This window comes from Pseudobutyrivibrio sp. C4 (assembly GCF_900111635.1).
GTDB lineage: Bacteria > Bacillota > Clostridia > Lachnospirales > Lachnospiraceae > Pseudobutyrivibrio > Pseudobutyrivibrio ruminis.
In genome coordinates, this window is sequence record NZ_FOHF01000003.1 from 57,672 (window position 1) to 172,401 (window position 114,730).

133 protein-coding genes, 1 tRNA gene, 1 pseudogene and 1 riboswitch (2 of these 136 only partly in view) are annotated in these 114,730 nt (G+C 38.8%); of the genes and pseudogenes, 116 read left to right on the top strand and 19 right to left on the bottom strand.

The features are described 5' to 3' along the window. Positions 1-372, bottom strand: partial view of a DUF5685 family protein gene (locus tag BMY66_RS06765; protein WP_044938307.1) — the 5' portion only. 474 nt of this gene lie to the left of the window's left edge; 372 of the gene's 846 nt are visible here — the first part of the coding sequence; its start codon is at positions 370-372; its stop codon lies beyond the left edge, outside the window. Positions 373-386: 14 nt separating this feature from the next. Further along, positions 387-824: a TFIIB-type zinc ribbon-containing protein gene (locus BMY66_RS06770; protein WP_044938304.1), complete on the bottom strand. Its 438-nt coding sequence runs from the start codon at positions 822-824 to the stop codon at positions 387-389. Between the two features lie 265 nt (positions 825-1,089). Between BMY66_RS06770 and BMY66_RS06775 the strand changes: the two genes are divergently transcribed. The 3 genes from BMY66_RS06775 (at position 1,090) to aspS (ending at position 3,861) form a co-directional block, all read left to right on the top strand. Further along, entirely contained in the window at positions 1,090-1,470 is a 381-nt protein-coding gene (locus BMY66_RS06775; protein ID WP_033154541.1) for a metal-dependent transcriptional regulator, read from the top strand. Positions 1,471-1,527: 57 nt separating this feature from the next. After that, on the top strand, positions 1,528-1,989 hold the full coding sequence (locus BMY66_RS06780) for a Fur family transcriptional regulator (protein WP_044938301.1): 462 nt from the start codon (positions 1,528-1,530) through the stop codon (positions 1,987-1,989). 108 nt (positions 1,990-2,097) lie between these two features. After that, on the top strand, positions 2,098-3,861 hold the full coding sequence (aspS, locus tag BMY66_RS06785; protein WP_090394631.1) for an aspartate--tRNA ligase: 1,764 nt from the start codon (positions 2,098-2,100) through the stop codon (positions 3,859-3,861). Between the two features lie 24 nt (positions 3,862-3,885). Here the strand turns inward: aspS and BMY66_RS06790 are convergent, their stop codons facing one another. Then, the gene (locus tag BMY66_RS06790) at positions 3,886-4,455 is read right to left on the bottom strand and encodes an ECF transporter S component (protein ID WP_090394632.1); all 570 of its coding nucleotides are present in this window, start codon (positions 4,453-4,455) and stop codon (positions 3,886-3,888) included. A gap of 124 nt (positions 4,456-4,579) precedes the next feature. Between BMY66_RS06790 and BMY66_RS06795 the strand changes: the two genes are divergently transcribed. The 5 genes from BMY66_RS06795 (at position 4,580) to BMY66_RS06815 (ending at position 9,788) form a co-directional block, all read left to right on the top strand. Further along, on the top strand, positions 4,580-5,863 hold the full coding sequence (locus BMY66_RS06795) for an aminotransferase-like domain-containing protein (protein WP_090394633.1): 1,284 nt from the start codon (positions 4,580-4,582) through the stop codon (positions 5,861-5,863). 88 nt (positions 5,864-5,951) lie between these two features. Beyond that, entirely contained in the window at positions 5,952-6,794 is an 843-nt protein-coding gene (locus BMY66_RS06800) for a transporter substrate-binding domain-containing protein (protein WP_090394634.1), read from the top strand. Between the two features lie 30 nt (positions 6,795-6,824). Further along, positions 6,825-7,481, top strand: coding sequence for an amino acid ABC transporter permease (locus BMY66_RS06805; RefSeq protein WP_044938287.1), 657 nt, complete (start codon positions 6,825-6,827; stop codon positions 7,479-7,481). A 12-nt stretch (positions 7,482-7,493) separates the two neighbouring features. Continuing rightward, positions 7,494-8,246, top strand: a complete 753-nt coding sequence (locus BMY66_RS06810; protein ID WP_044938284.1) for an amino acid ABC transporter ATP-binding protein — start codon at positions 7,494-7,496, stop codon at positions 8,244-8,246. 27 nt (positions 8,247-8,273) lie between these two features. Continuing rightward, positions 8,274-9,788 (top strand): sodium/proline symporter, encoded by a 1,515-nt coding sequence (locus BMY66_RS06815; RefSeq protein WP_090394635.1) that lies wholly within the window; start codon positions 8,274-8,276, stop codon positions 9,786-9,788. Between the two features lie 152 nt (positions 9,789-9,940). Here BMY66_RS06815 and guaB read toward each other — a convergent pair whose 3' ends face one another. Then, positions 9,941-11,398: an IMP dehydrogenase gene (gene guaB, locus BMY66_RS06820; RefSeq protein ID WP_044938279.1), complete on the bottom strand. Its 1,458-nt coding sequence runs from the start codon at positions 11,396-11,398 to the stop codon at positions 9,941-9,943. Between the two features lie 346 nt (positions 11,399-11,744). Here guaB and nifJ point away from each other — a divergent pair, with 346 nt between their 5' ends. The 20 genes and pseudogenes from nifJ (at position 11,745) to BMY66_RS06925 (ending at position 34,560) form a co-directional block, all read left to right on the top strand. Beyond that, entirely contained in the window at positions 11,745-15,278 is a 3,534-nt protein-coding gene (gene nifJ, locus BMY66_RS06825; protein ID WP_090394636.1) for a pyruvate:ferredoxin (flavodoxin) oxidoreductase, read from the top strand. Between the two features lie 251 nt (positions 15,279-15,529). Then, a complete protein-coding gene (nrdR, locus tag BMY66_RS06830; RefSeq protein WP_033154531.1) occupies positions 15,530-15,982 on the top strand; it encodes a transcriptional regulator NrdR in 453 nt (150 codons plus the stop codon). Positions 15,983-16,062: 80 nt separating this feature from the next. After that, positions 16,063-16,452, top strand: coding sequence for a hypothetical protein (locus BMY66_RS06835; protein WP_074791888.1), 390 nt, complete (start codon positions 16,063-16,065; stop codon positions 16,450-16,452). A 58-nt stretch (positions 16,453-16,510) separates the two neighbouring features. Further along, complete coding sequence (locus tag BMY66_RS06840) at positions 16,511-17,065, top strand: YqeG family HAD IIIA-type phosphatase (RefSeq protein WP_090394768.1); 555 nt, start codon at positions 16,511-16,513, stop codon at positions 17,063-17,065. Between the two features lie 2 nt (positions 17,066-17,067). Then, complete coding sequence (gene rpiB, locus BMY66_RS06845) at positions 17,068-17,514, top strand: ribose 5-phosphate isomerase B (protein ID WP_044938270.1); 447 nt, start codon at positions 17,068-17,070, stop codon at positions 17,512-17,514. Positions 17,515-17,605: 91 nt separating this feature from the next. Beyond that, a pseudogene (gene tig / locus BMY66_RS06850) lies at positions 17,606-18,928 on the top strand (trigger factor); the annotation flags it as partial. Between the two features lie 250 nt (positions 18,929-19,178). After that, complete coding sequence (gene clpP / locus BMY66_RS06855) at positions 19,179-19,763, top strand: ATP-dependent Clp endopeptidase proteolytic subunit ClpP (RefSeq protein ID WP_044938266.1); 585 nt, start codon at positions 19,179-19,181, stop codon at positions 19,761-19,763. A 46-nt stretch (positions 19,764-19,809) separates the two neighbouring features. Further along, entirely contained in the window at positions 19,810-21,096 is a 1,287-nt protein-coding gene (clpX, locus tag BMY66_RS06860) for an ATP-dependent Clp protease ATP-binding subunit ClpX (protein WP_090394638.1), read from the top strand. Next, entirely contained in the window at positions 21,096-21,716 is a 621-nt protein-coding gene (gene yihA, locus BMY66_RS06865; protein WP_090394639.1) for a ribosome biogenesis GTP-binding protein YihA/YsxC, read from the top strand. The genes clpX and yihA overlap by 1 nt, the downstream gene beginning before the upstream one ends. Then, on the top strand, positions 21,716-22,684 hold the full coding sequence (locus tag BMY66_RS06870) for a metal ABC transporter substrate-binding protein (RefSeq protein WP_090394640.1): 969 nt from the start codon (positions 21,716-21,718) through the stop codon (positions 22,682-22,684). The genes yihA and BMY66_RS06870 overlap by 1 nt, the downstream gene beginning before the upstream one ends. Before the next feature lie 15 nt (positions 22,685-22,699). Further along, complete coding sequence (locus BMY66_RS06875; RefSeq protein WP_044938255.1) at positions 22,700-23,461, top strand: metal ABC transporter ATP-binding protein; 762 nt, start codon at positions 22,700-22,702, stop codon at positions 23,459-23,461. Continuing rightward, a complete protein-coding gene (locus BMY66_RS06880) occupies positions 23,454-24,257 on the top strand; it encodes a metal ABC transporter permease (RefSeq protein WP_049960413.1) in 804 nt (267 codons plus the stop codon). Before BMY66_RS06875 ends, BMY66_RS06880 begins: the two co-directional genes overlap by 8 nt. Before the next feature lie 632 nt (positions 24,258-24,889). Continuing rightward, the gene (locus tag BMY66_RS06885; RefSeq protein WP_044938252.1) at positions 24,890-26,350 is read left to right on the top strand and encodes a flagellin N-terminal helical domain-containing protein; all 1,461 of its coding nucleotides are present in this window, start codon (positions 24,890-24,892) and stop codon (positions 26,348-26,350) included. A gap of 435 nt (positions 26,351-26,785) precedes the next feature. Then, complete coding sequence (locus BMY66_RS06890) at positions 26,786-28,258, top strand: flagellin N-terminal helical domain-containing protein (protein WP_090394769.1); 1,473 nt, start codon at positions 26,786-26,788, stop codon at positions 28,256-28,258. A 464-nt stretch (positions 28,259-28,722) separates the two neighbouring features. Next, positions 28,723-30,225, top strand: coding sequence for a flagellin N-terminal helical domain-containing protein (locus BMY66_RS06900; RefSeq protein ID WP_044938247.1), 1,503 nt, complete (start codon positions 28,723-28,725; stop codon positions 30,223-30,225). Positions 30,226-30,399: 174 nt separating this feature from the next. Next, complete coding sequence (locus BMY66_RS06905; protein WP_044938243.1) at positions 30,400-30,924, top strand: adenine phosphoribosyltransferase; 525 nt, start codon at positions 30,400-30,402, stop codon at positions 30,922-30,924. Positions 30,925-30,979: 55 nt separating this feature from the next. Beyond that, positions 30,980-31,660: a tRNA (N6-threonylcarbamoyladenosine(37)-N6)-methyltransferase TrmO gene (gene tsaA, locus BMY66_RS06910; protein WP_090394642.1), complete on the top strand. Its 681-nt coding sequence runs from the start codon at positions 30,980-30,982 to the stop codon at positions 31,658-31,660. A 154-nt stretch (positions 31,661-31,814) separates the two neighbouring features. Continuing rightward, the gene (locus BMY66_RS06915) at positions 31,815-33,347 is read left to right on the top strand and encodes a glycoside hydrolase family 43 protein (RefSeq protein ID WP_090394643.1); all 1,533 of its coding nucleotides are present in this window, start codon (positions 31,815-31,817) and stop codon (positions 33,345-33,347) included. A 24-nt stretch (positions 33,348-33,371) separates the two neighbouring features. Further along, complete coding sequence (locus BMY66_RS06920; protein ID WP_177175606.1) at positions 33,372-34,319, top strand: glycoside hydrolase family 43 protein; 948 nt, start codon at positions 33,372-33,374, stop codon at positions 34,317-34,319. Then, the gene (locus BMY66_RS06925; RefSeq protein ID WP_044938233.1) at positions 34,312-34,560 is read left to right on the top strand and encodes a DUF6171 family protein; all 249 of its coding nucleotides are present in this window, start codon (positions 34,312-34,314) and stop codon (positions 34,558-34,560) included. Before BMY66_RS06920 ends, BMY66_RS06925 begins: the two co-directional genes overlap by 8 nt. A 4-nt stretch (positions 34,561-34,564) precedes the next feature. Here BMY66_RS06925 and BMY66_RS06930 read toward each other — a convergent pair whose 3' ends face one another. Next, a complete protein-coding gene (locus BMY66_RS06930; protein WP_090394645.1) occupies positions 34,565-35,485 on the bottom strand; it encodes an ArsR/SmtB family transcription factor in 921 nt (306 codons plus the stop codon). A 399-nt stretch (positions 35,486-35,884) separates the two neighbouring features. Here BMY66_RS06930 and BMY66_RS06935 point away from each other — a divergent pair, with 399 nt between their 5' ends. From BMY66_RS06935 to BMY66_RS06950, 4 genes are all read left to right on the top strand, one after another. After that, complete coding sequence (locus tag BMY66_RS06935; protein WP_044938228.1) at positions 35,885-37,306, top strand: ABC transporter substrate-binding protein; 1,422 nt, start codon at positions 35,885-35,887, stop codon at positions 37,304-37,306. A gap of 60 nt (positions 37,307-37,366) precedes the next feature. Further along, positions 37,367-38,263: a carbohydrate ABC transporter permease gene (locus tag BMY66_RS06940; protein WP_044938225.1), complete on the top strand. Its 897-nt coding sequence runs from the start codon at positions 37,367-37,369 to the stop codon at positions 38,261-38,263. A gap of 1 nt (position 38,264) precedes the next feature. Next, positions 38,265-39,134, top strand: a complete 870-nt coding sequence (locus BMY66_RS06945) for a carbohydrate ABC transporter permease (RefSeq protein ID WP_081822036.1) — start codon at positions 38,265-38,267, stop codon at positions 39,132-39,134. A 113-nt stretch (positions 39,135-39,247) separates the two neighbouring features. Continuing rightward, on the top strand, positions 39,248-40,768 hold the full coding sequence (locus BMY66_RS06950; RefSeq protein ID WP_090394646.1) for an alpha-N-arabinofuranosidase: 1,521 nt from the start codon (positions 39,248-39,250) through the stop codon (positions 40,766-40,768). Between the two features lie 80 nt (positions 40,769-40,848). Here the strand turns inward: BMY66_RS06950 and BMY66_RS06955 are convergent, their stop codons facing one another. Continuing rightward, positions 40,849-41,754: a UbiA family prenyltransferase gene (locus tag BMY66_RS06955; RefSeq protein WP_090394647.1), complete on the bottom strand. Its 906-nt coding sequence runs from the start codon at positions 41,752-41,754 to the stop codon at positions 40,849-40,851. A gap of 227 nt (positions 41,755-41,981) precedes the next feature. Between BMY66_RS06955 and BMY66_RS06960 the strand changes: the two genes are divergently transcribed. The 13 genes from BMY66_RS06960 to BMY66_RS07020 all read left to right on the top strand — a co-directional run bounded on the left by BMY66_RS06960 (position 41,982) and on the right by BMY66_RS07020 (position 55,421). Then, positions 41,982-43,979, top strand: coding sequence for an NAD(P)/FAD-dependent oxidoreductase (locus BMY66_RS06960; RefSeq protein ID WP_177175607.1), 1,998 nt, complete (start codon positions 41,982-41,984; stop codon positions 43,977-43,979). Further along, a complete protein-coding gene (locus BMY66_RS06965; RefSeq protein WP_090394649.1) occupies positions 43,972-44,931 on the top strand; it encodes a polyprenyl synthetase family protein in 960 nt (319 codons plus the stop codon). Before BMY66_RS06960 ends, BMY66_RS06965 begins: the two co-directional genes overlap by 8 nt. Positions 44,932-44,997: 66 nt before the next feature. Continuing rightward, complete coding sequence (locus BMY66_RS06970; protein ID WP_090394650.1) at positions 44,998-46,083, top strand: hypothetical protein; 1,086 nt, start codon at positions 44,998-45,000, stop codon at positions 46,081-46,083. Between the two features lie 71 nt (positions 46,084-46,154). Further along, positions 46,155-47,231 carry an FAD:protein FMN transferase gene (locus BMY66_RS06975; RefSeq protein ID WP_090394651.1) on the top strand — a complete coding sequence of 359 codons (1,077 nt, stop codon included), beginning with the start codon at positions 46,155-46,157 and terminating at the stop codon, positions 47,229-47,231. A gap of 2 nt (positions 47,232-47,233) precedes the next feature. Beyond that, positions 47,234-47,611, top strand: coding sequence for a NusG domain II-containing protein (locus tag BMY66_RS06980; protein ID WP_090394652.1), 378 nt, complete (start codon positions 47,234-47,236; stop codon positions 47,609-47,611). A gap of 20 nt (positions 47,612-47,631) precedes the next feature. Then, positions 47,632-48,129, top strand: a complete 498-nt coding sequence (locus BMY66_RS06985) for a Gx transporter family protein (protein WP_044938203.1) — start codon at positions 47,632-47,634, stop codon at positions 48,127-48,129. 70 nt (positions 48,130-48,199) lie between these two features. Then, the gene (locus BMY66_RS06990; RefSeq protein WP_090394653.1) at positions 48,200-49,645 is read left to right on the top strand and encodes an HD domain-containing phosphohydrolase; all 1,446 of its coding nucleotides are present in this window, start codon (positions 48,200-48,202) and stop codon (positions 49,643-49,645) included. Continuing rightward, a complete protein-coding gene (locus BMY66_RS06995) occupies positions 49,645-52,374 on the top strand; it encodes a response regulator (protein WP_090394654.1) in 2,730 nt (909 codons plus the stop codon). Before BMY66_RS06990 ends, BMY66_RS06995 begins: the two co-directional genes overlap by 1 nt. A gap of 77 nt (positions 52,375-52,451) precedes the next feature. Then, on the top strand, positions 52,452-53,339 hold the full coding sequence (locus BMY66_RS07000; RefSeq protein ID WP_090394655.1) for a DegV family protein: 888 nt from the start codon (positions 52,452-52,454) through the stop codon (positions 53,337-53,339). A gap of 3 nt (positions 53,340-53,342) precedes the next feature. Continuing rightward, the gene (locus BMY66_RS07005; RefSeq protein ID WP_090394656.1) at positions 53,343-53,912 is read left to right on the top strand and encodes an HdeD family acid-resistance protein; all 570 of its coding nucleotides are present in this window, start codon (positions 53,343-53,345) and stop codon (positions 53,910-53,912) included. Further along, positions 53,912-54,145 (top strand): hypothetical protein, encoded by a 234-nt coding sequence (locus tag BMY66_RS07010; protein ID WP_044938181.1) that lies wholly within the window; start codon positions 53,912-53,914, stop codon positions 54,143-54,145. Before BMY66_RS07005 ends, BMY66_RS07010 begins: the two co-directional genes overlap by 1 nt. An 8-nt stretch (positions 54,146-54,153) precedes the next feature. Further along, on the top strand, positions 54,154-54,720 hold the full coding sequence (locus tag BMY66_RS07015; RefSeq protein WP_044938178.1) for a TetR/AcrR family transcriptional regulator C-terminal domain-containing protein: 567 nt from the start codon (positions 54,154-54,156) through the stop codon (positions 54,718-54,720). Positions 54,721-54,836: 116 nt separating this feature from the next. Further along, positions 54,837-55,421, top strand: coding sequence for a manganese efflux pump (locus BMY66_RS07020; RefSeq protein ID WP_090394657.1), 585 nt, complete (start codon positions 54,837-54,839; stop codon positions 55,419-55,421). A gap of 34 nt (positions 55,422-55,455) precedes the next feature. Here BMY66_RS07020 and BMY66_RS07025 read toward each other — a convergent pair whose 3' ends face one another. Next, on the bottom strand, positions 55,456-56,067 hold the full coding sequence (locus BMY66_RS07025) for a hypothetical protein (protein ID WP_090394658.1): 612 nt from the start codon (positions 56,065-56,067) through the stop codon (positions 55,456-55,458). A 173-nt stretch (positions 56,068-56,240) separates the two neighbouring features. On the opposite strand from BMY66_RS07025, the gene BMY66_RS07030 reads away from it, so the two are divergent. From BMY66_RS07030 to BMY66_RS07105, 16 genes are all read left to right on the top strand, one after another. After that, on the top strand, positions 56,241-57,917 hold the full coding sequence (locus tag BMY66_RS07030) for a VanW family protein (protein ID WP_090394659.1): 1,677 nt from the start codon (positions 56,241-56,243) through the stop codon (positions 57,915-57,917). 2 nt (positions 57,918-57,919) lie between these two features. Further along, on the top strand, positions 57,920-58,903 hold the full coding sequence (locus tag BMY66_RS07035) for an AIR synthase family protein (RefSeq protein WP_044938171.1): 984 nt from the start codon (positions 57,920-57,922) through the stop codon (positions 58,901-58,903). Between the two features lie 25 nt (positions 58,904-58,928). Continuing rightward, entirely contained in the window at positions 58,929-59,411 is a 483-nt protein-coding gene (locus BMY66_RS07040; protein WP_033154496.1) for an Lrp/AsnC family transcriptional regulator, read from the top strand. Continuing rightward, a complete protein-coding gene (locus tag BMY66_RS07045) occupies positions 59,408-60,577 on the top strand; it encodes a pyridoxal phosphate-dependent aminotransferase (protein ID WP_090394660.1) in 1,170 nt (389 codons plus the stop codon). Before BMY66_RS07040 ends, BMY66_RS07045 begins: the two co-directional genes overlap by 4 nt. A gap of 20 nt (positions 60,578-60,597) precedes the next feature. Continuing rightward, entirely contained in the window at positions 60,598-61,095 is a 498-nt protein-coding gene (gene trmL, locus BMY66_RS07050; protein ID WP_044938167.1) for a tRNA (uridine(34)/cytosine(34)/5-carboxymethylaminomethyluridine(34)-2'-O)-methyltransferase TrmL, read from the top strand. 8 nt (positions 61,096-61,103) lie between these two features. Then, the gene (locus BMY66_RS07055; protein ID WP_090394770.1) at positions 61,104-62,864 is read left to right on the top strand and encodes an energy-coupling factor transporter ATPase; all 1,761 of its coding nucleotides are present in this window, start codon (positions 61,104-61,106) and stop codon (positions 62,862-62,864) included. Positions 62,865-62,907: 43 nt separating this feature from the next. Continuing rightward, positions 62,908-63,708 (top strand): energy-coupling factor transporter transmembrane component T family protein, encoded by an 801-nt coding sequence (locus tag BMY66_RS07060; protein ID WP_044938165.1) that lies wholly within the window; start codon positions 62,908-62,910, stop codon positions 63,706-63,708. A gap of 1 nt (position 63,709) precedes the next feature. After that, on the top strand, positions 63,710-64,444 hold the full coding sequence (truA, locus tag BMY66_RS07065) for a tRNA pseudouridine(38-40) synthase TruA (protein WP_033154492.1): 735 nt from the start codon (positions 63,710-63,712) through the stop codon (positions 64,442-64,444). Between the two features lie 112 nt (positions 64,445-64,556). Then, entirely contained in the window at positions 64,557-64,772 is a 216-nt protein-coding gene (locus tag BMY66_RS07070; protein ID WP_044938163.1) for a type II toxin-antitoxin system Y4mF family antitoxin, read from the top strand. Further along, positions 64,765-65,085, top strand: a complete 321-nt coding sequence (locus tag BMY66_RS07075) for a HipA N-terminal domain-containing protein (protein WP_090394661.1) — start codon at positions 64,765-64,767, stop codon at positions 65,083-65,085. Before BMY66_RS07070 ends, BMY66_RS07075 begins: the two co-directional genes overlap by 8 nt. 1 nt (position 65,086) lies before the next feature. Continuing rightward, complete coding sequence (locus tag BMY66_RS07080; RefSeq protein WP_090394662.1) at positions 65,087-66,034, top strand: HipA domain-containing protein; 948 nt, start codon at positions 65,087-65,089, stop codon at positions 66,032-66,034. Positions 66,035-66,109: 75 nt separating this feature from the next. Next, complete coding sequence (locus BMY66_RS07085) at positions 66,110-66,346, top strand: hypothetical protein (protein WP_090394663.1); 237 nt, start codon at positions 66,110-66,112, stop codon at positions 66,344-66,346. Between the two features lie 209 nt (positions 66,347-66,555). Beyond that, positions 66,556-66,984 (top strand): 50S ribosomal protein L13, encoded by a 429-nt coding sequence (gene rplM / locus BMY66_RS07090; RefSeq protein WP_033154490.1) that lies wholly within the window; start codon positions 66,556-66,558, stop codon positions 66,982-66,984. Between the two features lie 13 nt (positions 66,985-66,997). Next, positions 66,998-67,396, top strand: coding sequence for a 30S ribosomal protein S9 (gene rpsI / locus BMY66_RS07095; protein ID WP_033154489.1), 399 nt, complete (start codon positions 66,998-67,000; stop codon positions 67,394-67,396). A gap of 104 nt (positions 67,397-67,500) precedes the next feature. Continuing rightward, a complete protein-coding gene (locus tag BMY66_RS07100; protein ID WP_090394664.1) occupies positions 67,501-67,710 on the top strand; it encodes a hypothetical protein in 210 nt (69 codons plus the stop codon). A 205-nt stretch (positions 67,711-67,915) separates the two neighbouring features. Further along, the gene (locus BMY66_RS07105; RefSeq protein WP_090394665.1) at positions 67,916-68,986 is read left to right on the top strand and encodes an alpha/beta fold hydrolase; all 1,071 of its coding nucleotides are present in this window, start codon (positions 67,916-67,918) and stop codon (positions 68,984-68,986) included. An 836-nt stretch (positions 68,987-69,822) separates the two neighbouring features. On the opposite strand, the gene BMY66_RS07110 is transcribed toward BMY66_RS07105, so the two are convergent. Then, positions 69,823-70,710 (bottom strand): LysR family transcriptional regulator, encoded by an 888-nt coding sequence (locus tag BMY66_RS07110; RefSeq protein ID WP_027433879.1) that lies wholly within the window; start codon positions 70,708-70,710, stop codon positions 69,823-69,825. 111 nt (positions 70,711-70,821) lie between these two features. On the opposite strand from BMY66_RS07110, the gene BMY66_RS07115 reads away from it, so the two are divergent. From BMY66_RS07115 to BMY66_RS07160, 11 genes are all read left to right on the top strand, one after another. Next, positions 70,822-71,859, top strand: coding sequence for a YeiH family protein (locus BMY66_RS07115; protein WP_090394666.1), 1,038 nt, complete (start codon positions 70,822-70,824; stop codon positions 71,857-71,859). A 362-nt stretch (positions 71,860-72,221) separates the two neighbouring features. Continuing rightward, positions 72,222-72,404 (top strand): hypothetical protein, encoded by a 183-nt coding sequence (locus BMY66_RS13745; RefSeq protein ID WP_177175608.1) that lies wholly within the window; start codon positions 72,222-72,224, stop codon positions 72,402-72,404. Between the two features lie 37 nt (positions 72,405-72,441). Then, positions 72,442-72,690: a DUF1653 domain-containing protein gene (locus tag BMY66_RS07120; protein ID WP_033154488.1), complete on the top strand. Its 249-nt coding sequence runs from the start codon at positions 72,442-72,444 to the stop codon at positions 72,688-72,690. A 39-nt stretch (positions 72,691-72,729) separates the two neighbouring features. After that, on the top strand, positions 72,730-73,470 hold the full coding sequence (locus BMY66_RS07125) for a hypothetical protein (RefSeq protein WP_090394667.1): 741 nt from the start codon (positions 72,730-72,732) through the stop codon (positions 73,468-73,470). Further along, positions 73,457-73,930 (top strand): hypothetical protein, encoded by a 474-nt coding sequence (locus tag BMY66_RS07130; protein ID WP_090394668.1) that lies wholly within the window; start codon positions 73,457-73,459, stop codon positions 73,928-73,930. Before BMY66_RS07125 ends, BMY66_RS07130 begins: the two co-directional genes overlap by 14 nt. A gap of 111 nt (positions 73,931-74,041) precedes the next feature. Continuing rightward, positions 74,042-75,409 (top strand): sodium-dependent transporter, encoded by a 1,368-nt coding sequence (locus BMY66_RS07135; RefSeq protein ID WP_090394669.1) that lies wholly within the window; start codon positions 74,042-74,044, stop codon positions 75,407-75,409. Between the two features lie 5 nt (positions 75,410-75,414). Then, positions 75,415-76,101: a DNA alkylation repair protein gene (locus tag BMY66_RS07140; RefSeq protein ID WP_090394670.1), complete on the top strand. Its 687-nt coding sequence runs from the start codon at positions 75,415-75,417 to the stop codon at positions 76,099-76,101. Between the two features lie 6 nt (positions 76,102-76,107). After that, a complete protein-coding gene (locus BMY66_RS07145; protein ID WP_090394671.1) occupies positions 76,108-76,764 on the top strand; it encodes a YoaK family protein in 657 nt (218 codons plus the stop codon). Between the two features lie 103 nt (positions 76,765-76,867). Then, complete coding sequence (locus BMY66_RS07150; RefSeq protein WP_242942687.1) at positions 76,868-78,151, top strand: TrkH family potassium uptake protein; 1,284 nt, start codon at positions 76,868-76,870, stop codon at positions 78,149-78,151. A gap of 8 nt (positions 78,152-78,159) precedes the next feature. Then, positions 78,160-78,804, top strand: a complete 645-nt coding sequence (locus BMY66_RS07155) for a potassium channel family protein (protein ID WP_242942688.1) — start codon at positions 78,160-78,162, stop codon at positions 78,802-78,804. Positions 78,805-78,888: 84 nt separating this feature from the next. Next, complete coding sequence (locus tag BMY66_RS07160) at positions 78,889-79,932, top strand: VanZ family protein (protein WP_044938135.1); 1,044 nt, start codon at positions 78,889-78,891, stop codon at positions 79,930-79,932. A 2-nt stretch (positions 79,933-79,934) separates the two neighbouring features. On the opposite strand, the gene BMY66_RS07165 is transcribed toward BMY66_RS07160, so the two are convergent. Next, entirely contained in the window at positions 79,935-80,798 is an 864-nt protein-coding gene (locus BMY66_RS07165; RefSeq protein WP_090394674.1) for a DMT family transporter, read from the bottom strand. 185 nt (positions 80,799-80,983) lie between these two features. Between BMY66_RS07165 and BMY66_RS07170 the strand changes: the two genes are divergently transcribed. The 10 genes from BMY66_RS07170 (at position 80,984) to thiC (ending at position 89,288) form a co-directional block, all read left to right on the top strand. Continuing rightward, positions 80,984-81,526: a TetR/AcrR family transcriptional regulator C-terminal domain-containing protein gene (locus tag BMY66_RS07170; protein ID WP_177175609.1), complete on the top strand. Its 543-nt coding sequence runs from the start codon at positions 80,984-80,986 to the stop codon at positions 81,524-81,526. A 130-nt stretch (positions 81,527-81,656) separates the two neighbouring features. Beyond that, on the top strand, positions 81,657-82,100 hold the full coding sequence (locus tag BMY66_RS07175; protein ID WP_090394676.1) for a MarR family winged helix-turn-helix transcriptional regulator: 444 nt from the start codon (positions 81,657-81,659) through the stop codon (positions 82,098-82,100). A 258-nt stretch (positions 82,101-82,358) separates the two neighbouring features. Next, complete coding sequence (locus BMY66_RS07180) at positions 82,359-83,447, top strand: radical SAM/SPASM domain-containing protein (protein ID WP_090394677.1); 1,089 nt, start codon at positions 82,359-82,361, stop codon at positions 83,445-83,447. Between the two features lie 43 nt (positions 83,448-83,490). Then, a riboswitch (TPP riboswitch) is annotated at positions 83,491-83,595 on the top strand. 70 nt (positions 83,596-83,665) lie between these two features. Next, the gene (gene thiE, locus BMY66_RS07185; protein WP_090394678.1) at positions 83,666-84,295 is read left to right on the top strand and encodes a thiamine phosphate synthase; all 630 of its coding nucleotides are present in this window, start codon (positions 83,666-83,668) and stop codon (positions 84,293-84,295) included. Beyond that, positions 84,292-85,071, top strand: coding sequence for a bifunctional hydroxymethylpyrimidine kinase/phosphomethylpyrimidine kinase (gene thiD, locus BMY66_RS07190; protein WP_090394679.1), 780 nt, complete (start codon positions 84,292-84,294; stop codon positions 85,069-85,071). The genes thiE and thiD overlap by 4 nt, the downstream gene beginning before the upstream one ends. Before the next feature lie 16 nt (positions 85,072-85,087). Further along, entirely contained in the window at positions 85,088-85,282 is a 195-nt protein-coding gene (gene thiS / locus BMY66_RS07195) for a sulfur carrier protein ThiS (RefSeq protein ID WP_044938118.1), read from the top strand. Then, positions 85,283-85,918, top strand: a complete 636-nt coding sequence (thiF, locus tag BMY66_RS07200) for a sulfur carrier protein ThiS adenylyltransferase ThiF (RefSeq protein WP_090394680.1) — start codon at positions 85,283-85,285, stop codon at positions 85,916-85,918. It abuts the gene before it with no gap. Between the two features lie 20 nt (positions 85,919-85,938). Further along, on the top strand, positions 85,939-86,706 hold the full coding sequence (locus BMY66_RS07205) for a thiazole synthase (RefSeq protein ID WP_044938489.1): 768 nt from the start codon (positions 85,939-85,941) through the stop codon (positions 86,704-86,706). Positions 86,707-86,714: 8 nt separating this feature from the next. Further along, entirely contained in the window at positions 86,715-87,968 is a 1,254-nt protein-coding gene (gene thiH, locus BMY66_RS07210; protein ID WP_090394681.1) for a 2-iminoacetate synthase ThiH, read from the top strand. A gap of 12 nt (positions 87,969-87,980) precedes the next feature. After that, complete coding sequence (gene thiC / locus BMY66_RS07215) at positions 87,981-89,288, top strand: phosphomethylpyrimidine synthase ThiC (RefSeq protein WP_044938111.1); 1,308 nt, start codon at positions 87,981-87,983, stop codon at positions 89,286-89,288. Here the strand turns inward: thiC and BMY66_RS07220 are convergent. From BMY66_RS07220 to BMY66_RS07230, 3 genes are all read right to left on the bottom strand, one after another. Next, on the bottom strand, positions 89,285-90,553 hold the full coding sequence (locus BMY66_RS07220; RefSeq protein ID WP_090394682.1) for a transglutaminase domain-containing protein: 1,269 nt from the start codon (positions 90,551-90,553) through the stop codon (positions 89,285-89,287). The genes thiC and BMY66_RS07220 overlap by 4 nt on opposite strands. 93 nt (positions 90,554-90,646) lie before the next feature. Further along, positions 90,647-91,882, bottom strand: a complete 1,236-nt coding sequence (locus tag BMY66_RS07225) for a sensor histidine kinase (RefSeq protein WP_090394683.1) — start codon at positions 91,880-91,882, stop codon at positions 90,647-90,649. 1 nt (position 91,883) lies between these two features. Beyond that, a complete protein-coding gene (locus BMY66_RS07230; RefSeq protein WP_090394684.1) occupies positions 91,884-92,558 on the bottom strand; it encodes a response regulator transcription factor in 675 nt (224 codons plus the stop codon). A 164-nt stretch (positions 92,559-92,722) separates the two neighbouring features. Here BMY66_RS07230 and BMY66_RS07235 point away from each other — a divergent pair, with 164 nt between their 5' ends. Next, complete coding sequence (locus BMY66_RS07235; RefSeq protein ID WP_090394685.1) at positions 92,723-94,981, top strand: hypothetical protein; 2,259 nt, start codon at positions 92,723-92,725, stop codon at positions 94,979-94,981. A 47-nt stretch (positions 94,982-95,028) separates the two neighbouring features. On the opposite strand, the gene BMY66_RS07240 is transcribed toward BMY66_RS07235, so the two are convergent. Continuing rightward, on the bottom strand, positions 95,029-95,802 hold the full coding sequence (locus BMY66_RS07240) for a histidinol-phosphatase (RefSeq protein ID WP_177175610.1): 774 nt from the start codon (positions 95,800-95,802) through the stop codon (positions 95,029-95,031). Positions 95,803-95,872: 70 nt separating this feature from the next. Here BMY66_RS07240 and BMY66_RS07245 point away from each other — a divergent pair, with 70 nt between their 5' ends. Beyond that, the gene (locus BMY66_RS07245; protein WP_090394687.1) at positions 95,873-97,180 is read left to right on the top strand and encodes an ATP-binding protein; all 1,308 of its coding nucleotides are present in this window, start codon (positions 95,873-95,875) and stop codon (positions 97,178-97,180) included. On the opposite strand, the gene nudC is transcribed toward BMY66_RS07245, so the two are convergent. After that, entirely contained in the window at positions 97,177-98,025 is an 849-nt protein-coding gene (nudC, locus tag BMY66_RS07250) for an NAD(+) diphosphatase (protein WP_090394688.1), read from the bottom strand. The two genes, BMY66_RS07245 and nudC, sit on opposite strands and share 4 nt — an antisense overlap. A gap of 124 nt (positions 98,026-98,149) precedes the next feature. On the opposite strand from nudC, the gene BMY66_RS07255 reads away from it, so the two are divergent. The 4 genes from BMY66_RS07255 to BMY66_RS07270 all read left to right on the top strand — a co-directional run bounded on the left by BMY66_RS07255 (position 98,150) and on the right by BMY66_RS07270 (position 100,299). Beyond that, on the top strand, positions 98,150-98,962 hold the full coding sequence (locus tag BMY66_RS07255; RefSeq protein ID WP_074791232.1) for a TrmH family RNA methyltransferase: 813 nt from the start codon (positions 98,150-98,152) through the stop codon (positions 98,960-98,962). 22 nt (positions 98,963-98,984) lie between these two features. Beyond that, complete coding sequence (gene cobI, locus BMY66_RS07260) at positions 98,985-99,680, top strand: precorrin-2 C(20)-methyltransferase (RefSeq protein WP_090394689.1); 696 nt, start codon at positions 98,985-98,987, stop codon at positions 99,678-99,680. An 18-nt stretch (positions 99,681-99,698) separates the two neighbouring features. Continuing rightward, a complete protein-coding gene (dtd, locus tag BMY66_RS07265; RefSeq protein ID WP_044938101.1) occupies positions 99,699-100,145 on the top strand; it encodes a D-aminoacyl-tRNA deacylase in 447 nt (148 codons plus the stop codon). A gap of 70 nt (positions 100,146-100,215) precedes the next feature. After that, positions 100,216-100,299, top strand: a tRNA-Leu gene (locus BMY66_RS07270). A 152-nt stretch (positions 100,300-100,451) separates the two neighbouring features. Here the strand turns inward: BMY66_RS07270 and BMY66_RS07275 are convergent. From BMY66_RS07275 to BMY66_RS07290, 5 genes are all read right to left on the bottom strand, one after another. Next, positions 100,452-101,351, bottom strand: coding sequence for a tyrosine-type recombinase/integrase (locus tag BMY66_RS07275; protein ID WP_177175611.1), 900 nt, complete (start codon positions 101,349-101,351; stop codon positions 100,452-100,454). A 49-nt stretch (positions 101,352-101,400) separates the two neighbouring features. Next, on the bottom strand, positions 101,401-101,775 hold the full coding sequence (locus tag BMY66_RS07280) for a helix-turn-helix transcriptional regulator (protein WP_090394691.1): 375 nt from the start codon (positions 101,773-101,775) through the stop codon (positions 101,401-101,403). Between the two features lie 371 nt (positions 101,776-102,146). After that, on the bottom strand, positions 102,147-102,386 hold the full coding sequence (locus BMY66_RS07285) for a hypothetical protein (RefSeq protein ID WP_143064514.1): 240 nt from the start codon (positions 102,384-102,386) through the stop codon (positions 102,147-102,149). 5 nt (positions 102,387-102,391) lie between these two features. Then, complete coding sequence (locus tag BMY66_RS13750; RefSeq protein ID WP_177175612.1) at positions 102,392-102,565, bottom strand: hypothetical protein; 174 nt, start codon at positions 102,563-102,565, stop codon at positions 102,392-102,394. Positions 102,566-102,740: 175 nt separating this feature from the next. Beyond that, the gene (locus tag BMY66_RS07290; RefSeq protein WP_090394693.1) at positions 102,741-103,118 is read right to left on the bottom strand and encodes a helix-turn-helix domain-containing protein; all 378 of its coding nucleotides are present in this window, start codon (positions 103,116-103,118) and stop codon (positions 102,741-102,743) included. Positions 103,119-103,252: 134 nt separating this feature from the next. Here BMY66_RS07290 and BMY66_RS13755 point away from each other — a divergent pair, with 134 nt between their 5' ends. The 28 genes from BMY66_RS13755 to BMY66_RS07415 form a co-directional block, all read left to right on the top strand. Next, entirely contained in the window at positions 103,253-103,420 is a 168-nt protein-coding gene (locus BMY66_RS13755) for a hypothetical protein (RefSeq protein ID WP_177175613.1), read from the top strand. Between the two features lie 131 nt (positions 103,421-103,551). Next, entirely contained in the window at positions 103,552-103,767 is a 216-nt protein-coding gene (locus BMY66_RS07295) for a hypothetical protein (RefSeq protein WP_090394694.1), read from the top strand. 20 nt (positions 103,768-103,787) lie between these two features. After that, a complete protein-coding gene (locus tag BMY66_RS07300) occupies positions 103,788-104,255 on the top strand; it encodes an RlpA-like double-psi beta-barrel domain-containing protein (RefSeq protein WP_090394695.1) in 468 nt (155 codons plus the stop codon). Position 104,256: 1 nt separating this feature from the next. Then, positions 104,257-104,448: a hypothetical protein gene (locus BMY66_RS07305; RefSeq protein WP_090394696.1), complete on the top strand. Its 192-nt coding sequence runs from the start codon at positions 104,257-104,259 to the stop codon at positions 104,446-104,448. A gap of 14 nt (positions 104,449-104,462) precedes the next feature. Continuing rightward, positions 104,463-104,618 carry a hypothetical protein gene (locus BMY66_RS13760; RefSeq protein WP_177175614.1) on the top strand — a complete coding sequence of 52 codons (156 nt, stop codon included), beginning with the start codon at positions 104,463-104,465 and terminating at the stop codon, positions 104,616-104,618. An 18-nt stretch (positions 104,619-104,636) separates the two neighbouring features. Further along, the gene (locus tag BMY66_RS07310) at positions 104,637-105,503 is read left to right on the top strand and encodes a DUF6291 domain-containing protein (RefSeq protein WP_090394697.1); all 867 of its coding nucleotides are present in this window, start codon (positions 104,637-104,639) and stop codon (positions 105,501-105,503) included. 201 nt (positions 105,504-105,704) lie between these two features. Beyond that, on the top strand, positions 105,705-106,175 hold the full coding sequence (locus BMY66_RS07320; protein ID WP_090394699.1) for a hypothetical protein: 471 nt from the start codon (positions 105,705-105,707) through the stop codon (positions 106,173-106,175). Continuing rightward, complete coding sequence (locus tag BMY66_RS07325) at positions 106,135-106,620, top strand: hypothetical protein (RefSeq protein ID WP_090394700.1); 486 nt, start codon at positions 106,135-106,137, stop codon at positions 106,618-106,620. Before BMY66_RS07320 ends, BMY66_RS07325 begins: the two co-directional genes overlap by 41 nt. 3 nt (positions 106,621-106,623) lie before the next feature. Further along, a complete protein-coding gene (locus tag BMY66_RS13765; RefSeq protein WP_177175615.1) occupies positions 106,624-106,782 on the top strand; it encodes a hypothetical protein in 159 nt (52 codons plus the stop codon). Further along, complete coding sequence (gene dcm, locus BMY66_RS07330) at positions 106,769-107,779, top strand: DNA (cytosine-5-)-methyltransferase (protein ID WP_090394701.1); 1,011 nt, start codon at positions 106,769-106,771, stop codon at positions 107,777-107,779. Before BMY66_RS13765 ends, dcm begins: the two co-directional genes overlap by 14 nt. Positions 107,780-107,817: 38 nt before the next feature. Next, positions 107,818-108,015: a hypothetical protein gene (locus BMY66_RS07335; protein WP_177175616.1), complete on the top strand. Its 198-nt coding sequence runs from the start codon at positions 107,818-107,820 to the stop codon at positions 108,013-108,015. Beyond that, on the top strand, positions 108,008-108,490 hold the full coding sequence (locus BMY66_RS07340) for a DNA cytosine methyltransferase (protein ID WP_090394703.1): 483 nt from the start codon (positions 108,008-108,010) through the stop codon (positions 108,488-108,490). The genes BMY66_RS07335 and BMY66_RS07340 overlap by 8 nt, the downstream gene beginning before the upstream one ends. Next, a complete protein-coding gene (locus BMY66_RS07345; RefSeq protein WP_090394704.1) occupies positions 108,487-108,678 on the top strand; it encodes a hypothetical protein in 192 nt (63 codons plus the stop codon). Before BMY66_RS07340 ends, BMY66_RS07345 begins: the two co-directional genes overlap by 4 nt. Before the next feature lies 1 nt (position 108,679). Then, positions 108,680-108,943 (top strand): hypothetical protein, encoded by a 264-nt coding sequence (locus BMY66_RS07350; protein ID WP_090394705.1) that lies wholly within the window; start codon positions 108,680-108,682, stop codon positions 108,941-108,943. Positions 108,944-109,109: 166 nt separating this feature from the next. Next, positions 109,110-109,259: a hypothetical protein gene (locus tag BMY66_RS13770; protein ID WP_177175617.1), complete on the top strand. Its 150-nt coding sequence runs from the start codon at positions 109,110-109,112 to the stop codon at positions 109,257-109,259. A 4-nt stretch (positions 109,260-109,263) separates the two neighbouring features. Beyond that, a complete protein-coding gene (locus tag BMY66_RS07355; protein ID WP_090394706.1) occupies positions 109,264-109,512 on the top strand; it encodes a hypothetical protein in 249 nt (82 codons plus the stop codon). Positions 109,513-109,693: 181 nt separating this feature from the next. Beyond that, positions 109,694-109,879 (top strand): hypothetical protein, encoded by a 186-nt coding sequence (locus BMY66_RS07360; RefSeq protein WP_090394707.1) that lies wholly within the window; start codon positions 109,694-109,696, stop codon positions 109,877-109,879. Position 109,880: 1 nt separating this feature from the next. Beyond that, positions 109,881-110,120 (top strand): DUF3850 domain-containing protein, encoded by a 240-nt coding sequence (locus BMY66_RS07365; RefSeq protein WP_090394708.1) that lies wholly within the window; start codon positions 109,881-109,883, stop codon positions 110,118-110,120. 108 nt (positions 110,121-110,228) lie between these two features. Further along, positions 110,229-110,444: a hypothetical protein gene (locus tag BMY66_RS07370; RefSeq protein WP_143064515.1), complete on the top strand. Its 216-nt coding sequence runs from the start codon at positions 110,229-110,231 to the stop codon at positions 110,442-110,444. Then, entirely contained in the window at positions 110,437-110,778 is a 342-nt protein-coding gene (locus BMY66_RS07375) for a hypothetical protein (protein WP_090394710.1), read from the top strand. The genes BMY66_RS07370 and BMY66_RS07375 overlap by 8 nt, the downstream gene beginning before the upstream one ends. Further along, a complete protein-coding gene (locus BMY66_RS07380; RefSeq protein WP_090394711.1) occupies positions 110,771-111,001 on the top strand; it encodes a hypothetical protein in 231 nt (76 codons plus the stop codon). The genes BMY66_RS07375 and BMY66_RS07380 overlap by 8 nt, the downstream gene beginning before the upstream one ends. 4 nt (positions 111,002-111,005) lie before the next feature. Beyond that, positions 111,006-111,254, top strand: coding sequence for a hypothetical protein (locus BMY66_RS07385; protein ID WP_090394712.1), 249 nt, complete (start codon positions 111,006-111,008; stop codon positions 111,252-111,254). Between the two features lie 3 nt (positions 111,255-111,257). Then, positions 111,258-111,629: a hypothetical protein gene (locus tag BMY66_RS07390; RefSeq protein ID WP_090394713.1), complete on the top strand. Its 372-nt coding sequence runs from the start codon at positions 111,258-111,260 to the stop codon at positions 111,627-111,629. Next, the gene (locus tag BMY66_RS07395) at positions 111,630-111,881 is read left to right on the top strand and encodes a hypothetical protein (protein ID WP_090394714.1); all 252 of its coding nucleotides are present in this window, start codon (positions 111,630-111,632) and stop codon (positions 111,879-111,881) included. 21 nt (positions 111,882-111,902) lie between these two features. Next, on the top strand, positions 111,903-112,121 hold the full coding sequence (locus BMY66_RS07400) for a hypothetical protein (RefSeq protein ID WP_090394715.1): 219 nt from the start codon (positions 111,903-111,905) through the stop codon (positions 112,119-112,121). A gap of 139 nt (positions 112,122-112,260) precedes the next feature. Beyond that, positions 112,261-112,926, top strand: a complete 666-nt coding sequence (locus BMY66_RS07405) for a helix-turn-helix domain-containing protein (protein WP_242942689.1) — start codon at positions 112,261-112,263, stop codon at positions 112,924-112,926. Continuing rightward, entirely contained in the window at positions 112,877-114,331 is a 1,455-nt protein-coding gene (locus BMY66_RS07410) for a terminase large subunit domain-containing protein (protein ID WP_090394716.1), read from the top strand. The genes BMY66_RS07405 and BMY66_RS07410 overlap by 50 nt, the downstream gene beginning before the upstream one ends. Positions 114,332-114,342: 11 nt before the next feature. Further along, positions 114,343-114,730, top strand: the 5' portion of a protein-coding gene (locus tag BMY66_RS07415; protein ID WP_090394717.1) for a portal protein. Its footprint extends 1,658 nt past the window's final position; 388 of the gene's 2,046 nt are visible here — the first part of the coding sequence; it begins with the start codon at positions 114,343-114,345; its stop codon lies off the right edge, out of view.

A 114,730-nucleotide genomic window follows, 5' to 3' on the forward strand; every position in this document is an offset into this window, starting at 1 on the left:
ATTGTAGTCCTTGTTTAGACTATCAGCTGCCAGCTTTGAAATTTTAGAATTATCATCTTTATAATTATCCATAAGACTGTGATATGAGAGGATAATGTCCATATCTGCAGCATATCTTATGGCGTCGCTGTTATAGAAATCTCTGACCTTGAATGGATGGATTATGCAACGACGTGTGTCCTGACTGAGATCAGGCTCGTACAGACTTTGCAGAAGTATAGCTAAAAAGCAAAGGTCGTAGTTGAGCAAGAGTTGGCCCTTGAAACCGGCTTCCTTGCCAAGCTGATGACACAATCCACAGTAGAATTGTTGATATATTTTTTTGTCATCCTCTGAAAGCTGCTTTATATCAGCATTTATATATCCAAACAAAATCGATACCTTATCTATACCCTTTTAATAAATTGAGTGCGACATTTACTACATGTTACTTGTATTTTGCCTCTGCCTCTTGGGGCACGAAGCTTTTGTTTGCAGTTTGGGCATTTGAAAATTGCATATACCTTACGCTGCTCATAGTTTGCCTTTGTGCGAGAGAAGAATGTTTTTGCTTTATAAGGAAAGCCAGAAAACTTTCTTCGGATTCCTGCTGTTTTTTCAAGGAACTTTTGATTCTCGTAATAACGCTTTTGATAGTTCTTTGAAAGCATGCGCCAAACACTGTATACGAGGCAGGCCATTGCAATCAGATAGAAAATATTAGAACCTGTAATCATTGTGAGAAGCATAAGTATGAGAGCAATCCATGTGACTGTTCTGCCAAGTGCATCTACACCTGTTCTACCTGAGAAAAATTGTGCCATTTTATATCTGAAATCGTTCATTGTGGCCTCCTCATATCGGATGTAAATCCGTTGTTGTTTAGTTGCACTTTAACTGTTAAAATAGGGTTCGTCAACAGTTTGGAAAAGTATTTAATAAAAGTTTAAGATTTGATTTAGAATACTTGAAATAATATAATGGTTAGTGTAAACTAACTTTAGTTTAATAAGTTGCACTGAGGTAAGTTTTATGATAAGGTTTATGTGAAGTGGATTGTGTGCAACTGAAATTTTATTTCAAAATCCATTTAGTTTAGGAGGAGTTGTTTTGAGAACTTTTGTTAACGAATCAGCAGAAAATTATCTTGAGACTATACTTATGCTCAGCAAGAAATTACCAGTTGTTCGCTCGGTAGATGTTGCTAATGAATTGAACTTCAAAAAATCATCAGTCAGCATTGCTATGAAGAATCTTCGTGAAAAGAATCACATCACAGTTACAGATGCAGGTTACATATACCTCACAGATGAAGGCAAGGCTATTGCAGAGATGATTCTTGAACGTCACGAGTTCTTTACAGATGTCCTTGTAAAGCTTGGTGTAGATGAAGAAATCGCATCAGAGGACGCATGCAGAATTGAGCATGTTCTCAGCAAAGAGAGCTTCAAGGCAATCAAGGATTACGCAGAAAAAAATATTTTGAAATAATACTCCAGCCCTAAAACAGGGCTGGGTTTTTCTTAGTTTTATACAAGGGGTATCAAAATGGACATTATGGAAAAAGAACAGCGTGACATTATCATTCAGCAGCTTAGAGAATCAGGCTGTCGAATCACAAAACAGAGATTAACAATCTTGGACATCATTTTAAATGGTGATCCATCATGTGTTAAGGAAATATATAGGGAAGCAGTTAAAAAGGATAAAAATATCGGTAGTGCCACTGTTTATCGTATGGTAAATACCCTTGAGGAAATCGGCGTAATCAATCGTAAAAACATGTATCAGGTCGATTGCAGCAACTGTGGACATCTTTGCGAGGATGCAGATTGTGATGACTCATGTCCAGGTGGTAGTTGTCCTGTATGTGAAACCAATGTTGTAGTTACATTGGATGATGATTCTAAAATCGTTATTGGAAGAGAAGAACTTAAGGATTTACTATACGAAGGGCTCAAGGCTAAGGGACGTATCAGTGGCCAGAAAATTTCTCGTTTGGCCATGTAGTTGATACCCTCAAATGGTTGAATTTATAGTTATTCTGATGTATTATTAAAAGGCTGTCAGTGTACTGACGGCCTTTAGTTATGTCAAATTTAGAAGAGGAGATACACAATGACTCAGTCACGTACACACAACTGTAACGAGCTTCGCCTTGCAGATGCAGGAAAAGAAGTTACTTTAGTTGGTTGGTTTGAAAACATTAGAAAGGTTTCGAAGAATCTTGGTTTCCTTATTCTTCGTGATTTTTACGGCACTACACAGGTAGTAGTAGAGACAGAAGACATGATGGCTATCATCGATTCTGTAAACAAGGAGTCTACAATCTCTGTAACAGGTACTGTTCGTGAGCGTTCTTCAAAGAACACAGAGCTCCCTACTGGCGAGATTGAGGTTGTTCCTACAGATATAAAAATTCTTGGTAAGTGTGACCACAATGAGCTTCCATTCGAGATTAACCGTTCAAAGGAAGCTGATGAAAATACACGTCTTAAGTATCGTTATCTTGATCTTCGTAACCCAGAGGTTAAGAGCAAGATTATTCTTCGTAGCAAAATCGTTGCAGAGCTTCGTAGCGCAATGATCGCTCACGATTTCATGGAGATTACAACTCCAATCCTTACATGCTCATCACCTGAGGGAGCACGTGATTACCTTGTACCAGCACGTAATCACCCTGGCAAGTTCTATGCACTTCCACAGGCACCACAGCAGTTTAAGCAGATCCTTATGGCATCTGGTTTCGATAGATATTTCCAGATTGCACCATGCTTCCGTGATGAGGATGCTCGTGCAGACCGTTCTCCAGGAGAGTTCTACCAGCTCGATATGGAGATGGCATTTGCTTCTCAGGAAGACGTATTCGCAGTAGTAGAGGATGTACTTCCTCCAATCTTTGCTAAGTACGGTGTATACAAGAGCGCTTCAACAGCTCCATTTGTTCGTATCCCATACCTTGAGGCTATGGATAAGTACGGTTCAGATAAGCCAGATCTTCGTATCGACCTTGTTCTTCAGGATGCTACAGATGTTATGGCAGATTGTGGATTTGGTCCATTCGAGGGCAATGTTGTTAAGGCTATCGTTGTTGACAATCTTTCAGCTACACGTAAGCAGATTGATGCTATGATCGCTGAAGTAGAGGTTGCTACAGCTCAGAAGACATACTGGTTCAAGCTCGATGAAAACGGAGAGCTTGTTGGTGGTATCGCAAAGTTCCTTCAGGAGAGAAAGCAGGCTGTTATTGATAAGCTTGGTCTTAAGCCTGGTGATTTCGTTGGTCTTGCTGCAGGAAACCTTCTTACAGCTCAGAAGACAGCTGGTGTATTCAGAAAGCTTCTTGGCGCAGCTGCTGAGGGTCACATGAAGAAGGATACATATGAGTTCTGCTGGATCGTTGATTTCCCAATGTATGAAATTGGCGAGGAGTCAGGAGAGCTTGAGTTCTGTCACAACCCATTCTCAATGCCACAGGGTGGCAAGGAAGCTCTTCAGACACAGGAGCCACTTGATATCCTTGCATACCAGTACGATTTAGTATGTAACGGTGTAGAGCTTTCTTCAGGTGCTATCAGAAACCATGATCCAGAAATCATGATTGAAGCATTCAAGCTTGTTGGTCTTGGTGAGGAAGATGTTAAGGCTAAGTTCCCTGCTATGTACAACGCATTTACTTATGGTGCACCACCACACGGAGGAATTGCTCCTGGTGTTGATCGTATGATTATGCTTATCGCTGGTGAGGAATCTATCCGTGAAATCATTCCATTCCCAATGAATAAGAATGCACAGGATATTATGATGGATGCACCTGCTACTGTAGATCAGAAGCAGCTTGACGATGTACACATCGCAATCGTAATGCCTAAAGAAGATTAATATTTAGATAAAAAAATTGGCTGCCTAATTGGCAGCCAATTTTTTTATGAATGGATATAGCACAGTGGCGATTACCACGCCAAATGTGGCTTGGATAAGGTTTGGTATGATGCCAGCCAGTGAGGCGATTACACCAGCTTGCAAATCCGTTCCGTTTGCTATTGCAAGCATAAAAATTTCAAATATAAAATAACCAAATACCATAACAAGTTCCCCGATTATTCCGCTTACAATTAATTGGGGCAATTCTGTTTTTGTACTAAGCACCTTCTTGAGCAATTTAAAAACCAGATAGGCAGTCAAGGCTGTTAAAGCTTTTATAATAAAGGTGGCTGGTACATAAACAAAATAGCCTCCAATTAAATCTGATAATGCAGAGCCGATTCCGGCTGCAAGAGTTCCCCATACTGGTCCCAATAGAAGACCTGATAGCAATACGAATCCATCGCCTGGATGAATGTATCCCATGGTAGGCGTTGGGATTTTTATAATCATTGTACCCACACATGTAAGAGCAGCAAATAATGCGGCTGTTATTAAAGTGCGTGTACGCTCTGAAGTGTTTTCGGTTGTTTTTGTTGCTGTGTTACTCATGTTTGTCCTCCCTTTATATTAATCCTGTGAAAAAGTACTTTCTCATTTGTTATGTTGGAGCTATAATATCACCAAACTGACATCACAAAAATACGCAAAAATAACTATTTTTTAGGGGACAGATATGAAGGTATACGAAAAGGTATGTGAATATTACATTAATCAAATGAAAGAGGGAGCCTTAAAACCAGGCGATAAAATGCCGTCTATAAGGACTTCAGAAAAGATTCTTGGTGTTAGTCGTACTTCTATTGAGACAGGTTTTTTACAGCTGGCCGCCGACGGATATATTTATTCTGTTGAAAAGGTGGGCTATTTTGTTTCTGATATGTTGGAAAACAATAATGCATCAGAGAAGCAAGATGAGCAGGTTGTAAAACCTGGTGCTAAGCTTTATGAATATGATTTAGCCACTATAGGAGAGGACAAAACCGTATCCTGCCTAAATCTATGGAGGAGATATATGAAATCTGCTCTAAGGCAGGAGGATAGACTTCTGTCCTATGCGGATAATCAAGGTGAGTACGATTTACGTCAGGAGATAGCTGCCTATGTCAGAAAGAATAGAAATATTATATGTAGCGCAGATGATGTTGTGATTGGAGCTGGCTTCCAAAACCTTTTACAGATTCTGATTCCTCTAATCCCTGGGGAAAAAACTATATCTTTTCCTACGAAGGATTTTATGGATGGAGCTATTCTGTTTAAAAGCGCAGGTTTCGCTGTCAATTTTAGAGATAAAGATAGTCATGTTATTTATGTAACCCCATCCTATATGACAAAATGGGGTGATGTAATGCCTATGAAACGACGTAGAGAGCTGGCGGAGCATGTGACAAAAAACAACCACCTTCTTATAGAAGATGATTATCAAAATGAATTCGTTTATTCTAGCAAACCTACGCCTAGTCTTTATGCTATGACTGGTGGCGAGAATGTTGCTTTCTTAGGATCTTTTTCAAGAGTATTACTGCCTAGCGTAAGAATAAGCTTTTTAATTCTTCCTAAAAAGGCCAGAAAAGAATACTTACAGCTTAGAGGATTGTATAACCAGACGGCTTCTAAAGCTGAGCAGATTGCATTGGCCCAGTTTTTAAGAGACGGGCATCTGGATAGACATATTAAAAAGATAAAACGTCTATACGATGATAAAAGGAATCTGATGTATGAAGCACTTCAAAAACACTTCTCTGATAATGCAGAAATTATTATGGGTGAAAGTGGAATGGAAATGGCAGTTAAACTTAAAGGAGATAATATTCTTGCCCAAATAGAAAATTCACAAGTTGCAGTCAATATACTGGAAGCCTCTGAAAACGCAGTAACTATGCTGATTTCCTGCAGTAAAATTGAGTCTGAAAATATTTATAACGCTATCCAGAAATTAAATGATAGTTTACAAAAATAGTTTAGTATGATAATGTACTAAAGTATAATATAGTTTAGCGATTTATCACACTAAAGTGCATTAAACATACTTTTAGGAGGCGGATTATATGAAGAAGAGATTATTGGCTACTATTATGACATTAACAATGGCTATGGGGTTTGTTGCATGTGGAGCGGACCAGACAAGCCAAACAGAGAATACATCTGATACAGCAGAAGCAACTGAATCAACTGAGTCAGCTGAAAGCGATGTAGCTTATATTCAGGAGAAGGGTAAGCTTATCGTTGGTATCACAGATTTTGCTCCTATGGACTACAAGGACGATAATGGTGATTGGATTGGTTTTGATGCTGATATGGCAAAGGCAGTAGCCGATAGCCTTGGCGTAGATGTAGAGTTTGTTGAAATCGATTGGGACAACAAAATCCTTGAGCTTGAAAACAAATCAATTGATGTTGTATGGAATGGTATGACACTTACTCCAGAGGTTACCAATGCTATGGAGACAACAAATGCATACTGCAATAACGCTCAGGTTATAGTTGTAAATGCTGACAAGGCTGATGCTGTAACATCTGTAGATGAAGCAAAGGAACTTAGCTTTGCTGTTGAGTCAGGTTCTGCTGGAGAGGCAGCTGCTACAGACAATGGCTTCGATTATGTAGCTGTAAAATCTCAGGCAGATGCAGTTATGGAAGTTGCTGCTGGCACATCTGATGCTTGCATCATCGATCTTCTTATGGCTGGTGCTATGGTTGGAGAGGGAACAAGCTATCCTGACCTTACACACACTGTAGAGCTTACAACAGAGGAGTATGGTGTTGGCTGCAGAAAGGGTTCTGATTTAGCTGCATATATTAACGACCAGTTCAAGGCTCTCTATGCAGATGGCACAATGACAGAAATTGCTGAAACATACGGTGTACAGGATGCCGTTGTAGAGCAGTAATCGAAAAATATAAAAAGGATTATTAACAACATGTTTTCAACGGTTACAATATCGCTTTTAGAGGGGTTCTTCGGAACCCTAAAGCTTTTTTCACTAACTTTATTATTCTCTTTACCACTGGGGCTGATAATTAGCTTTGGTTCCATGAGCAGGACCTCTGTAGTGAGAATGCCTATAAGATTTATCATATGGGTGGTTCGAGGTACTCCACTTATGTTACAGCTGCTGATTATTTTTTACGGCCCTGGCATATTCTTTGGCGTAAATTTGTGGGGTTCAGGAGATTCAGGCAGATTCACAGCGGCGCTTGTTGCCTTTGTAATCAATTATGCATGCTATTTCAGTGAAATCTTCCGTGGAGGAATCCAATCTATTCCAAAGGGACAGTATGAAGCTGCCGCAGTGCTTGGACTTACAAGACAGCAAACCTTCTTCAGAATCATACTTCTTCAGGTTGTAAAGAGAATTGTTCCACCTATCTCAAACGAAGTTATCACCCTTGTAAAGGATACATCTCTTGCCAGAGTTATCGCATTTTATGAAATTATTTGGGAAGGCGAGAGATTTATAAAGAGTGCTGGAATCATTTGGCCACTTTTCTACACTGGCGTATTCTATTTGATATTCAGCGGATTGCTTACATTACTTTTTGGCTACATAGAAAAGAAATTAGACTACTTTAAATAATGGATGTGAACTATGGCGATATTAGAAGTTAAAGATATTAGAAAAAGCTTTGATAGAGAAGAAATCCTAAAGGGCATTAGCTTTGATATGGAAAAGGGGCAGACTCTTTCTATTCTTGGAAGCTCTGGAAGTGGTAAGACAACCTTACTTAGATGCTTAAACTTCCTTGAAACTCCAGATTCAGGAACAATTACTGTTAATGGAAATCTTCTTTTTGATGGCAACAATAAACCAGGAAAAAATGAGAATTTAAGAGAAAAGAGATTGCACTTCGGAATGGTATTCCAGCAGTTCAATCTGTTCCCTCAGTATACAGCTTTAGAAAATGTTATTTTGGCTCCAAAGCTTGAAAACAATGGCAAAAGTCAGGCTGAAATTTTGGAAGAGGGAAAAATTCTTTTGAATAAAATGGGACTTTCGGATAGAATGGATAACTATCCGCACCAGTTATCTGGCGGTCAGCAGCAAAGAGTGGCAATAGCACGTGCCCTTGCCCTCAAACCTGACATCCTTTGCTTTGACGAACCTACATCAGCTCTTGACCCGGAGCTTACAGGGGAAGTACTAAAGGTTATTAGAGAGCTTGCTGACAATCACACAACCATGATTATCGTTACACACGAAATCGGTTTTGCCAGAGAAGTATCAGATGAAATTATTTTCATGGATGGCGGAGTGATAGCTGAGCAGGGAACTCCGGCTCAGGTTATCGATAATCCAGGGGAGGAAAGAACTAGACAGTTCTTATCAAATTATCTTAAGTAACTATCAATTAACACAAAGGGAGCAAAAATGAATAACGTATGTATAGTTTTGGCAATCTTGATCTATTTAGCAGCACTGCTAATTATGGGTGTTAGCTTTGCCAAAGAAAACAACACTGTTGACGATTATTATTTAGGTGGACGAAAGCTAGGACCATTTGTAACAGCTATGAGCGCAGAAGCATCAGATATGTCTTCTTGGCTTTTAATGGGACTTCCAGGAGTAGCGTATGCTTCAGGCGTTTGCGATGTATTTTGGACAGCTCTTGGCCTTGGAATTGGAACATATGTTAACTGGCTTTTTGTAGCCAAGCGTCTTAGAAAGTACTCAGAGAAGAATAATTCTGTTACAGTACCGGATTTCTTTGAACGTCGATTCAAGGATAAAAGCCATGCATTATTGTTGATATCTTCGCTTATTATTGTGGTATTTTTTATTCCATATGTTGGCTCTGGTTTTGCCGCTTGTGGAAAGCTATTCTCCACATTGTTTGGTTTAGATTACTCCATTGCAATGTTGGCTTCAGCTGCAATTATTGTTGGATATACAGCAACAGGTGGTTTCTTAGCAGCATCTACAACTGATTTTGTTCAGTCAATAATAATGACAATCGCATTAATCTCCGTAGTTGGCTTTGGCCTTCATGCAGTAGGCGGTGTTGATGCGGTTAGCACTTATAGCATGTCTTTAGATGGATATATTAGCTTGCTTGGAATGCATGATTTTGCTACAGGCACTAGAGTTTCCTACGGTGGAATTATTACAATTATTTCTACAATGGCATGGGGCCTAGGATATTTTGGAATGCCTCATATCTTACTTAGATTTATGGCTATTGAGAATCCAGAGAAGATTAAGCTCAGCCGTAGAATTTCTACTGTATGGGTATTTATAGCAATGGCAATTGCAATCTTTATTGGTGTTATGACACGTACAATGGTTCATGTGGGAGCAATTGAGGAATTAGCAGATTCGGAAAGAGGAATTATTGCTATTGCTCAGAAGCTTTCAGAAACAGGATTGCCACAGGCTTTTTTAGCTGGAATTATCTTAGCGGGAATCTTAGCATGTACAATGTCTACTTGCGATTCACAGATGCTTGCAGCTTCTTCATCAGTGTCTGAGAATATTATTCATGAGACATTAGGTGTTCAGCTTTCAGAACATATGCAGATGGTTCTTGCCAGAGTGGTACTTATAGTAATTTCCGCAGTAGGAATTTTTATCGCTAGAGATCCTAACAGTTCAGTATTTATGATAGTATCCTTTGCGTGGGCGGGATTTGGTGCAGCTTTTGGACCAATCATGCTTCTTGCGCTTTTCTGGAAGAGAGCTAATAAATACGGAGCTATTGCAGGTATGCTAGGCGGTGGCGCCATGGTATTTATCTGGAAGTTCCTTATCAAACCACTTGGCGGTGTATTCGGAATTTACGAATTGCTTCCTGGTTTCATCGTGGCCTTGGTACTATGTGTTGTTGTCAGCCTTGTTACACCAGCACCAGAAAAGGAAATCGTGGATGAGTTTAATTCCGTATCGTAATGCACGACTAAATACGAAGTAGATAATCATACGGATATTAAGAAAGCCCCCAGTAGGCATCAAGCTCTGATAATTCTAAAGCGAGGCATGTTCGCCGAGCGTAGAATTCATCAGGCATGTAGCCGTAACTAGGGGCTTTCGTAATACTTTAATTAGCCTTCTACTGAATAGTTAGGTGCTTCTTTTGTGATGTGAATATCATGTGGATGAGATTCCTTAAGTGAAGCAGCAGAAATCTTAACGAATTTTCCACGCTCCTGAAGCTCTGGGATAGTAGGGCAACCACAGTAACCCATACCTGAACGGATACCACCGATGAGCTGGAAGATAACGTCTTCAAGGCTTCCCTTGTAAGCAACACGTCCTTCAACTCCTTCAGGAACAAGCTTCTTTGCACCTTCCTGGAAGTAACGATCCTTTGAACCGTTTTCCATAGCTGCAAGAGAACCCATACCACGGTATACCTTGTACTTACGACCCTGGAAGAGCTCGAATGAACCAGGAGCTTCATCACATCCTGCAAACATTGAACCCATCATACATACTGAACCACCAGCTGCAAGAGCCTTTGTCATATCACCTGAGTACTTGATACCACCATCAGCGATGATTGGAATACCGTATTCCTTTGCAACTTCGTAGCATTCCATGATTGCAGAAATCTGTGGAACACCAATACCTGCAACAACACGTGTTGTACAGATTGAACCAGGTCCAATACCAACCTTAACAGCATCTGCGCCAGCCTCGATAAGAGCGCGAGTAGCATCGCCAGTAGCAATATTTCCTGCGATAACCTGAAGATCAGGGTAAGCAGCCTTAACTTTCTTTACAGCATCGATAATGTTCTTTGAGTGACCGTGAGCTGAATCCATAACGATGACGTCAACCTGAGCGTTAACTAAGGCTTCAACACGTTCCATCATATTTCCAGTGATTCCAACACCAGCACCACAGAGAAGACGACCCTGGTCATCCTTTGCAGCGTTTGGATATTTAATCTGCTTCTCAATATCTTTAATTGTGATAAGTCCCTTGAGCTTGAAGTTTTCGTCTACGATAGGAAGCTTTTCTTTACGAGACTTTGCAAGGATTTCCTTTGCTTCTTCTAAAGAGATACCTTCCTTTGCAGTGATAAGACCTTCTGAGGTCATTGATTCGCTAATTTTTTTAGAAAAGTCAGTTTCGAATTTAAGGTCACGATTAGTGATGATACCGATAAGTGTGCCGTCTTCCTTTGTGATAGGTACACCTGAGATTCTGAACTTACCCATAAGTTCATTTGCTTCAGCAAGTGTGTTGTCTGGTCCTAAGAAGAATGGGTCAGTGATAACGCCGTTCTCAGAACGCTTAACTCTGTCTACTTCTTCAGCCTGAGCTTCGATAGACATATTCTTATGGATGATACCGATACCACCCTGACGTGCCATAGCGATTGCCATGCGGGATTCTGTAACAGTATCCATAGCAGCACTCATCATAGGAATGTTGAGTTTAATTTTTTTAGTTAAGTTAGTGTGAAGATCAATAAGATTTGGAGTTACTTCCGAATACTGAGGAACCAGTAAGACGTCGTCGAAAGTAATGCCATCACCAATAATCGATGCCATAAAACAACCTCTCTTTCTTTAATGAACATAAATTTTTTAAAATTATATTTAACAAAGTTCCGTTAGTCAATAAAATTATTTGAATAAATATGCTGATTTTTTGCTATTGGAAGAAAGTTTTTTTGACATGTAACTCTATGAAAGACAAATGTCCGCCTGTGAGGATAAAAACAAAAAGATTTTACAATTTTGTACTCTAAAATAAACAGAAATGATACCTTGTTCTGTTGAAAAAATTTTTCATTAGTTCTATCATAAAATTACGACATTGTGGGGTTGGGGCCGGTGTTATATTCTCCAATCCTAGTAACTATAAAATGTCCTATATAATAAGGAGGATTTAAAAATGCCAAGAGCAAAACAGTCTATGGATGGTAACCAGGCTGCAGCACACGTTGCTTATGCGTTTACAGACGTCGCTGCTATTTACCCTATCACACCATCCAGCCCAATGGCCGACTTTGTTGATCAGTGGTCAGCAGCAGGCCTTGAAAACATTTTTGGAAATCAAGTAAAGGTTGTAGAGATGGAGTCTGAGGCAGGTGCCGCAGGTGCCGTTCACGGTTCACTTGGTGCAGGTGCACTCACAACTACATTCACAGCTTCACAGGGTCTTCTTCTTATGATCCCTAATATGTACAAGATCGCTGCAGAGCAGCTTCCTTGTGTATTCGATGTATCAGCTCGTACAGTTGCTACACAGTCACTTAACATCTTTGGTGATCATTCCGATGTTTACGCTTGTCGTCAGACAGGTTTCGCTATGCTCGCTGAGACAAATCCACAGGAAGTAATGGATCTTGCTCCAGTAGCTCACCTTGCAGCTATCGAGGGTAAGGTACCTGTACTTAACTTCTTCGATGGTTTCCGTACATCACACGAAATCCAGAAGATCGAGAAGTGGGATTATGCAGATCTTAAAGAGATGGTTAACATGGATGCTATCAACGAGTTCAGAGCACGCGCTCTTAACCCAGAGCACCCAACAATGCGTGGTTCTCACGAAAACGGAGACGTTTTCTTCCAGCATAGAGAAGCATGCAACACATACTATGATAACTTCCCAGCAGTTGTTCAGAAGTACATGGACAAGGTAAATGCAAAGCTTGGTACAGATTACAAGCTTTTCAACTACTATGGTGCTGCTGATGCAGATAGAATTATCATCGCTATGGGTTCTATCAACGACGTTGCAGAAGAGGTTATTGATTACCTCAACGCACACGGCGAGAAGGTTGGTGTACTTAAGGTTCGTCTTTACAGACCTTGGTCATCAGAGGCATTCCTTGCTGCTCTTCCAAAGACAGTTAAGAAGATTGCTATCCTTGATAGAACAAAGGAGCCAGGTGCTCTTGCAGATCCACTTTACCTTGATGTTGCTACAACACTTCGTGAAGCAGGTCTTAACGATATTACAATTTGTGGTGGTAGATATGGTCTTGGATCAAAGGATACTCCACCTTCATCAGTATTCGCTGTATATAAGGAACTCGAGAAGGATGCTCCAAAGGCTAGATTTACAATCGGTATCGTAGATGATGTTACTAACCTTTCACTTCCAGAGGTTAAGCCAGCTCCTATTACATCAGCTCCTGGTACAAAGGAGTGCAAGTTCTGGGGTCTTGGTGGTGACGGTACTGTAGGTGCTAACAAGAACTCTACAAAGATCATCGGTGACCACACAGATAAGTACATCCAGGCATACTTCCAGTATGATTCAAAGAAGACTGGTGGTGTTACAATTTCTCACTTGAGATTTGGTGACAACCCAATCAAGTCTCCATACTATATCAACCAGGCTGACTTCGTAGCTTGCCACAACCCAGCATACGTTACACAGGGTATGAAGATGGTACAGGATGTTAAGCCAGGCGGAGTATTCATGATTAACTGCCAGTGGTCAGATGAGGAGCTTGAGAAGCACCTTAACGCTGAGGCAAAGAAGTACATCGCTGACAACAACATCCAGCTTTACACAATCAACGCTATCGACAAGGCTATCGAAATCGGTATGGGTAAGCGTACAAACACAATCCTTCAGTCAGCTTTCTTCAAGCTTGCTGATGTAATGCCTATCGACGAGGCTGTTGAGTACATGAAGGCAGCTGCTAAGAAGTCATACGGTAAGAAGGGTGACGATGTTGTTCAGATGAACTACAACGCTATCGACGCTGGTGTAGATGCTGTACATAAGGTTAACGTTCCTGATTCATGGAAGAACCCAGCAGCAGATCCTGCTAAGCCAGCACTTGAGGGTCGTCCAGAGGTTGTTAAGATGGTTAAGAACCTCCTCGAGCCTATTTCAAAGATGGATGGAGATTCACTTCCAGTATCTGCATTCTCTGAGAATCCAAACGGACAGTTCGAGCTTGGTGCTGCAGCTTACGAGAAGCGTGGTACAGCCGTAACAGTTCCTACATGGGATGAGACAAAGTGTATCCAGTGTAACCAGTGTGCATTCGTATGTTCACACGCTACAATCCGCCCATTCCTTCTTTCTGAGGATGAGGTTAAGGCAGCTCCAGCAAACATTAAGCTTGCTGATACAAAGCCAAAGGCTTCTGAGTACAAGTACACAATGTCTGTATCTCCACTTGACTGTATGGGATGTGGTGAGTGTACAACTGTATGTCCAGTTGGTGCTATCACAATGGTTCCACAGGCAGAAGAAGCAGACGAGCAGCCAGTATTCAACTACTTAGTAGCTAATGTTGGACGTAAGGAAGCAGCAGGTTCTGACCTTACAGTTAAGGGTTCTCAGTTCAACCAGCCACTCCTTGAGTTCTCAGGATCATGTGCAGGTTGTGCAGAGACTTCATACGCAAGACTTATTACACAGCTCTTTGGTGAGCATATGTATATTTCAAACGCTACAGGATGTTCTTCAATTTGGGGTGGTCCTGCAGCTACATCACCATTCACAGTAAACAAGGATTCTAAGAAGGGTCCAGCATGGTGTAACTCACTCTTCGAGGACAACGCACAGCACGGTTTAGGTATGGAAGTTGGACAGAAGTACCTCCGCGAGCGCGCTATCGAGTCTGCTAAGAAGGCAGCTGAGGCTGGTTCTGCAGAGCTTAAGGCAGCATTTGCTAAGTTCGAAGAGACAATCAACAGCACACGTGAGAACGGTGCAGCAACAGACGTACTCGTAGCTGAGCTCGAGAAGAACGGTTCTGAGGACGCTAAGGCAGCACTTGCTCTTAAGGATTACCTCGCTAAGAAGTCTGTATGGATCTTCGGTGGTGACGGTTGGGCATACGATATCGGATTCGGCGGTCTTGATCACGTACTTGCTTCTGGTGAGAACGTTAACGTTATGGTATTCGATACAGAGATGTACTCTAATACAGGTGGACAGGCTTCTAAGGCTTCTAACATCGGTGAAGTTTGCCAGTTCGCTGCATCAGGTAAGGAGATGTCTAAGAAGTCTCTTTCTGAGATCGCTATGTCATACGGCTATGTATATGTAGCACAGATCGCTCTTGGTGCTAACATGGCTCAGGCTGTTAAGGTTCTTGCTGAGGCAGAAGCTTACAACGGACCTTCACTTATCATCGGATACGCTCCATGTGAGCTTCACGGTGTTAAGGGTGGTATGAACCACTGCCAGGATGAGATGAAGAAGGCTGTAGAGGCTGGTTACTGGAACCTCTTCTCATTCAACCCAGACCTTAAGAAGGAAGGAAAGAATCCATTCACTCTTACTTCTAAGGAAGGTGACTACAGCAAGTATCAGGACTTCCTTGCAAACGAGACACGTTACTCTCGTCTTACAAAGGCATTCCCAGAGCGTGCTGAGAAGCTCTTCGCACTCAACGAGGAGACAGCTAAGGAGCGTTACGCTCACCTTAAGAAGTTAGTAGATCTTTACTCATAAGATTTAACTTTTTACCCCGCACAGAAATGTGCGGGGTTTTTTGTTGCGTATTTGTATCGTCTTTGATAAAATATACCTATATATTGTGGTATGTAATAAAATCATATATCAAATCTTGCTATTTATAGGAGACAGTAGCAGACAATCTCTTAGGTTTCTAAAGCGAAGCATTCTTCGCTGAGCGTAGAAACACTAAGGATTGTAAGCGTAACTGTCGGACTATGGATTAGTATATTTTTAGGGAGGGTTTTATGAAGTGTCCTTTTTGTGGTAGTAATGATACTAGCGTAATTGACTCAAGACCTGCAGATGACAACACATCAATCAGACGTAGACGTTCATGTCCAGAGTGTGGCAAGCGTTTTACAACATACGAAAAGGTAGAAACAATTCCTTTGATTGTTATCAAAAAGGATAACAATCGTGAGCCATACGACAGAACCAAGATCGAAAAAGGCGTACTTATTGCATGCCGTAAGCGTCCTGTTGCTGCAGCTCAGATTTCAAAAGTAGTAGACGAAATCGAAACAGAAATCTTTTCATTAGAAGAAAAAGAAATTCCTAGCACAAAAATAGGAGAGATTGTTATGGAGCATCTTGAGACAGTTGATCCTGTTGCTTATGTGCGTTTCGCATCAGTTTACCGTGAGTTTAAGGATGTTGATACATTCATGGATGAGTTAAAGAGGGTTTTAGATAAATAAACTCATTTAGTAGAAGGGGTTAAGTATTTGCTTATCTGGACGATATAAGATACGTAAGCAAATATGGAGAGTTATTTTTAATGAACATTTCAGGAATTCGCCCATCAATTGGGTTTTATGATCAAAATTCCATAAGAATAAGGCCTGAACTTAGTTCAATGTCTGTTGAAGAAACTGTTACAGACATTCCTGAGGAGTCTTCATCAGCTTCAGTTACTGAAGAGGACATTGCAGCCGCTAGAAGCAATCAGACATTTGGTTCTTACGACTTTGCTACTCAGTACAAGCCAGGCACTGTATATGATATGAAGGGATCCGATAGCGATATCAAATCACTTGATGTTGAAAAAGCAGTTAGTGATATGGAAAAGGATTCAGCAATTCATCGTTATCAGTATTTCGTAGCTAATAAAGCTACATCAACTACAGAGACTACACCAGTCAGAGGAACGGAAAATTTCTCATTATAATAGCATTTTATGAGCACATCAATTGATGTGCTCTTTTTATTGTGCTAAAATCGAGCCTATGAGTAAAAGAAATTTATATCCAAAAGACTATATTAAAAGCACATACGATATCGACTTTGCTAAATTATACGAAGAAGGATATCGTGGAGTTATTTTTGATGTGGACAATACACTTGTACCACACAACGCACCAGCGGATGATAGAGCAAAAGCATTATTTAGAGAACTTCATGAAATAGGCTTTCAGGCGTTGCTTCTATCTAATAACAAAGAACCTAGAGTAAAGACCTTTAAAGAGGCAGTAGAATACTGTACTTACATTTATAAGGCAGGCAAGCCAGGCACAGCTGGCTATAAAAAGGCTATGGAGCAGATGGGGACAGATGTTACTAACACAATCTTTGTGGGAGATCAGATTCTCACAGATGTGTGGGGCGCTAATCGTGCAGGCATTCGTTCAGTAATGGTTCAGCCAGTTAAAAAATGGCACGAAGAAATCCAGATTATCTTTAAAAGATTTTTGGAAGCCATCATTCTTCTTGGTTATAAGATTTATAAATTATATGGAACAGACATAAATAAAGTACCTACTAAAAGTTCAAAAGGAGAATAAAAATGAAAATCGTAATTGCAAATGATCATGCAGCTGTAGATTTAAAAAAAGAGGTAAAGGAATATATTGAAAGCCTTGGACATGAGGTTATTAATATAGGAACAGATTCAAACGAAAGCTGTCATTATCCAGAGTACGGTGCAAAGGCCGCTCGCATGGTTGCTTCAGGAGAGGTTGATTTGGGCGTTCTTATTTGCGGTACAGGTGTTGGTATTTCACTTGCAGCCAACAAAATCAAAGGCATTCGTTGCGGCGTTTGTTCAGAGACTACAACAGCTCGTCTCATCCGTCAGCACAACAATGCAAACATGATTGCTTTTGGCGCTAGAATCGTTGGAAGCGAGCTTGCAAAGGATATTGTAAAGAGCTTCTTAGAGGCAGAATTCGAAGGCGGCGGAAGACATCAGACAAGAATTGATATGATAACAGCTATTGAAAATGAGGCTTAAGTCTGATATAATTTGTCAGTCTGCGTAGTATAACGTACATAAAAGACTTTATAGTCTACCTATATATATGTTAGAGGAGGAATATTAATAAATGAACGTACAGGTAGAAAATCTTGAAAAGAACATGGCAAAGCTCACTATCACAGTTGATGCAGCTGAGTTAGAAAAGGCTATTACAAAGGCATATAATAAGCAGAAAAACAGCATCTCTGTTCCTGGTTTCCGTAAGGGAAAGGTACCACAGAACATGGTTGAAAAGATGTATGGTGCAGAGATTTTCTATGAGGACGCTGCTAATATTATTATGCAGGATACATATCCACAGGCTTATGACGAGTCAAAGCTTGATATCGTATCTCAGCCAAAGATTGATATTACTCAGCTCGAAAAGGGCAAGGACTTCATCTACACAGCAGAAGTTGCTGTTAAGCCAGAAGTTAAGCTTGGTAAGTACAAGGGTGTATCTGTAACAAAGATCGATTCAAAGGTTACAGCTACAGAAGTTAACAACACAATTAAGGCAGAGCTTGAGAGAGCTGCTCGTACAGTTACAAAGACAGGCAAGGCTGCTAAGGGTGACACAGCTGTTATCGATTTCGAAGGCTTCATCGATGGTGTTGCATTCGAAGGTGGTAAGGGCGAGAACTATGACCTTGAGCTTGGTTCAGGTTCATTCATCCCTGGTTTCGAAGATCAGCTTATCGGCCACAAGGCTGGTGAGGATGTAGACGTTGAGGTTACATTCCCTGAGAACTATCAGGCAGAGGATCTTGCAGGTAAGCCAGCAGTATTTAAGTGCCACATCCACGAAGTAAAGGGTAAGGATATCCCTAAGCTTGATGACGAGTATGTAGCAGATACTACAGAGTTCGAAACAGTAGAAGAGTACAAGGCTTCTGTTAAGGAACGTCTTGAGAACAATAAGAAGGCAGAAGGCCGTCGTGCACAGGAAGACGAAGCTATCGCAAAGATTGTTGAGGATTCAGAGATGGAAATCCCTGATGCAATGCTTGACTATCAGGTAGAAAACATGATTAACGACTTCGCTAACAACATGGCACAGCAGGGTCTTTCACTTCAGCAGTACATGCAGTTCACAGGTATGACAATGGATTCATTCCGTGAGCAGGTTCGCCCAGATGCACTTTCACGTACACAGTCTTCACTTGTACTTGAGGCAATTGCAAAGGCAGAAAACATCGAAGTAGCTGATGCTGATGTTGATGCTAAGCTTGAGGAAATGTCTAAGCAGTACGGCATGGAGCTTGATCAGATCAAGAACCTTGTTGGCGAGTCTGAGAAGGAGTCTATGAAGAAGGATATTGCTATCGAGAAGGCAATCGAGCTTATCATGGACAACGTTAAGGAATCTGCTAGAAAGAAGGCTACAAAGAAGGCTGATGATGCTGAGGCAGATGCAGCTGAGGAGAAGCCAGCAAAGAAGACAACAGCTAAGAAGACTACTACAAAGAAGACAACAAAGAAGGCTGATGACGCAGAATAATTAGTGTCTGACATCTTATAAAAGTATTAAAATTTTGTAAAATCAAAGACATTAGATTTAAAAACATATATAATATCCTTGTGTTGAAAAACATCTAGGAAGTTAATACACTAGCCTGAGCATACGCTCGGGCTAGGTTTATATTCGAAGGAGGACAAAAATGGCTACAATTCCTTATGTCATTGAACAGAATTCTCGTGGAGAGCGTTCTTATGATATTTATTCACGTCTTTTAAAGGATCGTATCGTATTTTTAGGTGAGGAGGTCAACGAAACTACAGCATCTCTTACAGTTGCTCAGCTTCTTTTCCTTGAGTCAGAGGATCCTAGCAAGGATATTCATCTTTACATCAATAGCCCAGGCGGTAGCGTTACAGCTGGTATGGCTATTTACGACACAATGCAGTACATCAAGTGTGATGTATCTACAATCTGCATCGGTATGGCAGCTTCTATGGGCGCATTCCTTCTTGCAGGTGGACAGAAGGGCAAGCGTTTTGCACTTCCAAATTCAGAGGTTATGATTCACCAGCCACTTGGCGGAGCTAAAGGACAGGCTACTGAAATCGAAATCGCTGCAAAGAACATCTTAAAGACTAGAGAAAAGCTCAACCGTATGCTTGCTGAAAACACAGGAAAGCCATACGAGCAGGTTTGTGCTGATACAGAGCGTGATCATTGGCTTGATGCACAGGAAGCACTTGATTATGGTCTTATTGATGAGATTATTACAAAGAAGAACTAATTCACCGATATATAGTTAGTAGGGGTAGTTAGAGTTTAAAGAGGTAATTATGGCAAGAAACGATGATAGAGTTCGTTGTTCTTTCTGCGGAAAGACACAAAATCAGGTTCGCAAGCTTATTGCAGGACCAAATGGTGCATTTATCTGTGACGAGTGCGTAGATATCTGCCAGGAAATTATCGTAGAAGAGTTAGACGACTTCGGTCCAGCTCCTGAGACTGATTCAATCGAAATCAATCTTCAGAAGCCAGAGGACATGAAGGCTTTTCTTGATCAGTATGTTATTGGTCAGGACGAGGCAAAGAAGGTTCTTTCTGTAGCGGTATACAATCATTACAAGCGCATCATGGCTAATCCAGATGACATCGATGTTGAGCTTCAGAAGAGTAACGTTCTTATGCTTGGACCTACAGGTTCAGGAAAGACTCTTTTGGCGCAGACATTAGCACGTGTACTTGGTGTTCCATTTGCGATTGCAGATGCAACAACACTTACAGAGGCTGGATATGTTGGTGAGGATGTTGAAAACATTCTTTTAAAGCTTATTCAGGCTGCTGATTTTGATGTTAAGAAGGCAGAAATCGGTATCGTTTATATCGATGAGATTGATAAGATTACAAAGAAATCAGAAAATGTTTCAATCACACGTGATGTTTCTGGTGAAGGTGTTCAGCAGGCACTTCTTAAGATTATCGAGGGTACTGTTGCAAATGTTCCTCCTCAGGGTGGACGTAAGCATCCTCAGCAGGAGACAATTGCTATCGATACAAAGAACATCCTCTTCATCTGCGGTGGTGCATTTGAAGGCTTAGATAAAATTATTTCTCAGCGTACAGATGTTAGCCAGATTGGTTTTGGCGCAGATGTTAAGGATAAAAACAATCAGAAGGTAGACGAGCTTCTTCAGCAGGCTCTTCCACAGGATTTCATTAAGTTTGGTCTTATTCCTGAGTTCATCGGACGTGTGCCAATCAATGTATCCTTAAATGAGCTTACAGAGGACGATATGGTTCGTATCCTTAGAGAGCCAAAGAACTCTCTTACAAAGCAGTACCAGGCATTGTTCAAGATGGACGGCGTTAAGCTTGAATTCGAGGACGAGGCACTTCGTGAAATCGCAAAGAAGTCAATCGAAAGAAAGACTGGTGCTCGTGGACTTCGCGCTATCGTTGAGAGCGTTATGATGGATTACATGTATCATGTGCCATCTGATGAGTCAATCACAGAAATCATAGTAAATAAAGAAATGGTTGATAATAACCTTCTCCTTATCGACAAAGATGCAGAAGCAAGCGTTGTTTCAATCGAAGATAAAAAGGAAAAGAGTGCATAATGGTTATCAGATCATGCAATCTTGAAACAGTGTGCGGCCCTACATCCACACTTCCAAAGAATGATTTACCTGAGGTAGCATTCGCTGGCAAGTCGAATGTAGGGAAGTCGTCACTTATAAATGCGGTCATGAACCGCAAATCACTTGCCAGAGTGTCAGCTCAGCCTGGAAAGACACAGACCATAAATTTCTACAATATCAATGACGAAATTTACGTAGTGGACTTGCCGGGCTATGGTTTTGCTAAGGCTTCTGAAAAGGAGCGTGAGAGATGGGGCAAGATGATAGAAACCTATCTGAATACATCCGATATGATTCGTGCTGTGTTCCTGTTGGTAGATATCAGACACACACCATCGGCAAACGATAAGCAGATGTTCGAATGGATGGCCTATGTAGGCTACGATCCAATCGTCATTGCCACAAAGGCAGATAAAATCAAACGTAGTCAGCTAGACAAGCAGATTAAAATTCTTAGAGAGGGGCTTGGAGCTGACAAAGATACAATAATTGTTCCATTTTCATCACAGACAAAGCAAGGACTTGATACAATCCAGGATTTCTTGAATCAGGTCATTGAAAACGAAGCAAGTCTCACTGATGTAGAGGATCTCGATTAATGAAGAAAAGCAAATATTTATTTGTGCTACTACTGCTCATCTCTATTAGTGTGGTGCTGCTGGGTGGCACATTTTTTTATGTAAAACTAAATAACAAGCAAAGTGATGATTCTGAACTTCTTGTAATGACCAGCTGTAATCCTGTATATCTTGCTACTATCAATGTGGTTGGTGATGCAGATGGCGTTACAGTGCAGAATCTTTCTCAGCCTACCACAGGATGCCTTCACGATTACACCCTCACCACAGAGGATATGAAGAATCTTTCAAAGGCAGATGTTCTTATTGTAAATGGCGGTGGCATGGAAGGATATTTGGAGGATGTTGTTGAGGCATATCCTAATCTTCCTATTATTGATACATTCGAGGCTGTAGAGGAGGATTATCCTGTAATCATTGAGGAGGAAGCTGAAGAGGAAGAAGACCATAGCCATGGTACTTCAGAAGAGCATCATCATGATGAAGGTGCTAATAGCCACATTTGGATGAGCGAAGAAATCTACGCTGGTCAGGTGCAGGCTATTGCAGATGGATTAGCAGCTTTGGATTCAAGCAATGCCAGCGTCTATGCTTCAAATGCTGACACATTTATCAGCGTGATGGATTCACAGATAGATAACCAGGGCCTGGATGAGACTCTTTCTGGTGCTAATGTTGCAGTGCTTCACGAAGCTTTTGCTTATACGGCTCAGTCTCTTGGAGCTAATATAGTAGCTACTATGGATCTTGATGAAGAACGCCAGGTTAGTGCAGGTGAGGTCAGTGACTTCATCAATGCAATCAATGAAAACAATGTGCAGGTTGTATTTGCAGAATATGATTATGGCCATGCCATGGGTGAGCTTATTACAGAGCAGACAGATGCTAAGGTAGTTTACCTTGAAACATTAGTTCATGGCGATTATAGTGGCTTGGATTATATCACGGTATTAAATAAAAACTACGCTGTAATAAAGAATAGTTTGTAGTATATAAGGAAAAATATGAAGAAAATTATTCCATGTGGTTTCCACTGTATAAAATTTAATAATTTGGGCGTGTCATTTGGTGACCAGCAGGTCCTTAGCAACATCAATTTGCATGTACACTGTGGAAACATGACTGCTATTATTGGAAGAAATGGAGCAGGTAAGTCCACACTGGTACGAGCAATTCTTGGTGAGGTTCCATACACTGGAGAGATTCAGTTCAAAAACAAGATGAATGGAACCATGCAAGGCTTGAAGATTGGCTATGTACCACAAAGTGTAAATATCGACAGAACAACACCACTTTCAGTATATGATTTATTCCAGTCCTTCACTGGCAAGCTTCCTATTCTCTTCAGAAACAAAAAAGAGCACGACCATGTAAAGGAAGCATTGGCAGAGTTTGATGTGGCTGAGCTTATTGACCAGCCTGTAGGTACGCTTTCAGGTGGACAGCTTCAGCGTGTTCTTCTTGCTATGGCTGTGCATGATACTCCAAACTTACTATTATTGGATGAGCCGGTGTCAGGTATTGATAAAAATGGTATGGATGCCTTCTATGAAAAGATGAGATATCTAAAAGAAACTCATGATTTAGCAATCATCCTTGTAAGCCATGATTTAGACTATGTATATAAGTATGCAGATAATGTCATTCTTATAGATAAGACTGTTACAGCAGCGGGCAAACCAAAGCAGGTCTTTGAGACAGATGCTTTTAAAAGTGTCTTTGGCAAGGGTGCCACAGGAGAAGTGGAGGTGAATGCAAATGTTTAATGAAATGTTTTCATACGCCTTCATGGTAAGAGCTACAATCGCAATCCTTTTGATCTCACCATTGTTTGGAATGGTAGGCACTATGATAGTGCAAAAGCGAATGGCATATTTCAGTGATGCACTTGGCCATTCAGCACTTACCGGTATTGCGGCAGGTGTCATCATGGGCATTGCCAACACTACAGTTTCCATGATTATATTTGGAATCTGCTTTGCATTGCTTCTTAATTACATCAGCAGAAAAGGCCTTAGCTCTTCAGATACATTGATATCAGTATTTGCTAGCTGCGCTACAGCCCTTGGTCTTGCTATTTTATCAAGAGGCGGAAGCTTTGCAAATTATTCAGCAATTTTGGTAGGTGACATTTTATCAATCACCTCAGCTGAGATTATCCAGCTGATTGTACTGTTTGTAGTTATCCTTGTATTCTGGTGCATCAGCATCAACAGACTTACTGCAATAAGCATACATGCTACCCTTGCAAAGAGTCGTAGCATTTCAGTGCGAGTGATGGAAGATGCATTTGCGGTGCTCATAGCACTTTTAGTTATGCTTTCTATCAAGTGGGTTGGTATTCTGCTTATTAATGCACTGCTGATACTTCCAGCAGCCAGCAGCCGCAACATCTCTGAAAACTTCAGAGAGTACACATACCTTTCAATGATATTTAGTATTTTCTCTGGTGTGGCAGGCTTGTTTGTATCATACTTCACAGATATGGCTACAGGCCCAATGATTGTAATTATCGCCAGTGTTATTTACTTTGCAACATACATATATGGAAAAGATAGATAATTTCTTTATGACTTTTCGGTGAAAAACGGTTACAACTGAAAAATGATGTTATAATGGTGATACAGATAGCGGGAGAGCTTGCTGTATCACCATTTTTTGTAACGAGATAATAATTTTTTAAAAATTTCTTCAAAAAGGGGTTAAGTTTCAGAATAAGCTTCCGATATAGTCTGTGTAGGGGTCAAAAAGAGCTCTTGATCCAGATATTTAGAACTGAAATAAAAATTTATAAAAAAATTTCTAAATAGGGGTTAAGTAATTCGAAAATTGATCCGATACAGTATTTGCAAGCGGTAAATGAAACGGATTTCGTTTATCCAGGTTAACACATCATAATCACATAACTTATATTTCGGACCAGGACAAGGATGTTAAGGATCGGATAATAAATAATCTTTTTCTATTTATCTATTGCAATCGCAATAGGATTTTTTCATGCACAGGATATTGAAAATTGAATACTAGTTTTAGGGCTTTAAGTGCATACTACTATCCGTTAATGAGGATAATAATTTGCGGCATGTCGCGCGAGTGCTGTAATTATTATAGATGTAATTTATTAACAATTTGAGTGCAAAGGCACTTCTCCCAGGAAAGGAATCTAGGGAGTATCTACAAGGAGGTAGAAATTTATGGTAGTACAACATAACATGCAGGCTGCTAATGCTTCAAGAATGCTTAACATCACAACTGGTAATCAGTCAAAGTCAACTGAGAAACTTTCTTCAGGTTACAAGATTAACCGTGCAGCAGATGATGCAGCTGGTCTTTCAATTTCAGAGAAGATGCGTAAGCAGATCAGAGGTCTTGATCAGGCTTCTACAAACGCACAGGATGGTGTATCTGCAGTGCAGACAGCTGAAGGTGCTTTAACAGAAGTTCACTCAATGCTTCAGAGAATGAACGAGCTTGCAGTACAGGCTTCAAACGGAACAAACAGTGAGTCTGATCGTTCTTCAATCCAGGACGAAATTAATCAGCTTACAACAGAAATCGACCGTGTTGCTGAGACAACAAAGTTCAACGAGACATACTTACTTAAGGGCGATTATGGTAAGAAGACAATCCAGATTAAAGCTCATGATGCAGGTCTTGATGGAACACTTACTCAGAACACAACAACAGCTACATTTACAGTTAAAGCTCTTTCAATGGGCGATAAGGTAACAATCGGTGGTACAGAGTACAGAATCGGTGTTTATGGTGCTGACACAGAAACTCAGCTTGAAAACGCTAAGACTATTCTTAATGGTGGTAATGACTTTGGTGTAGGACAGGTTGTTAAAATTGATGGCAAGTCATTCACAATGGTTGCATCTGGTAAAACAAATGTAGCTACTTCAGAGCTTGCTTTTGATGAACTTGAGAAGTTCGCAGGCAAAGGTTCAACAATTGAGTATAATGGTAAGGAAGTAACATTATTCAACGAACAGACAGCTGAAGGTGCTCACACAGGTGTTGATACTAAGGATTCTACTCTGATTTCACAGCAGAAGGCTTATGAGCTTATGGCTAATGAACTTAAGGCAGCATCTTCTATCGGCGCTAGCTCAGTAATTGCAGATCCTACAACTAAGGTTGGTACTGACTCTATGACAGCAGCAAATGCTAATATTATTACAAAGGCAGCTGATACTGATAAGGTTACATTTACAATGACAAAGGGTACAGCTGAAGTTCAGAAAGATCTTACATTCAATCTTCACGTTGGTTCAGATGCCGATATGACAAACAAGATTGGTGTTACAATTTCTGATATGAGTTCTGCTTCACTTGGTGTTGATGGACTTAACGTAGCTGATGCTACAGGTAAGGCTGCTACATATGCAATCGATGCTATCGCTGACGCTGTAGAGAAGGTATCTGCACAGAGATCTTCACTCGGTGCTATCCAGAACAGATTAGAGCACACAATCGCTAACGTAGATAACGTAGTTGAGAACACTAACGCTGCTGAGTCTCGTATCCGTGATACAGACATGGCTGATGAGATGGTTACATACAGCAAGAATAACATTCTTGCTCAGGCAGGTCAGGCAATGCTTGCACAGGCTAACCAGGCAACTCAGGGTGTACTTTCAATCTTAGGTTAATACTAAAGATAATTAATAGTTTATCTATTCGTTTCGCGCAGACTAGTTAAATAGCTAGTAAATTAGGGGACTTCCTTCGGGAGGTCCTCTTTTTTTGTGAAAAAATTGTGTTAAAAATGTGAAAAAGGTATTGCTTTTTTCTCTGAAATGTAGATAATTATATTTGCTGATGAAAAGGAATTCACAGCACACTTTAATAACGAGACAGAATAGGTTTTACTTCTAAATTCTATTTTTTTTCGATTTGGGACAAGGATGTTATTAATCGAAACAGGTATTTCAATTAATTAATTCCCATTTTTTATTTATTTTTATATTTGGTAGTCAAACAGGTGGCGCGCGTCTGTTTTGATTATAGATTAAATTTATTATAAGTGCAGGATGCACTTCTTCTTCGAATGGACTCGAGGAAGCAACTACATGGAGGTAGAAAAAATGGTAGTACAACACAATATGCAGGCAATGAATGCCTCAAGAATGCTTAACATCACAGCAGGAAATCAGGCTAAGTCAACAGAGAAGCTTTCATCTGGTTATAGAATCAACCGTGCAGCAGATGATGCAGCAGGTCTTTCAATTTCAGAGAAGATGCGTAAGCAGATTAGAGGTCTTGATCAGGCTTCTACAAACGCACAGGATGGTGTATCTGCAGTTCAGACAGCTGAAGGTGCTCTTACAGAAGTTCACTCAATGCTTCAGAGAATGAACGAACTTGCAGTACAGGCTGCTAACGGCACAAACTCTGAGTCAGATCGTTCATCAATCCAGGACGAAATCAACCAGCTTACAACAGAAATCGATCGTGTTGCTGAGACAACAAAGTTCAATGAGACATACCTTCTTAAGGGCGACAATGGTACAAAGACAATCCAGATTGCAGCTCATGATGCAGGTCTTGATGGAACACTTACACAGAACACAACAAGAGCTACATTCACAGTAAAAGCTCTTTCAATGGGTGATACAACAACAATCGGTGGAACAAAGTACACAATTGGTGTTGCAGACGATTCTGGAAAAGCAGCTAATGTTGATCAGCAGCTTAAGAACGCAAAGACAATCCTTAATGGTGGACAGGATTATGCTGAAGGTACAGTTATTAAGATTGATGGCAGCTCATACACACTTGTTAATAAGACAACAGGTAAGACTGATGAGAAGACAAAGATGCTCAATGAAACTGATTTAAAGAATTTTGCTAGTGCAGGTTCTACAATTGAGTATAATGGTAAGTCAGTTACATTATTCAAGGATGTTGAAAATGGTGTAGATAAGTCTAATGCTACAGTTATCACACAGGATAAGGCTTATGAGCTTATGAAAAATGAGCTTAAGGCAGCTTCATCTATTGGCGCAAAATCAGTAATAGATCAAGTTGAAACAAAAACAAAGGCTGCAACAGGAAGCGACTTAGCAGATAACAAACTTAATGTTGTTAAGGCTAAATCTGATGATAAGGTTTCATTCTCATTCACAAAGGGTGAGAAGGAAGTACAGAAGGATCTTACATTCAATCTTCACGTTGGTTCTGATGCTGACATGACAAACAAGATTGGTGTTACAATCTCAGACATGAGCTCTGCATCACTTGGTATTGAAGGTCTTAACGTAGCAGATGCTACAGGTAAGGCTGCTACATACGCAATCGATGCAATCGCTGATGCTGTTTCAAAGGTATCTGCACAGAGATCATCACTTGGTGCTATCCAGAACAGACTTGAGCACACAATTGCAAACGTTGATAACGTAGTAGAGAACACAAATGCAGCTGAGTCACGTATCCGTGATACAGATATGGCTGATGAGATGGTTACATACAGCAAGAACAACATTCTTGCTCAGGCAGGTCAGTCAATGCTTGCTCAGGCTAACCAGTCTACACAGGGTGTTCTTTCAATCCTTGGCTAATAGCCACTTTAGTTAATAAATTACATTACGGTTTTAAATTAGAGGCTTCGAAAGAGGCCTCTTTTTTGGTGTATAAATTATTTTTTATAATTTTTCTAAAGTTTGTAGAAAGTTTTCCGATAATTGTAGTAGATGGAAACAGTAAACAGATTGTTTTTGTTGTCCACCTGGGCAGTTATTTTTCATTATCGCGCGGAAAAGTGACTTGCCAAATCGCAGCTTTACAATTAAATAAAGCTTGTTATACTACGGCACTATTAAAAATCTTTAATGATTTTGTAATAGTGATAATTTCTTCCTTGATAGCATGTGGAGGTTGGTCACTCCCTTGTTATATAGATACTGGAAATAAGCCTAAAGTATGTATGTTTCCATGTCATGAAACTATGAAATTTAACTAATGTTATGCAATATGCATCTCTCATGAATGGAATCGTGGGAGTATCTACAAGGAGGTAGAAATTATGGTAGTACAACACAATATGCAGGCAGCTAATGCTTCAAGAATGTTAGGAATTACAACAAACGCTCAGGGAAAATCTACTGAGAAACTTTCAAGTGGTTTTAGAATCAATAGAGCCGCAGACGATGCAGCTGGTCTTTCAATTTCTGAGAAGATGAGAAAGCAGATCCGTGGTCTGGATCAGGCATCAACCAATGCATCAGATGGTATCTCAGCAGTACAGACCGCCGAGGGTGCCCTTACAGAGGTACATTCTATGTTACAGAGAATGAATGAGTTGGCAGTCCAGGCAGCAAACGGTACAAACTCTGAATCTGATCGTGCATCTATTCAAGATGAAATCCTTCAGCTTACAACAGAGATTGATCGTGTAGCAGAGACAACAAAGTTCAACGAGACCTATCTTCTCAAGGGGGACTACGGCACCAAGACACAAGTGGTTGCTGCGCATGATGCTGGTCTTGATGGAACACTTACACAGAATACAACAAAAGCCACATTTACAATCAATGCCCTTGCAATGGGTGATACATACACAATTGGTGGTACAAAGTACACAATTGGTGTAGAGGGTGCGAATACAGCAACACAGCTAGCAAATGCCCTTACTGTATTAGGTACATCTGCAGATAAAACTGCACAAATCCACTTAACAGTTGGAGAGGTAGTAAAGATTGATGGTAAATCATTTACTATTGCAGATAAGACTAATGCTGATACATCTGAGGTTGCAGCTACAGAGCTTAATAAATTTGCCAGCCAGGGTTCTACAATAGAGTACAATGGCAAGGTTGCAAAATTATTTAGTACATCAACAGGTGCAGCTCCAGCAGATGGTGTAGATGGAAAAGATTCTACATTAATCACAGCAGCAAAGGCATACCAGCTCATCGCAAATGAACTAAGAGCAGCTTCATCAATTGGCTCTGATTCAATTATTGAAGTTCCAGGCGCTAAGTACAATGGTACAGACATTACAGTTACAGATGCGACATCATCAACTAACGTTAATGGCAAGAAACCTGATGAGGTAACTGGAGATAACCTTACAAAGGTTGAGTTTATCATCAAAAAGGGAACAGCAACTGTGCAGAAAGATCTTACATTCAATCTTCATGTTGGTTCAGATGCCGACATGACAAACAAGATTGGTGTAACAATCGAGTCAATGACAGCTACAGCACTTGGAATTCAGGGCTTGAATGTTGGTGATGCAACTGGTAAAGCAGCAACTTACGCAATAGATGCTATCGCAGATGCCCTTGCAAAGGTATCTGCTCAGAGATCTGGTCTTGGTGCTATACAGAATAGACTTGAGCACTCAATTGCTAACTTAGACAACGTCGTAGAGAACACAGAAGCCGCTGAATCACGTATCCGTGATACAGATATGGCTGACGAGATGGTTACATACAGCAAGAATAATATTCTTGCTCAGGCAGGCCAATCAATGCTCGCTCAGGCAAATCAGGCAACTCAGGGTGTTCTTTCACTCTTAGGATAATTAGCGTGGCCAAACGCATAGGTACTTTCGAGTACTATCCACAAATTGGGGTCCTTCGGGGCCCCTTTTTAAATGCAAATATAATGGCTGTGCTTTCCCGTTGGAACCTTGAAAACATATATTATTGAGTGTATAATTCTTTTGTAAATATCCATTTACTAGAAGGAGTTAAAAATGAAAAAAGTAGAAGATTACATCAGAACTATTCCAGATTTCCCAGAGCCAGGTATCATGTTTAGAGACGTTACTAGCATTTTGCAGGATGCGGAAGGGTTCCGACTTGCTATAGACGAAATGAAGAAGCTTATTGAGAATGTTGATTGCGATGTTATCGCAGGCGCAGAGAGCCGCGGATTCATCTTTGGTGCACCACTTGCATACGCACTTGGCAAGCCATTCGTTCTCATTCGTAAAAAGGGTAAGCTTCCATGCGAAACTATCGAAAAGACATACGATCTTGAGTACGGCACAGCTACAATCGAGATGCATAAGGATGCAGTTAAGCCAGGTCAGAAGGTTGTTATCGTAGATGATCTTATCGCTACAGGTGGTACAATCGAGGCTGCAGCACAGCTTGTTGAGGAGCTTGGCGGCGAAGTTGTTAAAATCATCTTCCTTATGGAGCTCGCAGGTCTTAACGGACGCGAAAAGCTTGCAAAGTACGACGTAGAGTCAGTTGTTACATACGAAGGAAAGTAATATTAGACTATTGGGCAGTACATTTTGTACTGCCTTTTATTATTAAGAGGTACTGATGGAATTAAAAGAAATAGCATTTATACATACAGGCTTTACACAAAAGTTTGGGATACCAAGGCAGAGCGGTCTTGTTTCAGATGAAATAGGCTGTATCGTATTTACGGAGGAGTTTAGAAATCCTACCTTTATCGATGGTATCACAGACTATGATTATCTGTGGCTGCTGTGGGGCTTTTCTAAGAATAAGCCTTTGGAAGGGGGCACTGTTCGTCCACCTAGGCTTGGCGGAGAAAAGCACATGGGGGTGTTTGCCACCCGCGCGCCATATCGTCCAAACAACATCGGCCTTTCATCTGTAAAGCTGATAGAGGTAAAGCAAACTGAAAAAGATGGCCCAGTGCTTGTGGTCAGCGGAGTGGATATGTTAGATGGCACACCTATTTACGATATAAAGCCATACATCCCTTATGCAGACGCTCATCCTGATGCAAAGGGAGGTTTCACTGATTCCCTTTCAAAGGGAGCCCAGGTTAAGGTGGAGTTTCCAGAAGAACTTTTAGCCAAGCTTCCAGAAAAACTGCGCCAGTCTGCAATAGATGTCCTCAGCCAGGATCCACGAGCAGGCTATGATAGAGGTAAGAATCGAGATTTTAGATTGGCTTATCATGGTTATGATTTGGTATTTGAATCTGAAAATGATTCACTTATAGTTAAAGAAGTTATCAAAATACTTTAGAAATATTTAAAATAAATATTGTGTTCTTAAAATAAATTTGATATATTAAAACTGTTCAAAACAATAGTGTTTGAACAGTTATTTTTATCTTCAAACATTTTTTATAAGGGGCTTGATGTCTGAAGATTTTCGACTTATTAATGGAGGATAACGCATGAAAAAATTTATTTCATGTGTTCTAGCAGTTTCTATGGTTGGAGGTCTGGTGGCTTGCTCAAGCTCTGAATCTAAAGAGAAAAATTACACAGTCAGCTATGATGGCATTGCCACAGGTGACGTTTCTTCTTCGGGCGTTTCAGTCCACGACCCATCCGTATTAGAAGTTGATGGAACATATTATATTTATGGTAGTCATATGACTGCAGCGAAAAGTACAGATTTACTTAATTGGGAAATGATTGGCGATGGCTATATGAAATCTAATCCTGTTTATGGTCAGATTTATGATGTGGCAGATGAAGCTTTTGCTTATTCAGGATCTAAGGATAGTATTATCAAAACAGACGATGGCGGCACACATGTGTGGGCGCCGGATGTTATCTACAACGAGACTACTGGTCTTTACTACATGTACTACTGCACAACCAGTACATTTAATGCGTCAAATCTTTGCTTTGGTACCAGCGAATCGCCAGAGGGACCATTTGAATGGCAGGCACCACTAATTTATTCAGGCTTTAACCTTAGCAATGTGGATTCTACAGATGTACTTGATTATGTTGATAAGGACTATGTAAAGAAAAACTATATTAAAAGTGGTGGTTACAATTACGAAGATTATCCAAACGCAATTGACCCTACAGTATTTTATGATGCTGATGGAAGAATGTGGATGGTTTATGGTTCATGGTCTGGTGGTATATTCCTGCTTGAGCTTGACCCAGAGACTGGTCTTGTGATTCACCCAGAAGCTGATGAGGAAAACAATGTGGATCCATATTATGGCAAGAAGCTTCTTGGTGGTGGACACATTTCCATTGAAGGACCATATATTATGTACGATGCTAACACAGATTATTACTATCTGTTTGTATCTTATGGCACTTTGACTAGCAACGGTGGATATCAGATTCGTGTGTTCCGTTCTAAGACAGTGGATGGCGAATACGTTGATATGAATGGCGAATATCCACAGAAGAGCGCAATGCATGAAAACTACGGACTTAAGCTTTCTGGCAACTATAAGCTGCCTAGCTTGGACAGAGCATACATGGCTACAGGCCACAATTCTGCTTTTGTCGACAGTGATGGAAAGGAGTACTTGGTTTACCACACTCGTTTCAACGACGGTGGAGAGAATCACTCTCCAAGAGTACATCAGATGCTTATGAATGCCGAAGGATGGCCATGCAACTTACCATATCAGACTCAGGGTGAGACTGTTTCTGAAAACGGTTATAGCATGGATGAAGTAGAGGGAAGATACTATTTCATCAATCAGGGCACAGATATTTCAAGTGATATCGCAAATCCGATAATCATATATCTGAATGCAGATGGCACATGTGAGGGAAAAGAAGTATCTGGTACATGGACTATGACTGATGGCACATACTATATGAACATCACAGTTGATGGCACAGATTATAGTGGCGTATTCTGCAAGATGCAGGATGAAGCAGGCACAGAATGCATGACATTCTCAGCTGTTGGAAGTAACGAGAGTGTATGGGGAGTAAAATATTAATAAGGATTTATATGGAGAATGAAAATGGACAAGAATTTTGAATACAATAAACCATGGATTTTGCAGCGCGCAGATCCATATGTATACAGACACACAGATGGCAAGTATTATTTTACTGCCTCTGTGCCTGAATACGATAAAATTGTGTTACGTCAGAGTGACACATTGGAAGGCCTTGGGGTCGCTGAGGAAGTGGAAATTTGGCATAAGCATGAAAGCGGCACAATGTCTAAGCATATCTGGGCGCCGGAGCTTCATTACCTTTTTGGTAAATGGTACATATATTATGCAGGTGGAGAGGTAGAAGACATCTGGAAGATTCGTCCATATGTCCTTGAGTGTCAGGGAGATGACCCTATTCATGACAAGTGGATTGAAAAGGGCAAAATGACAAGAGCTGATAGTGATGAGTTTTCATTTGAGGCATTTTCTCTTGATGCAACAGTGTTCGAAAATGATGGAAAATGGTATTATATTTGGGCAGAGAAAGTTAGCGTAGGTAAGCAGATTTCTAACCTCTACATTGCTAGAATGAAAAACGGATATACGTTAGAAACAGAACAGGTACTTCTCACTACACCTGACTATGACTGGGAACGTCATGGCTATTGGGTAAATGAAGGCCCTGCAGTACTTCAGCGCAACGGCAAGATTTTCGTTACTTACTCTGCAAGTGATACAGGTATTAACTATTGCATGGGTATGCTTACAGCAGATGCTGATAGTGACTTGCTTGATCCATTATCTTGGAAAAAGGAGCGTTATCCAGTTCTTGCTTCATCGCCAGAGCATGTGGTATATGGCCCAGGGCACAATTCATTTACAGTAGATGAAGAGGGCAATGATATCCTTGTTTATCACGCTAGAACAGAAACAGAGATTGTGGGGGACCCACTTTACAATCCAAATCGCCATGCAATGCTTATGAAGTTTGATTGGCAGGATGGAAGACCAGTGTTTAATTATGATTGAAAACAGAGTTTGTGCAAGATGTCTGCTTAGAGATATGACAAGAGCAGATGCTGAAATGATTGAAAAATACAAAAATGAACTTAAAGCACAGGACCAGGTGGATGATTCAGAATATGAGCGCCGCCTGGCCCTCTGCAAAAATTGCGTCCAGCTCAATGCAGGTACCTGCATGTCCTGCGGATGCTATGTAGAATTAAGGGCAGCCATGAAGGCTGCCCATTGTCCACGTAAATCATGGTAGATATTTAATTGATTGGGCTATAGTTGATGGATACTCTGATATCCTGACCATAGTTACCAAATGTCTTACCAAACAGTGTGACACCACCAATGTGTTCTGCGTCGTCTTCAACGGCGATGCGGAAATCGAGTGGCTGTCCCGGTTTGAGCTTCAAATCGTCTATAGTAACATCTGAAATCTGAAGACCATCGATAAATGTTCCAAACTTATTTACAACAAGAAGCTTTAAAAGGCCGTACTGATTCCAGTTTGGTGGCCACCAATCAGGTGTAAACATTCCAAGAATTTCGCCACCGAAATCCCCAGGGCTTGTCCACATACCAACCTTTTGGTTGTTGATAGAAAAAGAAATATCACTTGGCCAATTGTTATCAATACCAGGTGCTTCAGATGAAATCTCAAATGAGATGGAAATCTGAGTGATATTGTTGTTGCTAGGAACGAGATTTGGCAAAGCATACTCTACGTAACCCTTTGTGAACCAGAGGATATCTGCGTTGAAGTGATCTGGATGAGCAAAGTATCTTGCATCATCGATTTCACCAATAACAGACGCGCTGTTGGCAAGGCCACAAGTTGGGCAAATGTCGTATTTTGAAAACTGTCCCACTTTAATATCTGTAGTAGATACGTTTGCTAAATCAAGTGGTTTTTCTATTTCTATGACTATTTTGTCTTGAATTACTGAGCATAGCTTTGAATTGCCGTGACTGGCAGATTCGTTAGAAGTGGAGATGAGTCCGCATTCTTCAAGCTTTTTAATGTGACCAGTGAGAGCGCCGTTGCTAAGATTTAGCTGAGTAGCAAGCTGATTCATGCTCATGCGGTCGTTTTCTAATAGTATGTTTAGAATCTGAATACGAACATCAGAACCTAAGGCTTTAAAAAGCTCGACTCCATCATCCAGGGAAGTTATGTGTATCATAACGTTTCTCCTTTTTATGATTTCTTAAAATATTACTCTTAATTATAAAATTTAACAAAATGGGTGTCAATATAGTTGAGCTTTAGAATTCTATTATTTTAACAAAAGATAAATTTATTAATGAAAATATACACTTCAAAGCCTGAATTGACAAACAACTTGTTAATAATTGCTAAATCATTCGTGTCTTTTTTGTGAATATTAAAAGAATATCCAAATTACTTTAGAAAAATCTAAAATAATTATTGACTTGCTGTAGTGGCAGGTTATAATTAAACCATAATAGTTAATGAGCTTTTAGAAAAATATGTAGATTAACTACCAAGCCTCAGTTAATTGTACTATTTATAAAAGCTTGAAACAATTACAACATTTCTTTTTTACAAAAGGAGGAGAAGAATGAAGAAGAAATTGATTAGTGCACTTCTTTGCACATCAATGGCAGCTAGTTTATTTGCTGGTTGCGGTGGCGCTTCAGAAGGTGGGGTAGATCCTGATGCTGCTACAGAAGAAGCTGCTGAGGAAACAGCAGAATCTGAGGTCGTAACAAACACATTTGGTGATCCAAATGGTACACACTTAGAGATGTGGACATTCGTTGAGCTTCACGGTCAGCACTACGGTGTTATGGCTGAGGAGTGGAACAAGCAGCATCCAGACAACACAATCGAAATTACATGTACAACATATCCATATGGCGATATGCACACAAAGCTTCTTACAGCTCTTGAAGCTGGCACAGGTGCTCCAGATATCTGTGACGTAGAAGTTGGTCAGTTCCCTAACGTAGTTGAAGGTCTTGATCAGTGGCTTGTACCATTAAATGATTACGCTGCTGATTACCTTGATACAATGGTTACAGCTCGTATGGAAACATATCAGGGTGAGGATGGTAACTACTACGGAGCTCCATACCATGTAGGTGCTACAGTAATGTACTACAACGTAGCTGCAATGTCAGAAGCTATGGGACTTACACAGGACGAAGTAATTGCTAAGATTGATGCAGTTAAGACTTGGGATGATTATGCAGCACTTGGTGAAGAGTACTTAGGATCTGTTTCTGAGGAAGGTAAGTACTGGACATCAGTTGATACAGGCGGTGTTGATTGGCTCTGGATTGCAATGGCTGAGTACGGTGATGACTGGACAGGCGGTTTCGATGATCCAGCAAACGTTCAGCTTGATTCAGTTAAGAACATGCTTTCAATGCAGCAGGATTGGTTAAAGTCAGGTCTTGCAGAGGTTTCTCCAGACGGACATGTTGACCTTGAGGCAGGCTTCCAGAACATTATGGATAGAAACATCGTTTCATTCCCTAAGGCAATGTGGTATATGTCACGTTTCACAAACTACATGCCAGAGGAATCAGGTAACTGGTACATTGCTAAGTGCCCTGTATTCGAGGAAGGCCAGATTTGTTCTGTAGGTATTGGTGGTACAGGTACAGTTGTTACACAGCAGTCTGAGAATATTGATCTTGCAGCAGAGTTCCTTTGCTGGGCAAAGATGTCAGAAGAAGGCGAGCAGCATATCTGGGATACACTTGGATTTGACGTATGTAACGCAGCTCTTTGGACAGATGATGCATTCGCACATGATGAGAACAACCAGTACAACCAGTTCTTCATCAACTATCCATATGATGTATTAGCTGATATCGGAATGGACAACATTGGAAAGATTTCAGTAGTTTCTATCAGCCCAACAATCAATGAGTACTTCTGCACAACAACACTTAACGAAGTACTTGAAGATCCAGATTACTCAATTGATGATGCACTTCAGGAAGCACAGGATGCAATTGATATGGAGCAGTAAGAAATTATAACTAAGGGCCGCTTAGGCGGCCCTATTTTAAAAGATGGAGAAAGGTGCATTATGAAAATCAAGAACTTTTTATATTCTCAGAAGGTGGCACCATACGTTTTTGTTTTACCTTTTGTATTAAGTTTTTTCTTCTTTTGGGTTTATCCTCTTATCACGGCTTTCACAATGAGCTTTCAGGATATTGGGGCAATTAAATCAGAATGGATTGGGTTTGCTAACTATTCAAAGCTATTACAGGATAAGGTATTTCATATTGCTGTATGGAACAGTGTGAAATACATGTTCTTTACATTAGTATTATTAATTCCATTCCCTATGCTTTTTGCAGTTTTGCTTGATAGTCATTTGGTAAAGGCAAAGGGTGTATGGAAGGCAATTTTATACATGCCAGCATTAACATCAGTTGTTATTTCTGGTACACTTTTCCGCCTGATGTTTACTGAGTATACAACAGGTCAGATGAATATGATTACAGCGGCTTTAGGCCTTGGAACATATAAATGGTTAAAGATGGGCTGGTCAGGTATGCTCGCCCTCTTAATCGTAGCTTGCTGGAGATGGACAGGTGTAAACATGCTTTACTTCTTGTCAGGTCTCAAATCAATCGACAGCTCTTTATATGAAGCAGCTGATATTGATGGAGCTACAGGTTGGCAGAAGTTCAAGTTCGTAACACTTCCTCTTCTTAAGCCAACAACAGTTTACGTACTTACAATTTCAGTATATGCCGGTCTTGCAATGTTCCTGGAGTCATACATGTTATGGGCAGGAAATTCATCACCAAACAATATTGGACTTACAATTGTTGGATATTTGTACAAGCGTGGTATTGAAAAGAATGATATGGGTTATGCATGTGCAGTAGGTGTAGTACTTCTTATCGTTGCTCTTATCATCAACTTTGCTCAGCTTATATTCAACGGAACATTCAAGAAGGGAGAGGATTAATATGTCAAAGCAAAAGACAATGTCTGGCACTCCTAAGAGAACGGTAGGCACAATACTTGGAACAGGATTTTTTGTAATCCTCTGTTTAATCATTATTTTCCCTGTATTTGCAGGTTTACTTGCTTCATTTAGACCTGGTACAGAGCTTATTCGTAGAGGTCTTTCAATCGATTTAAACCTCTCTACAATGAACCTTGATAACTACAAATACTTATTCAGCGGCAATGCTGACAGTATTAAATACTTCATGTGGTACAAGAATTCGTTATTAATTACCATTATTTCGGTAGCACTTACTTTGATAGTTTGTTACTTTGTTGCATATGGACTGACAATGTATGAGTTCAGATTCAAAAATCTACTTTTCACAATCGTACTTGCAACAATGATGGTACCTTTCGAAATCTTAATGCTTCCACTTTACAAGGAAATTATTGCATTAAAGCTTATTGATACTTACACAGGTGTAATCATCATAGGTATCTGTGGCGCATCAACTATCTTTTTCTTCAAGCAGTACTTATCAGGACTGCCAAAGGATTTGCTTGATGCAGCAAGAATTGATGGATGTTCAGAATACGGTATTTCAGTAAGAATCATCCTTCCTCTTGCAAAGCCAGCATTCGCTTCAATGGGTATCCTTTGTGCAATGGGTTCATGGAATGCAATTCTTTGGCCACTCTTAGTACTTAAGGGAGCAGAGAAGTTCACACTTCCAATCGGACTTAATACATTGCTTACACCATACGGCAACAACTACGATGTACTTATCGCTGGATCAATGTTTGGAATTTTACCTATCTTCGTAATCTTCCTTATTTTCCAAAAATATATCATCGACGGTATGACAGCAGGCGCAGTGAAAGGTTAACAGAATTTAGATGAGCCTGTAACTAACAAGCTATTATAATTCTCAAGCGAAGAATAACTGAGCGGAGAATTCATAATGCTTGTGAGTGTAACAGGCGGAATGGAGGATAGCCAGTGGCTAAATTAGTTATTAATAACGAAAACAAGAAGAGCACCATTGCTCCAGAAATCTATGGACATTTTTCTGAGCACTTGGGACGCTGTATTTATGAGGGCTTATATGTAGGCGAAAATAGCGACATTCCTAATGTAAATGGAATGCGCACCGATGTTGTAGAAGCACTTAAGGAAATGAAGGTTCCAGTACTTCGTTGGCCAGGCGGATGCTTCGCTGACGAGTATCACTGGATGGACGGAATTGGTCCAAAGGAAAAGCGTAAGAAGATGATTAACACTCACTGGGGTGGAGTAGTTGAGGACAATAGCTTCGGTACTCACGAGTTCTTCGAGCTTTGTAGACAGCTTGGCTGTAAGACTTATGTCAATGCAAATTTAGGTTCTGGTACTGTTCGTGAAATGAGCGAATGGGTGGAATATATGACATTCAACGGTGTTTCTCCAATGGCTGATCTTAGAAAAGAGAACGGTCATGAGGAGCCATGGGTAGTTGACTATCTTGGTGTTGGTAATGAAAACTGGGGTTGCGGCGGAAATATGAGACCTCAGCACTATGCAGATGAGTATAGACGTTATCAGACATACGTTAGAAACTACAATGGAAACAAGCCAATAGCAAAGATTTGCTGTGGTCCTAACGTGGATGATTATCATTGGACAAAGGGAGTTCTTGATACATGCTTTGACCACACACCAGAACATTTCCATGGATTCATGGATGGTCTTTCTCTTCATTATTACACTCTTCCAGAGACAGAGGACGATTGGAATGTCAAAGGAAGCGCTACAGACTTCACTGAGGAAGTATTCTATCAGACATTGAAGCGTAGCTACTTTATGGAAGAGCTGATTAACAATCATGGTGCAATCATGGATCAATATGACCCTGAAAAGAAAATCGGTCTTATGATTGATGAGTGGGGTATTTGGACAGATGTTGAGCCAGGTACAAATCCAGGATTCTTATATCAGCAGAACACAATGCGTGACGCTCTTGTTGCAGGTATGAATTTGAACATATTTAACAAGCATTCAGACAGAGTAAAGATGGCATGTATCGCCCAAATGATTAACGTGCTTCAGTCAGTAATGCTCACAGAGGGTGAAAAGATGATCAAGACTCCTACATACTATGTATTCAAGATGTATCGTCATCACCAGGGAGCAACACTTCTTGGCTCAGATTTACTGAACGGCGGAACAGTAGGCTCAGGCAAGAATGAGGTTCCAAAGATTTTCGAGTCTGTATCAGAGGATGCAGATGGTGTTATTACTATTACCCTAACAAACAACTCTCTTGAATCATCAGAGGATGTTGATGTTCAGCTTACAAAAGACGGCGGCGCTTACAACGTATGTGAGGCTGTTTACGTAACAGGAAAGATGGCTGATCACAACACCTTTGATAATCCAGAGGTTGTAAAGGAACTAGAGTTTAAAGACTACAGCAAGACTTCAGAGGGATTGAAGGTTACACTGCCAGCTTGCTCAGTAGTCAGCATAAGATTAAAGAAATAATAATAATCTTCTTTTTCATATCCTTCCATAAATAAAAAACCAGCAATCAGGCTTAGCGGGGCTTGATGCTGGTTTTTATTTTATCTGTACATTAAAAATGACAGTGTAAGAGCAATGAAGTATGAAGTATTAACAATGATAAAGTTCTTAATTGCTGTAATAAAAGTTTTTGACTTTATCTGTTCTTTACGAAATACCCTTATATTACTTTCTACTAGAGGAAATGAAAGTAAAAAGATGAGGGCAATAATTGGAAGAATTTTTAATGCAACCATTGCTATCACTGCGGCGTAGCATAAGTAGTAAAGAGTAGCAAAAACACGTACGCCATTTTTCTGTCCTATGTAAAAAATCAGAGTATGTCTATTTACAGCAATATCTTTTTCTAAATCACAAGTGTTGTTAGCAACCATGATATTGGAAGTGGTGAATGTATTTACCAATGAGAAAAATAAAAAGCTTATCAATGGCCAAAGCATGAAGTGTACAGATAATACACCATTTTTATAGTCTAAAATAATGTATTCATCAGGATTATTGATATAAACCATCAGAAATGGAATAAACATGCCATAAGCAATACCTGAAAATACTTCCCCTAGAGGAATTCTCGAAATTGGCATAGGACCAAAGGTGTAAAAAATCCCAAGGCCAAAGCAGAGTGCTCCAAGTAAAAGAACTACAATACCTGTTTTAAATGCAAGATAAAGTCCCATCACTGTGCTAACAGCAAGCATACATATTATAAGAAATAGTGCTCGGTCTCTTTTGATGGGGAGCATTTCTGGATAATCCTTGCTATCAATATAGTTGTTGATTGCAGTGGTGGCTAAATCAAATATAAATGCCGCAATGCAGAAGATAATCATCAAAGGAATATTGATAGGGTGTTTCAAAAAGAGCATATACATAAACGTATTTGCAAAAGCAAATGTGCTGGTAATCTTTGTTTGAATCTCTACAAACTTTAAAAACTTCTTAATCATAAATCTCTCCTATACATAAATTAGGTAATTATATTATACGAGCAGTTAGTCTTGTGAAACTTGGCAATAATAACACAAATTTCAATCGAAAGATAGTGCAAAATGCTATTTGTGAAAATTTAAACAAGTTCTATCTTGTCGCGCACAATACATTGTGGTACAATTTGGTTCCGCAGAAATGCGTTGGAGAATATTAAAGAAAAGAAATTACTAGGAAGGAATGAATCATGATTAAGATTGTTGTAATCGGAGCAGGTTACGCAGGCGTTCTTGCCACAAAGAAACTTGAAAAGAAGCTTCGTAAGAAGAAGCTTGCTGATCTTACAGAAATCACTATCATCGATAAGCATCCATATCATACAATGCTTACCGAACTTCACGAGGTAGCGGCTTGCCGTGTTGGTGAAGAAAGTATCAAAATGAACCTAAAGCAGATATTTGCCGGAAGAAAGGTAAATGTAGTTTTAGATGAAGTTACAAATGTAGACTTTAAAGAACAGAAGGTTAAGGGTAGAACAGAAGAGTATGATTATGACTATTTAGTAGTTGCAGCTGGTTCAAAGCCAACATACTTTGGTGTTGAAGGCGCAAAAGAAAACAGCTGGCCACTTTGGTCATATGACGATGCTGTAGCCCTCAGAGATAGAATTCACAACTGCTTCAGAATGGCAGCTGATGAAGTTGATCCTGCAAAGAGAAAAGAGCTTCTTAGCTTCTATGTTGTAGGTGCAGGATTTACAGGTGTTGAAATGGTAGGCGAGCTTGCTGAGTACACACCTATCCTTTGCAAGAGATTTGGTATCGACAGAGAAGAAGTTACAATCGTAGATGTTGACGGATTATCTCGTCCAGTACCTATCTTGCCAGAAAAGCTTTCAAACAAAGTAGACAGACGTCTCAAGAAGATGGGTGTCGAAGTTGTTATGAATACAAGCGTTGTTGGCGTTGGCCAAGGCTCTATCAAGCTCAAGCAGAACGACAATGTTACTGAGCATGTAGCTGGAACAGTTATCTGGACAGCTGGTATCGAAAGCTCAGAAATCACATCGGAGCTTGCTTCTAGAGTACAGAGCGGTGGTAGAGGACGTATTCAGGTAGATGAGTACCTTCGTTCAGTAGATTACGAAAACGTATATGTAATCGGTGACAACATGCTCTTTACAGCTCCAGGCGAGGAGCGTCCAGTTCCTCAGATGGTAGAGAATGCAGAACACTCAGCAGCTACAGTTTCAAAGAACATTGTGGCTGAGATTACAAAGTCTGGCGAGAAGGAATCTTACAATCCTAAGTTCCACGGTGTAATGGTTTGCGTAGGTGGACGTTACGGTGTTGCAAGAGGTGGATTAGCAAAGCACCAGATTAACTTTGCTTCATTCTTTGCTATGTTTGCAAAGCATTTTATCAATATTATTTATTTCATCCAGGTTATGGGATGGACAAAGATTATCAGCTACTTAAAGCATGAGTTCTTTACAATCAGAAATAATCGAAGCTTCCTCGGCGGACATTTTTCTAACAAGACACCAAGCTTTTTATTAGTTCCACTTAGATTCTGGCTTGGATGTGTTTGGGTATTCGAAGGTGTAATGAAGATTGTTGAGGGTTGGTTAACAACACCAATGCTTGCAGGCTTCTTCGGTGGAGCAAACTCATGGTTTGATTCACTTCTTGGACGTATTGATCCTGCAGCAACAGACGCAGTTGCTTCAGCTTCAACAGAAGTAGTTGATACAGTAGCTTCAGCATCTACAGCAGTAGCAGATGCAGCAGTTAGCACAGGAACAGTTCTATTTGATTTCAACCTAAAGATATTTGAGCTTATCCTTGTTTCTGGAACTGATTTAGCATCATCAACTATTTCAGATATTGCATTTAAGATTCAGGTTCCATTTGTAGACTGGTTCGTAAACAATGCAGTATTAGCTTCAGATGGTATGCAGATGTTTATGCAGATTGTTATTGTAATTATGCAGATTCTCATTGGTCTTGGACTTATGGGTGGATGCTTCACATTCCTATCAGCAGGTGTTTCACTTGTACTTCAGGCAATGTTTGTTACAACAACAGGCTTATACTTAAATACATTCTGGATGATATTTGCAGGAATTGCAGTACTTATCGGTGGTGGTTACACAATCGGTATTGACTACTACTTAATGCCATTCTTAAAGAAGCATTGGAAGAACGTTAAGTGGGTAAGAAAGTGGTATCTATATAATGACTAATAATGTAGTAGATTTTGAGACTGCATTTGAACAAGTAAAAAAAGAAGTAGCAAAGCTTTTAACTAAAGGACCAAGCCTTATCAGCGGATATACATCCTATCTGACAGAGGCTACAGGCAAGATGATGAGAGCAAAGGCTGTTTTGGCATGCGCCATGGATGAGAATGAGATGGTGCCAAGGGATGCAATTATTTTTGCAGCAGCTGTTGAAACTCTCCATCTGGCCACATTGGTTCATGACGATATCATGGACGATGCTGATACCAGAAGAGGTCAGATAACTCTTCAAAAGAAATCCGGCAAGCGAAATGCTGTGATTTGTGGAGATTATCTTTTAGCTTCAGCTATTAGAGAAATTGCCAGTGTAGATGACACAGATAAATACAAGGATTTTGATTTTTCAAAATATGTAGAGGCAATTGCTTTAGGGGAGCTTCGTCAGAATATCAACAACAGAAATTTTAGACTTGGAACTTTTAGATATCTATCTATCATAGACGGCAAGACAGCAGCACTTTTTGAAGCATCTTTCCATGCTGGTGCAATGGCTGGAAATGCCACAGAAAAAGAAATAAAGCTTTATCGTAGGCTTGGTCGATATACAGGAATTGCATTTCAGCTTACAGATGATTGCATCGATTATGAAGTGAGTGAAGATACAGCGCTGAAGCCAGTTCAGTCGGATTTTGAAAATGGAGTTGTTACACTTCCACTTATTCACACATTTGAAGAGGATGCATCACTAGCTGAAAAAGCAGAAAAGGGTCTCATTTCTAAAGAAGAAATTTTGAAAGAAGTATCAAAGCATGGTGGAGTTGAATATACTCACAAAACTGCTGAAAGATACTATAAAAAAGGCGTAGAAGCCATAAATGCGCTTCAACTCTCTGGTAAAAAGAGAGAGATTTTAGAAGGGCTTATCACAAAGGCATATGTAGGCCTAGAAAAATGATATTTGGGTGGTTTCACTACCAAATATATATTTCATCAAAAGTTATTTAAGGAAAGGAATGAAACGATGAAAAAGAGTTTAGTAGCACTTATGTGCGCAGGTGCTCTTTCAGCATCATTATTTGTAGGCTGTGGTTCTACAGATGAGGCTGCTACAGAGCAAACTCAGGCAACTGAGACAACAGAATCAACAACAGAAGAGGCAGCTCCAGCTGCTGTTGCTGCAGAAGGTGAGCTTCTCACAGGTATTGGTACAAGCGTAGCAATCGACAGCTCAGCAGACGCTACTGCAGATGCTGATGGTACAGCACAGGTTGATGCAACAATCGCTGCTGTTACAGTTGATTCAAACGGTGCAATCGTTGAGTGTGTTATCGATATCGCTCAGACAAAGATTGGTATCAGCGCTGACGGAAAGATCACATCTGATCTTGACGCAGAGTATCCTTCAAAGAGAGAGCTCGGCGATGATTACGGAATGAAGGTTGCTTCTGCAATCGGTAAAGAGTGGTATGAGCAGGCAGATGCTTTTGCTGCATGGGCAGTAGGTAAGACAGCATCTGATATTAGCAACATGGCAATTACAGAAGGAAAAGCTGGTGATGAGGATCTTGCAGCTTCTGTATCTATCCATGTAACAGGCTTCCAGGCTGCAGTTCTTGAGGCTATGGATACAGCTGTAGCTGGTGGGGCAGTTGCAGGTGATAAGCTTGGTCTTGGTCTTACAACAAACATTGCAAAGTCAACAGATGCTACTGCAGATGCTGATGGTGTAGCTGAGGCTTACACAACAATCTCAGTTCTTACAGTAAATGGTGATGGCGTAATCACAAGCTCACTTATCGATGCTGTTCAGGCAAAGGTTACTTTCGATGCTAATGGTGCAATCACTGCTGATACTTCAGCAGATGTTCTTAGCAAGGATGAGCTTGGCGATGCATACGGTATGAAGGCTGCTTCTTCAATTGGCAAGGAGTGGAATGAGCAGGCTGCTGCTTACGCTGAGTACACAGTTGGAAAGACTGTAGACGAAGTAAACGGTACAGCAGTAGAAGAAGGACGTGCAACAGATGCTGACTTAGCAGCTTCTGTATCAGTTCACATCACTGATTTCAACACAGCTATTACAAAGGCTGTTGCAAGTGCACAGTAATTAATTTACAATTTGTAATGTAGGGAGTGTATTTACTACACTCCCTCTATTTTTTTGTGAGTGAGTAGATTATGGATAAGAAAAAGATATTTGGATGCTTAGCAATAATCGCATTGATTGCTTTTATAGTATTTATAAAATTTAGTGGAGATGGTCAGAGTGAGGCCCTCACAGAAAAGACCAAGTACAATGCCACATTCTTAGATATATTTGATACAAGAACAGAGATTGTTGGTTACGCTGATTCAGAAGAGGAATTCGCAGAGATGGCTCAGCAACTTAAGGACCAGCTTATCATTTACAACAATCTATATGATATTTATAACGATTATGATGGTGTAAATAATATAAAGACAATCAACGATAATGCAGGAGTTGCGCCTGTAGAGGTGGACCAGGCAATTATCGATATGCTTAAGTTTAGCCAGGAAATGTACTATGAAACTGATGGCAGAGTTAATGTTGCCATGGGTTCGGTGCTTTCTATCTGGCATCACCATAGGGAAATCGGCATGGATGACCCAGAGCGTGCTACACTTCCTACAATGGAAGAGCTTGAGGCAGCAGCAGAGCATACAGATATAAACAATCTTATAATTGATGATGAAAACAATACTGTATATCTTTCAGATCCAGAAATGTCACTTGATGTTGGAAGTACTGCCAAGGGATATGCAGTTCAGAAGACTTTGGAATATGCCAGGGAGCAGGGAATGAACAACGTTCTTCTTAGCTTAGGTGGAAATGTTCAGGGCATTGGTGGTAGAATCGATGGTACCAATTTCAAGCTTGGCATCCAGAATCCAGATATGGACGGTGAGCAGGAATACCTGAAAACTGTAGAAATCCAAGATGGACAGTGTGTAGTTTCAAGTGGTGATTACCAAAGATTCTATGAGGTTGATGGAAAGGTTTACTGTCACATTATCAATCCAGATACACTTTTCCCATCTGATACTTTTGGTCAGGTTTCCATTCTCACAGACGATTCCGGAAAAGCAGATGCTTTTTCAACTGCTGTGTACAACATGACTCTGGAAGAAGGTATGGATTTTGTAAATAGCCACGATGGAGTTGAGGCTATGTGGGTGGACCACGAAGGGAATATCTATTATTCCGATAATTTTGAAGAAAGTATTGTAGAGTAATTATGAAGAAAAATGATTTAAAATTAATAGTAACTGTTTTAGTAGTAGCTGTCGTATTCTGGCTTGGCATGAGCTTGTATCAGAAATACAACACAGCAAATCAGGCTTATGTATTAGTTACTATAGATGGAGTAGAGTACGGCAAGTATCCTCTTAATAAGGACACTACCGAAAGAATAGAATTCGAAGATGGTTCTTACAACGTTCTTGAGATTAAGGATGGGGAGGCTCAGATTTCCGAAGCCAGCTGTCCAGATCAAATCTGTGTAAACCATATGCATATTCATTACTCAAAAGAAATGATAGTTTGTCTTCCAAACGGATTGATAGCAGAAATTGTTAACGGTGAGGAAAGAGATATTGATGGTTCTACCCATTAATAGTCTTGCAGGTATAGATTATGAAAACAAATAAGGTGGCACTACTTGGTTTATTTATTGCCCTGGCTTTTGTTCTTTCCTATATTGAGTTTTTACTTCCATTTAGCATCGGAATTCCAGGAGCCAAAATTGGTCTGGCAAATCTTGCTGTGGTAGTTGCTCTTTTTATTATCGGAAAAAAGGACGCTCTAGTTTTATCCATAATAAGAGTTTTATTAGTAGGGCTTACATTTGGCAATCTTGCTATGACAATGTATTCAATAGCAGGAGCAGCTCTGTCATATTTAATGATGCTTATTGGCATGAAAACAAAAAAGCTTTCGATCACGGGCGTTAGTGTGCTTGGTGGTGTATTTCACAACGTAGGCCAAATCATAGTAGCTATGCTTGTTCTTGAAACAGCTGGTTTGATTTATTATTTACCATTTTTAGTAATCATTGGAACTATTTCTGGTGTGGTAATCGGAGTTTTAGCGGCAATGATTGTGGAAAGGTTACGTAGAAACCTCAGGTTTTAAATCTGAGGTTTTTTTGTTACGCAAAAGATAGTATAATATAGTATTATATAAAATATTTTAAGGCGGTCTTATGAGATATATAAACATGTCCCAGTTGGAACCAGGTATGAAGCTTGGTTCGGAAGTATTTGATTCATATGGGCGAGTTTTGCTTGGAGGGAAAGCAGAACTTACAAAAGAATACATAGACAGATTAAAATCACTTGGATTTGACGGATTATACATATCAGATGAGCTTTCAAAGGATATCGAAGTAGAACCAATCATCTCGCCAGTCTTGCGAGGTAAAGGTATAGATTGTGTCCGTAGGCAGGATATTGATGGATGTATGATAGTTGCCAAGGAAATGGTTGAGGAGATTCTATCAAAGGCTTCTATCACCATTGATATGAATGACTTGCGTGAGACAGATGACTATACATATTCTCATTCAGTCAATGTGGCGCTTTATTGTGCAATTATCGGTCTTTCCTTAGACTACGATGAAAAGGCTCTTGAAGAGTTGGCATTGGCAGGACTTCTTCATGATCTAGGCAAAATGGCTATTCCTAGTGAAATCTTAAATAAAGAGGGGCGATTGACTCAAGAAGAGTATCAGATAATGAAAAGCCATGCTCAGATGAGTTATGACATGCTGAAAGAAAGATGGGATGTTACACCTAATGTTAAGGTGGCGGTGCTTTTCCATCATGAAAATGTTGACGGCAGCGGTTATCCTAGAGGGATTACAGCTGAGGACATGACCGACTACACCAAAATCATCCATGTGGCGGATGTTTTTGATGCTCTATTATCCAAAAGACCGTACAAGAATCCTTATTCTGCATATGAGGTTTCTGAATATATGATGGGTGCTTGTGGAATCATGTTTGACAGGGATGTGGTTATGGCTCTTCTCAAGCATGTTCCACTTTATCCTAAGGGTACTGAAATGATTATGTCAGACGGTAGACATTGTATTATTGTTGAAAACAGTGGCTTCCACAATTTACGACCAATCATCAGGCTTATGGATGGCACCACAATAGACCTGACCGAAAAAGATTATCTTAATATCACATTGGTTGCGGCAGCTAGTGCAGATTCTTTCTCTCGAGAATCAGAGGAAGAGCGTAATGTTATGATTCAAGCTTATGAAAGATACAAAGTCATGGTGGTAGACGACATGATGACTAATCTCCAAATGGCGAGGGGAATTTTGGAGTATTTCTACGACTTGACTCTTTTAAAGAATGGTAATCAGGCTATTAAGTATTTGGAAAAGAATGAGCCAGTGGATGCCATTGTTATGGATGTTGATATGCCGGGACTTGATGGCGTAGAGACAGCCAGAAGAATCAGGGAACAGTTACACTTGGAAATACCGATTCTGTTTGTTACTGCTTTAAATGACAGTGAAACAGTGAAAAGGTGTAGAGAAGTGGGAGCTAGCGGTTATATAGTTAGACCGTTTCAGCCTACATTTATCAAATCCGAGTTAAAGAGAATTATTACAGGACGAGGAGATGCTGAATAATGAACGGGGTGTTTACTTTATCATACTTACTTAATGTAGTATGTGTAGCAATTGGGTTTTTCACATTTATAAAGCTAGTATCAAATGATGTTTATCTTAGCAGACACAGAATACTGCCTACTATAGCAGGAATTATCACAGTTTATGATTTTTATCTGTGCATCATTCCTTTTGTGCACAGTCAGGATACAGTGGATTTCTTACATCTGCTATGTGATATGTGTGCATTGGTCATCATGTTTATGATGTTTTTCTATTTCTTGTTTATTAAAACACCAAAAAATGTGGCCGTAATAATAACAATTGCAGTTACCATAATGATTGCTCTATGTGTATACGATTTTATAGAGTATTATTTTGGAATTCCAAAGCAAGTTGATGGAGATATGCTTGCAATAATATTTGTATTCATGTCTTCAGTAATAGTTGAGCTTAAAACACCATCAAAGGCATATTTTGACAGAATTGATATTATCGTTGGAAGATACATGCTTTTGGCATTTATAGTTGCTATTACAGGATATTTTTTGCACGACTATTTACTAGGAATGGATGCAATAAGATCTGTAGCATTTGCAATTGATTGCGTCATTTTCTTCTGGCTTGCTATGTCAAACAGAATTGAGGATACAGCAACAATTCTTAAATCAACTATTTTTGATAGAACTGAACGCCCAATAGCTCTTGTAAACTCAGAGTTTTATATTATCGATGCCAATCAAAAGGCAATGGAGCTTTTTGCTGATGGTGAGGGAATAAGTTTTGCTTTTGAGGATGGAACTACAGAAAGCAAATTCGTCCTTGCGGAAAACATGGTAAAAAGAGAAAGAAATGACAGCGAGTATTATGCCTGCGAAAGATGGTATAGAGTACATTATGCACCTGTTACAGAGGGGCAAGAAGTAAAGGGCTATATCATTTCAGCTGTAGATATTACTCAAGAACATAAAGAGGCTACAAATGCCAAGAAAGAAACTGCAAGAAAGAGTCAGTTCTTAGCACAGATGTCCCATGAACTTAGAAGTCCACTTCATGCCATTATGGGTGTAAGCGATATTCTTGCCACAAAGAAGGATATCTCAGAAAAGAACAAGAATCTTATTTCTAATATCAAGAGAGCTTCAGAAAACTTGCTTGAGCTTGTAAATGCAATTCTTGATTACAGCAAGCTTGAAGCAGGAAAGTTTGAGTTTACTGAAAAGGAATATGATTTAAATGCCAACCTGGAGGATATGGCATACTCCACAATATTAAATATTCAGTCAAAGCCAATAGACTTTAATCTGGCAATTACATCATCTTACCCTAGATACTTGTATGGTGATGCTATACGTGTAAGAGAGATTTTCCAAAATATCTTTTCAAATGCGGTGAAGTATACAGACAAGGGAACCATTCACGCTGAGATTTCCTTTGAAGAACTTGATGATGGCAGAGTAAGAGTCGATTTTTCTGTTGCAGATACAGGTCAGGGAATGTCTCCAGAACAACTTGAAGAGGTGTTCAATGAGTACGTTTCTTCCGCTGATGGAGTAGATACAGAAGGAACAGGTCTTGGTCTTGCCATTACTCGTCAGCTTGTTGCAAAGCTTGGTGGCTCAATCACAGCCGAAAGCGATGGAATATCTGGTTCTGTATTCAAAGGCTACTTCTATCAGAAACAGTGCGGCGGTGAGCGATTGATGGAGCGTGTTCTCAACAGAAGAACACTCTTAAATCCAAATCAGGGCTTCCACGGCTTACCAGAAAAGGTTGACTACATCTACCCTAGGGCTAGGGTGCTTGTGGCTGATGATATGCGTATCAATCTGGAAATTATGCAGCAGTTCCTTTTACCATGGAAATGCGAAGTTATTACTGTGCCAGATGGTGCATCTGCTATCGATGCAGTCAAGGACAATCGCTACGATTTAGTATTTTTAGATCAGATGATGATGCCAGTCAGTGGCTCGGAAGCTTGCAAGAAGATTCGTGAGTTTTCTAATGTGCCAATTGTTCTCGTCACTGCAAATTCTGAAGAAAATGCTAGACACGTTGTGGCAGAATATGGCTTCAGCGATTTCCTTGCAAAGCCAATTCTTGGTGTTAAGCTTCAGGAAATCATGGATAAGTATATGCCAAAGGATTTGGCAGAAAAGAACGACAGGGAAACAGTAGTTTCTGTTGTCACACGAAATCGTCAAAACAGTAGTGTATATCAAAAGACTTTGGATACATTCGTTAAAGAAATGCAGCCACTTCTTTTGAACTTGCCTAACTATCGTAAAAACGATAAGGAAATGTTTAAGGTAAAGGTACATGGCATAGGTGGCGTCAGCAAACAAATTGGCAGAGAAACTTTTGCCGAGCAGGCTCAGATAATGGAGATGGCAGCAAAGTCAGAAACATGGAGCTATGTTGATGCACATATGGATGAGTTCCTTAATGCGCTTTGCGAAGTAGTTGAGGATGCCACAAAGGAGCTTACTCAGCTTGCACCAAATGGTATAGAGGAGCAAATCGAAATAATAGACAGTTCTAATGAAGATGTAACAGATATTCTTAAGGAACTGCTGGATGCTTTTGATAAATATGATTTGAACGCTATAGAAGAGGCTCTTGAAAAGCTTGATAAGAGCGAAAAAAATCAAGAATTATTAGCACTTTATGGCACTTTGCGGGAGGCCTACGACAACCTGGAATACGAAGAAGGTACCCAGATTTTGGAGGAATATCTTCAGTTAAAATAATTGAGCGTGTTGCAATTCAATAATGTGTTGCGTTATACTCAAACAGGTTGAAATTTTTTTATGGAATAGGATGGTTTATGGGAGATTTTATTATTAGCTGCTGTTCTACAGCGGACGTTACAGAAGAGTTTTTAAAGGAGAAGAACATTGAGCATATCTGCTTTCACTATTATTTAGATGACAAGCCATATGTAGACGATTTATTCAAATCAATGTCTCCACAGGATTTTTATGGCGCTATGGTTGACGGCGCAATGACAAAGACATCTCAGGTTAATGCAGATGAATTTACAGCATATTTTAGAAAGTTTTTAGAGCAGGGAAAGGATGTTATCCATTTAACACTTGCCAGCGGTATTTCAGGTGTTATCAATTCTGCTAGAATCGCTGCAGAGGAGCTTAGAGAAGAGTTCCCTGACAGAAAGCTTGTAGTTTTTGATAGCCTTACAGCTTCAGCTGGTTATGGTTTATTCATGGATAAGCTTGCTACACTTCGTGATGAAGGCTACAGCTTCGATGAATTAGTTAAGTGGACAGCTGATCACATTCAGAATCAGAACACATGGTTCTTCACTACAGACCTTACATTCTTTATCAGAGGTGGTCGTGTATCAAAGATTTCTGGATGGTTTGGTACAGCTCTCAACATTTGCCCACTTTTAAATATCAACGATGAAGGAAAGCTTATTCCAAGACAGAAGTGCCGTGGTAAAAAGATGGTTAAGAAGGCAGCTCTTGCAGCAGTAAAAGAGCGTATTGAAAATGGTGAAGATTACGATCAGAATATCTTCATCACTCATTCTGTTTGCTACGATGATGCTAGAGAGATGGCCGATATGCTTGAGGAAGCATTCCCTAAGATGAAAGAGAAAATCCGTATTTTCGATATTGGTCCTACTATTGGAGCACACACTGGTCCAGGTACAGTTGCAATTGGTTTCTGGGGCAGAGAAAAAGAGAGATAAATTATGAAAGAGAAAATTAAAAGCCTAAGACTAAATATTACAATATCTGCACTGCTCAGTGTTATTATTGGTATTATGCTTTTGATATTTCCAGAGGAAAGCTTAATAACAATTAGCCGAGTTATTGCATGTATTATTGTTTTGGCTGGTATATCAGTGATAATCAGCCAGATTTATGAATTTGGAATGAATGCACTTGGAATAGTTGTTGGAGCTATTCTTGCAATAATTGGTGTATGGATTTTTAAAGCACCAAGTTCAATTGTTTCTATCATTCCTATCGCCATCGGGGTAATCCTTATTGTACATGGTGTTATGGATTTAGGAATGTCAATCGAAGCAACAAAAGCCCATGCCACTCGAGTTTGGATATCATATATTTTTGCTGTATTAAAAATGGCACTTGGTGTTGTTTGTATTGCGGCAGCCTTTAAGCTTGTTGCTGTGGCTGTTCAGGCTATTGGTATTATGCTTATATATGATGGAATTGCAGATTTTGGTATTGTTCACAAGGTTAGAAAAGCAACAGGCTCTGTTGTAGATGGAACAATTACCCGAGAGGAAGATATATAATGGGTCAAATGGAATTTAAAATGGAACGCACAGGTCTCCTTAATATAGGAGACGTGCTTTCCATCACAGAATACGAGCTGCCTAATTCATATTATTATGTGTTAGGCAGGTCTTTTGCTATGTCGGCAAATTACACAACTTTGGAGCGTATTAAGGCCAAAGAGGGAAAAGTGGTAGATGTAAAAGAGACCCCTAAGGGCTTCTATGTTACAGTTGAATACCAGGATTCTTAAGGAGATATATGAATAATCAATCGCAGAATGCAATAGATATTGTTCTTGCAGAAAGCTTAAAAGAGCTTGCTAAAACAAAACCTATTGAGAAAATTACAATTAAAGAGATTACTGATAAGGCGGGCGTAATTCGTCCAACATTCTACAATCACTTTCAGGATAAATACGAACTGCTTGAATGGATTACCGTCAATGAATTGTTTAGACCTATAGATCCGCTATTGTCCAATGGGATGTTAAAAGAGGCAATCACTTTTGTGCATACTACTATGGAAAAGGAAAAGGATTTCTATAAGCGTGCAGCACAGTTGGAGGGACAGAATTCTTTCAACGAAATATACAACAGATGCGTTGCAAATGCTGTTCAAAAGTATATTGATGTTGAAAGCCTTGTACAGATGGCCGATTATAAATGGCTCTCCAAAGAGCTTGTGGCAGAGTTTTTAGGCCACTCTATTAGCTGGATTACAATACAGTGGATTAAACGAGGCATGACAGTACCAGTTGAAGAATTAACAGACGTTTACGTTAAATTGTTCCATAATTCGCTGATTGAAATAGTTTCAAACAAGTAGAATACAAATATATTACATTGTATCTTGCTAACAAACATGGTTTGGTGGTTGAATATTTTAGTAAATAAAAATTAGAGATATTATAAAGATATATTAGGAACGGAGTTAGGAAATATATGAGCTGGTTGGAAAACCTGCTGATGATAGCAGGTATTTTGTTAGATGTATTTGCCGCTATGGAAATACAGGGAGCTATGATTGCTCGCATTAGAAAGCGCACCATAGTTATCGCTTGTACGGTAGTGGCAGGGTTGGAATTGATTTTTTATTTTATTGGTTTTGTTATTTGCAGACTGCTTGCTATAAACGGATATGTGTCAGATCCTGTGAACTACGGTGAGATAGTAGCAGTTATCGTATTGGCGTTTCTTGGTATTCGTCTTATTGCAAAGGCTATCAAGAGAGAGTTCATTCAGGAAAAGCGCAAGGATGTTCTTAGAGTTTGGGATTACATCAAAATCGTTGTTGTCTCATGCATCTATACAGCAGCTGCTGGATGTGCATGCGGTCTTGTAGGAACTACAATCTGGCAGATTATAACCATCATTCTTCTTATTTCAATATTGATGGTTTTAACAGGCCTCTACACAGGTCTTCACTTTGGATTTGAAATGAAAACTGTGGCATACGTAGCTGGCGCAGCTCTTTTATGGGGCGTTGGCGCAGAGATATTTTTACACAGAGTTATAGAGATTATCTAAAAAAGAGCTTACAGATTTCTGTAAGCTCCTTTTTTTATGCAAGTGAATTATATGGATCGATTTTCTTAAGGATGGAATCCTTTAAAAGCATTTCACTGCTTGATACTTTACTTTTTAGGAATTCAAGCTTTTGGTCTTGACCATTTTCTCTATAGTAATCAGCCAGAAGAGTGTAGGTTTCGCTGATATCGGAACCGATACCTACAGCAAATTCCAGTGTCTCAAGAGCATCTTTGTGCAGGCCCGCCTCCTTAAGGACTTTAGCGTATGAATTAAGTAAAACACATAATCTATCGAAATCCTCGCCAATTTTGGTCATGGTTTCAAAATTTGGCACTCCATACTCCAGTTTTAGATCTGTATTTGACTTTCCTGTGAGGTTTAAAAGCTTGTGTGTAGACAATTCTTGAAGTTCATTTTCGATTTCAAGAACTTTTGGGTCATCAGTAAAATTTAATGGAAATTTCTCTATTGGAATGGTAATATATCTTAGATTAGATATATCTTTTGCAGGGGTTATATTTGCGGCCCTTTCGCGGTCCCAAAAATCTTTCTGCTGTTTTTCTTGTTTAGCATCAAGACTCTTTATTCTAAAGGTCAGCCAAATTAAGAATATTAAGAAAAAAGGTAAAATCGGGAAGCCCATGGTTTCTCCTTTACATATTAAGTGAGGTATTTATATGAAGCGTTCTAAGAAGCATCAAATAATCGCAGGAGCAATCCTTGTAGTAGTGCTTGTATGCATGGTATTTACCACATTCGCTGCTGCTATAATCTAAGTTTACTTTGCGCACAATCTAATGTAAAGAGGATTTTGTTATGAATAGAAAGAACATATTACCTATATTATTGGCAACAAGCATGGTTAGTGGTCTTTTTGCAAATACTACATTTGTTGAGGCAGATGAAATAGAAGAATCTGAAGCATCCGTATCTGATGAAGAGCTTGCCAACGAAGAGGCTGAATCAGCAGTTGCAGATGAAACTGATGACAGAATTATTCCTGATGGCATCACCATTGAGGGAATATCAGTTGGTGGAATGACTGTTACTGAGGCAGATGCAGTAGTAGCTGATTATTTTTCACAGTATGATGATGTTGAATTCACTCTATCAGCTAATGACCAGACTATATCTGCTACTGGAGCAGACCTTTGCATAGGAGCTAAAAATAGCGACGTTACAGTAAAGGCCGCCACATACGGCTCATATGGTAATTTCGGTGAGAGATTCAAAGCATCACAGGATTTAGCAGAAGGTCGTACAAAGGATTTTGCTTTATCACTTGGAGTTGATAAGGATGGAGTTATCCTCTATCTTAATTCAGCATCTACACAGGTAAATGACGAAGCCAGTGATGACTATCTTACCAGAGAAAACGGAGAATTCGTATTCCATGAAGGAACATCTGGTGTAGTCGTTCAGATTGAAGAATCAGCAGCTATCATTGTTGATTATATTGAAAATAGCTGGGATGGAAGCGCAGCTACAATAGCACTTGCTACTGAGGTCAAAGAGCCTAGAGGAAGCAAGGAAGAGCTTGCGGAAATCACAGATTTGCTTGGAAGCTACAGCACAGACTACAGTTCATCATCTGCAGCTCGTAAAAATAACGTTGCAAATGGTGTTGGATTTATTAATGGCACCATCCTTTATCCAGGTGATGAATTCTCAGTGCTTAATACAATCACACCATTCTCAGCAGAAAATGGCTATATGCTTGCAGGCTCATACGAAAACGGAACTACTGTAGAGACATACGGCGGAGGTATCTGTCAGGTTTCTACTACTTTATACGGTGCAGTTAGAGAGGCGGAATTAGAGGTAATCACTCGTTCATGTCACTCTATGATTGTCACATACGTACCACCTTCACAGGATGCAGCTATTGCAGAATCTGGTGGAAAGGACTTCCAGATTCGAAACAATAAAAATTATCCTATCTATATCGAAGGATATTGCGATGGCAACAATGCTTATTTCAATATCTATGGTAAGGAAGAGGATGACGCTGGTCACAGCGTTGAATACGAAACAGAAATTACAGGTGTTAATGTCCAGGCTACCACATGGGTCGCAGATCCAAATGTACCACTTGGAAAAATGACTACTACAGTCAGTGGACACACAGGATACACAGCTCGTCTTTGGAAGATTGTTTATGAAAATGGTGAGGAAGTAAGCCGTGATGTTTACAACAACAGCCGTTACAATCCATCCAACAGAACAGTTACTGTAGGTATAGCATCGACAGATCCAAATCTTTCATATGCTATGCTTCAGGCGGTGAACACACAGGATGCAGCCACAATAGCAGCAGCTATCTCTATGTATGCACCAGGAGTAGTTAATTCAACACCATTTGAAATTACTCCAAAGTATTCTGTTACAAATCCAACAACGGACACAACAACGGACACAACAACAGACACCACTACAGATACAACTACAGACACTAATACAGACACAACAGTTACAGACAACTCAGAAATATAATTATGGAAATTGGAAAATTACCAGAGAGCGTTCTTAAGCGCTCCGTCATTAAACAACTACATGTAAAACGACCAGAGGTTGGCAATGGCCCAGGAATTGGCGAGGACTGTGCTACACTGAGCGTTGGCCCAGACGAAGAAATCGTTCTTTCCACTGACCCAATTACCGGTACAGCATCCGATATTGGTGAGCTTGCAGTTACCATTTCTGTAAATGACTTGGCAAGTGCAGGTGCAGAGCCTATCGGCATCCTTCTTACAGTGCTTCTTACACCACGAATGAGAGAGGCAAAGTTAAAGGCCATCATGGAACAGGTGGATGCAGCATGCAAACGCTACAATGTGCAGGTTATCGGCGGTCACACAGAGGTTACAGAGGCTGTCAATCAGCCACTCATTTCCGTGACAGCAGTTGGCAAGGTTAAGAAAGGCCAGATGATTTCTACAGGTGGGGCAAAGCCAGGCATGGATATTGTTCTCACAAAGTGGATTGGCCTTGAAGGAACATCCATCATCGCAAAGGACCACGAAAAGGAACTGTTAGAGCGCCTTCCACAGTCGTTGATTGACACAGCAAAGAGCTTTGATCAGTATCTTAGCGTTCTTCCAGAAAGTCGCATCGCCGTGGAGCATGGCGTGGCAGCTATGCACGATGTTACTGAAGGCGGCATATTTGGTGCACTTTGGGAGATGGGAGAGGCCTCAGGCGTTGGCCTTGATGTTGATTTAAAAGCCATTCCAGTAAAACAGGAGACCATCGAAGTCTGCGAGTTTTTCGGAATTAATCCATACGAGTTAATTTCTTCAGGAGCGATGCTAATCGCAACCGAGGATGGCAATGGGCTTGTTAGAAAGCTTCGTGATGCGGGGGTAGCATCCGCCATTATCGGGAAGTCCAACTCTTCGAATGATAAGCGTGTAATAAATGGTGATGAGGAACGATTCCTTGAGCCACCGAAAACAGACGCATTGTATAACGTACATTAGCTAAGAAAGTTTAGGGGTGATTATAATGAGAGAAAAGATTTTAACTTACATTGAACATAACAGTAGGATTGATTTAGCAGATTTAGCCATGATGCTTGGCACAGACGAGGCTACAATCATGAACGAGCTTGAGGCAATGGAAAACGAGCACATCATTTGCGGCTATCCTACTCTTATCAATTGGGATAAGGCAAGCGTAGAAAAGGTTTCAGCTCTTATCGAGGTACGCGTTACACCTCAAAGAGGTATGGGTTTTGATAAGGTAGCTGAGCGCATCTACAACTATCCTGAAGTTGATGCAGTTTATTTGATCTCAGGTAGCTACGATTTTATGGTTTCAATTGAGGGCCACACACTTAGAGAGGTTGCAGATTTTGTTTCTGCGAAGCTTTCTCCACTTGATTCAGTGCTTAGTACACAGACTAACTTTGTCCTTAAGAAATACAAGGACCACGGCATAATTATGGCGGAAAAGCATGTTGATGAGAGGGAGAAGGTGAGCTTATGAGAAATCCTTTAAATCAAACTATTACAGAAATTAAGCCATCTGGTATCCGTAAGTTTTTCGACATTGTTGCAGAAATGCCAGATGCTATCTCACTTGGTGTTGGCGAGCCAGACTTCGATACACCATGGAAGGTTAGAGACGAAGCAATCTATTCTCTTGAGAGAGGACGTACATTCTACACTTCAAACTCAGGTTTAAAGGAGCTTCGTATTGAAATCGCTGATTTTTTAAAGCGCCATTATAATCTAGAATACAATCCACTTACTGAAATGCTTATGACAGTTGGTGGTTCAGAGGGTATCGACATAGCACTTCGAGCTATGCTTGATCCAGGTGACGAGGTTCTTATTCCACAGCCTAGCTATGTTTCTTATGAGCCTTGTACCATTTTGGCAGGTGGTAAGCCAGTGCCTATCAATCTTAAGGAAGAAAACGAATTCAGACTTAAGCCAGATGAGCTTGAGGCAGTCATCACAGACAAGACAAAGCTTCTTATCATGCCTTTCCCAAATAACCCAACAGGTGCTGTTATGGAGAAAGCAGATTTGGAGCCTATAGTAGAGCTTGTTAAAAAATACGATTTATTTGTTCTTACAGATGAAATCTACGGAGAGCTTACATACACTGGTGAAGGACATGTTTCAATTGCCAGCTTCCCGGGAATGAAGGAGCGTACAATCTACATCAATGGCTTTTCAAAGAGCCATGCTATGACTGGATGGAGATTGGGATATGTATGTGCACCAGAAATCCTTGTAAAGCAGATGACAAAGATTCATCAGTTTGCTATTATGTGTGCACCTACAACAAGTCAGTATGCTGCTGTTACAGCTATTCGCGATTGCGACGAGGACGTTGCAAACATGCGCGAAGAGTACAATGACAGACGTAGATATCTTGTGAATCGTTTCAAGAAAATGGGAATTAAATGTTTTGAGCCATACGGCGCATTCTACATTTTCCCATCGATTGCAGAATTCGGAATGAGTTCAGAAGAATTTTGTACAAAGCTTCTTCGCGAAAAGGAAGTTGCGGTAGTTCCAGGTACAGCATTTGGAGCGAGTGGTGAAGGAAATGTGCGTATCTCTTATGCATATTCTCTGGAAAATCTCAAGCGTGCCATGGATCGCATCGAAGAATTCGTGGAAGAATTGAGAGCGAATTAATTTAGAAAGAGTAAGTAAAAATGTTAAATATTGTATTACATGAACCCGAAATTCCAGCAAACACTGGAAATATTGGGCGTACATGCTGTGCCACAGGCACACGTCTTCATCTGATTGAGCCACTTGGTTTTGTGCTTACAGACAAGACTGTGAAAAGAGCCGGCATGGATTATTGGGATAAGCTAGAAGTTTTCCGATATGATGATTGGGAAGATTTCAAAGCAAAGAATCCTGATGCAAAGGTTTATATGGCTACTACAAAAGCCAAAAAGACACACACCCAGGTGAATTATGAACCAGACTGCTACATTATGTTTGGCAAGGAATCAGCAGGCATCCCTGAAGAAATCCTTGTTGAAAATGAGGAGAACTGCGTTCGTATTCCAATGGGACACGATATTAGATCACTTAATTTATCAAATTCAGTTGCTGTTGTTTTATACGAAGCACTGAGACAGAATGATTTCCTCGGACTTGAAACTGAGGGCAATTTGCATAGACTCAACTGGAAGGAATAGTGGGTACCATGGCAATAATAAGGTCAAAAGAATTAGTACATGAATATATTAGACGTGACGAAGAGGGCAATGTAGAGAGCATTCAGCTTGCCCTCGACCACGTTAATCTCAACGTTGAACCAGGACAGTTCATATCTATTTTAGGACACAATGGTTCAGGCAAATCTACATTCGCAAAGCACATTAATGCGCTTCTTACTCCATCAGAAGGTACAATCTGGGTAGATGAGATGAACACATCTGATGATGAGTACACATTTGCAGTACGTCAGACTGCAGGTATGGTTTTCCAAAATCCTGATAATCAAATAATAGCCAGTGTTGTAGAAGAAGACGTGGCTTTCGGACCAGAAAACATCGGCGTTCCTACAGAACAGATTGTGGAACGAGTTGATAAGTCTTTAAAGATGGTTGGAATGACAAAGTACAAAGCTCATTCTCCAAACAAATTATCAGGTGGACAAAAGCAAAGAGTAGCAATAGCTGGTGTTATGGCAATGGAGCCAAAATGTATCATTTTGGATGAGCCAACAGCCATGCTTGATCCTGATGGACGAGCAGATGTGCTTCGTGCAGTTCACACTCTCAACCGTGAAAAGGGAATCACTGTAATATTGATTACTCACTACATGGAAGAGGTTGTTGATTCTGACTATGTCTACGTAATGGAAAAGGGCAAGGTCTTTATGGAAGGCAAGCCAAGGGAGATTTTCAAGGATGTTGAGCTTCTCAAGGAGCACAGCCTTGATGTTCCTCAGGTTACACTTCTTGCTCATGAGCTTAGAAAAGCAGGTCTTAATCTACCAGAATGCGTCCTTACAAGAAAGGAACTTGTAGATGCTCTTACTGAGCTTGGGATGAAAAAGGCAGCGGCTGGACAGACTACAGAAAAGGCAGCGGCAGAAGCAGATGCCGATAAAAAGAACGTGTTAATACTTGATCATGTTTCATACAAGTATTCTCCAAATACAGCATATGAAGTAAAGGCTCTTGATGATGTTAATCTCTCTATAAAAGAGGGAGAGTTCATCGGTATCATTGGTCATACAGGTAGTGGTAAATCTACTCTAGTGCAGCATTTGAATGGATTGGAAAAGGCTACCGAGGGTACAATCTACTACAATGGTCAGGATATCTACGACAAGGATTTTGATATCAGAGACTTACGTACACAGGTGGGAATGGTGTTCCAGTATCCTGAACATCAGCTTTTTGAAACAACTGTATTCAAAGATGTTCAGTACGGCCCTAAGAATCAGGGGCTCGATGAAAAGGAGCAAATCAAGAGAGCATACGAGGCCCTCGGTTTGGTTAAGCTTCCAGAAGAGCTATATCTTGCATCTCCATTTGAGCTTTCCGGTGGACAGAAGCGTAGAGCTGCTATCGCTGGTGTAATTGCAATGAAACCGGCAGTGCTTATTTTGGATGAGCCAACAGCAGGACTTGACCCAAAGGGAAGAGATGATATACTTGGTCTTATTTCCGATATGCATGAAAAACGAAAAGATACAGTTATTTTGGTTTCTCATTCCATGGAGGATGTGGCCAACTACGTTGATAGAATCATCGTAATGGATGCAGGTCGCCCAGCTTTCGATGGCACACCAAAGGAAGTCTTTGCTCACTACAAGGAGCTTGAAAAGATGGGACTTGCCGCTCCACAGGTAACATATGTTATGAATGATTTAAAGGAAATGGGTTATGATGTTGATGCCTCTGCAACAACAGTTTCAGAAGCAACAGAATCCATTTTGAAAGCTTGTAAATAATAGCCGAGACCTTATTGGCTTGGACTAAAAAAGGATTATAAATATGCTACGAGAAATTACATTAGGACAATATTATCCAGCAGAATCAGTTCTTCATTCATTGGATCCAAGAGTGAAGCTGTTTTCTACTCTGGTTTTTATCATCACATTATTTTCAGCAGACAATGCAGTGTTGTTTGCAATAGTTTTGTTGTCAATGATAGGCATTATCAGGCTTAGCCATGTGCCATTTTCATTTATGGTAAAGGGGCTAAAGGCAATTGTTGTATTGCTTATCATTGCCGGCCTTTTCAATTTGTTCCTTACACCAGGAAAGACTTTAGTATCATTTTGGATTCTTTCTATTTCAGATGTGGGACTTAAAAATGCTGTGCTTATGACAAGCAGAATGATTCTTCTTATTGTTGGCACATCAATCATGACACTTACAACCACACCAAATCAGCTTACTGATGGTTTGGAGAAATCACTTGGCTTTATGAAAAAGTTCAATGTGCCAGTACATGAGATTTCAATGATGATGTCAATTGCCCTCAGATTCATTCCAATCCTCATTGAGGAGACAGACAAAATCATGAAGGCACAGATGGCTAGAGGCGCCGATTTTGAATCAGGTGGTCTTATTACAAAGGCCAAAAACATGGTGCCACTTTTAGTACCACTTTTTGTTTCAGCTTTCAGAAGAGCTAACGATTTATCCCTTGCCATGGAGGCAAGATGTTATAATGGTGGCGAAGGTCGTACAAAGATGCATCCTCTCAAGTATAATTCACTTGACCAGAGAGCATATATTTGTGTAGCCCTTTACATCATCCTATTTTTTGCAGTAAAGGTTATTTTGTAATATGAGAGTAATGATAGTAGTTGCCTATGATGGCAGTAACTATAGTGGCTGGCAGATTCAGCCAAATGGAGTAACAATCGAACAGAAATTGAACGAGGCCCTCACTGATCTTCTTCAGGAGCCAATTTCGATTATGGGAGCAAGCCGTACAGATGCAGGCGTGCATTCACTTGGAAATGTAGCTGTCTTTGACACTAATTCAAGAATGCCTGCTGATAAAATCAGCTTTGCTTTGAATCAGCGTTTGCCTGACGATATTGTGGTTCAGTATTCATGCCAGGTGGAGGATGATTTTCACCCACGTTATGCAGCATGCCGTAAGACATACGAATATAAGATTTTAAATCGCAAGATGCCAGACCCTACAAAGCGCAAGGACACATTCCACTATTATTACGATTTGGATGTAGATAAAATGAATGAAGCAGCTGCTTACCTTATCGGCCAGCACGATTTCACTTCATTCTCATCAGTGAAGGCGCAGGTTAAATCCCGTGTCCGCACCATCTACACAGCAAAGGTATACAAAGAAGACGATGTCATCCATATTCGCCTTACAGGTGATGGATTCCTATACAACATGGTTCGTATCATCGCCGGCACGCTTATCAAAGTAGGGGCAGGAGAGATGGAGCCAATGTACATGCTTGAAATATTCCGTGGCCGCAACCGCGAGCTTGCTGGCCCAACCGCTCCAGCTCATGGACTTACCATGATTGGAATTGAATACGAATAAAATATACCCGTTCGGGTATAAAAATATTGTTTTGATATCGAAGTACACCCTAACGGGTATAAATCTTCTGTAATTAGTTGAATTTATACCCGATAGGGTGTATATTTATTTTATGAATAATATAGCTGAATTTATAAAAACTGAACGAAAGAAAGCTGGATTAACCCAAGAAGAATTTGCAATTAGATCTGGATTGGGTTTACGTTTTGTGCGCGAACTTGAGCAGGGCAAGGAGACTGTCCGAATGGATAAAGTCAATCAGGCTCTTGCTATGTTTGGTATGCAAGCAGTTCCGGGTGAAATAGATAGAGGTGAAGTAAATGGCTAGAATTGGGAAGGTTTATGTTCAAAATAAATATGCTGGAGCTATAAAGGAGACCGATGATGGATATGAGTATTCTTATGATGAAAGCTATTTATCTGATGAGAATGCTAAGCCTATTAGTCTTACTTTGCCATTAACAAATGAACCATATAAATCAAATGTTTTGTTTCCATTTTTTGATGGTCTTATTCCTGAGGGATGGCTTTTAGGTGTTGTAGAACGTAATTGGAAAATAGATGGTAAAGATAGATTTGGTTTACTTCTTGCAGCATGTAGAGATTGTATCGGTGATGTATACGTAATACCAGAGGAATAATATGAGATGTTTATTTTGTAATAAAGAACTAAATAGCCCGTCTGATTATGAAGCTAAGGTTTTGTGGCATAATAAATGCATAAAGAAATTTTTTGGTACAGTTGCTATTCCGGAGATTGATATTTCGGAAGAGCAGTTAGAAGCATTAGCTAATTCTACAGTTAATAAGGGATTAACTGTGCCTGGTGTTCAAAAGAAATTGTCACTTCATCTTGATAAGCAGGATAAAACTGGGAGATTTACCATTGTAGATTATCCAACAGGATATATTTTAAAGCCTCAATCAGAAGATTTTCGGGCTCTGCCAGAAGCTGAGTTTTTATCTATGAAGTTAGCTGAAATGGTAGGGATAAAGACTGTTCCTAATGGGTTAATAAAAGTAAATGGTGAATATGCCTATATTACAAAGAGAATAGATAGAGAGAATGGCAAAATGTATGCCATGGAGGACTTTTGTCAGTTATCAAATCGATTAACTGCTGATAAATACAAAGGGTCTTATGAGAACTGCGGAAAAGTGATTTCTAGATATTCAAAAAATGTCGGTGTAGATAAATCGGAATTATTCTATAGATTGCTATTTTGCTTTGCTACTGGTAATTCTGATATGCATCTTAAGAATTTTTCATTAATTGAAAATGAGCCTCAAAGTAGAATCTTTGGTCTTTCTGCGGCTTATGATTTATTACCGGTCAACGTAATTATGCCGGCGGATAAAGAGCAGATGGCATTAACGGTTAATGGAAAGAAGCGCAATATCCGAAAAAAAGATTTCTTACTATTAGCAGATAGTTTGGATTTGAATCGAAAAACAGCGGAGAAGCTTATGTCAAAAATATGTAAGGTTGAAAAAAGCTTTCTTGAGGAAATAGAAATATCCCTGTTACCAGATGATATGAAGGAAAGTATGAGTAAATTGCTATCGGAACGCATTAGCATATTTCAATAGATGTAGCTCTTGTTTATAATGAAAAACTCTGATTTTAGAAGGTGTTAGTGAGTATTTTATGAGGATGTAGAGGTTATGAAAAAGGAAAGAGCTAAACGTCTTGGAAAATATGCTTTTGGATTAAGTGAAGGGAAACTATTGGATATGGAAGTTATTGAAAAGCTTAATGATGAGCAAATTAAGGAATTAATAGCTACTGGCTTTAGATTTAGACATAGATCATTGGAGGAGTATGTTGAACTATCAGGGAAGCCATTACAGGCTTCTACAGAAATAGAATGGGGAAAACATGTAGGTAGAGAAGTATGGTAGAGCAGGGAGATATTATTAAAAAGGGTTTTATTCAAGGTCCAATTTTATGGTTGACGGATACGGATTCCTATTGTACAATGTAACGGTTGATGTAGTAAGGAGACTTGCGTCCATTAGCCCGGAGGCAGGTTTTACTATAACATTCCTTGCAGGTGCCCGGACATCACCGGCTTGGGAGCTTTTTTAGATTTATTTAAGGAGGAATTCTCATGAATACTTATATGCCAAACCCATCTCAGATTGAGAGAAAATGGTATGTAGTTGACGCTGAGGGCCAGACACTTGGACGTCTTTCAGCAGAAGTTGCAAAGGTTTTAAGAGGTAAGAATAAGCCAGTCTTCACTCCACACGCTGATTGTGGTGACTATGTAATCGTAGTTAATGCAGAGAAGATTAAGGTTACAGGTAAGAAGCTTGATCAGAAGATTTACTATCATCACTCAGATTATGTTGGTGGTATGAAGGAGACTTCTCTTCGCGATATGCTTAACACACATCCAGAGAGAGTTATCGAGCACGCTGTTAAGGGCATGCTTCCAAAGGGACCACTTGGTCGTCAGATGTACACAAAGCTTTTCGTATACGCTGGACCAGAGCACAAGCAGCAGGCACAGAAGCCAGAAGTGCTTACATTTTAATAGGAGGTAGATCATGGCTAAGAATACAACAAAGTATTATGGAACTGGTAGAAGAAAGTCTTCAGTTGCTAGAGTATATCTTGTACCTGGCACAGGTAAGATCACTATAAATAAGAGAGATATTGACGAGTACCTTGGTCTTGAGACATTAAAGGTAGTTGTTCGTCAGCCACTTGTAGCTACAAACACAGCTGACAAGTTCGACGTTATCGTTAACGTAAAGGGTGGCGGATACACTGGCCAGGCTGGTGCTATCAGACACGGTATCTCACGTGCACTCCTTGAGGTAGATGCTGAGTACAGACCTACACTTAAGGCTGCTGGATTCCTTACAAGAGATCCTAGAATGAAAGAGCGTAAGAAGTACGGTCTCAAAGCCGCACGTCGTGCTCCTCAGTTCTCAAAGAGATAATCTTTCGAGATTCAAAAAGAATTTGCAAACCTCAGAAACTCAGTGTTTCTGGGGTTTTTCTTTTATCTATAATTGTATTCAGTTGTGGTGAAACGCAGAAAATTTTGTTCCGTAAACAGCAGGTAGGAAAACTTGTATCCGGAGCTTTCAAGAAGTTCAAGGAATGGTGGGATAGAACTAAAAAGCCTGAGGTTACTGAAAAGGCTAGAACAAGCATCCTGGAACAGTTTAGAGAAGCTAAGGTTAGAGCTGATCAGCACAACGAACAGCAAGTTCCCAAACCACACAGAACAGACTTGGGAATGGAAAGGTAATCTTTCTAAAGTAGAGGACAGGGGCGTGAAAACGTCCTTGTTCTATGTGTAAGAATATTGAAGAGGATAGAGAAAGCACGTATAATCTAAAATGTTGGGTATTGCGTAAGGCTTATACAGGCAAATCGCAATTAGATAAAACAATTATCTTACAGTTTTATAGACGATAACAAATCGGAACTTATCACATTGAAGGGAGTAATATTTGAAAAAAGCACTTAAAATCACAGGAAAAATTCTGCGGGGGATACTGATATTACTTGTGTCAGCCGTTATTATACTACTTGTCGTAAGACTAATCGGCAAGGCGATAAACGAAAAAACTCCTGATGGCGGTATCAACGAATCTATGTTTGTGGATATAAATGGAACGAAGCAATGGATTAATATCTACGGACAGGACAAGGACAACCCGGTTCTACTATATCTGCACGGCGGGCCAGGTTCAGCAACGAGTCAAATTGATTATGCCTTTACAAGAAAATGGAGTGACGTTTATACGGTTGTAACTTGGGATCAGAGGAACTGCGGAAAAAGCTACGAAACCTCAAAGACAGATATGATAACCGCAGAAACTATGATGCAGGACGGCAAGGAAATGACAGAATATCTGCTTGACTATATGGACAAGGAAAAGATCACACTTCTTGGCCATTCCTGGGGTTCACTGTTTGGCGCAAACTTAGTTCTTGAATATCCGGAATACTACGACGCATTTATCGGCACGGGACAGTTTATCGACTATACAGAGAATGAACAAAGACTTTACGAAGCGGCACAGGAATGGAGCGAGGGTGATGAAGAAGGTAAATCGATACTTGCGAAATGGTCTCCCGATAACGTGAACTCGATAGAAGGCTTGCAGGCAAGAAATGAAATTATGGAAAGATACGGCTATGGCATGATGAAGGACGGCACAGATTATAACGTCTTCGTTACCGTGCTGTTTAACCCGAACTATACAATAAATGATTATATCGGATATGTCAGAAACGGAGAAAAGTCCTTCAAGCCGTATATGGATTTCCTCACAGGCGAAATACCAAAGCTATCACTGCTTGGGAGATACGATTATCAAGTACCCTTCTACAATATAAACGGCGATATGGATTATCAGACAAACTATTGGCTTGCCTGCGAATATTTTGAGCAGGTGAGCGCTCCCCGAAAAGAAATGTTCGTGATGGAAGAAGCGACACACGGTTTGCTTGAATCACGTTCGGAAGAATTTTCTGAGATACTCCATAAAATTGCAGAAATCCAGAAGAACAGTTAAACCGGAATATAAATGAGTACGACAATTTCGGTTTGTAAAGACGAAAAGTATTGGAAAAAAACAGATATAAAGTTGCCACCAGTTGTGTACAGCAGTCCTGAGCTTTCTACCGTACACAACAGGTAAACAGCAACTTGATGAAGAAATGCCTAAAATACGGCACTTTCGAAGCATTAATCGTTATCAAAGAGATAATCTTTCAAGATTCAAAAAGAATTTACAAACCCCAGAAACTCAGTGTTTCTGGGGTTTTTCTTTTGCTTGCAGTTGTATTCAGTTGTGGTGAAACGTAGAAAATTTTGCTCCGTAAACAGCAGATTTCAAAGCCACACAGAACGGACTTGGGAATGGAGAGATAAATCTTCAGAAGATAGAGCAGGGGCGTGAAAACGCCCTTGTTCTATGTGTAAGAATATTGAAGAGGATAGAGAAAACACATATAATCTAAAATGTTGGGTATTGCGTAAGGCTTATACAGGTAAATCGCAATTTGATAAAACAATTATCTTTCAGTTTTATAGACGATAACAAATCGTAATTGAACGAAGCATAAGAGGAACTTCATACTTCTTATCTGCACACTGTGTATTTTAGCCAGTGTTATTATTTGCGTGGAAAAAAGTGCAATCGAAAGCGTAAATGCATGCCATGACAGGATATCAACATCTAAGCAGATACCGTTATCATCTGCAAATGCTTCATTAACCACGCTTCGTCCGATACTCAATTATCTGACTGTACCTGAGGTAAAGAATCTTGGTGCTGCCTGTAGTATCATTGAAAATCATTATAAGAATGCCGAGCAGCGTATAAGCCTGGCATTTCTATTCTTTTTATTAGGATTTATAACGTTTTAAGTCTGCACATATTTTTTCAATTTCGTCGGAAAAAACACTGTTTTCTGACCAAAGAAAGGTGAAGTCATGTTGTATTGAAAAGTTATTAAGAGGTATCTTTTTTAAGCTTCCTTGCTGCAGTTCACGTTCAACAGCAGCTTTATAAAGAAAGCTTATTCCGCAGTCATTTAAGAGAAACTGAATTATGGTATGCATGTTTTCAACCTGAGTATAGTGGGTAAAACATTCAATTTCGTGATTGTTAATTGCTAAAGAGCGCTCTAAAATGTTTCTGGTTCCTGAACCGGGTTCTCGTACAAGGAGTCTTTCTGAAAAAAGATCAGAGAGTTGATTTGGCTTTTTTTTAAATATATGCGATGCGGCGCATACAGGTATAAATTCTTCAGTGCGATAGAGCATTGTATTATAAATTCCTTCTGGAAAATATCCTTCAACCAGCGCGAAATCAATATTTCCGTCTTTAAGATTATTTAAAAGTTCAGTTGTATTTCCAAAATGTATTACGAAGTCTGTTTCAGGATGATCTTTGATATAACAGCTAACAGGATATGATATGGCGTATTCACCGATTGTCATAGTTACGCCAAATGATATTTTTTTATTAGCTGTATTTGATAATGATAGTTCTCTTTTTAGTATAGCTTCGTCATTTCTTATTTGATTCATCTTCTCAAAAAGCAGTCGACCACTATCTGTTAGTTCGAGTTTTTTTCCATCTTTTATGAAAAGTTTTGTGTTATATACTTTTTCAAGATAGTGAATATGCTGCGATACAGCTGGCTGTGTTATATTAAGCTCATTTGCTGCATGAGTATAGTTCATGTTTCTGCATACACATAAAAAAGTGTCAATTCTGAAATCAAGCATGATATTCTCCTGTAACCATAAAGAAAATTTATGGATATATTATAATACATAATTTTTGTTTTAGAAAAATTTTTATTATAATGGCTTTTGTTGAATAGGAGGATATAGAAGATGAAATCTATAATGAAAAAAACAAAAGGTATGCTGATATGCTTATTAATAGCGCTTCCTTCGTGGATGATAGGAAAAAGATTTCCTGTAATTGGAGGTGCTGTAATTGCAATTGTTTCAGGAATGCTAATTTCACTTTTTTGGAATGATAAGAAGGATGCAGAAGAAGGAATAAAGTATACTTCTAAAGTGATTTTGCAGACTGCTGTTGTGCTTCTTGGGTTTGGTATGAATCTTTCTGTGGTGATGAAAACTGGAAAACAGTCACTGCCAATAATTATTTGTACTATATCTACATCACTTATTCTTGCATGGTTACTTCATAAGGTGATGAAAATAAAAGGTAATATTTCAACGCTTATTGGGGTAGGCTCTTCTATATGTGGTGGTTCTGCAATAGCAGCAACTGCACCGGTTATAGACGCAGATGATGACGATGTTGCTCAGGCAATCTCTGTAATCTTTTTCTTTAATGTACTGGCAGCTATATTATTTCCTGTGCTTGGAAAAATACTTGGTTTTAGTATAAGTTCAGGCGAGGCTTTTGGAATTTTTGCAGGAACTGCAATTAACGATACTTCATCAGTTACTGCGGCTGCCTCAACATGGGACAGTATGTGGAATTTGGGAAGTCAAACTTTGGATAAGGCAGTAACAGTTAAGCTTACCAGAACACTTGCGATAATACCTATTACACTTATACTTGCCTTTTTGAGAGCCAAAGAAGCTAGAAAAGACGGAAGTCATACGAATGGTTTTAGTTTAAAAAGAGCATTTCCAATGTTTATCATTTATTTTATATTAGCATCAGTAATTACTACGGTATCTCTAAGTTGCGGGGTATCGCCAGATGTTTTTTCTCCATTGAAAGAACTTAGCAAATTTCTAATCGTAATGGCGATGGCAGCAATAGGGCTAAATAGTAATGTGATAAAGCTTATTAAGTCTGGTGGGAAACCTATATTGCTTGGAGGTTGCTGTTGGGCAGGAATAACAGTGGTTAGCTTGTTAATGCAGCGAGTTATGGGAATTTGGTAAAAATGCAACTTCAAAACCTTCCTTTTGATGCATGGTTCGTAATAAGATTAATGATGCTTTTTGCAATAAAACTTTGTTTTTTTATTTTTTTTTGATAGAATGATAAAGCTCAAGTCTAGAAGCAAAAGTGGCTCAATCCTAGATGATGTCTGGGATTGAGCCTTTTCGTCTGTATAGCGAACTAACAGTTATTCTTGTATGACATAGATTTTTTCAGACGCTTCCAAGAAGCAACATTAGATGAAAGAAGGAAAGGGTATCCTTTATGTGGTTGATATCTCGCTCTACGATAGTTTTCTAGAAAATTGGAATGTTTTTACGTTGGATAGAAAAAGCGCATCGTCGATTATATCCGAATATAAATGAGTACGACATTTTCGGTTTGTAAAGACGAAAGGTATTGGAAAAAAAACAGATATAAAGTTGCCACCAGATTAATCGTTCTCAAAGAGATAATTATTGTTGCAAATTGTGCAACTACAAAAAAGCTCCAGGAAGCTTGCTTCCTTGGAGCTTTTTTATTTGCAGTAATATTTATCTCGTAATAAAATATAAATAGATACTATTTACAAGGAGGACACAATGCAAGAATTAGTTTTACACAGAGTATACAAACACTTCAAAGGGGATTATTATTTGGTTGAGGATATAGCTAGGGATTCTGAGACACAGGAAGAAATGGTAGTATATCGCAAGCTGTACGATGATGGTTCTTTGTGGGTAAGACCAAAGGAAATGTTTTTATCCGAAGTGGATCATGAAAAGTATCCAGAGGTTACTCAGAAATATAGATTTGAGCTTCAGGAGATTGCTAGTAAAAAGAATCATTAGTTTATATATTGGTTTATGTTTTGTGAGAGGTATTAATACATGACCAAGATGATGAAAAGAGCTCTAATCAATTTAGGGTTCCGAGTTTTTGTATTCCTATTTATATTTGGAGCATATATCTTTCGTAAAGATATGCTTGTTGGCTTTATGACTCACGAGTTTACATTTGGTATTGCAGAGTACGGTATCAGCCCATTACATGTGTTGTGGGGGATATTTATGGTGATGATGCTACAGCATATCATTCCTCATAAGTATCTTTCTATGGCCTATTTTAAAGGTGATGTCAAAACCTTTGATGAAGTTGAGGGGTATTCAAGGCTGAATCTTTTAGAGTTTGTCCAGCAGATGAATGTAAGAGCTTGGATTGTAATGCTAGTCTGGTTGACATTTAATGCTGTGTTTGCAGTATTGTATCTCTTTAAGGTAATAGGTGCTGCAGATATGTTGATGTTGACAGTATTTTTCTATCTGTGCGACTATATCTGTATTTTAATATTCTGTCCATTCCAGTCATTTATCATGCATAACAAATGCTGTATCAACTGCAGAATCTATGACTGGGGATATTTCATGATGTTTACTCCAATGCTGTTTATAAAGAATTTCTTTTCATGGAGTCTTTTCTTTACGGCACTTATCGTCCTTATTAAATGGGAAGTGGGCTATGCGAAACATCCAGAGACATTTTGGTTTGGAAGCAATAAACATCTTCAGTGTGCAAATTGCAATGAGAAGCTTTGTATTATAAAGAACAGAAAAGGTCATGAAAGAGTTTAATAAAGCTTTATCGAATTTCATAAATGATGCTGCGGCAGGTGGAGCAGTACGCCATCTTGCTGATTTGGGATATTCTATATCGCAGATAGCAGATGAGCTTGATTATCCTATCTCAAAAGAAAAGATTGCAGGCTACATGTGGGAGCATTTTCTTAATATTGGAAAGATTTGTCTTGAGGAACCACAGCCATCCCACGAAAAGGTAAGCTTTGTTAAGGAGCAGGATAGTTTTGGTAGGATAAGCTTTCGGAGGGTGACTGAACAAATCGACAATTCACAAACGAAATATGTCCAATGTGATTTCGGAAGGCTGCTATATAAACGGGATGAAGCCTTTATAAAGCAGCTAGAAAAATTAAATCCAGGTGATAAAGAATACATAGAGCTTATGCCTTGGCCGCTTGAGCCTGTGTACCATGAATTGGATGAAAGAATGACCAGAATAAAAAATATAATATAAGTTTAAATTTTTGCTTCAAGGCTCTTCCTTGAAGCAATTTTTTTTGCTATACTATGTTACTGTACAAGTTTAACAGCTTAAAGTATTAAAGTAACATGGAGGAGTAATTAATTGAAGAAAGGTAATCGAGGTAGTTTCTCGGGAAAGATTGGTTTTGTGCTTTCAGCAGCTGGAGCATCAGTAGGATTAGGAAATATTTGGAGATTCCCTTACTTATGTGCTAAATATGGAGGAGGAATCTTTTTAATTGTTTATATAGTTCTTGCTTTAACATTTGGATACACAATGATCGTTGCAGAGACTGCAATAGGACGCGCTACAAGCAAAAGCCCAGTCGGGGCATTCAGGGATTTAAGTCACAACAAAATAATGGGATTAGGAGGATGGATTAATGCAATCATTCCTATCCTTATAGTTCCTTACTATTCAGTTATCGGTGGCTGGGTATGTAAGTATTTATTTGAATATATCAGAGCAGATGTAAATGAAATCGCTTCAGATACATTCTTCGTGGATTTCATTACAAATGGATATGATGCAGAGTTTTGGTTTATCGTATTTACGATATTAGTTTTATTTGTTATTTACAAGGGTGTAGAAAATGGTATTGAGCGAGTATCAAAGTTCGTTATGCCAATCCTGGTGGTACTTGCCATTATAATCTGCATTTATTCAGTTACAAGACCAGGGGCATTTAGTGGAGTAAAATATTTATTTATCCCTAATTTTAAGCATTTTTCGATTATGACAATTGTTACTGCAATGGGACAGATGTTTTATTCATTATCAATTGCCATGGGTATTCTTATTACATTTGGTTCTTATGTAAAGAAAGAAGTCAGCATCGAGGAATCCACAAAGCAGGTAGAGATTTTTGATACAGCAATCGCTATTATGGCCAGCCTTATGATTATTCCTGCAGTGTTTGCATTCTCTGGAGGAGATGAAAGCACATTAAATGCTGGCCCATCACTTATGTTTATTACAATGCCAAAGATTTTTGCCAGCATGGGATTTGGAAGAATTATCGGAATTCTTTTCTTTGCGTTAGTTTTGTTTGCTGCAGTAACAAGCGCAATTGCACTTACAGAAAGTGCTGTTTCTACATTTGAAGATGAATTCAAGTGGAGCAGAAAGTTTGGAACAAATGTTATGGCTGTTATCATGGTTGTTCTTGGAAGCTTATCATCACTTGGTAATGGACCACTTGCGAATGTTAAAATCATTGGCATGCAGTTCTTGGATTTCTTTGATTTCCTTACAAACTCAGTAATGATGCCTATAGCAGCTCTTGCTACATGTATTCTTATTACTAAGTTTATGACAGTAGAAAGACTCGAAGCAGAAGTTGAGCAGGAGAATCATCCATTTAAGAGAAAGGCTGTATTCTCTTTCATGATTAAATTCCTTTGCCCATTGTTTGTTGTTATTATTTTGATTAGTGCTATACTTAACGTGTTTGGGATTATTTCAATGTAAAACATATGATAACAGAAGAAATCAGAGCAGATTTATTTGCAAACCAGGATATTAAATATAGGGATTTTCAAAGCAAGCTTACACCTACGATTGCAGAGGGCTCAGCTATCGGAGTACGCACTCCAGTCCTTCGCAAGCTCGCAAAAGGATATGGTAAGCGAAAGGATGTGGCAGATTTTCTTGATGATTTGCCACATCAGTATTTTGATGAAAATCAGATTCATGCATTCTTGATTAGTGAAATCAAGGATTATGATGAGTGTATAACTAGGCTTAAACAGTTTCTTCCATATGTGGACAACTGGGCTACATGCGACCAAATGTCACCAAAGTGTTTCAAAAAGAATCATGATTTGGTGTCTGGTCAGCTGTTAAAATGGATTGGTACAAATGACATTTATACAGTCAGGTTTGCTATTGTCTCTTATATGTCCCAGTTTTTAGATGAAGACTTTGATGAAGAATATTTGAAAATAGTTGCATCAGTTAAATCTGATGAATACTACATAAATATGGCTATAGCATGGTATTTTGCTACAGCTCTTGCTAAGCAGTATGAGGCAGCATTGCCATACATTGAAAACAATGTGCTTGATAAATGGACTCATAATAAGGCTATTCAAAAATCTATTGAAAGCTACAGAGTCACAGATGAACACAAGCAGTATCTTAGATCTTTAAAACGGAAGTAATAAACTATGAAATCACGACAAACATCTGAATCATTCTTACTAAGCGCTATAGTTTCTGCTTCAGGAGGCTTTCAGGATGCCTACACCTACAATCTTAGGGATAAGGTATTTGCAAACGCTCAAACAGGAAATATTGTCCTTATGTCTCAGCATTTAATGCAAAGAGAGTGGGCAGCGGGATTACATTACTTACTGCCAATTCTTTCTTTTGCAGTAGGAATACTTATAGCAGAGCAAGTAAGTTTTCATTATCGAAACGCTAAAAAAATCCATTGGCGTCAGATAGTTCTTTTAATAGAAATCATAGTTTTGTCGGCAGTGGCTTTTTTACCTGCATCATTAAATGTAGTGGCCAATGTTTTAGTATCCTTAGCATGTGCCATGCAGGTTCAGTCATTTAGAAAGGTAAACGGATATCCTTATGCCAGCACCATGTGCATTGGCAACCTTAGAAGCGGTACAGAGAGCCTTTCAGTATATCTTAGAAATCATGAAAAGGGTGCCTTAAAAAAGGCAATGCACTATTATGGAATTATTATCGTATTTGCGATTGGTGCAGGCATCGGTGGAATTTTATCTATATATTTAGGATATAGGTGTATTTTAATATCAAGTGTGTTATTATTATTAGCGTTTTTAATGATGCGAAAAGAGCATCTATAAATCTTTGGGAGATTTGATTTAAATGAAACCGCTAAAGTTAACATCTATTCATTTAATACCATTAAGCTTTCTTATTACAATTGTAATAGGAGGGCTTATTTTAATGTTACCGTGGGCATCGGCAGATGGCAGTTGGACTGGTTTTATCCCATCGCTATTCACCGCTACCACATCGGCCTGTGTAACAGGGCTTACAGTTGTAAATGTGGCTACCCACTATAGTCTACTTGGCAAAATAATAATTCTTATACTTATTCAGGCAGGTGGTCTTGGAATCATAACAGTTGTTTCCATGATTATGCTTATTACTCAAAAGAAGTTTTCAATCGCCGACCGCAAAATGCTTCAGGAATCACTTAACCTGGAAACAGATGTAGGAGTATTAAAACTGCTCATCAGAATTTTTAAGGATGTGGCAAAGGTTGAAACATTTGGAGCTGCTGTATATGCTATAGATTTTATTCCTAGATTTGGCGTGGCAAGAGGCATCTGGTATTCGGTATTCACATCTATATCAGCCTTTTGTAATGCGGGAATAGATATATTTGGAGATAGCAGTTTAATAGCGTACCATGATAATCCGCTGATTATGATCAATACCATGTTTTTGATTGTTATGGGTGGTTTAGGATACGTAGTCTGGTTTGATATGTCTGAAAAGATTAAATATGGAATCAAGAAGAAATACAATCCAGTTATAATTTTTAAAAGATTTAATGAGCACACGAAGCTAGTCTTAAGCGTAACATTTGCATTGATTATTATAGGTGCAGTCCTTATCTTTATAGCCGAGTACGATAATATATATACTATTGGTCATTTTTCTTTAATGGATAAGATTATTAACAGCTTCTTTGAATCGGTTACCTTGAGAACTGCAGGCTTTGCTTCATTTGCCCAGGAAAACATGACAGATTTTTCTTGTGTTATATCGTATATTTGGATGTTTATAGGTGGTTCGCCTATAGGTACAGCAGGTGGTGTTAAGACAGTTACAATTTATTTGGCGCTGTTGAATATCATTTCATATATCAGAGATGATGACCAAACAATTACTTTTAACAGAAGAGTCACAGAGGAAAACATGAGAAAGGCCACAGTTATTGTTGCTGTAGCTGCTTTTACAATCGTTGTTCTTACACTTGCATTGATTTCAACAAATCCTATTAATATGCAGGACGGTTTATATGAAATCATTAGTGCATCTGCCACAGTGGGACTTACCAGAGGATTGACAGGTAGTCTCAATCTGGCAGGCCAGTTAATCATTATTCTTGCCATGTATTTAGGCAGAATAGGACCTATATCCCTTGCAATTTTCTTTGCAGGTAAAAGACATAAAAATAATAAATGTAGATATTTAGAAGGAAGCTTTTTTGTAGGATAGGAGACATTATGAAAAAATCAATTGCAGTATTAGGACTTGGAAAATATGGTGCCAGCTTGGCAAAAAATATGTATGAAATGGGCGCCGATGTTTTAATCGTCGACCAGGATCAGGATAAGCTCAAAGAGCTTAATGGTTTCTGTACAGCTGCTGTATGTGCAGACATTACAAACGAAGATGAGGTTATTTCATTAGGTCTTAAAAATATGGATATCGTTGCGGTAGCAATGGCAGGAAATCTTGCTGCAAGTATCATGGCTGTTGCAGTTGCCAAGGAACAGGGTGTTCCACTTATTGTTGCCAAAAGTTCTTCAGACAGAATGACATCTATTCTTAAAAAGATTGGTGCCAACAAGGTAATCGTTCCTGAGGAGTATGGCGGAGAGCAGTCTGCTAGAATTCTTTCTTCAGACACATTCCTTGATTACTTCAAGGTGGATGGCAACCTTTGCATGATTGAAATCAATCCTCTTCAAAAATGGATTGGTAAAAACATGATGGAATTGAATGTACGTAAGAATTATAAAGCTAACGTTATTGCATTGAAACGCGGATCAGGCTGGAAAATTCTGGACCCAGCAGAGGCGCTTAACGCAGATGACTTGTTGCTTATAGTCGTAGAACGTAAGGATTTGCATAGATTAAATAAATAATCTGTTGCCTTCTACACAAATTGTTGACAATTACTAAGTATACTTTTTACAATGAATATACTGCTTTGAGATTGGAGACAATAATTGGAACTTAATAGTTTTTATGATTTTTATGCGAATAATTGGATTTCGAATGTAATAATAGTCGTAGGAGCAACTATCATAGCTTTGCTCCTCGCCTATCTATTACCTTTTTTTGATAATAAAATCTGTAACAAAATCGGTTTAAATCTACAGGGCGGCGTTAGTTCTAGCAAAAACGCAGATAAAAGCGCAATCATCAGAAAAATTATTCTTTGGGTGGCCTTTGTAGTTTATCTATTTTTCCTTTTCTATTTAGTATTTCTTGCAAGAACTCCAAATCCAGATTATGTAGTTCGTAATGCGGGCTTTAGTATTTTCACTATGACTTGGCAAGATATCGAGCTTCCAGAGGAAGAGTTTATCGAGTTTTACCTCAATGTTATGGTGTTCATTCCTATGGGATACTTGCTTCCATATATTTTCAGATGGTTCAGAAATCACGCATGGAGCAGATCTCTTATAATGTGTTTTGTTTCCTCTATTGTAATCGAGAATTTGCAGCTTATCACAAAGCGTGGAACATATGATACTGCAGATGTTATAGCAGATACATTTGGCGGATTTATTGGAATAGCGTTGTATATGCATCGTGCGTACACGCTTACAAATCCAGAGTGGAGAAAGGATTTTAAGTATTACAAGCGTTGGAAGAAGCTGGCAAAGAATGGTGTTCTTTTTCCATTTTCAAAGAAGCTTGCAATTAATCGTGTAATCATCCAGGCTACAGATGAGGATGAGATTTGGAATTTCTATGTAAAAGATTTGGGATTCCAGATTAAGAAGATTATTATTCCAAAAGATGTTACTCAGACAAACTTACTTCTATCAATGGGAAGGACTTCCTTGGAAGTACATTGTTTGAACAAGCAGAATGATATACCGGCCCAGACTATAGTGCTTGCACACCACAATATGGATGGTATAAAGCGAAGATTAGATAAGGCAAATATAACAAGTGAATGTGGAACGGACCCATACACAAATCATAGAACATTGACTGTGATGGGCCCGGACAATACTAAGGTTATTTTTCTTGAAACCTAATTCTATTCAGTTTTTAGATTCATGTACCATCTGAATACGGCAACACCGATAATGATGGCATATCCTGCAATACTGAGGATCGAAGGAATCTCACCAAGGAAGATGATTCCAAGGATTGCAGCAAATACAACCTGTGTGTAATCAAATACAGAAATCTCTTTTGCAGGAGCGTATTTGTAAGCGGTGGTGATTGAGAACTGTCCAAGTGATGCGCTTACGCCAGCCATAAGCAGGCATAGCAGTTGTGTTGGACTCATTGGTGCAAAATCTGTAATTAAAAATGGTAGAGTCACCACACATGAAAAGAACGAAAAATAAAATACAATAACAGGAGTTTTTACACCTTGTTGTCCAAGCTTGCGGACACAAACATATGCTGTTCCTGCGCCAAAGCCACCAAATAGGCCGATGAGTGCAGGAACAGTTTCTGTTATAAGGCCTGTTGGTCTGATGATGAATAATGCGCCAATAAAAGCAATGATAGTAGCTGCGATATCAACACGCTTTGGATATTCCTTCAAAATAAAAATAGAAAGAATAATAGCAAAGAATGGTGATAGCTTATTTAGCATGTTGGCGTCGGCAATTCCTAATCTATCGATAGCATAGAAGTTTGCAATAAGTCCTGATGTTCCGAAAAAGCATCTTGCAAACAAAGGTGGAATACTTGGCCTTTCAACTTTAATTCCTACGTTGGCCCTTAGAAGAGCTGCGATGGCAACAAACATAGCTACAAAATTTCTAAAGAAAGCTTTTTGCATGGTTGGCAAATCGCCGGAAATACGGACAAAGAATGTCATTAATGAAAAGCCGACAGCGGCTAATAGAATACAAATGATTCCATTGAGTTTGTTATTTTTAGTCATAATGGGTCTCCTAAATCTTGATTATTCCCCAAACATATATCATACAATTAAAGAGTATATCACGTAATATTGATGAATTGTATAGCTAAATTATGTGAATTGCACCTTATAAAGTTGGTATTGAAGTTGCAAGAAAAATATTGGTAAAATAAGCATAGTAGGAAGGGGGAGAGGCTATGCACAGGATGTCAACAAAAGAAATTTTGGCGGAATCTTTCAAAGAGTTGGCAGAGAAAAAGCCAATTAATAAAATTACGATTACAAATATCACTGATAATTGTGGAATGACACAGCCTACTTTTTACAATCATTTTAGGGACAAATATGATTTGATTACTTGGATTTATTTGCAGGAAGCGCAAAAGCATATTAAAAACGTAGGGAAAGATGGCTGGACATGGAAGGATACAATTAGTTGTAATCTTCAGTATTTTATGGACAACAAGTCTTTTATAATCAACGCATTAAAGAATACCAAGGGGATGGATTCTTTTGTTTTTCAGATGGCCAATACAAACCGTGATTTACTTGTAAAAGAAGTGAAAAGTAAATCAGGAAAAGATGAGTTATCTGATGAAATGATGGCATTGATTAAGATGTACGTATGTGGCATATGTCAGTACGTATGTGGCTGGCTATTGGAACCAAATCCAATGCCATGCGATAAACTAGCCGGCATCATACAGGAATTTGCTCCTAGTGAAATACGTCCATTTATTGGCGCTTAATTTTGTAAAATTAAATCAATGCAAAATGATTTAGTATTTGCGTTTAGCTATATCTCGACTTTCTGTAATATCGTTGATACATTATTATTGTACACAATACTAATGTGAACGAATTATAGGAGAGTATAAAATGACAAAAACATCAGATAAGGTTTTATGTTTGGAGAATCAGCTTTGTTTTCCATTGTATGCATGTGCTAAGGAGGTTGTACGTAAGTATAGAAAGCCTCTTGAGGAACTTAATCTTACCTACACCCAGTATATTGTCATGATGGCTTTATGGCAGGCTGGCGATTTGACTGAAGGAGAAATTGGAAAGTGCGTGCATTTGGATTCAGGCACTTTGGCTCCACTTTTAAAGCGATTAGAAAAGCAAGGCATGATTACCAGAGGAAGATCTGAAAAGGATGAACGAAAGCTTGTTATTAAACTTACAGATGAGGGACAGGCATTAAAAGAAAAAGCTAAAAAGGTTCCAGCGCAAATGAAAGGGTGTCTAAATCTTTCAGATGAGGAAAAGACTCAGTTAAAGAAGCTACTGGATAAGGCTATGCAAGGAATAGGTGAAGAATAAAATAGATTTTACAATCTTCACATAGATTTCAGATAAGTAACAGTACAAGTTCATAATGGGAGAGTAATATACAATCATCGCAAGAGCGATAAAACTTTTTCATATATCATTCTCCCAAAAAAAGCTGCTGGCGGGCAGCTTTTTTTACTTTGTATTTATAATTGAAAATGATTATCAACAGGAGTATAATGATTTTACAAAATTGAATCACACACAATTGATGCGACGGGATGATAAGATTATTTAAGAGGTGTATATATGGAAAAGGAATTTGATATTCAAGCGTATATGACAGCTGGTGTAGAGCGAGTTGTAAAGGATTCAATTCGTGCTACTTTGAAAGATCCAGCTGAAAGCATTTTTATGGCAAAGTTTGCATTAGCAACAAAGAAAGCTGCTGATGTTAGAAAGAAATTCAAGGAAGAGGGCTTGCATGTTCCTCCATTCCTAATTGCATCAATCACTAGCAATTGCAACTTACATTGTGCTGGCTGTTATTCTCGTCAGAACGATGCCACAAAGGATTGTGAGCCTGTAAATCAGCTTAGCGATGAACAGTGGCTTACCATCTTCGATGAAGCAGAGGATTTAGGAATCAGCTTTATTCTTTTGGCAGGTGGCGAACCTCTTCTTAGAAAGGGCGTCATCAAGGCAGCTGCAAAGAAGCCTAATATTCTTTTCCCAATCTTTACAAATGGAGTATTCATCAGCGATGAGTACTTTGAGTTATTTGATAAAAACAGAAACCTTGTGCCAATCATGAGCATTGAAGGCCACAAGGAAGCAACTGACAGCCGTCGTGGCGAAGGAATTTACGATAAGCTTATTTCAAACATGGAAACATTCAAAAAGAATGGTCAAATATTCGGTAATTCAGTTACAGTTACTACAGAAAACTTTGACGATGTCCTTTCTGATGATTTTGTATCTATGCTTCAGGGATATGGCTGCAAGGCTGTAATCTATGTTGAGTATGTTCCTGTATCAGATGAGAGCAAGCATCTTGCCCTTAGCGAGGACCAGGAAGAGCAGCTTAGAGCAAGAATTGCCACTCTTCGTGAGGAATATGAGGACATGGTATTCATCTCATTCCCAGGTGATGAAAAGTCATCAGGCGGATGTGTAGCGGCAGGCAGAGGATTTTTCCACATCAATTCCCATGGTGGAGCTGAGCCATGCCCATTCTCGCCATTCTCCGACACAAACGTAATGGACATGGGCCTTCGAGGTGCTATTTCATCACGTCTCTTCCAGGTACTCCAGGCAGGCGACATCCTAAAGGATGACCATGTAGGTGGCTGCGTCCTCTTCGAAAAGAAAGAACAGGTGGAGGCACTTTGCAATTAGGTGTTGATTTTTTGCCACACTTGTAGCATTATATGTAAGGAATTTAATATGAGACGGGAGCTTGTAGACAGGCTGAGAGGAAGGTGTGACCTTCGACCGAGAACCTGATTTGGATAATGCCAACGTAGGGACGCCGATTAATAATGATATTGATATTATGCGGAAGCTATTTGAGAAATCAGGTAGCTTCCGTTTTTTTATGCAAAAAAGGAGGAATAATGGAATTTAATAGCGAGCTTTATTTTATTACTGACAGTACACCTTATGAGCTAGATGAATTCCTGTGGCGAGTTGAGGATGCCTTAAAGGGCGGCGTCACTTTGATGCAGCTTCGAGAAAAAAATCGTACCACAAAGGAATATATTGAACTGGCACAGGCAGTACATGATATTTGCAGAAAGTACAATGTTCCGCTGATTATTGATGATCGTGTGGATGTAATGCTTGCTGTGGATTGCGAGGGGGTCCATTTGGGGGCAGAGGATATGCCACTTGAGATGGCAAGAAGGATTATCGGGCCTGAGAAGATTTTGGGAGCCACTGCCAAGAAAGTGGATGTAGCAAAAGCAGCATATGAGGCTGGGGCTGATTATCTGGGAGTTGGCGCAATCTATCCAACTACTACAAAAGTAAAAACTATCATTACATCCACGGAGACATTGGATGCAATATGCCAGGCAGTTCCTATACCAGTTAATGCTATTGGCGGTTTGAATGCTTCTAATATGGATGTATTAAAAGGAATTGACATAGCTGGGGTATGCGCTGTTTCAGCTATTATGAAAGCAGATTCGCCACGAAATGCTGCTGAAAGTATGAAAAAGAAGTTTAGGGAGATAAAAGGATGAAGGTAGTTTTATCAATTGCAGGAAGTGATAGCAGCGGTGGAGCTGGAATACAGGCAGATTTAAAAACCATGTCTGCTCATAAAGTCTATGGAATGACTGCAATTACTGCGCTTACAGCACAAAATACCACAGGGGTTACAGAGATTGTGGAATCATCGCCACATTTTTTGGAAGAACAAATAGATGCTTGTTTGACTGATATACCAGCAGATGCAGTGAAAATTGGAATGCTTCCATCAGTGGAGCAAGTGCGAGTGGTAGCTAGAAAGCTTAAGGAATTTGGAACAAAGAATATTGTGGTGGACCCGGTTATGGTGGCTACAAGCGGAAGTAGATTGATGGAAAACTCTACCCCAGCAGTGATGGCAAAAATGTTGTTTCCACTGGCTAGAGTTATTACACCCAATATACCTGAAGCCGAAGTGCTAACGGGGATGAAGATAGAAGACAAAATAGATATGGAGCAGGCAGCCAAAAAGCTTGGTGAAAAATATGGATGTGGAGTTCTTGTAAAAGGCGGTCACTGTGTGGAGGATGCTAGCGATGTTCTTTTTGATAATGGATGCGTTACATGGTTTGAGGGCCAGAGAATTGATAGCACCAACACTCATGGAACAGGCTGCACATTATCAAGTGCTATTGCATCGAATTTGGCACTGGGGTTTGACTTAAAAGATTCTATCGTAAATGCGAAGTCATATATTGAAAAAGCTATCGGTGCAAATTTGGATTTGGGAAAAGGAAGTGGGCCACTTAATCATTGTGTGGCCAACTAGAAGGAAAGGAGAAGTAATGGTTTTCTTAAATGGAAAAGAGTATGAGTTAGCAAACAAGACGCTTGCTACTGTACTGGATGATTTTAAATTTGACGTTAGAACTATTGCTGTGGAGATTAACGAAGAAATCATTTCTAAGACAACATTTAATGAGACCATCTTAAAGGATGGAGATGTTGTTGAGGTAGTAAGTTTTGTAGGAGGCGGCTGATTGATACCGACAAAAGATGAGTTCTATAAGGCACTTGTAGATAGACATGGTGCAGAAAATCAAAAAAAATTCGACGAGGCTGTGGTTGCAATATGTGGGCTCGGTGGCTTGGGATCTAATATAGCCACATGTCTTGCAAGGGCGGGCATAGGCCACTTGATTTTGATTGACTATGATTTTGTGGATGTAAGCAATCTCCATAGACAGCATTACAAAATCAATCAGGTTGGTATGAAAAAAACTGATGCAATGGCGGCTAATCTACATGAAATAAATCCATACATAAAGATTGAGACTCATAACATAAAGCTGACAGAGGCTAACACAAAGCCATTGATAGAAAAGGCGGATATTGTCTGTGAGGCTTTTGATTCACCTGAAAGTAAGGCTATGCTTGTTAATCTGGTACTAGAACAAATGCCAGATAAGTATATTCTCTCTAGTTCTGGCATGGCGGGATTTGGCAGTGCAAATGATATAAAGACTAGAAGAGTATCAAAGAGATTCTATCTTTCCGGAGATGGGGTTAGTGATGTTAATGATGGTATCGGATTGATTTCATCTAGAGTGATGGTTTGCGGAGCACACGAAGCACATATGGTAATTAAAATTCTCATTGGAGAATTAGACGCATAAAAATGAAAGAGGAAAATGGAATGGAAAATGACAAACTGGTAATCGGTGGTAAAGAATTTGATTCTCGTTTTATTTTGGGATCAGGAAAATATTCGATGAAGCTTATTGAGGCAGCAACAAAAGACGCAGGAGCAGAAATAATCACTCTTGCAGTTCGAAGAACGAATACCAAGGATGAAGAAAATATTTTGGATTATATTCCAAAGAATGTAACTTTACTTCCAAATACAAGTGGCGCAAGAGATGCAAAGGAAGCAGTGAGAATAGCTAGGCTTGCAAGGGAGCTTGGTTGTGGTGATTTTGTAAAAATCGAGATTATGAGGGATACAAAGTATTTACTTCCTGATAATTACGAAACAATAAAAGCGACAGAAATTCTTGCAAAAGAAGGCTTTGTGGTTATGCCTTATATGTATCCAGATTTGAATGTTGCAAGAGAATTGCAAAATGTTGGAGCTGCATCCATCATGCCACTTGCATCACCTATAGGTTCAAATAAAGGTTTGGCTACAAAAGAGTTTATACAGATTCTTATTGATGAAATAGATTTGCCTATTATAGTAGATGCTGGAATTGGAAAGCCATCACAGGCATGTGAAGCAATGGAAATGGGGGCTGCGGCAATAATGGCAAATACTGCGCTTGCAACGGCAGGAGATTTGACACTTATGGCTTCAGCATTCAAGGACGCTATTGAAGCAGGAAGAAAAGCATACTTGGCAGGCCTTGGAAGAGTGCTTACTCGTGGTGCAGCAGCATCAGATCCACTTACAGGTTTCTTACATTAGGAGGCATCATGGAAAACACATTTTTATTTGATTCAAAGGAATTATCTGCAACAGGGCTAGAGCGCAAGCATCAGATTGAGACAGACCCTTCATCTAGAATCAATCACATGGAATACTTGCCAGGTATGGATATTATTGAGTCGGATGTACGTAAAAACGTAATGGAACATTTTGATTCCTATGATTACAACAAATACACAGCTGCAGATGTCAGAAGAGCACTTGCCAGCGATAAATGCACAATAGAGGATTTTAAGGCGCTTCTTTCTCCAGCTGCGGAACCTTTTTTGGAACAGATGGCCAAGAAGGCACAGCAGGAAACAAGTAAGCACTTCGGAAATACGGTATATCTTTTCACACCAATCTATATAGCCAACTACTGCGAGAATTACTGCGTATACTGTGGATTTAACTGTTATAACAAAATCAAAAGATTAAAGCTTTCATATGAACAGATAGAGCATGAAATGCAGGTTATTGCAGATAGTGGAATGGAGGAAATTTTAATTCTTACAGGAGAAAGTCCAGCTAAATCAGACGTTGAATATATAGGTGAAGCATGTAAAATTGCCAGAAAATATTTCAAAATGGTTGGAATCGAAATATATCCGGTAAACGTAAAGGATTACAAATATCTGCATGAGTGCGGTGCGGACTATGTAACCGTTTTTCAGGAAACATACGATTCTGATAAGTATGAGACACTGCATTTGATGGGAAACAAGAGAATCTGGCCATACAGATTTGATGCTCAGGAAAGGGCTCTTATGGGTGGAATGCGAGGAGTTGCCTTTTCTGCACTTTTGGGGCTTTCGGATTTCAGAAAGGATGCTCTGGCATCAGCCTTGCATGTCTACTATTTACAGCGCAAATACCCTTTTGCAGAAATGTCATTATCATGTCCTAGACTTCGACCAATTATCAATAATGACACAATCAATCCACTTGATGTAGGGGAAAAGCAGTTGTGCCAGATTATTTGTGCTTATCGTATATTTTTACCTTTCTGTGGCATTACAGTCTCTTCTAGAGAGACTGCAGCATTTAGAAATGGAATTGTAAAGATAGCAGCTACTAAGGTTTCTGCAGGAGTATCCACTGGCATCGGCGATCATGAGGAGAAATATACAGGTGAGGAGTCTACAGACCCTTCAGGTGATGAGCAGTTTGAAATATCTGATGGCAGAAGTTTAGGAACAATGTATGTAGACATTTCTGATGAAGGTTTACAACCAGTTTTCAACGATTACATATATGTTTAAAGGAGAAGAATAATGAGAAAATACACAACACAGATGGACGCAGCAAGACAGGGGATTGTTACTCCAGAAATGAAGCAGGTGGCGCTTAAGGAATATCGCACACCTGAGGAAATAATGGAGCTTGTTGCCAAGGGACAGGTTGCTATTCCAGCAAATGTAAACCATAAGTGTCTTAATCCAGAAGGTGTAGGCAGCATGCTACGCACAAAAATAAATGTCAATCTTGGCGTATCCCGTGACTGCAAGGATTACGATATCGAAATGCAAAAGGTTATGGCTGCAGTGGATATGGGGGCTGAGGCCATTATGGATTTATCCAGCCATGGAAACACAGAGCCATTTAGAAAGAAGCTGGTAGATGAATGTCCAGCAATGATAGGCACAGTGCCTATTTACGACAGCGTAATCCATTATCAGAGAGATTTGGCTACATTGACAGCAAAGGATTTTATAGATGTTGTTCGCCTTCACGCTGAAAATGGAGTAGACTTTGTTACACTTCACTGCGGAATTACACGTAAGACAATCGATCAGATAAAGCTTCATAAAAGAAAGATGAACATTGTATCAAGAGGTGGTTCACTTGTATTTGCCTGGATGTCTATGACAGGGGAGGAAAACCCATTTTATGAATACTATGATGAGATTTTGGATATCTGTCGCCAGTATGATGTGACAATATCCCTTGGTGATGCATGCAGACCAGGCTGTCTTGCTGATGCCAGTGATGTGTGTCAGATAGAAGAATTGGTACGCTTAGGAGAGCTAACAAAGCGTGCATGGGCCAAGGATGTGCAGGTTATGGTGGAAGGTCCAGGCCATATGCCAATGGACGAAATTGCTGCAAATATGAAAATTCAGCAGAAGGTTTGTATGGGAGCCCCATTCTACGTACTTGGACCTCTTGTTACTGATATTGCTCCAGGATATGACCATATCACATCAGCAATCGGAGGTGCGATAGCGGCTCAAAACGGTGCAGCATTTCTTTGTTATGTTACACCTGCGGAACACTTGGCTTTGCCTAATCTTGAGGATGTTAAACAGGGAATCATTGCATCAAAGATTGCAGCACATGCAGCAGATATTGCTAAGCATGTACCACATGCAATGGATAGAGATAATGCCATGGCAGATGCCAGACAGTGTTTTGATTGGGACAAGCAATGGGAATGCTCAATTGACCCAGAGACTGCCCAGGCTATCCGTGCTGACCGTTCACCAGAATTTGATGACACATGTTCTATGTGCGGTAAATTCTGTGCCGTTAGAAGCATGAATAAAGCCTTGGCAGGAGAGTACATAGATATTTTAGGCTAATTGCCTTCAAAATTAGGTCCCATATTTCCAGGGCCCATATCATTAGGGGCCATATCATCAGGTCCCATATCAGGAGTTTGGCCTGCACCCATGTCTTCAAAAGGTGCAGGTTCATTTCTCCAATCTGTTATAGGCTCTTGAGGCTCGTTAATTGTAAAGTTGCCCTCAGTTATCTGGCCGCCATTGTTATCAATATCACTCTTTTCTACGGTTGAACCATATACGTTTGTGTAGCTCATAGCTGTTGCTGTACAAGCAGGAAGTTTGCTTCCTAATTCACTTCTAGTGTGGTCATCAGATATAGCTTCATCTGTTAAATTAAAATACGTATATACGGATGAACCATAGCTTTCTGAAATGGAATCATCCCAGGTAAGATCTACATTATAAAAATCCCCATCAACTGAAACTATATTCCATGCATGGTCGCCGCCAGAGGCAGTGCCTGTAAGGTAGTAGCAAGTCAAGCCAGTCTCTTGGCAAATAAGCTGGAAAGCCCTTGCGTATCCGGCGCATACTGTGGAGCCGTTTACAAGTGCCGAGTATGCGCTTTGATTTAAATCAGCGTTTGTGTCATAGGTGGCCAGTTCGCAAATAGCATCATGAATGTATAGTTCTTTTTCGATATCAGAAGAGTATTCGCTTGCAGCAGAAGAAATGCTATCTACAACACTATCGAACTGAGTCTTCGCTGAATCTAACTGGTCACTTGATATTCCGAAACTCAGCTGAACCTGTACAACCGCATTGGATTTGTTATATCCATATTTATAAGATGTGTTGAGCCAGAAAAGCTCAGGATGATCATTGAATACTGAATTGATAGTCTCACTTAGTTCTGTCTCAGAAAGTTCATTTACCAATGTGAAAATCTCAGTATTGTATGCTACCGCATTTGCGTAAATCTGGTTGTAAACAGCCTGTTCCTCGGAAGATAGAAGAGCTCGATAAGGATATGCGGTAGAGTCAAATGTATAATCCTCACCAGTATTAACAGGCGAATCCAGTGAGCTTGAATCTTGCTCAGTGCCAGTGCCCTCCATAGGGCCATTTCCCAAGGTGTGTTCACCACTTGAAAGGTCGGAAGTAGACTGTGCGAAAAAGCCTTTTGCAGCAGCTATGGTTTCGGTAACGTAGGAGATAGTGTCGTCAACATCTATACCTAATAGGGGCATGCATAACACGAATCCTTCTACAAGAATGGCAATGGTAAATGTAATGATTATTCCTTTAATAAAAGATGAAAGCTTTTTTCTTTTTTTCATAATTGACCTCTGTTGTGATATTAAAAAACTATCTGTATTATAAAATCTAAAAAAGAAGAAAGCATCAGGAAAAACCTAAGATTCAGCTAATCGTCACCTAAAATTCAGATTAAAAATTACATTACCATCGATGCAATCCACCCATATTTTGCCTTCATGCTCAGTAGCAATAGCTTTTGCAATAGATAGTCCTAAGCCATAATGTCCAACTCTTTCTGCTCTTGAATAATCAGATCGATAGAATCGTTCAAATATTTTTTCACGTTCATTTTCAGGAATCTCTTCACCTGTATTAGCTACTTTTAGCATTATTTTGCCAGATTCTTCCGTTAGAGTAATATTTATTTTTCCATTAGGCGAACAGTTACTTATGGCATTGTCTATCAGTATAGAAATCAGTTTTTCCATGTTAGTTTTATCGCAAACTTTTATTATGTCATTGGCTATATCATAGTTAAGCTCAAGATTATTCTCATAGGCAGATGCTTCGAAGGGCAGAATATTGGCTAGTACAAGTTCACTTAGATTAACTTCGCTCATTGTTGGTTTGATGTTTTCAAGACGAGCTAAATCCAATAATTGATGAACGATAGTAGACATTCTTTCATTTTCATATTTTATGTTTTCTAGCCATGGATTATTAGGCAAGTTGCGACCAAGAATTTCTGCATTTGCACTGATTGTGGATATAGGAGTCTTTAATTCGTGACCTGCATCAGAAATAAATTGTTTTTGTTTTTCATAGGCGGTTTCTATTGGCTTTACTACCCATTTTGAAAGAATAATTGAAACCATAAGTAAAATTAATATAGATATTCCACCGAATACAATCATATTTTTGATTAAATAAGAGATGGTCAAATCCATAAGAACTGTGTCCATCATGGTTACTAGAATGTAGTCATCCTCTTTTGTAATAAGATAAGTTACAGAATTGCCTTCGCCATAATCCTTGCCAGATTTTAATAGATTTGAGGCATACTCGACTAGCGCTTCATTAGAAAAACCTGATGGAGCATCATTTAAGTATTCAATTACATTACCATCCAAATCGAAGGCTACAGCATAAAAAGTTGAGACCTGAAAGTTATGAAATGAAGTGGTTGGCGTGAAATCATCGGATGCTTTTTGTGGCGAAGGCTGTAGAATGGCAGAATCAGGAAAACCATTTTCATCATAGGCCTTAGCAAACATGTGGAGCATTTCTTTATTTTCTTTTGTTGTTTGAATACGTGTTGTTCCATATATAATACCTAATGTGGAAACTACTATAAAAATAAGGAACATCATTGTAATTACTACTATTCGAATTCTTGAACGTGAAATCATATTAACCTCTCAATTCGTATCCCATGCCTCTTACTGATTTTATTTCTGTAGTTGAGCCTAAGAATTTAAGCTTTTTGCGTGTAAATGAAATATAAACTTCTACATTATTGTACTCGGCTTCATTATCATAACCCCATACCTTTAAAGTAAGTTGTTCTTTAGAAATAATCTGTTCTTTGTTTGTTAGTAAACATTCAAGTATTTTATATTCTTTTTCTGGAAGGCGAATACTTTTATTTGTATTTGTACATGATAGTGTTAGAGATTTTGTGTTTAATGATAAGTCAAATGCCTCTAAAGTGGATGAGATATCCTTTCTATTACGACGAAGGAGGGCTCTAAGTCGTGCCAAGAGTTCTTCGACTTGAAAAGGTTTTGTCAGGTAATCATCTGCTCCACAATCAAGACCAGCTACTTTGTCAAGTACATCACTTTTAGCAGTAAGCATTAGAATAGGAGTCTCTAATCCATTTGCTCTAGCAGATTGTACAATATCAAAACCGTTCATTGATGGAAGCATTACGTCACATATGATTGCATCGTATATATTTGCTATACATGCATCGTAACCTTGAGCACCGTCATATTTAACATCTACTAGGTAACCTTCTTGATGCAGTAATTCACTAACAGCATCTGCCATTCTTTTTTCATCTTCAATCATTAATATTTTCATAGTTTTACCTCATTTGTATTTTAATATTGTACATATTTTTCTTGAAGAAACCTTGAAAAAACATTGTTCAAATAATCTTCACATTATTTCAAGCTTTCTTCAAGGTTCGCAGATTAAAGTACAGGCACAGTCAATGAAAAAGCAATTTTGTAAGGAGGCTTTTAATGAAAAAGAGATTTGTTTCATTTTTAATGGTAGCTGCAATGGCTACTAGTATGGTGGCTTGTGGAAGTACTACAGATACTACAACTGAAGTAACAGCAGAAGCTACTTCTTCAGAAACAAGTGAAGAACAGGCATACATAGAGGAAACTTTAAACTTGGCAAATAATGATGAAGTGACCTGGTCCTACGATTCAGAGGCAGATGCATGGATTATGTCAATTGTATCAGCAGTAGCTTATCCAGAAATTGAGGATGAACAAGGTGTTTCCGTATGTGTTCCCGGTGCATATGTAACAGGAATTGATACTGATGGAGACGGTGAAGCAGATGTTACTACATCAAGCTACTCAGATGCAGTAAACGGTACACTTGTAATTGATTACGAAGCAGAAATTGTTAGTTCAAATGGACAGGTATACACTGCAGCAACTGCTCCTGTAATCGTAAATACAGGTGCAGCAGGATACAGCTCTTCAACAAACACTGAGGCGGCAACAACATATGCATCTGAAGGCTACATCAACATGTCATGTGGTAACAGAGGTAAGAACGATACAGCTACAGATGAAGATGGAAATGAATATTATACAGGTGATGCTCCAAGCTGCCTTGTGGATCAAAAGAATGCTATTCGTTTTGTTAAGTACAATATTTTACTTGGTAACCTTCCAGGTAGCACAGAATACTTTGTTTCAACTGGTGGTTCAGGCGGTGGAGCACATGCTACTATGGTTGCTGCAACTGGTAACAACTCTGATTTTTATGACTATGAAATCGAAGCTGGAGCAGTAGGTGTTTATCAGAATGAGGATGGCAGTTATTCAACATCCGTAACTATTGATGGAACAACATACGAGATTTCAGATGGTGTATGGGGATGTATGGCTTATTCTGCAATTACATCACTATATGAGGCTGATATGGCATTGGCATTTGAATACTATATGGATACAGATTACGATTTTGGCACTGAGTTCAAAGAACAGCTTGCTGAATATCTTTCTGAAGAATACATGGAGTATATCAATGAACAGAACCTTTCTGTAAATGAAGCTGATGTTCAGCTTGATATTAATGGTGATGGAGATATGACAGATACTATTTCTCTTACTATCGAGTATGATGAAGAGAAATATGCAGATACAAATGGATATGGCGGAACATACGTTGATTTCTACTTGGCAGAGTTTGTATCAAATCTTCAGTGGTATCTTGATAATCTGGATTACGCAGAAGGGTGGACTTGGTTTGACGAGGATGGAAATGCTCTTTCTGACGAGGAAGTTGCAGCTATGACATCAGAAGATAAAGCTGAAGCCTTCATTGAAGGTAGATATGCAAAGAGCTCTTCCGGTGGAGATATGATGGGTGGCCCTGGTGAGGGAGCTCCTGAAGGGGCAGGCCCAGGTGGTGATATGGAAGGTGCTCCAGAAGGCGCTGGTCCAGATGGTGCAAGTTCTGATGGTGAATCTGAAGAATCATCAGATAGAAGCTTTGATAATAGCGATGTAGCTGCAAATTCAGCTGGTGATACTATGGATGTTGGTACTCCTGATGAAGGAACAACACAGTCTGCAGGTACAACAATTGATTCGGCAAACTACAGCACTTATGAAGAAATGCTTGAATCATATCAGGAAGATATTGCAGAAATTCAGGCTGGGGATAAATATGGTAATAACATAGTAGATCTTTATAATCCTCTTAATTATATTGGCGATGAAGACACTGACGATGCAACTTGGGTTAGAATTCTTTGCGGTGCATCTGAGGGTGACATCTCAATGTTCAACTCATTGAATCTACAGATTGCTATGCTTTCAGCAGGAATTGATGCAACTATTGATTGGCAGTGGGATGGTGGACATGTACCATCAGAAATCCTTGGGGATAGCCTCTCATACTATGTGGATAAGATGTATGGTGAATATGTAGATGGTGCAGAAACTATTACTAAGGCTGAAGCTGAGACCCAGACAGAGAATGGTGATGCTACAGAAGCAACTGGAACAGATATTTCTAGTTGGGTTGATTACAGTGATACATCATCTGTTTCATTTACAGTAGCAGATGCAGTAAGCTACAGAACACAAGGTGCAAGTAAAACTGTACCAGGATTTGATGTAATGGATTATGGCCAGGAAGACTATGTATTTGGTGACAGTGATTCTGATGCGAGACATTGGAGTGAAAAGCTTCTTGAAGTACTTGAAGAGCATGCAGATGTTTTGTCAGAACTATTTAATTCAGGAAATTAATAACTAATAAAAAAGAACCATCAGGTCAACAGGCCTGATGGTTTTTGTTATTTAATCGAACGAAGAGTACAAATATTGTCTCCGATTGTAATGTTGTGCTTATTCAAGAATGCCATGAACTCAGGGTTAAGCTCTGGCTGGCAAACTGACTGTGGATCGTGAGCGTCACAGCCAATTATAAAGTTGGCCCCCATTTCTGTGGCTAAGTCAAAGAACTTGTCACATGGATAGTTGCGCTTTCCTGTGAAGCCAAGAAGATTTACCTCAAGTGGTATATTTAAATCAATGGATGCAGCAACAAGGCGTTCCATGTGCTTTTTGTAGGTGTTGTCATCGCCATTGTAGTAAATCAAGTCAGGATGTGCCAAATATGTAAACATACCTGTTTGCATTCCCTCGATTGCAGTATCTACGTAATCAATCAAGTGTTGATCATCAGTGGTAGGAGCTCCAGCATAGAAGCCATCAATCTCGTCAGGAATGAAATGCTGCCCCTGAATAATATAATCAACAGGATAGTTTCTGAGCTCTTTAATCAGAGCATCAAAGTATTTTCTAAAGTATTCTACCTCAAATCCTATGTAAATAGTGATATCGTCCTTGTATTCTTCTCTAAGCTTTACAAGTGTATCAACATAGTTTTCTAATTCATCCATACCCATTCTGATGTGTGACTTATAACTGGATGGATATGGCTGTGGTGTGTGATCTGAAAAGCCAAGAATTTTGAAGCCGTTTGCGATGGCAGATTCAATGTATTCTCTTTCGCTGCCAGTGGCATGATTACATCTTGGTGTATGTGAATGATAATTTGCTAACATAAAAGTTCCTCCGACAATTGAACATAATAACACAAAATAATAAAATATGATAATTAAGGAGGATAAAATTATGTACGACAAGATATCACGATTACTCATGTTTGGGGATTTAACAGAGGATACAATTCTTTATCAGCTTGGAAAAGCTATCGATATGGTGGAGTCTGGTGATTATAACAAAAGAGAAGCTACCCGCCAGATTAACGCAATTTCAAAGAAACTTCTTATGCTCGCAACAGATTATGGGTTTGACGATAATCTTTGGCATAATTATTTAACCTTCTACATTATTATGAATGAAAATCCATTTTCTTTAGTTACAGAAAAGACTGATGTTAAGCCTGGTTCTGTTAATCACTTAGTGGAAAATGATTTCAGAATTTTAAAAGAGCTTTTTGACTACGATTTTTCATCTTTGGAAAAGGAGCTAGGCATTGAGTCATTCTCTGTATTTACGAACTACAATTCTGTTAGAAAAAATGAGCAGATGTACAATCGCAATGTTAGTGAAAAAGTTCGAAAGCTATCAAAGGAGCTAGAGGCAGCGGGGGATGAAAAGGAATTCTTTAACGTAATTACGAATTTCTACAAGGCCTATGGTGTAGGCATGTTCGGCCTGAATAAGGCCTTTAGAATAGAGGAGATAGGCTTAAACGACATCAAGTTTGTTCCTATCAACAATATGGATGAGGTTGTGCTTGATGATTTGATTGGATACGAATATCAAAAACAGCAGCTAATCGATAATACGGAGAGCTTTGTTGCAGGCAAAAAGGCGAATAATGTGCTTTTGTTTGGTGATAGCGGTACAGGAAAATCTACAAGCATCAAGGCCATTGTTAATCAGTACTATGATGATGGCCTTCGTATGATTGAGATATATAAGCATCAGTTTAGATATCTATCAAAGATTATAGCCAGCATTAAGAATCGTAATTACAAATACATCATCTATATGGATGATTTGTCATTTGAAGAGCATGAAATAGAGTACAAGTTCTTAAAGGCTGTTATTGAAGGTGGCGTTGAGACAAAGCCAGATAACATTTTGATTTATGCTACTTCAAACCGTAGACATTTAATAAAGGAAACATGGAATGATAGAAATGATCAGACCAACACGGACGACAGACATCATTCAGATACAGTTGAGGAAAAGCTTTCACTTGTTCATCGCTTTGGCGTAACCATCAGCTACTCAAAGCCAATGCAGAGAGAATATATAGATATTGTTCTTGGATTGGCTTCAAGAGCAGGCATCACCATGCCTCAGGAGGAGCTTATTGCGAAAGCAAAGGTATGGGAAATGGAGCAGGGCGGTCTTTCAGGAAGAACAGCCCAGCAGTTTATATATCACATTTTAGGCCAGCAGAATTAATCTGCCAGCTTGTTTTCTTTGAACATTTTCATCATCTCATTTGTGAGGCTGTAGTCGAGGGGCTGTAATTCAATATCCTCTCGGCTCACCCACTGAGCATATTTCAGTTCTGATTCATCCATAGTGATGGTGTCGTCGCCATCCACATCGCAGTAATAACCAAGAAGAATATCGCTGGCGATTCCCCATGGCTGTGATTTGTAGTAGTGGATATTTTTTACTTTTAGTCCTGTTTCTTCCATTACTTCACGTTCAACAGTTTCTTCCATGGTTTCGCCGATTTCTGTAAATCCGGCAACAAGGGCATTGTGAGCAAAACCAGTTTTGTATTTTGTGAGTAATAGTTTATCTCCATTTTTTACACCAACTATTACAGCAGGATTGATACGAGGGTATCGTGTGTGGCCGCAGTTAGGGCAGACTAAAGCACGCTCAGATTTTGAATGCTCATTCTTTGTACCGCATTTTCCACAGAATCTGTTTGCTTCATACCAATCAATCAAATGGATGGCAGTGTATGAAGCAAAAACATAGTGCTTTGGATAGAGATACTCATTTCTGATTTGTCTCATTGTATAGAACTGAAAACCGTCAGGAAGTGAGGTAGTATCAATGTTTGTATCTGTATTGTAAAAGAAATTTTCTCCATCAATTTCAAAGAAGTATAAAGGCTTTAAATCTATTGAAAAGTCTTTCAGACGTGGAAAAGATATGGTTTTGCTATCCTCATCCACTTTCAACAGGATTTTTCCGTCGCTATGAATAATAATTAAATCATCTGGCTTAGGAATAGCGTCAGTTCTATAGCTATTATTAAGTTTGCTTGGGAATATATCTTGAATCATATGTACCTCCAAAAATTGATTTTGTACAATTTATTATGTGCTTAAACTTGAAAATGTCAATGTTATTTTAGTATCACTGTGGTTATGGTAGAATATTATAAATTTGGAATAAACGGTGAAAGATATGATAAAAATTGAAAGTATAGATGATAGCAGAGTAGATATATTTACGAAGTACAATGAAGCTCAGCTATATCATTATTATGAGCCTAATGGAGGCGTATTTATAGCAGAAACTCCAGAGGTTATAAAGAGAGCGCTGGCTAGAGGCGCAGAGCCTATTGCCTTTTTAGTTGAGGAAAAGGCATATGAGTCACAGGTTGTGCAGGAACTTTTGGCAGACCTTGATGAGGATGTGGATGTGTTTGTGGCAGAGCTGAATGCCATCAACAAAATCACTGGATTTAACCTTACACGTGGCGTCCTTGCAGCCTGCAAAAGGCCTGATTTGCCTAGTGTTTTCGAAATCCTTCAGTCATCAAAGCGAGTGGCAATCCTTGAGGATGTTATGAATCCTACAAACGTTGGTGCTATTTTCAGATCAGCTGCCGCATTAGGGGTTGATGGAATCATACTGACACATGACAGCGCAGACCCATTTTACAGAAGAGCGGCCCGCGTTGCTATGGGAACAGTGTTTCAGGTACCATGGACATATTTTGACAAGGGCTCCGATTATGTATCAGCTCTTAAAGGTGAGGGCTATTCAGTTGTATCGATGGCATTAAAGGATAATGCTATATCACTTGCAGAGCCAGTGCTGAAGGAGCAGGAGAAGCTTGCAATCGTATTTGGTACGGAGAGTACCGGAATCAAGCAGGAAACGATTGATGCATCAGATTTCGTTACAATTATTCCTATGTATCACGGCGTGGATTCACTTAATGTTGCAGCAGCTAGTGCGGTTACATTTTGGGAGTTATGTAAAAGAGATTAATAGATTACAGGAGACTTGAGATATGGCTGGAGTTTTATATGGAATAGGAGTTGGTCCTGGTGATCCAGAACTGCTTACAATAAAGGCTGTAAAGGCAATCAAGGATGCAGATGTCATCTGTTTGCCAAGGGCAGAAAAGGATAAATGCAGAGCATATCAAATCGCTCTTCCAGTGGTTCCAGAGCTGGCGTATAAAAAAGTTATTAGCCTTGATTATGAAATGACAAAGGATGAGGCTAAGCTTAAGGAAATGCACGAAAGCTTTTATAGAAAGTATAAGGAGCTTTTATTTGAGGGGTATAGCCTGGCTTTTTTGACTATAGGTGACCCTACAATATACTCAACCTTTGGCTATATTATGAAGCTTGCTAAAAAGGATGGAATAGAAGTAGAAATAGTTAATGGCATCACTTCTTTTTGTGGTACGGCAGCTGCAGCAGGAATACTTATAAGCGAGGCAGATGAAAATGTGCATATCCTATCGGGTCAAGGCAATCTTGAGGAAGAGCTGAAAATGTCTGGCACAAAAATAATAATGAAAAGTGGAAAGAATGTGGTAGCCATAAAGGAAAGACTTGTAGAGATGGAAAATGCCGGTAGTGTTAACGTATTTGCGGTAATAGATTGTGGTATGGAAACAGAACAAATCTTTACCAGCGCCATGACTATTCCAGATGATTCTAGATATATGATGACAATTATAGTAAAAGAAAAGTAAGGTGGGTAGGAGAATAAGATGAAATTTGTAGTTCAAAGAGTTAATGAAGCATCTGTAAAAGTAGATGGAAATGTAATAGGACAAATCGGAAAGGGCTTTTTAGTTCTTATTGGTGTAGCAGATTCTGATACAAAAGAAATTGCAGACAAAATGGTAAAGAAGCTTTTGGGGCTTCGTATATTTGATGATGAAAATGACAAGATAAATTTATCTCTTTCAGATGTAGGAGGAGAGCTTCTTTTAATTTCTCAGTTTACCCTCTATGCTAATTGTAAGAAGGGATATCGCCCATCATTTACAGATGCTGGCGCACCGGATATGGCAAATGAAATGTATGAATACATTATTGAAAAATGCAAGGAACAGTTCCACGTGGAGACAGGAGAATTTGGTGCAGATATGAAGGTGTCTTTACAAAACGACGGTCCATTTACAATCATTTTAGATTCAGCAGAAATCTGCTAAATTTTTAGTAATTTATAGGCCTAGAAAGCCTTGACTTGCTATCTGAAATTCTATAGAATACTAAATGTTCGCAGGAATGGCGGAATTGGCAGACGCGCAGGCTTCAGGTGCCTGTGGTAGCAATATCGTGTGGGTTCAAGTCCCATTTCCTGCACTAACATTTAAAAGCCTTAAAATCAAGTTTTCTTTGTAAAATCAATGATTTTAAGGCCTTTTTTATTATCTGATTTTAAAGCTGAATTTTAAATTTAAAGCTCAGTTTTAAATTGAATTTCCCACAAAATGCACACAACATAATCTAAAAAATTAGACTATGTCTTCCAGAACTGCAGCAGTAACTGCATCAGTGTTCTGAGCATGTCTATAGTGTTTAATCATTACATTAGGTGTAGCCCAGCCACCTACTTCCATAATAGCTGCATCTGACATACCTTTTTCATGTGCAGTTGATACAAAGTAATGGCGAAGTTTGTGAATTGAAAAATGTGGTATTCCTAGTTTAGCTTCCCTGGTACGCATCCAGCTATTAATATTATTAGGATGCTTATTATATAATCCGTTTTGTCGTATAGATTCTAATACCGCATCAGGAACCGGTACAGCTCTATTAGACTGTGCTGTTTTAGGTACTTTAACAACTAGCTCATTTTTATCATCTACAACTACATCTTTGTTTACATAAACAAGATGATTATCAAAGTCAATATCATCCATAGTAAGAGCGCATATCTCACCACGTCTTAAGCCACAGCAAGCTAAAAGCAATGCAGTCTCCATTGTTGTACCTTTAGCTTCATCAAGAAGCCTTCGGATATCTTCTCTTGTAGGTATGTATGGTTCCTTTCTAACCATTAATGGTAAATTCACCCTTAAAATAGTATCAGGCCTAAATTCAGCAAATACGGACGATATAAGAGTATATCTATTTTTAACTGTTTTAGGTGATACTTTACCTGCAGCATCATTTATTACTTTTTGGATATCGTTGTTTGAAATATCATCTATAGGTTTATCCAGAAGCGTATCTGGTAAAGCTTTTACTATAGCTCGATATCCTTTAATAGTTGCAGGAGATAGGATATTAGTTCTTGCATCTATGTAATTATTAATGCAAGCTGCAAAGGTTAGCTTACCATTGTAGTAACCTAACCTATGAGCTAATTCATCCTCAACTTCTTTTTTAGTTGGTTTATGGTCGAAGGTCATAGATAACCTTTTACCATTGACTTGTTTCTGGACTCGATATGAGCCTGAATTAAGCTTTTGTACTTTCATTGAAAAAATACTCCTTTGTAAAAAATGCATATTGGATTAATCTTTCGCACCTTCTATCAATTAGCATTTGTTCTAACTTATATTGACATTCTGGTGAAAGATTAGAAGCCAAACTAGCAATTGAATCTACAGTGTCTTTGCTAGTTCCCATGTACGCATACATGTTTAGATGTAAACAGTCAAACCACTGATACACTTTGTAAAAGGATGGATTAGATACACCAGCTTCCCAATTTTGTACTGTCTGATATTTAACACCTAAATAGTTAGCCATTTCTTGCTGAGTTTTTCCTGCATCAACCCTGGATTTACCTAAAGCGAGTCGTACTTTTTCTTTGATTTCAAATTCTGTCAATTATTTAATTCCCCCTTGTACCTATATTTATTTTTAAGGTACAGCTTGAGTATATAAATTTTTTTGGTAAAAAACTTAAGTTTTACAAAAAGTTAATAAATATTTTTCGTTTATGCTTAAACAAAGGGGGTACATGTTATGAAGGAAGAAATCATTCGTTTAATTCAAAGCATCCAGGATGAACATTTACTGATGCAGATATACGAGATAATTGTCCACTTGATGCCCTGACAATAGTCCTACCTGCAAGTTTCTCTCATCAAATCCCAGTCGTTCTGACTTCCCATCGACTATCTAAACTGCAGGTAGGATTATTTTTGAGAAAAAAAGGACCTTAACATTTCTGTAAGGTCCTTGGTGTAGCTTAATATTTAGTTATCAGTAGTATCTGGTGATGTATTTTCTATAAATGGAAAAACATCAAATAAGTTATATTGAATAATATAAGTTAACATTAATTCACATAAAGTAACTGCTTCAAGATATTTATTTTGGTCAATTTCAACTCCACCAATATGTATATTGAAGTTTAAATCTTCCATAGTGCTTAAAGCATTATACACATCTTTTTTATTAATTTCATTAACACTACAATCATCATTAAATGTCATAGTCATTAATCCCTTTCACCAAAAATATCACCAAGTGCTTCTAAATATTCTTCCTGATCAAAATCAGGATAATCTTTTCTGCTTAGAGCAATTATATTAAAGTTTTCATCAAACACATACATATATTCACTACAAGCATCCAATAATTCCTGAGAATAAATATTTTCAATACTAATCATATATCCAATTTACCACTCATAATTCCAATTATAATAAGTCCAGCAGCTAAAAGTATTACATTAATAATACTTTTAAAATGTTCATTTTCTTTTGTGCTTGTAATTCTATAGAGCATAACCAAACCAAACACTACACAAAAAACATATTTTAAAATGGAATACACAATATTCATATCTATTCCTCACTACTAATACCATCATGTAACTGCTCAACAATTTCTCTAAGCATATGTACCTGTTCTGGTGTAAGTTGAGCAATTAATTTCATAAGTTGATACTGAAAATCATTTTCATCTGCTTTATACATTGCAGCAGTCATTTCAGCAATTTCAATTTCTCTAGTTCTTTCCTGAAACATTGAACCTTCACCAGTACGAAGCCAAAGTTCATTAACATGATATATTCTGCAGATATCACTAATACTTCTATCTGTAAGATTACGTTTTCCATTTTCTATTAATGAAATTGTTCCAGCAGTTAGATTAATATCATCAGCAAATTTTCTGATGCTTAAGCCTAATTCTGTTCTCAATTCTTTAACTCTATTATTCATAGTAATCTCCTTTACACACTAAATATATCATTATTTGTTTACAAAGTAAAACAAAATTTAAAATTGGGGTTTACAAAGCAATCAATAAATGTTATATTAAGTTTACAAAGCAAACAGACATAGGAGAAAAAAACATGTCAGACAAGAAAATGACTCCCCAGGAGAGAGAAGATATCAATTTAATCATGCAAACAGTAGAAAAGCTACCTGCTGACAAGAAAACCTTTGTAAAAGGTATTGCAGTAGGACTTGCATTTGAGGATAGCACAGCAAAGGAAAAAGCTAAGCTATTGCAGCAGTAGATAATTCATTGCAATGGCTATATGTGCCTAGTAGAACTCCTATCAATAAATCTTTAACCAAGGCCATTAGTTACCACAAAAGAAAATACATGCTACTAGGTACTTATAACCATTGCAGAAAGGAGAATAACATGCCAGCGGTTGCATTAACACCAGAGCAGAAGCTTGAAGACTATGAGAAGAAACAATTCCGAGCAATTAAAAAGAGTCTGGATGAAAACAACATAAGTTACACAGCTATAGCGGAGCTGGTCCATATTACACCGCAAGCAGTTTACAGCCAGTTTAAAAAGAAGGAATTGTCTAGGAAAGTAATCAATGCAGTACAGATACTGCAGGAAATCTAATAGAGAAGGGGGAATAATACATGAAAGCAAAGAGAATATTGTGTGTAGTGCTTTGTGCCACATTGCTAGTTGCAACAGCAATTCATGTCAGAGGTTCAACTAAGCTGACAGTAGATAATAGGAACCCATATGAACAGCCTATTCTAATCAGAGCAACGTGCTACACATCTGATGAGGGAGCTATAACTTACTCCGGCCAGAAGGTTAGAACAGGCATTATTGCAGGCAAGAAAGACTGGCAGGGTAGTGTAGCTCTTTTGTATACCTACAAGATGGTAGGGGGGGAGCCTATCCCAGTTGAATTAATAGGCATATATGAGGTCTTAGATACCGGAGCAGGAATTGATACCGATGGTGATGAAAAGGGAGATTCAATCATAAACGGACAATCAATTGATATCTATCAGCCAACAATGCATCAAGCAGAAGAGTGGATAGATGAATATGGTGACTATGTAATGATGATGTTAGTAGAAGGTGAGGGATGATATGAGAAAGAGACAGTTTCATAACTTCGATTTGCGAAAAGAGCAGGCAATGAAGGAAGTCAAGGAAGATACATTTAATCTTATTAATGCAGTTTACAAAGCAGATAACATTTCAGCAGAGCAGAAGAATACAACAATCGGTTATTTGATAATTGCAGGCATTCAGACAGTAGATAAGATTAAGGCTATTTAGAAAGCGAGGATCTTATGGAAGAAAACAATCAAGTAGTAATTGATGTCAATAAAGCCAAGGCAGCGGTGCTTGACTACCTTATGACTAAGATTATGGAAAAAGATTTTGACTCCATTGCAGCAGTAGCTGGGGATGTACTAAACAAGGTGCTTGAGACTGGCAAAAGCTAGTGCAAGTAGTAGGGAATAATGATGAGAGAAAACGTTTTATTGTACACCAATTTCATAGATAAGTTTGAGAGGTTATCAGATGAACAGTTTGGAATGCTTATAAGAGCAATTCTAGAGTATCAATCTACTGGTGAGATACCTGAAATTACAGATTCTATAGTTGCTCTATCTTTCGATACAGTAAAGCCTGATATTGATAGAAACAATCAGAAATATGAGGATATGTGCGAAAGAAACCGCATTAATGGCAAAAAGGGTGGCAGACCTAAGAAAGAAGAAAACCCAAATAAACCGAGTGGTTTTTCAGAAAACCAAGTGGATGCCACAGAAACCGACTCAAACCCTAATGATAATGATAATGAATATGATAATGAGAATGATATAGATATCGTTAATAAATCTAACTCATTACATTCGTTAGATTGTATTAACTCGTCAGCAACGAGTGCTGACAAAAGCGAGGATGAAAAATATCAGGACCTCATTAAGGATTTGAAAAAGCGAAACGAGGAAAACAAAGTCAAGCAAATAGTTGCTGAATACGAACGAGTTTGTACTTCCCTTCCTGGTATTCGCAAACTTTCAAAGCAAAGAAGCGGAAAGGTAAGGGCAAGGCTTAAAGCCTTCACTGATGATGAAATCTTCTTAGCATTTAAGAAAGCTGAAGAATCCGACTTCTTAAGCGGTAGAAGTGGTACATGGAAAGCATCCTTTGACTGGTTCTTTGAGAATGACCAGAACATTACAAAGGTGCTGGAAGGCAATTACGATAACAAACCAATTTCTAAACCCAAACCCAAGAATAATTTTAACAATTTTAAGCAACGCAATTATGATATGCAAGCGCTAGAAAAGCAGTTACTAGGTAGGGCCACAAGTGGATAGCTTTTTCAAAGTTTGGAAGATAGCACAAGAAAAGTTTGGGTTAGAACGTAAAGTTCATGTAGACATGGATGAAGCGTATATCCGTATTTACAATAACGGAGATGTTATTGTAAGAGCTGATGGAGAAAGAGAAGATTTAGAGCATTTATACATACAAGCTGCATCAAGACTAGCTACCTGGATGCAATTAAGGGAGAACACATGAAAAGAATATGCGTTGTTTGTGGCAAGGAATTTAATCCAAAGAGAACTGCAATTACCTGTTCTGAAGAGTGCAGAGTCAAGCGTAGGCAGGAGAGAGTGAGGCAATATTATCACGAACATGCTGACGAGATTAAGAGCTACCAGCGAGAATATGCGCAGGCCAACAAGGAAAAGGAAGAACAAAAAAAGCAAGCTAAAAAGCGTGAAGAGAAGTTGCACATCTTGAAAGCAAACAAAGATGATCCACAGTGGATTAAAGATTATTGCAGTGCAGATAGACTAACACAAGTAGCAATGCTTGCTATTGCATTGACTGACTATCAAATACAGCTTATGACTTACGGAAAGTTAAGTCAGCTATGGTTGACAGACCAGTATCTAGCCTGGGAAAAGCAGGTGTTCAAACTAAAGAGAAAGGATAATAAAAATGCTAAGAAAGACACCATTAAGAGCAAAAACAGGACTTAAGACATATAAGCCATTGCAGGCTAAGACAGGATTAAAAAGCAATTCTAGCCTTAGAGCAAAGCAGAGCTTAAGAGACTCTTATGCAGCCAAGATTAAATCAGGCGAAAAGAGTAAACCAAAGGTGTCCAATAAAGCGTACAAGCCAAGCTACAAGTATTTTAGTGTTTTCACTGATGATTTGAATACATGCTTAATTACAGGAGACACAAAAGAAGCAGGTGCAGCGATTGAAATACATCACATTTTTGGTGCAGCAAATAAAGCAAATTCTGAGAAATACGGATTTATCATGCCGGTGAGAAATGACTGGCACAAACTAGAAAGCTATAGCCTACATCAAGACATAGAATTAAAAAATTACTGGAAAAGAAAATGTCAGACCTACTGGCTAGAGAATATCGGAACCAAGGAAGAGTTTATAAAAGTGTTTGGAAAATGGTGGTAAGAGATGAGCGAGAGACTAAGAGAGATAGAGGAATACCTAGATAGATTTGCTACTAAGCATCACATCACAAGAGAGGAAGCCCTAAATTATGTGATGGTGAAGTTGTTTGAAGAGTACAAGAAGGACCAAGACAAAAAGGAAGAGGACGATGGGAACATTTGACAATTATGAATGTGAAGGCCAGATGGATATATTTGATTTCCTCAATCCTATGGGGCCTTACAAGATAAAAAAGCCTATTAGACTTATTGAATTATTTGCAGGCATTGGCGCTCAAGCAAAAGCACTTGAGAGACTAAAAGCAAATTTTGAACACTACAAAATATCTGAATGGGAAGTACATGCAACTGCATCCTATCACAAAATTCACATGAAGGATGATAAGACAGATTACAGTGAATCTTATACAGATAAAGAGCTGGTTGATTTATTGGACAGCATTGGAATCTCAGTAGATGGCAAGAAGCCAATGTCCAGGACAAAGATAAAAGCAAAGGGAGAGAAATGGCATAGAAAAGTCTATAACGATTTTATGGCTACTCATAATATCGGTTCTGTAACTAACATCAAGGGAGAAGATTTAGGCATTACTGATACAAATAAATATTGTTACTTACTTACTTACTCATTTCCTTGTCAAGATTTATCAGTTGCTGGTAAGCAAAAGGGAATGTCTAAAGATAGTGGTACAAGATCAGGACTACTTTGGGAAGTAGAAAGACTTTTGTATGAATGTAAAGAGCTTCCAGATGTACTTCTGATGGAAAACGTACCACAAGTTCACGGAGCTAAATTCAAAGCAGATTTTGATAGATGGTGCAGCAGTTTAGAAAAGCTAGGATATCAGAATTTTTGGCAGGACCTAAACGCTAAAAATTATGGTGTAGCTCAGAACAGAAACCGCACTTTCATGGTTAGCATATTGCAGCAGAATGTGAAATACGAGTTTCCAAAACCTTTTCCGTTAAAAAAGAAAATGAAAGATTATCTTGAAGAAAAGGTAGATGAAAAGTATTACATAAATTCTGAAAAAGCTAAACAGCTTATTGACAAGCTAATAGCAAATGGCACACTACCTGACAGACAGACAGACAGTGGATTTCTCACTCAAAAATCCAGGAGCAACACCAATCGCAAATTGTATCTGTGCAAGATATGATGCAGGAGTCACAAGCAGAGCGCACGAAGGAAGCTGTGTTGCAGAATATAGAGAAATATGGGAATAAGAACAGTAATTACAAGCCATTTGATAAAGCTGTATCTTACCCATTACACTCACAAGATTTTGTAAGAACTGGTTTTATGGAAATAGCCCCAACATTATCTGCAAGAGACTATAAGGATCCTAAGATAGTAACTGAAAAAGTAGGCAATATATTAGTAAAAGATGAATGAATTAATAATGTTAGGCTGCATGGATGGCAGTTTTGAAATCATTAATAGAGTCTATTCAACAGACGGAATCGCCCCAACCATCAATACTTGTGGTGGGGGGGGCAGAGAGCCAAAAATAATGGAAAAACAAACAGTAAAGATAAAACAGGCCACAAAAAAAGGATATATAGAATGTGAGGTAGGGGGGGTGGCCGACCTAAGTTTCCCTGACTCAAAAACAAGACGAGGTAGAGTAGTGGATAACGGAAATACATGTCCAACAATACAATGTGAAAATGATATCTGCAGAATTGAGAAAGCGGAGCATTACAGAATCAGAAAACTTACACCAAAAGAGTGCTTTAGGTTAATGGGATTTGATGATGAAGACTTTGAAGCTGCAGCAGAAGAAAATACTAATACCCAGCTATATAAGCAAGCAGGTAACAGTATTGTAGTTGATGTTTTGGAAAACATATTCAAGGAGATGCTATGAGCTATAAAGAATATAAAAAAGGTGACAAGGTTATTTACCGAGTAAATGAACCTTTTGAAAAAACGAAGGAATATAAAGGAACAGTAACAGAAGTACATGAGGACCATATTACAGTTGATGTTCCTGAAATTAGTTCGCATTTATGGATTGATAAAGATACTGATTACATGATTACAAGGGGAGAATAACATGTTTTTTGATGATCTAGAGCGTAGCTGTAAAAGGCTAGAACAATTCTTTGGTGGCAAAGCATATATCTACTTTGAACCATCTAACAGAACATATCAAATATCAGTCAGTAATGATGATTTAGTTAATAATTTTCAGTACAACTTTCCACAAGAGGAAAGCATCACACAGCCACGAATAAGAGCAGAGCTGCAAAAGATGCTTAAGAAATATATAAAACAAATGGAAATAGAGCAGGAGTTGATGAGAAAGGGGAAGCTATGAAGAGTTTAGTTGAGTATTTGTTTCATGAGCTAGTAATAACAGTAAAGACAAAGGTGGAATTTAGAAGATGAATAATGAATTATGGCAGGAAATAGGATATTTTGCTGCATTAATAATAGCACTGTTTTTAACAGACTGGTTAAGTGGGGGAAAGGGTGGTAAATAGATGGAAAAAATCATAGAAGACTGGGTAAAAGTCTGCAGACAATGTACACATTGTTACACAACAAAAGATGATCCAGACAGTATCAAGTGCAGATGCAGAAAGAAATGCAAGTTTGAGGATGCTGGATTAAAGGAAAGAAAGCGAGGATAAGTTTATGGCTATAAAAAAAGCACAGAAACCAATAGAAAGTTATGAGAAAGTATATGAAATGAAAGAAGATGAAAAATTAGCACCTGACCAGTATACGTTACGTTTTTATATTTATTTAGGTGGATTTTTAAATTACATTTTCAGAAAAGAACCAGTAGCAGGAAATGATGAAGACAATATAGATTGCATGAAGCGAGCATTAGAGAAAATCAATAAGCATCCTATTATCTGGAAGCTATTTTTCATGATCTAGGAAGTGTACATCTGCAGATTTTTATATAAAAGGGGAAAAGAAAATGTATATGGACATTGATAGATGGAGAACATTAATGAGAATTATGAAGCATAGTTTTCCAAAAGAATATGGAATATATGTAACAAGCCAGAAGGCAAAGTTACGTGGTGGATATAGAAGAAAGTAAGAGGGATTTGAAATGAATAAGGGAAAAATTATAGAGCAAATAATTGAAGAAAATAATGACAAAAGAAAGATTTGTAATTTAGAAATTGCACAGCAGCAGGGAATAATTCAAGGTATCGACTATATGACATATAAAATTGTAGATATATTGAATAATTCTAAATGCGAGGAACATGAGCCAGTAGAAAGTGAGGGCTGATATGAAGATACATACATTAAAGATACAACCAAAGTATTTTAAAGCCGTTAGGTTAGGCTTAAAAAATTTTGAATTAAGAAAAGACGATAGAAATTATCAAGTTGGGGAATTAGTTATCTTAAAAGAGTACGAAAATGGATCATACACAGGCAAAGAGATAAAGAATATCCCTATTCGTTATATTCTTAGAGATTGCCCTGAATACGGATTAAAAGAGGGGTATTGCATTTTAGGTTTTTAGAAAGTGAGGGAGTAAATGCTTGATTGGAAAGCAGAATATGCTATTGAGGGTATACAAAGAAAATTGTGCGAACAAAGACCATTAACTGAGAATGAAATACACATGGTAATGACTGCATTAAGAAAACAACATGGTTATACTCAGGAACCATATTATGAGCTTGTTTACCATGACGAATATGATCGACAAGAGAAAAGAATCATGAATCCTACTTCGCATAGCTGTGGAACTATTCCAGGTGAAGATTATATGTTGGTATCTGATGGCTTTGAATTACATTTCAATAGAGTTGTACCGAGAAAGAGAGGTACTGAGAATGAATGAAAGACACGAAGGACAATTAAAGTTAGCACACCAATTATACGACGATCGAGATTTAAAACAAGAGTTATTGTGGCAAAGAGAATTTCTTGATACTGGATATTTAAGCTATCAACAAGTTTGCTTTAATAAATGGATATTTGATGAATGCCTAAAGCGGTTAGAGGAACGCAAAGTAGGAAAATGGATAAAGGTAACTGAAACAGAATTTGGTATTGGGTATCAATGTTCTGAGTGCGGAAGATTTATCTTAACAGAAAGTATAGACGGAAGAAAACTTGAAGATTTCCCATATTGTCATTGTGGTGCAGTAATGAGAGGTAACGAGAATGAGTGATGCAAAGTTAACAGTAGATACAATAGTGGAGTTGCAAAACGAGATAGCAACCCAACGAGAGGTTATATGTAACCTAAATGCTATGAATGATGAATTGCAAGCTAAGTTAGATAAGATTAAGCAGATAGTTAGCGATTATGGGCTAACAAATGTAAATCTCTTAAGTGATGATTTAACAGATTTTGAAAAGGATATTCTTAGAGAAATATTAGAACAGGAGTAAAGCTATGACAGGGTATATAAATTTAGATGCAATCATGGAATATTGTCAAAATCAGAAAGATAAGACCATTAGCTGTAATGATTTAGCTAGATTTCCTACCGCAGATGTAATAGAACGTTCCAAGATTGATAATGCTAAATCCAATATTGAAATTATGCTTGAACAAGAAAAGCAAAAAGACGGAACTTATACGGACGTAGGACAGGGTATTGCAATAGCCCTAGGATTACTTAATAACGAATTAGGAGAGTAGAGCATGGAATTTAAAACATTTGTTAGAGCAGTATTAGATACACATTTTCCTGGAACAAAAGATGAAATTATAGAATCTGCAGCAAAGGCTATATGTAATTATACAGGACAGCCAATAATAAAAAATGAAGGCAAAACTATTCAGTTTTCTAAACCTAAATTTAAGGACGAGGAAGAAATCAAGGTTGGAGATATATGTACATATAAGAATTATGCAGAGAAATTTATAATTACAAAGATTGATGAAGGTAAGTTTTTTGAAGGTATTTATTTTAATGGCACAATAATTAGTGATGGCACAATATCATTAATTGAAAAAGTAGGACATTGTGATGAGTTGCAGCAGTTGCTGGATAAGATGAAAGGAGAAAATTAAATGAAAAACGTAGAGTTAAAAAAGAAATTTGAGGAAAAGTATGAGAAAGAAATGCATGAATTAAAATCTGATTTAGAGCTGGAAGTAAAAGAGACAAATGAAGGAATTAATGCAGCATATAAGTTTACACATGAAGGTCAGGAATATGGAGATAACATAAATATTCCTGAAGAATATATAGAAAAAGACGTTGATGAGATTGTAGATCTTATTAAAATGCAATGCACAATGTTGATAGAAGCATTGGATTAAATCCTGAAAGGGGGAAATGTTATGTACAATCCAAAATACGAGTGTTTTTGTCCATTCTACAAAGGAGAATATAGAAAAAGCGTATTGTGTGATGGTATTGCAAAGAATGAAGAGAAGATAATAAGGAACTTCACTTCTGAGGAAGAAAAATATAATTACATCAAGAAGCATTGCATAAACGATGAACCAGGAGAATGTCCAATATTTAAGATATTAATGGAGAACTACGGAGCTGATTAGCGAAAGCTAGTCAGCTTTTTTAATTACCTAAGAGGGTGGAAAAAAGAGAATAGATTAATTTAGGCTTAAGGTAACAAATGACACTTCGGAAAGACGATGAGGCCTTGAGCCTGACACTTCGGAAAGGACGATGGATGATATGGCAAAAAAGAAAGAGACAAAATCAAAAGATGCAGCAGTATCTGAAAATAAGAGTAAAAATAAGGCCACAGATGCAGCAGTAGGTAAGAAAGCAGCACCTAAAGGTGATGCAGTTGCAGCAGGGCCTCAAAAATCAAAAAGACTACTTGAAGTAGAAGAGAACAAGCTAACTTTGATTGAAGGCTGGGTAAGAGATGGAGTTATTGAAAGAGACATTGCTAGAAGGCTGGGATGTTCATATTCCACCTTAAGAGAATGGAAAAAGATATCACCGGCACTTTCGCTAGCCTTAAAAAAGAATCGTGAATATGCTGATTATGCTGTAGAGAGTGCATTATATAAAAAGGCATGTGGACACAAAGAATCAGTTATCAAACCCATGAAGATAAAGAGAACTGAATATGATCCTGAGACTGGAAAGCGTATAGCTGACTATGAAGAGATTGTATATGTCAAAGAAGAGGTATACATCCCACCAGATACACTTGCAGACATCTTCTGGCTAAAGAACAGAGAGCCTGATAAGTGGAGAGATAAAGTAGAGCAACAGCAGGATATTTCACTCGATGAGAATAGCGGTGTAATATTCCTAGCGCCAGTATTGGAGAAGAATCGTGAACCAGAACCAGAGAGTAATATGGCAGCCACAGCCGAAGCAAATTGAATTTATGCAAAGGCCTGAATTTGAGTGCTTATATGGTGGTGCTGCAGGTGGTGGTAAGTCTGATGCATTGCTTGCTGAAGCCTTAAGACAAGTTGATATACCTACATACAGAGGAATCATTTTTCGTGACACATACCCACAGCTTGAAGCACTAATATCAAGAAGTCAGATGCTATATAAGAGTGCATTTCCAACCTGCAGATATAACAAGAGCGATAAAGTGTGGAGATTTCCTTCCGGAGCGCAATTGTTTTTCGGTTATATGCAGAAGGATGATGATAGGTTTAACTATCAAGGTAAATCTTATGACTTCATAGGATTTGATGAGGTAACGCATTTTAGTTTCTTGATGTACATGTATATGTTTTCTCGATGCAGACCGACAGGAGCGACACCTGGAAAGCCTACACGACAATATATAAGAGCTACATGCAACCCAGAAGGAAAAGGCATGGGCTGGGTAAAAGAAAGATTTGTTACACCAGCAAAACCAGCAACTACCATATGGGATAATATGACCATTGTGACACCTGAAGGTGAAACAATGAATCTATACAGAGATAGAATATTTATTCCATCTACTGTATTTGATAATAAAAAGCTACTTGAAAGTGATCCTAACTATCTAGCTACACTTGCAGCACTTCCTGAAGCAGAACGAGAAGCGCTATTGTATGGAAGCTGGGATAGTTTCCAAGGCCAAGTATTTAGAGAGTGGAAAAATGACCCAGCGCATTACAAAGATAGAAAGTGGACTCATGTAATAGAGCCTTTTGATATTCCTTATAGCTGGAAGATTATTAGAAGCTTTGATTATGGATATTCAAAACCATTTTCAGTGGGCTGGAATGCAGTAGACCACGAAGGGCGCATGTATAGAATACATGAATGGTATGGATGTACAGGTACACCTAATACTGGCCTTCAGATGGAGCCTAGAGAAATTGCTAGAACTATTAAAGAGATAGAAGAAAACAATGAGTTGCTGAAAAACAGAAAGATAACAGAAGCAGTAGCAGACCCAGCAATCTTTGAACGTTCTACTGGACCATCTATTGCAGAAGTAATGGAAAAAGAAAGATGCTTCTGGATGCCAGCAGATAATACAAGACTAGCTGGAAAGATGCAGTATCACTATAGAATGGCCTTTGATAAGTTTGGTGACCCAATGTTTCAAGTATTTAATACATGCAAGCATTTTATTAGATGTATACCGCTTTTAGTGTATTCAGATAAACATCCTGAAGATATAGATACAGATATGGAAGACCACAATTATGATGAGCAAAGATATGCTTTTATGTACAATCCAATCAATCCTAGAGCTAACTATGCAACAAGAATTGACATAAATGACCCATTGAATCAAAGAGTACATGATAGAGGAAGATGGAGTAATTGGTAAAGGAGAACAAAATGAATTTACAGTTATTTGCACAACCAACAGAAGAAGACAAAAGAGTAATGCAGTCTCAAATGGAACAGATGGCTATTAATCAGCAGGCATTACAGGACATTCAAAGAGTAGAGCAGCAAACAAAGATGTTACAGCAAGAAGGCCTGAACAAAGCACATGACCCAGAGTTTAGTGCTTATTCAGAATACAATGGCAGTAATGAAGAAATGCCAAACTTAGGTGTAATTGGTCCTGCAGAAGTAAGAGAAGCTTTTGCTACATTCCAAAAGTACAAGGAAAAGAAGAAAAAGCTGGAAAATAAATACATGGATTATGAAAAGTTCTGGCAGTTAGAGCATTGGGATGTAATCAATTCTGACCCTGAAAATAAAAGAATTAAGCCTAAGA

Bases quoted from the DNA above. Each gene is read 5' to 3' on its own strand.
- BMY66_RS07275 (WP_177175611.1), bottom strand. From the start codon at position 101,351: ATGACCTTCGACCATAAACCAACTAAAAAAGAAGTTGAGGATGAATTA.
- BMY66_RS06805 (WP_044938287.1), top strand. From the start codon at position 6,825: ATGTTTTCAACGGTTACAATATCGCTTTTAGAGGGGTTCTTCGGAACC.
- BMY66_RS07075 (WP_090394661.1), top strand. From the start codon at position 64,765: ATGGCTAGAATTGGGAAGGTTTATGTTCAAAATAAATATGCTGGAGCT.
- BMY66_RS07170 (WP_177175609.1), top strand. From the start codon at position 80,984: ATGTCAACAAAAGAAATTTTGGCGGAATCTTTCAAAGAGTTGGCAGAG.
- BMY66_RS13745 (WP_177175608.1), top strand. From the start codon at position 72,222: ATGAGTACGACATTTTCGGTTTGTAAAGACGAAAGGTATTGGAAAAAA.
- BMY66_RS07045 (WP_090394660.1), top strand. From the start codon at position 59,408: ATGAGAAATCCTTTAAATCAAACTATTACAGAAATTAAGCCATCTGGT.
- BMY66_RS06790 (WP_090394632.1), bottom strand. From the start codon at position 4,455: ATGAGTAACACAGCAACAAAAACAACCGAAAACACTTCAGAGCGTACA.
- BMY66_RS07320 (WP_090394699.1), top strand. From the start codon at position 105,705: ATGAAAAGAATATGCGTTGTTTGTGGCAAGGAATTTAATCCAAAGAGA.
- BMY66_RS07165 (WP_090394674.1), bottom strand. From the start codon at position 80,798: ATGACTAAAAATAACAAACTCAATGGAATCATTTGTATTCTATTAGCC.
- BMY66_RS07060 (WP_044938165.1), top strand. From the start codon at position 62,908: ATGCTACGAGAAATTACATTAGGACAATATTATCCAGCAGAATCAGTT.
- yihA (WP_090394639.1), top strand. From the start codon at position 21,096: ATGGTTATCAGATCATGCAATCTTGAAACAGTGTGCGGCCCTACATCC.
- BMY66_RS07305 (WP_090394696.1), top strand. From the start codon at position 104,257: ATGAGAAAGAGACAGTTTCATAACTTCGATTTGCGAAAAGAGCAGGCA.
- tsaA (WP_090394642.1), top strand. From the start codon at position 30,980: ATGGAATTAAAAGAAATAGCATTTATACATACAGGCTTTACACAAAAG.
- BMY66_RS07365 (WP_090394708.1), top strand. From the start codon at position 109,881: ATGAAGATACATACATTAAAGATACAACCAAAGTATTTTAAAGCCGTT.
- BMY66_RS06955 (WP_090394647.1), bottom strand. From the start codon at position 41,754: ATGATTAAGAAGTTTTTAAAGTTTGTAGAGATTCAAACAAAGATTACC.
- BMY66_RS07355 (WP_090394706.1), top strand. From the start codon at position 109,264: ATGGCTATAAAAAAAGCACAGAAACCAATAGAAAGTTATGAGAAAGTA.
- BMY66_RS07290 (WP_090394693.1), bottom strand. From the start codon at position 103,118: ATGAATAATAGAGTTAAAGAATTGAGAACAGAATTAGGCTTAAGCATC.
- BMY66_RS07235 (WP_090394685.1), top strand. From the start codon at position 92,723: ATGAAAAAGAGATTTGTTTCATTTTTAATGGTAGCTGCAATGGCTACT.
- BMY66_RS06980 (WP_090394652.1), top strand. From the start codon at position 47,234: ATGAAGAAAAATGATTTAAAATTAATAGTAACTGTTTTAGTAGTAGCT.
- BMY66_RS06800 (WP_090394634.1), top strand. From the start codon at position 5,952: ATGAAGAAGAGATTATTGGCTACTATTATGACATTAACAATGGCTATG.
- BMY66_RS07230 (WP_090394684.1), bottom strand. From the start codon at position 92,558: ATGAAAATATTAATGATTGAAGATGAAAAAAGAATGGCAGATGCTGTT.
- BMY66_RS07325 (WP_090394700.1), top strand. From the start codon at position 106,135: ATGCTAAGAAAGACACCATTAAGAGCAAAAACAGGACTTAAGACATAT.
- BMY66_RS07155 (WP_242942688.1), top strand. From the start codon at position 78,160: ATGAAAAAATCAATTGCAGTATTAGGACTTGGAAAATATGGTGCCAGC.
- rpiB (WP_044938270.1), top strand. From the start codon at position 17,068: ATGAAAATCGTAATTGCAAATGATCATGCAGCTGTAGATTTAAAAAAA.
- BMY66_RS07085 (WP_090394663.1), top strand. From the start codon at position 66,110: ATGAAAAAGGAAAGAGCTAAACGTCTTGGAAAATATGCTTTTGGATTA.
- BMY66_RS06890 (WP_090394769.1), top strand. From the start codon at position 26,786: ATGGTAGTACAACACAATATGCAGGCAATGAATGCCTCAAGAATGCTT.
- BMY66_RS07110 (WP_027433879.1), bottom strand. From the start codon at position 70,710: ATGCTTGATTTCAGAATTGACACTTTTTTATGTGTATGCAGAAACATG.
- BMY66_RS07240 (WP_177175610.1), bottom strand. From the start codon at position 95,802: ATGTTAGCAAATTATCATTCACATACACCAAGATGTAATCATGCCACT.
- BMY66_RS07285 (WP_143064514.1), bottom strand. From the start codon at position 102,386: ATGACATTTAATGATGATTGTAGTGTTAATGAAATTAATAAAAAAGAT.
- BMY66_RS06935 (WP_044938228.1), top strand. From the start codon at position 35,885: ATGAAGAAGAAATTGATTAGTGCACTTCTTTGCACATCAATGGCAGCT.
- thiE (WP_090394678.1), top strand. From the start codon at position 83,666: ATGGAATTTAATAGCGAGCTTTATTTTATTACTGACAGTACACCTTAT.
- BMY66_RS06815 (WP_090394635.1), top strand. From the start codon at position 8,274: ATGAATAACGTATGTATAGTTTTGGCAATCTTGATCTATTTAGCAGCA.
- BMY66_RS06920 (WP_177175606.1), top strand. From the start codon at position 33,372: ATGGACAAGAATTTTGAATACAATAAACCATGGATTTTGCAGCGCGCA.
- BMY66_RS06990 (WP_090394653.1), top strand. From the start codon at position 48,200: ATGAGATATATAAACATGTCCCAGTTGGAACCAGGTATGAAGCTTGGT.
- aspS (WP_090394631.1), top strand. From the start codon at position 2,098: ATGACTCAGTCACGTACACACAACTGTAACGAGCTTCGCCTTGCAGAT.
- trmL (WP_044938167.1), top strand. From the start codon at position 60,598: ATGTTAAATATTGTATTACATGAACCCGAAATTCCAGCAAACACTGGA.
- BMY66_RS07140 (WP_090394670.1), top strand. From the start codon at position 75,415: ATGATAACAGAAGAAATCAGAGCAGATTTATTTGCAAACCAGGATATT.
- BMY66_RS13760 (WP_177175614.1), top strand. From the start codon at position 104,463: ATGGAAGAAAACAATCAAGTAGTAATTGATGTCAATAAAGCCAAGGCA.
- BMY66_RS07010 (WP_044938181.1), top strand. From the start codon at position 53,912: ATGGGTCAAATGGAATTTAAAATGGAACGCACAGGTCTCCTTAATATA.
- nifJ (WP_090394636.1), top strand. From the start codon at position 11,745: ATGCCAAGAGCAAAACAGTCTATGGATGGTAACCAGGCTGCAGCACAC.
- BMY66_RS07020 (WP_090394657.1), top strand. From the start codon at position 54,837: ATGAGCTGGTTGGAAAACCTGCTGATGATAGCAGGTATTTTGTTAGAT.
- BMY66_RS13750 (WP_177175612.1), bottom strand. From the start codon at position 102,565: ATGATTAGTATTGAAAATATTTATTCTCAGGAATTATTGGATGCTTGT.
- BMY66_RS07055 (WP_090394770.1), top strand. From the start codon at position 61,104: ATGGCAATAATAAGGTCAAAAGAATTAGTACATGAATATATTAGACGT.
- BMY66_RS07405 (WP_242942689.1), top strand. From the start codon at position 112,261: ATGGCAAAAAAGAAAGAGACAAAATCAAAAGATGCAGCAGTATCTGAA.
- BMY66_RS13770 (WP_177175617.1), top strand. From the start codon at position 109,110: ATGGAAAAAATCATAGAAGACTGGGTAAAAGTCTGCAGACAATGTACA.
- BMY66_RS06880 (WP_049960413.1), top strand. From the start codon at position 23,454: ATGTTTAATGAAATGTTTTCATACGCCTTCATGGTAAGAGCTACAATC.
- BMY66_RS07380 (WP_090394711.1), top strand. From the start codon at position 110,771: ATGAGTGATGCAAAGTTAACAGTAGATACAATAGTGGAGTTGCAAAAC.
- BMY66_RS06840 (WP_090394768.1), top strand. From the start codon at position 16,511: ATGAGTAAAAGAAATTTATATCCAAAAGACTATATTAAAAGCACATAC.
- BMY66_RS06875 (WP_044938255.1), top strand. From the start codon at position 22,700: ATGAAGAAAATTATTCCATGTGGTTTCCACTGTATAAAATTTAATAAT.
- BMY66_RS06835 (WP_074791888.1), top strand. From the start codon at position 16,063: ATGAACATTTCAGGAATTCGCCCATCAATTGGGTTTTATGATCAAAAT.
- BMY66_RS06965 (WP_090394649.1), top strand. From the start codon at position 43,972: ATGACTAATAATGTAGTAGATTTTGAGACTGCATTTGAACAAGTAAAA.
- rplM (WP_033154490.1), top strand. From the start codon at position 66,556: ATGAATACTTATATGCCAAACCCATCTCAGATTGAGAGAAAATGGTAT.
- guaB (WP_044938279.1), bottom strand. From the start codon at position 11,398: ATGGCATCGATTATTGGTGATGGCATTACTTTCGACGACGTCTTACTG.
- BMY66_RS07220 (WP_090394682.1), bottom strand. From the start codon at position 90,553: ATGAAAAAAAGAAAAAAGCTTTCATCTTTTATTAAAGGAATAATCATT.
- BMY66_RS07035 (WP_044938171.1), top strand. From the start codon at position 57,920: ATGGAAATTGGAAAATTACCAGAGAGCGTTCTTAAGCGCTCCGTCATT.
- BMY66_RS07180 (WP_090394677.1), top strand. From the start codon at position 82,359: ATGGAAAAGGAATTTGATATTCAAGCGTATATGACAGCTGGTGTAGAG.
- BMY66_RS07370 (WP_143064515.1), top strand. From the start codon at position 110,229: ATGACTGCATTAAGAAAACAACATGGTTATACTCAGGAACCATATTAT.
- thiH (WP_090394681.1), top strand. From the start codon at position 86,715: ATGGAAAACACATTTTTATTTGATTCAAAGGAATTATCTGCAACAGGG.
- nrdR (WP_033154531.1), top strand. From the start codon at position 15,530: ATGAAGTGTCCTTTTTGTGGTAGTAATGATACTAGCGTAATTGACTCA.
- BMY66_RS06925 (WP_044938233.1), top strand. From the start codon at position 34,312: ATGATTGAAAACAGAGTTTGTGCAAGATGTCTGCTTAGAGATATGACA.
- BMY66_RS07385 (WP_090394712.1), top strand. From the start codon at position 111,006: ATGACAGGGTATATAAATTTAGATGCAATCATGGAATATTGTCAAAAT.
- BMY66_RS07310 (WP_090394697.1), top strand. From the start codon at position 104,637: ATGATGAGAGAAAACGTTTTATTGTACACCAATTTCATAGATAAGTTT.
- dcm (WP_090394701.1), top strand. From the start codon at position 106,769: ATGGGAACATTTGACAATTATGAATGTGAAGGCCAGATGGATATATTT.
- BMY66_RS06940 (WP_044938225.1), top strand. From the start codon at position 37,367: ATGAAAATCAAGAACTTTTTATATTCTCAGAAGGTGGCACCATACGTT.
- truA (WP_033154492.1), top strand. From the start codon at position 63,710: ATGAGAGTAATGATAGTAGTTGCCTATGATGGCAGTAACTATAGTGGC.
- BMY66_RS06915 (WP_090394643.1), top strand. From the start codon at position 31,815: ATGAAAAAATTTATTTCATGTGTTCTAGCAGTTTCTATGGTTGGAGGT.
- nudC (WP_090394688.1), bottom strand. From the start codon at position 98,025: ATGATTCAAGATATATTCCCAAGCAAACTTAATAATAGCTATAGAACT.
- BMY66_RS07120 (WP_033154488.1), top strand. From the start codon at position 72,442: ATGCAAGAATTAGTTTTACACAGAGTATACAAACACTTCAAAGGGGAT.
- BMY66_RS07000 (WP_090394655.1), top strand. From the start codon at position 52,452: ATGGGAGATTTTATTATTAGCTGCTGTTCTACAGCGGACGTTACAGAA.
- BMY66_RS07070 (WP_044938163.1), top strand. From the start codon at position 64,557: ATGAATAATATAGCTGAATTTATAAAAACTGAACGAAAGAAAGCTGGA.
- BMY66_RS07205 (WP_044938489.1), top strand. From the start codon at position 85,939: ATGGAAAATGACAAACTGGTAATCGGTGGTAAAGAATTTGATTCTCGT.
- BMY66_RS06905 (WP_044938243.1), top strand. From the start codon at position 30,400: ATGAAAAAAGTAGAAGATTACATCAGAACTATTCCAGATTTCCCAGAG.
- BMY66_RS07340 (WP_090394703.1), top strand. From the start codon at position 108,008: ATGAATGAATTAATAATGTTAGGCTGCATGGATGGCAGTTTTGAAATC.
- BMY66_RS06885 (WP_044938252.1), top strand. From the start codon at position 24,890: ATGGTAGTACAACATAACATGCAGGCTGCTAATGCTTCAAGAATGCTT.
- thiS (WP_044938118.1), top strand. From the start codon at position 85,088: ATGGTTTTCTTAAATGGAAAAGAGTATGAGTTAGCAAACAAGACGCTT.
- cobI (WP_090394689.1), top strand. From the start codon at position 98,985: ATGGCTGGAGTTTTATATGGAATAGGAGTTGGTCCTGGTGATCCAGAA.
- BMY66_RS07115 (WP_090394666.1), top strand. From the start codon at position 70,822: ATGAAATCTATAATGAAAAAAACAAAAGGTATGCTGATATGCTTATTA.
- BMY66_RS06870 (WP_090394640.1), top strand. From the start codon at position 21,716: ATGAAGAAAAGCAAATATTTATTTGTGCTACTACTGCTCATCTCTATT.
- BMY66_RS07350 (WP_090394705.1), top strand. From the start codon at position 108,680: ATGTTTTTTGATGATCTAGAGCGTAGCTGTAAAAGGCTAGAACAATTC.
- thiD (WP_090394679.1), top strand. From the start codon at position 84,292: ATGAAGGTAGTTTTATCAATTGCAGGAAGTGATAGCAGCGGTGGAGCT.
- BMY66_RS06960 (WP_177175607.1), top strand. From the start codon at position 41,982: ATGATTAAGATTGTTGTAATCGGAGCAGGTTACGCAGGCGTTCTTGCC.
- BMY66_RS06900 (WP_044938247.1), top strand. From the start codon at position 28,723: ATGGTAGTACAACACAATATGCAGGCAGCTAATGCTTCAAGAATGTTA.
- BMY66_RS07295 (WP_090394694.1), top strand. From the start codon at position 103,552: ATGCCAGCGGTTGCATTAACACCAGAGCAGAAGCTTGAAGACTATGAG.
- BMY66_RS07025 (WP_090394658.1), bottom strand. From the start codon at position 56,067: ATGGGCTTCCCGATTTTACCTTTTTTCTTAATATTCTTAATTTGGCTG.
- BMY66_RS07345 (WP_090394704.1), top strand. From the start codon at position 108,487: ATGAGCTATAAAGAATATAAAAAAGGTGACAAGGTTATTTACCGAGTA.
- BMY66_RS06985 (WP_044938203.1), top strand. From the start codon at position 47,632: ATGAAAACAAATAAGGTGGCACTACTTGGTTTATTTATTGCCCTGGCT.
- clpP (WP_044938266.1), top strand. From the start codon at position 19,179: ATGGCTACAATTCCTTATGTCATTGAACAGAATTCTCGTGGAGAGCGT.
- BMY66_RS07130 (WP_090394668.1), top strand. From the start codon at position 73,457: ATGAAAGAGTTTAATAAAGCTTTATCGAATTTCATAAATGATGCTGCG.
- BMY66_RS07400 (WP_090394715.1), top strand. From the start codon at position 111,903: ATGTACAATCCAAAATACGAGTGTTTTTGTCCATTCTACAAAGGAGAA.
- BMY66_RS07015 (WP_044938178.1), top strand. From the start codon at position 54,154: ATGAATAATCAATCGCAGAATGCAATAGATATTGTTCTTGCAGAAAGC.
- BMY66_RS07150 (WP_242942687.1), top strand. From the start codon at position 76,868: ATGTTACCGTGGGCATCGGCAGATGGCAGTTGGACTGGTTTTATCCCA.
- BMY66_RS07300 (WP_090394695.1), top strand. From the start codon at position 103,788: ATGAAAGCAAAGAGAATATTGTGTGTAGTGCTTTGTGCCACATTGCTA.
- BMY66_RS06930 (WP_090394645.1), bottom strand. From the start codon at position 35,485: ATGATACACATAACTTCCCTGGATGATGGAGTCGAGCTTTTTAAAGCC.
- BMY66_RS07145 (WP_090394671.1), top strand. From the start codon at position 76,108: ATGAAATCACGACAAACATCTGAATCATTCTTACTAAGCGCTATAGTT.
- BMY66_RS07360 (WP_090394707.1), top strand. From the start codon at position 109,694: ATGAATAAGGGAAAAATTATAGAGCAAATAATTGAAGAAAATAATGAC.
- BMY66_RS13755 (WP_177175613.1), top strand. From the start codon at position 103,253: ATGTCAGACAAGAAAATGACTCCCCAGGAGAGAGAAGATATCAATTTA.
- BMY66_RS06810 (WP_044938284.1), top strand. From the start codon at position 7,494: ATGGCGATATTAGAAGTTAAAGATATTAGAAAAAGCTTTGATAGAGAA.
- BMY66_RS06770 (WP_044938304.1), bottom strand. From the start codon at position 824: ATGAACGATTTCAGATATAAAATGGCACAATTTTTCTCAGGTAGAACA.
- BMY66_RS07080 (WP_090394662.1), top strand. From the start codon at position 65,087: ATGAGATGTTTATTTTGTAATAAAGAACTAAATAGCCCGTCTGATTAT.
- BMY66_RS06995 (WP_090394654.1), top strand. From the start codon at position 49,645: ATGAACGGGGTGTTTACTTTATCATACTTACTTAATGTAGTATGTGTA.
- thiC (WP_044938111.1), top strand. From the start codon at position 87,981: ATGAGAAAATACACAACACAGATGGACGCAGCAAGACAGGGGATTGTT.
- BMY66_RS07175 (WP_090394676.1), top strand. From the start codon at position 81,657: ATGACAAAAACATCAGATAAGGTTTTATGTTTGGAGAATCAGCTTTGT.
- BMY66_RS07375 (WP_090394710.1), top strand. From the start codon at position 110,437: ATGAATGAAAGACACGAAGGACAATTAAAGTTAGCACACCAATTATAC.
- BMY66_RS07395 (WP_090394714.1), top strand. From the start codon at position 111,630: ATGAAAAACGTAGAGTTAAAAAAGAAATTTGAGGAAAAGTATGAGAAA.
- BMY66_RS13765 (WP_177175615.1), top strand. From the start codon at position 106,624: ATGAGCGAGAGACTAAGAGAGATAGAGGAATACCTAGATAGATTTGCT.
- rpsI (WP_033154489.1), top strand. From the start codon at position 66,998: ATGGCTAAGAATACAACAAAGTATTATGGAACTGGTAGAAGAAAGTCT.
- dtd (WP_044938101.1), top strand. From the start codon at position 99,699: ATGAAATTTGTAGTTCAAAGAGTTAATGAAGCATCTGTAAAAGTAGAT.
- BMY66_RS07225 (WP_090394683.1), bottom strand. From the start codon at position 91,882: ATGATTTCACGTTCAAGAATTCGAATAGTAGTAATTACAATGATGTTC.
- BMY66_RS06780 (WP_044938301.1), top strand. From the start codon at position 1,528: ATGGACATTATGGAAAAAGAACAGCGTGACATTATCATTCAGCAGCTT.
- BMY66_RS07255 (WP_074791232.1), top strand. From the start codon at position 98,150: ATGATAAAAATTGAAAGTATAGATGATAGCAGAGTAGATATATTTACG.
- BMY66_RS07125 (WP_090394667.1), top strand. From the start codon at position 72,730: ATGACCAAGATGATGAAAAGAGCTCTAATCAATTTAGGGTTCCGAGTT.
- BMY66_RS07040 (WP_033154496.1), top strand. From the start codon at position 58,929: ATGAGAGAAAAGATTTTAACTTACATTGAACATAACAGTAGGATTGAT.
- BMY66_RS06975 (WP_090394651.1), top strand. From the start codon at position 46,155: ATGGATAAGAAAAAGATATTTGGATGCTTAGCAATAATCGCATTGATT.
- BMY66_RS07030 (WP_090394659.1), top strand. From the start codon at position 56,241: ATGAATAGAAAGAACATATTACCTATATTATTGGCAACAAGCATGGTT.
- BMY66_RS06970 (WP_090394650.1), top strand. From the start codon at position 44,998: ATGAAAAAGAGTTTAGTAGCACTTATGTGCGCAGGTGCTCTTTCAGCA.
- BMY66_RS06945 (WP_081822036.1), top strand. From the start codon at position 38,265: ATGTCAAAGCAAAAGACAATGTCTGGCACTCCTAAGAGAACGGTAGGC.
- BMY66_RS07390 (WP_090394713.1), top strand. From the start codon at position 111,258: ATGGAATTTAAAACATTTGTTAGAGCAGTATTAGATACACATTTTCCT.
- BMY66_RS06795 (WP_090394633.1), top strand. From the start codon at position 4,580: ATGAAGGTATACGAAAAGGTATGTGAATATTACATTAATCAAATGAAA.
- BMY66_RS07245 (WP_090394687.1), top strand. From the start codon at position 95,873: ATGTACGACAAGATATCACGATTACTCATGTTTGGGGATTTAACAGAG.
- BMY66_RS07005 (WP_090394656.1), top strand. From the start codon at position 53,343: ATGAAAGAGAAAATTAAAAGCCTAAGACTAAATATTACAATATCTGCA.